General features: G+C 45.3%; 83 protein-coding genes and 4 pseudogenes (1 of these 87 running past the window's edge). 72 read left to right on the plus strand and 15 right to left on the minus strand.

Features of this window, described 5'->3' with window-relative positions; all coding sequences use genetic code 11:
- Positions 1 to 229 precede the first annotated feature (229 nt).
- Positions 230 to 1,066: a helix-turn-helix transcriptional regulator gene (locus BK127_RS25460; RefSeq protein WP_076234346.1), complete on the minus strand. Its 837-nt coding sequence runs from the start codon at positions 1,064 to 1,066 to the stop codon at positions 230 to 232.
- 149 nt (positions 1,067 to 1,215) lie between these two features.
- On the opposite strand from BK127_RS25460, the gene BK127_RS25465 reads away from it, so the two are divergent.
- A complete protein-coding gene (locus tag BK127_RS25465; protein ID WP_256711445.1) occupies positions 1,216 to 2,598 on the plus strand; it encodes an MFS transporter in 1,383 nt (460 codons plus the stop codon).
- 149 nt (positions 2,599 to 2,747) lie between these two features.
- On the opposite strand, the gene BK127_RS25470 is transcribed toward BK127_RS25465, so the two are convergent.
- Positions 2,748 to 3,578 carry a phytanoyl-CoA dioxygenase family protein gene (locus tag BK127_RS25470; protein WP_076234348.1) on the minus strand — a complete coding sequence of 277 codons (831 nt, stop codon included), beginning with the start codon at positions 3,576 to 3,578 and terminating at the stop codon, positions 2,748 to 2,750.
- A 166-nt stretch (positions 3,579 to 3,744) separates the two neighbouring features.
- Between BK127_RS25470 and BK127_RS25475 the strand changes: the two genes are divergently transcribed.
- Positions 3,745 to 4,596, plus strand: coding sequence for an AraC family transcriptional regulator (locus BK127_RS25475; RefSeq protein ID WP_076234349.1), 852 nt, complete (start codon positions 3,745 to 3,747; stop codon positions 4,594 to 4,596).
- A 14-nt stretch (positions 4,597 to 4,610) separates the two neighbouring features.
- Positions 4,611 to 5,492, plus strand: coding sequence for a helix-turn-helix domain-containing protein (locus BK127_RS25480; RefSeq protein WP_076234445.1), 882 nt, complete (start codon positions 4,611 to 4,613; stop codon positions 5,490 to 5,492).
- A gap of 156 nt (positions 5,493 to 5,648) precedes the next feature.
- Here BK127_RS25480 and BK127_RS25485 read toward each other — a convergent pair whose 3' ends face one another.
- Complete coding sequence (locus BK127_RS25485; RefSeq protein ID WP_256711446.1) at positions 5,649 to 6,701, minus strand: Gfo/Idh/MocA family protein; 1,053 nt, start codon at positions 6,699 to 6,701, stop codon at positions 5,649 to 5,651.
- Positions 6,702 to 6,865: 164 nt separating this feature from the next.
- Positions 6,866 to 8,980: an alpha-galactosidase gene (locus BK127_RS25490; RefSeq protein ID WP_179097594.1), complete on the minus strand. Its 2,115-nt coding sequence runs from the start codon at positions 8,978 to 8,980 to the stop codon at positions 6,866 to 6,868.
- Positions 8,981 to 9,165: 185 nt separating this feature from the next.
- Here BK127_RS25490 and BK127_RS25495 point away from each other — a divergent pair, with 185 nt between their 5' ends.
- A complete protein-coding gene (locus BK127_RS25495) occupies positions 9,166 to 9,969 on the plus strand; it encodes a helix-turn-helix transcriptional regulator (RefSeq protein WP_179097595.1) in 804 nt (267 codons plus the stop codon).
- A 41-nt stretch (positions 9,970 to 10,010) separates the two neighbouring features.
- Here the strand turns inward: BK127_RS25495 and BK127_RS25500 are convergent, their stop codons facing one another.
- Positions 10,011 to 11,210, minus strand: a complete 1,200-nt coding sequence (locus BK127_RS25500) for a XylR family transcriptional regulator (protein WP_076234351.1) — start codon at positions 11,208 to 11,210, stop codon at positions 10,011 to 10,013.
- 159 nt (positions 11,211 to 11,369) lie between these two features.
- Here BK127_RS25500 and BK127_RS25505 point away from each other — a divergent pair, with 159 nt between their 5' ends.
- The 3 genes from BK127_RS25505 to BK127_RS25515 all read left to right on the plus strand — a co-directional run bounded on the left by BK127_RS25505 (position 11,370) and on the right by BK127_RS25515 (position 14,137).
- The gene (locus BK127_RS25505) at positions 11,370 to 12,485 is read left to right on the plus strand and encodes a Gfo/Idh/MocA family protein (protein ID WP_076234352.1); all 1,116 of its coding nucleotides are present in this window, start codon (positions 11,370 to 11,372) and stop codon (positions 12,483 to 12,485) included.
- A 26-nt stretch (positions 12,486 to 12,511) separates the two neighbouring features.
- A complete protein-coding gene (locus BK127_RS25510; protein WP_076234353.1) occupies positions 12,512 to 13,369 on the plus strand; it encodes a DUF6807 domain-containing protein in 858 nt (285 codons plus the stop codon).
- 72 nt (positions 13,370 to 13,441) lie between these two features.
- Entirely contained in the window at positions 13,442 to 14,137 is a 696-nt protein-coding gene (locus BK127_RS25515) for an NAD(P)-dependent oxidoreductase (RefSeq protein ID WP_076234354.1), read from the plus strand.
- Positions 14,138 to 14,258: 121 nt separating this feature from the next.
- Here the strand turns inward: BK127_RS25515 and BK127_RS25520 are convergent, their stop codons facing one another.
- Positions 14,259 to 14,762: an Rrf2 family transcriptional regulator gene (locus BK127_RS25520; RefSeq protein WP_076234355.1), complete on the minus strand. Its 504-nt coding sequence runs from the start codon at positions 14,760 to 14,762 to the stop codon at positions 14,259 to 14,261.
- 230 nt (positions 14,763 to 14,992) lie between these two features.
- On the opposite strand from BK127_RS25520, the gene BK127_RS25525 reads away from it, so the two are divergent.
- From BK127_RS25525 to BK127_RS25540, 4 genes are all read left to right on the plus strand, one after another.
- The gene (locus BK127_RS25525) at positions 14,993 to 15,436 is read left to right on the plus strand and encodes a carboxymuconolactone decarboxylase family protein (protein ID WP_076234356.1); all 444 of its coding nucleotides are present in this window, start codon (positions 14,993 to 14,995) and stop codon (positions 15,434 to 15,436) included.
- 134 nt (positions 15,437 to 15,570) lie between these two features.
- The gene (locus tag BK127_RS25530) at positions 15,571 to 16,491 is read left to right on the plus strand and encodes an EamA family transporter (RefSeq protein ID WP_076234357.1); all 921 of its coding nucleotides are present in this window, start codon (positions 15,571 to 15,573) and stop codon (positions 16,489 to 16,491) included.
- 231 nt (positions 16,492 to 16,722) lie between these two features.
- A complete protein-coding gene (locus BK127_RS25535; protein ID WP_076234358.1) occupies positions 16,723 to 17,184 on the plus strand; it encodes a carboxymuconolactone decarboxylase family protein in 462 nt (153 codons plus the stop codon).
- A gap of 159 nt (positions 17,185 to 17,343) precedes the next feature.
- Positions 17,344 to 18,036, plus strand: coding sequence for a YjjG family noncanonical pyrimidine nucleotidase (locus tag BK127_RS25540; RefSeq protein WP_076234359.1), 693 nt, complete (start codon positions 17,344 to 17,346; stop codon positions 18,034 to 18,036).
- 85 nt (positions 18,037 to 18,121) lie between these two features.
- Here BK127_RS25540 and BK127_RS45735 read toward each other — a convergent pair whose 3' ends face one another.
- Complete coding sequence (locus BK127_RS45735; protein WP_083689586.1) at positions 18,122 to 18,256, minus strand: AraC family transcriptional regulator; 135 nt, start codon at positions 18,254 to 18,256, stop codon at positions 18,122 to 18,124.
- On the opposite strand from BK127_RS45735, the pseudogene BK127_RS25550 reads away from it, so the two are divergent.
- The 9 genes and pseudogenes from BK127_RS25550 to BK127_RS25590 all read left to right on the plus strand — a co-directional run.
- Positions 18,212 to 18,567 (plus strand): annotated as a pseudogene (locus tag BK127_RS25550) (LLM class flavin-dependent oxidoreductase); the annotation flags it as partial. The gene BK127_RS45735 and the pseudogene BK127_RS25550 sit on opposite strands and share 45 nt — an antisense overlap.
- A 318-nt stretch (positions 18,568 to 18,885) precedes the next feature.
- Entirely contained in the window at positions 18,886 to 19,860 is a 975-nt protein-coding gene (locus BK127_RS25555; protein ID WP_083689576.1) for an ABC transporter permease, read from the plus strand.
- Complete coding sequence (locus tag BK127_RS25560; RefSeq protein WP_076234360.1) at positions 19,854 to 20,717, plus strand: carbohydrate ABC transporter permease; 864 nt, start codon at positions 19,854 to 19,856, stop codon at positions 20,715 to 20,717. Before BK127_RS25555 ends, BK127_RS25560 begins: the two co-directional genes overlap by 7 nt.
- A 91-nt stretch (positions 20,718 to 20,808) precedes the next feature.
- The gene (locus BK127_RS25565) at positions 20,809 to 22,350 is read left to right on the plus strand and encodes a type 2 periplasmic-binding domain-containing protein (protein WP_076234361.1); all 1,542 of its coding nucleotides are present in this window, start codon (positions 20,809 to 20,811) and stop codon (positions 22,348 to 22,350) included.
- 51 nt (positions 22,351 to 22,401) lie between these two features.
- Complete coding sequence (locus tag BK127_RS25570; RefSeq protein WP_076234362.1) at positions 22,402 to 23,688, plus strand: FAD-dependent oxidoreductase; 1,287 nt, start codon at positions 22,402 to 22,404, stop codon at positions 23,686 to 23,688.
- Between the two features lie 187 nt (positions 23,689 to 23,875).
- A complete protein-coding gene (locus tag BK127_RS25575; protein ID WP_076234363.1) occupies positions 23,876 to 28,174 on the plus strand; it encodes a CBM96 family carbohydrate-binding protein in 4,299 nt (1,432 codons plus the stop codon).
- Between the two features lie 84 nt (positions 28,175 to 28,258).
- The gene (locus tag BK127_RS25580) at positions 28,259 to 29,932 is read left to right on the plus strand and encodes a response regulator (RefSeq protein WP_076234364.1); all 1,674 of its coding nucleotides are present in this window, start codon (positions 28,259 to 28,261) and stop codon (positions 29,930 to 29,932) included.
- A gap of 6 nt (positions 29,933 to 29,938) precedes the next feature.
- Entirely contained in the window at positions 29,939 to 31,687 is a 1,749-nt protein-coding gene (locus tag BK127_RS25585) for a sensor histidine kinase (protein WP_076234365.1), read from the plus strand.
- A 440-nt stretch (positions 31,688 to 32,127) separates the two neighbouring features.
- A complete protein-coding gene (locus tag BK127_RS25590) occupies positions 32,128 to 33,159 on the plus strand; it encodes a Cfr family 23S rRNA (adenine(2503)-C(8))-methyltransferase (protein ID WP_076234366.1) in 1,032 nt (343 codons plus the stop codon).
- A gap of 293 nt (positions 33,160 to 33,452) precedes the next feature.
- Here BK127_RS25590 and BK127_RS45740 read toward each other — a convergent pair.
- Positions 33,453 to 33,620 (minus strand): annotated as a pseudogene (locus BK127_RS45740) (helix-turn-helix domain-containing protein); the annotation flags it as partial.
- Positions 33,621 to 33,821: 201 nt separating this feature from the next.
- Complete coding sequence (locus tag BK127_RS25605) at positions 33,822 to 34,046, minus strand: hypothetical protein (RefSeq protein ID WP_076234369.1); 225 nt, start codon at positions 34,044 to 34,046, stop codon at positions 33,822 to 33,824.
- A 456-nt stretch (positions 34,047 to 34,502) separates the two neighbouring features.
- On the opposite strand from BK127_RS25605, the gene BK127_RS25610 reads away from it, so the two are divergent.
- The 16 genes and pseudogenes from BK127_RS25610 to BK127_RS45745 form a co-directional block, all read left to right on the plus strand.
- Positions 34,503 to 36,758, plus strand: coding sequence for a helix-turn-helix domain-containing protein (locus BK127_RS25610; RefSeq protein ID WP_076234370.1), 2,256 nt, complete (start codon positions 34,503 to 34,505; stop codon positions 36,756 to 36,758).
- A 286-nt stretch (positions 36,759 to 37,044) separates the two neighbouring features.
- Positions 37,045 to 37,950, plus strand: coding sequence for an ABC transporter permease (locus BK127_RS25615; RefSeq protein WP_076234449.1), 906 nt, complete (start codon positions 37,045 to 37,047; stop codon positions 37,948 to 37,950).
- 90 nt (positions 37,951 to 38,040) lie between these two features.
- Complete coding sequence (locus tag BK127_RS25620) at positions 38,041 to 38,919, plus strand: carbohydrate ABC transporter permease (protein ID WP_076234371.1); 879 nt, start codon at positions 38,041 to 38,043, stop codon at positions 38,917 to 38,919.
- Between the two features lie 69 nt (positions 38,920 to 38,988).
- Positions 38,989 to 40,500 (plus strand): extracellular solute-binding protein, encoded by a 1,512-nt coding sequence (locus BK127_RS25625; protein WP_076234372.1) that lies wholly within the window; start codon positions 38,989 to 38,991, stop codon positions 40,498 to 40,500.
- 248 nt (positions 40,501 to 40,748) lie between these two features.
- The gene (locus BK127_RS25630; protein WP_076234373.1) at positions 40,749 to 43,280 is read left to right on the plus strand and encodes a glycosyl hydrolase family 95 catalytic domain-containing protein; all 2,532 of its coding nucleotides are present in this window, start codon (positions 40,749 to 40,751) and stop codon (positions 43,278 to 43,280) included.
- 68 nt (positions 43,281 to 43,348) lie between these two features.
- A complete protein-coding gene (locus BK127_RS25635; protein ID WP_076234374.1) occupies positions 43,349 to 43,711 on the plus strand; it encodes a cupin domain-containing protein in 363 nt (120 codons plus the stop codon).
- A 15-nt stretch (positions 43,712 to 43,726) separates the two neighbouring features.
- Entirely contained in the window at positions 43,727 to 44,722 is a 996-nt protein-coding gene (locus BK127_RS25640) for a Gfo/Idh/MocA family protein (protein WP_083689578.1), read from the plus strand.
- Between the two features lie 84 nt (positions 44,723 to 44,806).
- Positions 44,807 to 46,573: a glycoside hydrolase family 36 protein gene (locus BK127_RS25645; RefSeq protein ID WP_179097597.1), complete on the plus strand. Its 1,767-nt coding sequence runs from the start codon at positions 44,807 to 44,809 to the stop codon at positions 46,571 to 46,573.
- Between the two features lie 488 nt (positions 46,574 to 47,061).
- Complete coding sequence (locus BK127_RS25650; protein WP_076234377.1) at positions 47,062 to 49,368, plus strand: glycoside hydrolase family 95 protein; 2,307 nt, start codon at positions 47,062 to 47,064, stop codon at positions 49,366 to 49,368.
- A gap of 121 nt (positions 49,369 to 49,489) precedes the next feature.
- The gene (locus BK127_RS25655) at positions 49,490 to 51,787 is read left to right on the plus strand and encodes a helix-turn-helix domain-containing protein (RefSeq protein WP_076234378.1); all 2,298 of its coding nucleotides are present in this window, start codon (positions 49,490 to 49,492) and stop codon (positions 51,785 to 51,787) included.
- A gap of 234 nt (positions 51,788 to 52,021) precedes the next feature.
- Positions 52,022 to 52,903 (plus strand): ABC transporter permease, encoded by an 882-nt coding sequence (locus BK127_RS25660; protein WP_256711452.1) that lies wholly within the window; start codon positions 52,022 to 52,024, stop codon positions 52,901 to 52,903.
- A gap of 93 nt (positions 52,904 to 52,996) precedes the next feature.
- Positions 52,997 to 53,875, plus strand: coding sequence for a carbohydrate ABC transporter permease (locus BK127_RS25665; protein ID WP_218639038.1), 879 nt, complete (start codon positions 52,997 to 52,999; stop codon positions 53,873 to 53,875).
- A 52-nt stretch (positions 53,876 to 53,927) separates the two neighbouring features.
- Positions 53,928 to 55,580, plus strand: coding sequence for an extracellular solute-binding protein (locus tag BK127_RS25670; RefSeq protein WP_076234380.1), 1,653 nt, complete (start codon positions 53,928 to 53,930; stop codon positions 55,578 to 55,580).
- 329 nt (positions 55,581 to 55,909) lie between these two features.
- Complete coding sequence (locus tag BK127_RS25675; protein ID WP_076234381.1) at positions 55,910 to 57,763, plus strand: chondroitinase-B domain-containing protein; 1,854 nt, start codon at positions 55,910 to 55,912, stop codon at positions 57,761 to 57,763.
- 112 nt (positions 57,764 to 57,875) lie between these two features.
- The gene (locus BK127_RS25680; RefSeq protein WP_076234382.1) at positions 57,876 to 61,013 is read left to right on the plus strand and encodes a discoidin domain-containing protein; all 3,138 of its coding nucleotides are present in this window, start codon (positions 57,876 to 57,878) and stop codon (positions 61,011 to 61,013) included.
- A gap of 81 nt (positions 61,014 to 61,094) precedes the next feature.
- Positions 61,095 to 61,250 (plus strand): annotated as a pseudogene (locus BK127_RS45745) (hypothetical protein); the annotation flags it as partial.
- Positions 61,251 to 61,456: 206 nt separating this feature from the next.
- Here BK127_RS45745 and BK127_RS43870 read toward each other — a convergent pair.
- Complete coding sequence (locus tag BK127_RS43870) at positions 61,457 to 61,624, minus strand: hypothetical protein (protein ID WP_179097598.1); 168 nt, start codon at positions 61,622 to 61,624, stop codon at positions 61,457 to 61,459.
- 689 nt (positions 61,625 to 62,313) lie between these two features.
- Here BK127_RS43870 and BK127_RS45750 point away from each other — a divergent pair.
- From BK127_RS45750 to BK127_RS25730, 10 genes and pseudogenes are all read left to right on the plus strand, one after another.
- Positions 62,314 to 62,397: pseudogene (locus tag BK127_RS45750) on the plus strand (SDR family NAD(P)-dependent oxidoreductase); the annotation flags it as partial.
- Between the two features lie 44 nt (positions 62,398 to 62,441).
- Positions 62,442 to 63,584 (plus strand): aromatic ring-hydroxylating dioxygenase subunit alpha, encoded by a 1,143-nt coding sequence (locus tag BK127_RS25690; protein ID WP_256711447.1) that lies wholly within the window; start codon positions 62,442 to 62,444, stop codon positions 63,582 to 63,584.
- Positions 63,585 to 63,774: 190 nt separating this feature from the next.
- Positions 63,775 to 65,160, plus strand: a complete 1,386-nt coding sequence (locus tag BK127_RS25695; protein ID WP_256711453.1) for a DHA2 family efflux MFS transporter permease subunit — start codon at positions 63,775 to 63,777, stop codon at positions 65,158 to 65,160.
- A gap of 288 nt (positions 65,161 to 65,448) precedes the next feature.
- On the plus strand, positions 65,449 to 66,447 hold the full coding sequence (locus BK127_RS25700; RefSeq protein WP_076234383.1) for an ABC transporter substrate-binding protein: 999 nt from the start codon (positions 65,449 to 65,451) through the stop codon (positions 66,445 to 66,447).
- A gap of 475 nt (positions 66,448 to 66,922) precedes the next feature.
- A complete protein-coding gene (locus tag BK127_RS25705; protein WP_372237376.1) occupies positions 66,923 to 67,882 on the plus strand; it encodes an ABC transporter permease in 960 nt (319 codons plus the stop codon).
- Position 67,883: 1 nt separating this feature from the next.
- Complete coding sequence (locus BK127_RS25710) at positions 67,884 to 68,756, plus strand: carbohydrate ABC transporter permease (RefSeq protein WP_076234384.1); 873 nt, start codon at positions 67,884 to 67,886, stop codon at positions 68,754 to 68,756.
- A 25-nt stretch (positions 68,757 to 68,781) separates the two neighbouring features.
- On the plus strand, positions 68,782 to 70,317 hold the full coding sequence (locus tag BK127_RS25715) for an extracellular solute-binding protein (protein ID WP_076234385.1): 1,536 nt from the start codon (positions 68,782 to 68,784) through the stop codon (positions 70,315 to 70,317).
- A 12-nt stretch (positions 70,318 to 70,329) separates the two neighbouring features.
- Positions 70,330 to 71,625 carry an FAD-dependent oxidoreductase gene (locus BK127_RS25720; protein WP_076234386.1) on the plus strand — a complete coding sequence of 432 codons (1,296 nt, stop codon included), beginning with the start codon at positions 70,330 to 70,332 and terminating at the stop codon, positions 71,623 to 71,625.
- Positions 71,626 to 71,716: 91 nt separating this feature from the next.
- Positions 71,717 to 74,056, plus strand: a complete 2,340-nt coding sequence (locus BK127_RS25725; protein WP_076234387.1) for a helix-turn-helix domain-containing protein — start codon at positions 71,717 to 71,719, stop codon at positions 74,054 to 74,056.
- A gap of 59 nt (positions 74,057 to 74,115) precedes the next feature.
- On the plus strand, positions 74,116 to 78,840 hold the full coding sequence (locus tag BK127_RS25730; RefSeq protein WP_076234388.1) for an Ig-like domain-containing protein: 4,725 nt from the start codon (positions 74,116 to 74,118) through the stop codon (positions 78,838 to 78,840).
- A gap of 244 nt (positions 78,841 to 79,084) precedes the next feature.
- On the opposite strand, the gene BK127_RS45755 is transcribed toward BK127_RS25730, so the two are convergent.
- From BK127_RS45755 to BK127_RS25750, 4 genes are read right to left on the minus strand one after another with little or no spacing between them, the layout of a single operon-like run.
- Positions 79,085 to 79,291 carry a CLC_0170 family protein gene (locus BK127_RS45755; RefSeq protein ID WP_076234389.1) on the minus strand — a complete coding sequence of 69 codons (207 nt, stop codon included), beginning with the start codon at positions 79,289 to 79,291 and terminating at the stop codon, positions 79,085 to 79,087.
- A gap of 18 nt (positions 79,292 to 79,309) precedes the next feature.
- Positions 79,310 to 80,539: a Ger(x)C family spore germination protein gene (locus BK127_RS25740; protein ID WP_305954326.1), complete on the minus strand. Its 1,230-nt coding sequence runs from the start codon at positions 80,537 to 80,539 to the stop codon at positions 79,310 to 79,312.
- The gene (locus tag BK127_RS25745; RefSeq protein ID WP_076234390.1) at positions 80,532 to 81,620 is read right to left on the minus strand and encodes a GerAB/ArcD/ProY family transporter; all 1,089 of its coding nucleotides are present in this window, start codon (positions 81,618 to 81,620) and stop codon (positions 80,532 to 80,534) included. Before BK127_RS25745 ends, BK127_RS25740 begins: the two co-directional genes overlap by 8 nt.
- 1 nt (position 81,621) lies before the next feature.
- On the minus strand, positions 81,622 to 83,190 hold the full coding sequence (locus tag BK127_RS25750) for a spore germination protein (protein ID WP_256711448.1): 1,569 nt from the start codon (positions 83,188 to 83,190) through the stop codon (positions 81,622 to 81,624).
- A gap of 605 nt (positions 83,191 to 83,795) precedes the next feature.
- On the opposite strand from BK127_RS25750, the gene BK127_RS25755 reads away from it, so the two are divergent.
- The 22 genes from BK127_RS25755 (at position 83,796) to BK127_RS25860 (ending at position 110,925) form a co-directional block, all read left to right on the plus strand.
- Positions 83,796 to 84,176 carry a MerR family transcriptional regulator gene (locus BK127_RS25755; RefSeq protein ID WP_076234391.1) on the plus strand — a complete coding sequence of 127 codons (381 nt, stop codon included), beginning with the start codon at positions 83,796 to 83,798 and terminating at the stop codon, positions 84,174 to 84,176.
- Between the two features lie 92 nt (positions 84,177 to 84,268).
- Entirely contained in the window at positions 84,269 to 85,330 is a 1,062-nt protein-coding gene (locus tag BK127_RS25760; protein ID WP_076234392.1) for an NAD(P)-dependent alcohol dehydrogenase, read from the plus strand.
- A gap of 127 nt (positions 85,331 to 85,457) precedes the next feature.
- Positions 85,458 to 85,679, plus strand: a complete 222-nt coding sequence (locus tag BK127_RS25765; RefSeq protein WP_144026555.1) for a spore germination protein — start codon at positions 85,458 to 85,460, stop codon at positions 85,677 to 85,679.
- A 208-nt stretch (positions 85,680 to 85,887) separates the two neighbouring features.
- Positions 85,888 to 88,503 (plus strand): phosphoenolpyruvate synthase, encoded by a 2,616-nt coding sequence (gene ppsA, locus BK127_RS25770; protein ID WP_076234394.1) that lies wholly within the window; start codon positions 85,888 to 85,890, stop codon positions 88,501 to 88,503.
- Between the two features lie 315 nt (positions 88,504 to 88,818).
- Positions 88,819 to 89,388 (plus strand): SF0329 family protein, encoded by a 570-nt coding sequence (locus tag BK127_RS25775; protein WP_076234395.1) that lies wholly within the window; start codon positions 88,819 to 88,821, stop codon positions 89,386 to 89,388.
- A 202-nt stretch (positions 89,389 to 89,590) separates the two neighbouring features.
- Positions 89,591 to 90,469, plus strand: coding sequence for an arylamine N-acetyltransferase family protein (locus BK127_RS25780; protein ID WP_076234396.1), 879 nt, complete (start codon positions 89,591 to 89,593; stop codon positions 90,467 to 90,469).
- A 738-nt stretch (positions 90,470 to 91,207) separates the two neighbouring features.
- Positions 91,208 to 93,505 (plus strand): helix-turn-helix domain-containing protein, encoded by a 2,298-nt coding sequence (locus BK127_RS25785; RefSeq protein WP_076234397.1) that lies wholly within the window; start codon positions 91,208 to 91,210, stop codon positions 93,503 to 93,505.
- 163 nt (positions 93,506 to 93,668) lie between these two features.
- Complete coding sequence (locus tag BK127_RS25790) at positions 93,669 to 95,117, plus strand: sulfatase family protein (RefSeq protein WP_076234398.1); 1,449 nt, start codon at positions 93,669 to 93,671, stop codon at positions 95,115 to 95,117.
- Positions 95,062 to 96,102, plus strand: a complete 1,041-nt coding sequence (locus tag BK127_RS25795) for an ABC transporter permease (RefSeq protein ID WP_256711449.1) — start codon at positions 95,062 to 95,064, stop codon at positions 96,100 to 96,102. The genes BK127_RS25790 and BK127_RS25795 overlap by 56 nt, the downstream gene beginning before the upstream one ends.
- Positions 96,103 to 96,117: 15 nt before the next feature.
- Positions 96,118 to 97,014: a carbohydrate ABC transporter permease gene (locus BK127_RS25800; protein ID WP_076234399.1), complete on the plus strand. Its 897-nt coding sequence runs from the start codon at positions 96,118 to 96,120 to the stop codon at positions 97,012 to 97,014.
- Positions 97,015 to 97,039: 25 nt separating this feature from the next.
- Positions 97,040 to 98,680 carry an ABC transporter substrate-binding protein gene (locus tag BK127_RS25805; RefSeq protein ID WP_076234400.1) on the plus strand — a complete coding sequence of 547 codons (1,641 nt, stop codon included), beginning with the start codon at positions 97,040 to 97,042 and terminating at the stop codon, positions 98,678 to 98,680.
- A gap of 230 nt (positions 98,681 to 98,910) precedes the next feature.
- Entirely contained in the window at positions 98,911 to 99,813 is a 903-nt protein-coding gene (locus BK127_RS25810; RefSeq protein WP_076234401.1) for a carbohydrate ABC transporter permease, read from the plus strand.
- Positions 99,814 to 99,866: 53 nt separating this feature from the next.
- A complete protein-coding gene (locus BK127_RS25815; protein ID WP_076234402.1) occupies positions 99,867 to 100,940 on the plus strand; it encodes a GntR family transcriptional regulator in 1,074 nt (357 codons plus the stop codon).
- A gap of 73 nt (positions 100,941 to 101,013) precedes the next feature.
- On the plus strand, positions 101,014 to 101,820 hold the full coding sequence (locus BK127_RS25820; RefSeq protein WP_179097599.1) for a carbohydrate ABC transporter permease: 807 nt from the start codon (positions 101,014 to 101,016) through the stop codon (positions 101,818 to 101,820).
- 87 nt (positions 101,821 to 101,907) lie between these two features.
- The gene (locus BK127_RS25825) at positions 101,908 to 103,347 is read left to right on the plus strand and encodes an ABC transporter substrate-binding protein (RefSeq protein ID WP_076234404.1); all 1,440 of its coding nucleotides are present in this window, start codon (positions 101,908 to 101,910) and stop codon (positions 103,345 to 103,347) included.
- Between the two features lie 100 nt (positions 103,348 to 103,447).
- On the plus strand, positions 103,448 to 104,395 hold the full coding sequence (locus BK127_RS25830) for a glycoside hydrolase family 43 protein (RefSeq protein WP_076234405.1): 948 nt from the start codon (positions 103,448 to 103,450) through the stop codon (positions 104,393 to 104,395).
- Between the two features lie 107 nt (positions 104,396 to 104,502).
- A complete protein-coding gene (locus BK127_RS25835; RefSeq protein WP_076234406.1) occupies positions 104,503 to 105,333 on the plus strand; it encodes a metallophosphoesterase family protein in 831 nt (276 codons plus the stop codon).
- Between the two features lie 546 nt (positions 105,334 to 105,879).
- Positions 105,880 to 106,932 carry an ABC transporter ATP-binding protein gene (locus tag BK127_RS25840; RefSeq protein WP_076234407.1) on the plus strand — a complete coding sequence of 351 codons (1,053 nt, stop codon included), beginning with the start codon at positions 105,880 to 105,882 and terminating at the stop codon, positions 106,930 to 106,932.
- Positions 106,925 to 107,803, plus strand: a complete 879-nt coding sequence (locus BK127_RS25845; protein WP_076234408.1) for a carbohydrate ABC transporter permease — start codon at positions 106,925 to 106,927, stop codon at positions 107,801 to 107,803. Before BK127_RS25840 ends, BK127_RS25845 begins: the two co-directional genes overlap by 8 nt.
- A 36-nt stretch (positions 107,804 to 107,839) precedes the next feature.
- Complete coding sequence (locus BK127_RS25850) at positions 107,840 to 108,670, plus strand: carbohydrate ABC transporter permease (RefSeq protein ID WP_076234409.1); 831 nt, start codon at positions 107,840 to 107,842, stop codon at positions 108,668 to 108,670.
- 55 nt (positions 108,671 to 108,725) lie between these two features.
- Positions 108,726 to 110,069 carry an ABC transporter substrate-binding protein gene (locus BK127_RS25855; RefSeq protein ID WP_076234410.1) on the plus strand — a complete coding sequence of 448 codons (1,344 nt, stop codon included), beginning with the start codon at positions 108,726 to 108,728 and terminating at the stop codon, positions 110,067 to 110,069.
- A gap of 19 nt (positions 110,070 to 110,088) precedes the next feature.
- The gene (locus BK127_RS25860; protein ID WP_076234411.1) at positions 110,089 to 110,925 is read left to right on the plus strand and encodes a glycerophosphodiester phosphodiesterase; all 837 of its coding nucleotides are present in this window, start codon (positions 110,089 to 110,091) and stop codon (positions 110,923 to 110,925) included.
- A gap of 177 nt (positions 110,926 to 111,102) precedes the next feature.
- Here the strand turns inward: BK127_RS25860 and BK127_RS25865 are convergent, their stop codons facing one another.
- Positions 111,103 to 111,861, minus strand: a complete 759-nt coding sequence (locus BK127_RS25865; RefSeq protein ID WP_076234412.1) for a DeoR/GlpR family DNA-binding transcription regulator — start codon at positions 111,859 to 111,861, stop codon at positions 111,103 to 111,105.
- Between the two features lie 382 nt (positions 111,862 to 112,243).
- On the opposite strand from BK127_RS25865, the gene BK127_RS25870 reads away from it, so the two are divergent.
- The 4 genes from BK127_RS25870 to dhaL all read left to right on the plus strand — a co-directional run.
- Positions 112,244 to 113,296, plus strand: coding sequence for an MDR/zinc-dependent alcohol dehydrogenase-like family protein (locus tag BK127_RS25870; protein ID WP_218639042.1), 1,053 nt, complete (start codon positions 112,244 to 112,246; stop codon positions 113,294 to 113,296).
- 227 nt (positions 113,297 to 113,523) lie between these two features.
- The gene (gene rpiB, locus BK127_RS25875) at positions 113,524 to 114,021 is read left to right on the plus strand and encodes a ribose 5-phosphate isomerase B (protein ID WP_076234413.1); all 498 of its coding nucleotides are present in this window, start codon (positions 113,524 to 113,526) and stop codon (positions 114,019 to 114,021) included.
- Positions 114,022 to 114,054: 33 nt separating this feature from the next.
- Positions 114,055 to 115,056 carry a dihydroxyacetone kinase subunit DhaK gene (locus BK127_RS25880; protein ID WP_076234414.1) on the plus strand — a complete coding sequence of 334 codons (1,002 nt, stop codon included), beginning with the start codon at positions 114,055 to 114,057 and terminating at the stop codon, positions 115,054 to 115,056.
- Positions 115,057 to 115,114: 58 nt separating this feature from the next.
- Positions 115,115 to 115,343, plus strand: the 5' portion of a protein-coding gene (gene dhaL, locus BK127_RS25885) for a dihydroxyacetone kinase subunit DhaL (RefSeq protein ID WP_076234415.1). It continues 410 nt past the right edge of the window; only the first 229 of its 639 coding nucleotides appear in the window; the start codon lies at positions 115,115 to 115,117; the stop codon falls past the right edge of the window.

Raw genomic sequence — 115,343 nt, forward strand, 5'->3', positions numbered from 1 at the left:
GCATAAGTTGATCCATGGTATATTGAATGTACAAAGAAACCGTTCCTTTCGTAAATGGTGGGTCGCACTTCCATTTTACCAAAGAACGGTTTCTTTTTGTTTGACGAAATTGCAAAGAGGGTGCCCCTCGCCATTTTCATGGCTTTTGGGACACCCTCTTTTGTGCTAACGGGTATAAACCGTATACTTGCGCAATTAGCACGAACTCGGGCTGATTTTGTAACGATAATTACTCTAATAGAAGCTTGCTCAGCTTGGAGATCGTATCATCATTTGAGGGTATATTGATCGTGACTGTAAGGTGGGAAGAATCTGTTACAAGAAACGAAATCTGATCAAATACGAGCAGACCGGCTGTCGGGTGATGATTGATTTTCTTACCTTCAGGACCATTCAGAACATCGTGCTTCGGCCACCATGCTCTAAATTCAGGGCTTGCTCGATTTAGTTCCTCGATGAGCTCCATCCACCAAGGATCACCGGCGAATTTTCCGTAGCTGGCTCGAAATTGAGCCAAACGATGCTGGGCATGAGTTTCCCAGTTTTCCTGAAGCAATAGCCGTACATACGGCGAAATGAACGTCCGCCATACAGTATTTCGCTCGCGTGTCGACATACTCTCATAGTTCCCGTAAATTATTCTAGCAGCCCTATTCCATGCAACAATATTCAGTCGCTGATCGGTAATATAGGCCGGACTCGTCCCTTGTAGGTCGAGGAAGCTTTGAAGTGTCTGACTAATGATGTTTTCGACTGGCGTCAGATCGGTAGGCAGTTGCTGTAGGGCTAACATAAATAAATGTTTCCGTTCATTGGAATCGAGCTGGAGAGCCCGTGCAATGCTGTCTAGCACTTGGGTGGATACATGAATGTCTCGAGCTTGCTCTAGCCATGTGTACCAGTCCACACTGACGCCCGAGAGTTGCGCTACTTCCCCGCGTCTAAGTCCCGGCGTGCGGCGACGGCCTCCATTAGGCAGACCCGCTTGCTCGGGTGAAATCCGGGCGCGGCGCGTCTTCAAAAACTGCGCCAGCTCATCAAGCCTCGTATGGTTTGATTGTTCCATTAACTCGCTCTGCCCCCTTATACGACTCCTATCGTCGGAGAATTACTCCTATGATAAACCCTCATCTTATTCTAGGATAAAATCTATTATACACTTTCCTTAAGACGAAATGGCGAATACTTAAATATTGCAATGGAAGGGGAATTACTTTGGAAAAAACATTACAATTACAGTCCAACAGTACCGGCAAGCTGGCCAAAGCGCTGTTGCTTCTCGGACTTTCGCTCGGTTATTTTATGGTACTCCTGGATATGACGGTGGTGAGCGTCGCGCTGCCGGCGATTCGAGACGAGTTGGGCGGAGGGATATCCGGCCTTCAATGGGTGGTCAACGCCTATACGATCGTATTTGCCGGTTTACTTCTATCAATGGGTGTGTTTGCAGACAAGCTTGGGGCTAAACGCGTCTATGCGGGTGGTCTGGCGATATTTCTTGCAGCTTCGGCCATATCGGCAGCCGTTTCGACGCTCGGTGCGCTTATCGGCTTACGTGCAATACTCGGAATAGGTGGTGCAGCTCTAATGCCAGCCTCGCTTACCCTGCTTGCCCATGCTTATCCTGGATCGGCTGAACGTGCCCGGGCGCTTGGCATTTGGGCGGCGGTTACCGGTGTAGCAATGGCGGCAGGACCTGTTGTCGGAGGGCTATTGGTGGACTCGTTCGGTTGGCGCAGCATATTCCTTCTCAATGTGCCGCTTGCAGGGATTAGTTTGATCATGACTTTCCTGTTCGTCAGGGAAACGGAACGTAAGCCGTGGCAAAGCTTTGACTTGGGGGGGCAAATCACGGCCATTGCAGCCATTGCTGCAGTCTCGTTCGGACTGATGGAGGGGGAAACGTACGGATGGGATTCCCCCATTATTTTGGCGGCATTTAGTCTGGCTCTGTTGGGAGCCATCCTGTTTTTGATTGTTGAAGCGAAAGGTAAGTCACCGTTACTTCCGTTAAGGCTATTTAGGAATGCGACGGTATCGGCCGGAATGCTTGCCGGGATGGCGATTAACATCGGCCTGTCGGGAATTCTATTTGTACTACCATTATTTTTCCAACAAATACGCGGATTATCGGCTCACATAGCCGGACTCGCGCTCCTTCCAATGATGATTCCACTGGCCTTCAATCCCATTCTGACCGGTCGAATTGTGGCCAGAATCGGGGCGCGGATACCGATGACTGTCGGCTTTAGTCTTGGAGCAGTGGGTACACTTCTGCAAGTATGGACCGAAGTGAACACGACCTATGCAATTACGCTGATTGGCTTGCTGCTGATTGGTTTCGGAGCATCCTTTACGATTCCCTCGTTGATGGCGGCCGTAATCTCTTCCGTCCCGAAGGAACAGACCGGTGCGATTTCAGGCGCTCTCAATTCAAGCCGCCAGCTTGGCGCGACGCTGGGGGTCGCCATCCTCGGCTCGATTCTGAGTGGCAGCAAATCGTTTATTGCCGGAATGCATATATCGCTTATCGTAACAGCTGTTATTTTGTTCGGTGGCAGTTTGCTATCGTTCGCATTTATCGGCAGAAAACAATAACGGTACTAAAACTTAGCTAACATCATATTTTTAAGCGTACAACGAGTGTTTCTCCTTCGGATTACCGCAAGTATGCAAAAAAATAAATAAACGCCCCGAACCTGGAAATTCGGGGTGTTTGTTTATTCTGATAACGGGAGCAGCAATTTTTAACATTCCGCCCCGGATAATTCGTTTGTAAACATTCTTTTGTATTCATGCGGACCGACCCGTACCGAGGATGCCGGCGCATAATGGAATTGCAGCGCTCTGCGCCGATCCGTTGAGAAATTATACGGTGTTCCGTGGTACAGCATGCCGTGAAAAAACAAAACACCACCCGGCTTCAGCGGAACAATGACGTCCCTTTCCACAGGTACCTGAATGTCACAGAGCTGCCAGTCGCGAATCGCATAATGAGGTGTAGCACCTTCCTGATGAGACCTTGGAATGACATGCATGCAGCCATTGTTGACGGTTGCCTCGTCCAAAGCAATCCACACTCCGATAACAGCCTTCGTATACGTTAAATTCCCGTAAGCCATATCCTGATGCCAGGGCTTCTCCCCGCCGCCGTGAGGAGGCTTCAAAAGAGCCATATCCTGAATGAGCACAGGCTCTTCTCCGAAAATCTGCCGAATTACGTTAATAATCTTCGGATGGTAAGCAACTGCTTTAAGCCGCTCCTCTTCATTCACAAATTCAGAAACCTTACGAATGGCAAGCTCCCGTTCTTCTAGGGTATGAAGCTCCTTCTCCGGTTTTGAAAATTGCAGCTTGGCCCCTTTGCGGTCAACAAAAGCAAGATCCATGAGTCCCTCAATGGCAGTATTCACAACAGCCTGGTCGAGCAGAGGATCAATGGAAAGAAATCCATCTCTTCTATATTCCTGAATATGCTGATCTAGAAGCTCGTCTTTTCCCTTTAGACTTACATGCACCTTATCGTATCGATATAATTCGTTGTTGATTTGTTCAGGGGTTAATTCTACCTTACTCATTTTTCATTCCTCCTATTGATTTTATGGTGATTTCCTTAATTCAAAGATACCATAAAGAGAGACTAAGGCAGAATGGAAGCAGTGTCATATTTTTTGTACTCAAATGCTATTTGTTTTGGTATGCTATAGCTATCGCATCAATTTGGCAATAAGGAGGAATAGCTGCATGTCTGAATATAGCCCATTGCTGAACAGGTTTAACGAGGTGTATTTTACAGTTAGCGGGACTTTTGGCAAATATCGCTGTGAGCCGACCTGGTCATGGCAGCCACCTTCTTTTCATGATTATGATGTGTGGTATGCCGTATCAGGTCAAGGCCAAATGCAAATTAATGATGTCAGTTACGACATTCAGCCTGGCTCCTGCTTTGTTATTCGACCCGGCGACCGAGTTACGGCGGAGCAGAACCCGCACCATATGCTTACAGTACTATTCTGCCATTTTATTGTGAATGATATCACCAAAGAGGCAGCAGAAACCTTGATCCTGCCCGATAAGCGCTGTGTGAACTTTCGTGAAATGTCAGCGATTGAGCCGCTGCTTCAGCAATTAATTGAATTGGCGCATCGTCAGGCAGAGGATGACCCCATTGAAATTAACCTTCTGCTCAAGCTGATTCTTACCCGTTGGATTCGGGAGTCCGAACGGCAGAGCATGCCGCATCAGAGCTATTATCATAAGCAGATTATATTAAAAATCCAAGATTCCATCCGGCTCTCTCTTTCTGAAACGGTTAATTATGAATCACTGGCAAAATCGATCGGATTCACAGCGCGTTATGTGAGCAAGCTGATGAAGGAGTACACTGGAATTACATTAAAAGAAACGGTTACCAAGCTGCGAATGGAGCGCGCGGTTCATCTGCTTACCGAAACGACGATGTCTGTGACCGAGATATCGAGTGCGCTTGGTTACACGGACATTTATACCTTCAGCAAGCTTTTTAAACGCCATTTCGGTTACGCGCCTTCCAGACTTCGTTCGTTGAACCCTGCAGATACGGGGAACGACGGGTGAAAGGAGCTGCCTCATTGAACGAAATTTATATGCACGCCGCACGATTGCCTCTAATCCGAGATGTAGGATCTACGTTAACAGGAAATGGCTGGATTCATCCGGATCGGGTGGCGGACTATCATGTTCTCATCTTTGTGATTGAGGGCGAGATGCAAGTGTTTGAAGCGGGTAAGGAATACAGGATAAGAGAAGGAGAGGTTCTCTTTCTGAAAAGCGGAATTCATCATTGGGGAGAGAACGGGACCCGTCCTGGTACCACTACACTCTGGATTCATTTCTATGATAATCTGGGTGACCCCGGGCAGGCTGAAGAGACGGAGCCTATGAACCATCAGCCCATGCTGATGCCCGCCTCTACCTTGTATTCACCTGAGCAGTATGATTTCAGCTTTGCACTTCCCAAGATGATTAAGGTGAAGAACGCTCCCTTTATGAATAGAAAGCTAAAAGAGCTGCACGATTTGTACAACGCTCCCCGACATTTTCACCATCTCTATTTAAGTATGGGGTCTTTGGACATTTTTCTGGATCTTGTCCGGCAATCCCAAGAGAATCAAATGCTTAGTAGATCGGATACGGTTGTACGCAGGCTGGTCAAATATTTGGATGAGCACAGTCACATGGAGCTGGATACCGATCGCATACATAACGATTTTCAATTAAACTACCAATACCTGAGCACGCTGTTCAAAACCAAAATGGGTACAAGTATGTTCAAATACCATGAAAGATTAAGAATTCACCATGCAGCGGAAATGCTGAAGAACACTTCCATGAATATTTCGGAGGTTAGCGACAAAATGGGTTATGCCAGCCCCTATTATTTCAGCCGGGTATTCAAAAAGGTGATGGGGGAATCACCCTCGGAGTATATTAAAAATATATACCGGATGTAATAATTGAAGCGAGGCAAAGCCAAATATCCGCCTGCGTAACAGGCGGTATTTACTATAATAACAATGGCTACTCGAAGCTTGGAATCACGACTTCTATACCGCCATTTATAGCGGATTCATGAGCGCATATACCCGCTGCCGACCAATTGGCAGCAGTTATCGCATCAATAGCAGGCTTGCGCTCTTCGACAATGCTGATGACAAATTCATGTACGAGATGAGGGTGCGAGCCATGGTGGCCGTTGCCTGCAGAACGGATTGATGAGGATTGTCCGGGTCCAGTTCATCCTGGTGAGTAATATAGTAGGCAAGCTCAGGTGGAAGCAAATCCGCTCTGGCTGGGGGCGTGACTCTTTCAACTGAAACATCTCTTCCGCGATCCGGTTTCTTAGGACCCATCCTGAACAGAACCTGAGCCTCATCTTCCATATGCCATTCCATCGCAGCTTTATCGCCATAAATATTGAAGCTTTCCATATATCCTCTGGCTGTTTCGAATAATGACCGAGTTACCTCTGCACTCAAATCCCCCATGCTCAATTGGAATATGGCTGTTTCAATTGGATAAGGGTTACCATATTGTGTTTTCAATTCCTCTTGCATAACCCCCGAACCAAAGCAATGAACCTTTGTCGCACGAGCATTGGCTATAGCTAATAGGGGGGCTACTGCATGTGTCGCATAGTGCATAGGAGGTAATCCCATCCAATAGGAAGGCCAGTTATCCATGTTCTGATAATGGGCTCCTCTTAAGAACTGGATGCGTCCGAACTCTCCCTTTTGAAACATTTCCTTGGCGAATAGGTACTGATACGTATAAACGGTGGTTTCCATCATCATGTAATTTTTTTGGCTTTGCTTTTGTGCAGCGATGATCGCATGAATGTCTTCAATTGTTGTCGCCATAGGTACGGTACAAGCGCAATGCTTGCCTGAGTTCAGGACAGCTATCGATTGCTGGGCATGCTGGGGAATAGGGGACACCAGATGAACGGCATCGTATTCGTCCAATTGGAGAATTTCCTCCAGATCTGTATGTCTCCTTGTAAAACCAAATTTATCGCCATACTGATTCAGCAGCTCCGCGTTGGTATCGCAAATGCCTACATATTCGACATCAGGATGTGCATGATAAATGGGTGCGAATGCACCTCCGAACCTCAATCCAACAACAGCGATCCGAATTTTTTTGTTTTTTTTGTTATCCATAATGGGTGACTTCCTCTCTCTGTAGGTTACTCGATTCACTTACTAGTATTACAAATAAAAAGGTTCATGTGAATGAATGAAAACATAGAATAGCTGTACTTTATTCTGGTAAGCAAAAAGATAAGGAAGGAACGGTCTCCCTATCTTTTTGCGTCAATCTAGTGTTAATCAGTCCAAAGCCTGTGAGTAGCTGGAGTCTCGATATCCGATTGATATCGATATACAGCAAAAGAAAATGGCTGATTCAGCTTGAACCTATAGCGACTTGACGCATCCGGTTGAAGCAGCACGGTTTCCATGGCTGTTACGCCATCTCCTGACCATGCGCCACCCTCGCACCTGATCAAGCATTGAAGTTGAATCTCGCTGTCAGATACTTCCCAGAGGTCGAATGAATGGGCAGGGGTATCACAACGTTCGCGATAAATGATTAACAGGCCTGTTCCACTTGACCCACTCAAAGACTGGAAACCTGTCCAGCCAAGGCCGGAGGGCTCGCTGCCGATGGGAAGAACGGTTCCGCCGAGGAGCTCGGCTTGAAGGGGAGTATAGGCCGAAAGCATAGTGCCGAGCAGGTTGCGGTTTTCATCACTAAGCCCGGTTAACTCCATCCACGCCAAAGGATTCGCAGCCATCGTTACACCGAATGAATAAGCAAAACCGCATTTGCCTGGTGACAGCGGATCTTTTTCGTACAGCTGCTGATTACGCTCGACATTGAGGAATTCCATTTGCAGCCTGCGAGTGGGTACGTACTTACTGAGCATCCATAGATTACGCAGGGTATAGTGCGGATAATAATTGGTCCAATCCGTATATCGATTTTCCAGGAATAGGCATCCATATTGATTACGGCCGTAATAGCCAGTTCTGATTTGGGCAGTCGTGTCCAGATTGAAGCACACGGCTGAGCCGCTTTCCCTTATAGTCTGCTCCATCATGTTGTTCAAGTTGACTTCACCGGCTTTGGAAGTAATATTAATCCCATCCAGCTTGAAATAACAGATTCCATAGCTTTTGTGTAGACGAAGCAAAGTAGCTGCATCCCGCTGCCAATTACTGAAATTGTTGGAGGAATCCGGTGAAAACCATAGCCCAAGCTTGATGCTATGCTGAGCTGCGAGATTAACAATCGGTTCAAGCCCTCTTGGGAAGCGTTCCTGGTTCACCTGCCAGAAGTTATCCTGATAATCATAGTACCCACTCCAGACTCCCCCTGAGATGACGGAATTTGAGGTCGCCCCTTGCTGCCAGCCATCATCGATCTGAAATATACCGATTCCCATCTGAGCCGCTGCTTCCAGCTCTGTGAACAGGAAATCCTCGTTTACTCGCCCATCCTTCGAGCGATCTCCCCATGTGTTGCTCATCACAAAGCTGTCCAGTTCGGGCTTAAAGCGGCGGATCGAGCTTTGGTAATCGTGTAGTGCCTGAAGCGCAATTGTGTCTGTGCCTGAGGCAACACCTACGACGGATCCATAAGCCGGCATATACCGATCTGGACTCAGATCGGCATCAGTTAGCCCAGCACCCGTCATAAATACGCGTTTTCCGATAAAACGATAATCATATCCCGGGTATTGCAGCTGGCCAAGTGAGGTCGGAGACTCCTTGAGAAAGAAAAGCTTGCTCTTAGTGAACGGATTGCTTACAAATAGAATACTGGCAGATAAATCGCTTTTTTCATTAACATAGAATAAACCGCTATCCTCACTCACCAGGTTGTTGTGGTGATCCGTCACATCGCGAAGAATGGCAGAGGACCAGCGTCCATGACGTTCCCGGAAAGGCAGTGCGTCCACATAATCGACAGGAAGATGGGATATGGCCTTGTTGTTGTCATCTAGCTGCAGATCAATTCCTGCTGCAGTTCCATTAGCTGCTGCGGAATGATCAGAATCGCTTGCCTCTGTGAGCTTCACTGAAACTTCATGACGCAGATAGGGACGCTCTGGATATAACCGGGTAACCAGCAGCACGCTGAAACGGGCATATTCCAGCTTCAAAGTGACCCTTAAATGCTCTTCGGCGACTGTATAATCATTTTCTACGGCTGCTTCCACGTTGGAAATCAGGAGTCTCGTATCCGTTAAAAAGGGAAATCGGAACATGGGCATTGGCTGCGAGTTCTCTATCCATTGGTCGTCCGTGCTCTTGTCCAGAAGAGATTGTGAAATCGGGACACCACTGGACAAATCCCACGATCGCTCAATACGCGAATTGCCTACAGTGAAAAGCGAGCCTTCATAATGGTAGAAGCAGTCTTGAAATTGGGACATACAGATAACCTCCATGTTAGTATTATAGTATTTGGTTGTGGTAAGCTATTACTAGCGTATAATGGTTTGAATAAGTAATCAATCGAAAATAATTGTTGGAGTGGTATTATATTGTGGTTAAATCCTTAGGGTTTCGATATGTTAAAGAAGATGATCGACATCTGATGCGTATTCTCTCGATTGGTATGGAAAGTTCCCACGATGAAGGTTATTCATGGGAGGGAAGCAAACGGGAGGGAGGCGGATTTATTTTTCAGTTCACATTATCCGGAGAAGGACGGCTTCGCGTAGGTCCTCAGGTGCTCAGCATACCTGCCGGGCAGGCCTTCCTTGTGAAGGTGCCAAGCGATCACTGCTACTATTACGAATCAGCAACCGCTATTCCGTGGGAATTCATATGGCTGCGCTTCGACGGACCAGGCGTGGAGGAATTGTGCTTCAGTATCATGAACAGAACCGGTCCGGTTCTGTCGTTGCAGCGCAGTGCAGGTCCTATAATGCTGTTAGAGAGGCTTTACGAAGATTTGCTTCAAGAGCGGTTGGCTGAGGACAAATATTTAATCTCGCTGAGAATGTACGAGTGGATGATGTCACTGCTTCGCGTCTCAGTTCAAGGCGTGGATGAGAATGGCCATATCCCCGATACCTTCCGTAAAGCGGTGGGTTATATGGATCAATATTACGCGGAATCGATTCAACTCAGTGAAGTAGCGGCCTTCGCAGGATTGTCCAAGCACCATCTGTGCCGGATGTTTCCCAAATATTATGGCTTTACCCCTATCCATTATCTGCGTCGCAAGCGGATTCAGGAATCACTTAAACTGTTAAGAGACACAGGGTTGCCTGCCCAGGAGATTGCTTTAAGAACCGGGTTTGATAATCTCGGTTATTTCGGTAAGGTTTTTCGCGCCCTAATGGGGATGACACCCACCGAATTCAGAGGCAAGCGGAATGATTTAAATGTGGATTCGATCAAGCTGTTAGGTTAAGCGACAGGGTATAGAAAGCAGAGGAACAGCCTAACGCGCCTTCAAAGGGTTATGCCCTTATGATGCTCCCTGAAAGCCCCGGGGGACATGCCGGTGAATTTCTTAAAAGCAACACCCATGTACTCCGGATGCTTATAACCGAGGCGCTCCGCTATGACAGGCAGCGTCCAGTCGGTTTCTGATAAAAGCCGCATCAGGAGCTTCATCCTTACCTGGATGATTTCCTCATGAGGAGTCCGATCAAGCGCATTCATAAACCTGTGGTCGAGCGACCGGCGGGAGAGCGGAATATGACGCAGTACATCCTCGACCTTCAAATCCTCATACGCATGCTCACGGATGAACTGGATAGCACTCGATACGTAAGGGTCCTCAACGGCAATAACATCGGTCGACATACGGGTTATCACCTTTACAGGTTCTATGAGATAGGTCTGAGGGGCGATTGTTTCTCCGGACATCATTCTATCCAACAAGGAAGCTGCCAAATAACCGCTTTTGACCGTATCCGGCTGTATGCTGGATAAAGGAGGAGATGAAAGGTTACAGAGCAAATCGTCATTATCTACGCCTATGATGGCAGCCTGCTCGGGAACGGTAACGCCGGCGAGTCGGCATGCCTCCAGAAGCGACTGGGCTGTGATATCATAACAAGCCATAATGCCAATGGGCTTGGGCAGCTGTTGGAGCCACTCAGCCATCAACAGCCGTTCATCCATCACCGTCGATTTGGACTCATGCTGAAAGGTATGTACGGTGTATCCTTTTTTTTGCTGCAAATAATGCTCGAAATGCTTGCCACGCTCAACAGACCAGCGAAATCCGGGGTCTCCGCAATAAGCGTAATGCTTCAAGCCCCGACTTGATAGATGCTCGGCAGCCCAGATCGCAATGGTCTCATTATGGGTCTCAACGCATGGCAAATATTCGAGCAGTCGGGAAGCGCTCAAATCAACAGTAGGCACATTTAACATTCGAACGTATTCGGCAATCTCCTTATTTTCAATACGGGCTAATATTCCGTCACCTCTCCAATTATTCAACCAGGATAGATCTGTTCCAAGTCGGCTGTGTTCTCCTAAATATATGGACCAAGGTCGATGTGTACGGATATAAGATTTGATGCCGGCAAGCAGCCCACGTGCGTATTCATTTGAAGTTTCGATGAGCAGAGCGACATGCTTTTGCGGCTTCTCAATTGCTGCCTCCCTACGTATGTGTACAGATGTGAAATTACTCATAATACAACCTCCGGTCACAACCTTTTTCTTTATATATAAGCCTTTAATTTCAATAAGTCAAATGTAAAAAATCTAAGGAAGTGTACAAAAAAACTCATCGACCCGTTGACCGGAATTAGACTAATATAAGGTTAGTAATTGAAGGTTGGGAGGATATCCATGGATAAAAAAGTAAGAATCGCCATAGCGGGTCTAGGGTTCGGTGCAGAATTTATTCCTATCTATCAGCAGCATCCTGATGCACAGCTGGTGGCCGTGTGCCAGAGATCGGAGGAGAAGCTGAAGCAGGTTGCTGATCATTTTGGCATATCGAAGCGATACAATAATTATGAAGCTATGCTGAAGGATCCTGATATCGATGCCGTACATATCAATACACCCATTCCTGATCATGCTGAGCAAAGCATAGCCGCCCTTCGTGCAGGCAAACATGTGGCTTGTACAGTTCCAATGGCAACCTCCATCGAGGATTGCCATCGAATCGTGGAAGCCCAGCAGCAGTCGGGGAAGTATTATATGATGATGGAAACAGCGGTTTATACAAGAGAGTTTTTTTATGCCAAAGAACTGCTCGATACGGGTAAGCTTGGAAGGATACAATTTCTGCGGGGAGCCCACCAACAGGATATGACCGGGTGGCCGGGATATTGGGAGGGACTGCCTCCCATGTATTATGCGACCCATGCCGTAAGTCCGCTGCTGGCGCTTGCCAATCGTGATGCGGACGCGGTCAGCTGCCTAGGATCGGGAAGGATCGATGAGCAACTAGCGGCAAAATACGGCTCGCCGTTTGCTGTTGAATCCGCCTTGTTTCAGCTGCGTGATTCGGAGCTGGCAATGGAAGTAACACGATCGCTATTTAATACTTCCAGAGAGTATATCGAAAGCTTTGATGTATATGGAGACCGGATGAGCTTCGAATGGCAGCAGTTGGAGCACGAGATACCGGTTGTCTTTAACGGAGAGGTGGGCCAAAGGGTGAAGATACCCGATTATGGGAGTCGGTTGCCAGAGGCGATTCGCAGTTTTACCACCAAAGGTATCTATGACGACACCGGGAATCAGCATCTTTCCTTCATTCAGGGCAGTGGACACGGAGGCTCCCATCCGCATTTGGCGCATGAATTTGTACGGAGTATCCTTGAGAACCGGGCACCCTTTCCCGATGTGTTCACTTCGGCGAATTGGACCAGTGCCGGTCTATGCGCTCATGAATCGGCTATGAAACAGGGGTCTCAGATAAAGCTTCCGAATTTTAGAAAGTCAGGTATCTAATATGAGAAACAGGAGTGGTGAGCACATTGTCAACCGCTATTAAGCCATCTTTGTATGTGGAGAACCACCCTGATAGCTTGCTGATCTACCGGAAGGGTCAACCAGAGCCAATTCTCGTTCAAAATGCGCTAAGTAATTCAAGGCCGTTTATTCATCCTATAGTGGCTCCGGATGGCGCAGGTGTACTTACAGAAAATGAGCCAACTCATCATCCATGGCAGCATGGGCTTTATGTTGGACTCAATGCTGTGAACGGAATCGGATTTTGGAGCGAAGGGCTTGGAGGCAACAAGGAGCTGGACGGAACCTTTCATCCTCGTCCTCTGGAGTCCGCGCAGGTCACGGAAAATCGGGCATCATGGAACGTTCATGCCGAGTGGCGGGACCCACGAGGAGTGCCGATGCTGCAAGAACAGCAGAATTGGTCCTTAACAGATTTGGGTGATCGGTACGAGCTGGATCTGAGCTGGCAGCTCATAGCAGATATAGATCTCACCTTCGGGCAGTATGCCTATGGAGGCTTGTTTATTCGTATGCCTTACCGTCAAGAGAGGGGTGGGGAGGTGTGCAACAGCGAGGGAAATCGCAATTTGGAAGCAGAGGCAAAGCGGGCTCGCTGGGTCGCCGTGAGCATGCCAATAGAAGGCCGGGATAATTCAGCTGGTGTTGCCATCCTGGACCATAGCTCCAATCCCGAGCATCCGGTTCCGTGGCGAGTGGATAGAGAGTTGGGGATTAGTCCGAGCTGCTGCATCGCAGGTGAATGGAAGCTGTCCAAGGGAGAGAGCACCTCATTTAAGCATCGCATTGTCGTGTTTGGTGGTGAAGCTCAACCAGCATTAATTGAAGAATCATGGAATTTATTCTGCGGGAGGATAAAATAAAATGAGCAACATCAGGAAACCTTCATCAGTACCAGACCTTACGCGAGCGATAGGCCGCAGGAGGTCATTGATTTGCTCAAGGAAAGAGGCGTCCGTGTCTATATTCAACCATCCGAGGGTTACTGGGGACAGTCTGTTTCGGAGTTTGGCTTGGCCTTAACGTTATGTGCATTAAGGCGGATTCCGCAGACCCATCACGAGATGATTACAAGCCAGCAGCCTTGGAGTCATCCGCTCGAGCAGTTTGGCGACGACCCGCGATTCGTCAACGGCACAGTGGCGGGCAAACGGATCCGGATCGTCGGAGCGGGCAATATCGCGAGCCGCTATGCCAGCTTTGTCAGTATGCTGGGCGCCGATGTCGCTACCTGGGATCCTTTCGCTCCAGAGCCTGCTTTTCACCGTGCAGGAAGCAGGAAAGAATGGTATTTGGAGAAACTTGTACAGGATGCGGACATTTTTGTTCCCATGGTTCCATTAACCGAAAGCACGAAAGGATTGATTACCGCAGAGCATATCGGCATGCTGCCCAAGGGCTGTATCGTTGTATTGGCGACGCGTGCAGAAATTTGCGATATGCAGGAACTAAGGAGAAGAGTTCTTGCTGACGAAATAAGTCTTGCCGCCGACGTGTTTGATGTAGAGCCGTTATCTTTGGATGACCCGCTGCTCGGCAGGCACAATGTCGTTCATACGCCTCATAATGCGGGGAGAACGAAGGAAGCCAACTATAAGTGGGCAGAGATGCTGGCAGAGCAGTTCCGGTAAAAATCATCCCTACCTGAGCAAGAGCACGTTCGAATGGTGCCTGCGTTAGAAAAAAGCTTGGACTATCGGTTAAGATAGCTCAAGCTTTTTTGACTTCTTTGGAAGAGCTATAGTTTCACCATTAAACATGGTTGCTATTAGCAAAATACTCACGAGTATCTTTGCGCGATTGAGGGGTTAATACGCGATCAAGCTCTTCATTCAACCAAGTAAGTGACTTGTTACGCAGAACATTGCGCATACTCTCTTCAGCTTCAAGCATAGCTAAGTTAATCACACAGGGAGAAGCTAGAGAGCATGCTGCATAGTCTTCATCACGGCATAGATAGCTATTATTTTTGATGTTTTTACATTGAAAAATGGGGGTAGTACCTTCTACAGCTTCAACGACATCCCAAAAAGAAATATCCGAAGGAGACTTGGCTAATTTATAGCCTCCTTTAACACCAGGGACAGAGCTAACGATACCAGCTTTTGTTAATTTACTAAAAATCTTTGAAAGATAGGTCTCCGGAACACCTTGAAAAGCGGAAAGCTCTTTAATGCCAATGGTAGAATCGGGAGGAGTATCAATTAAATATATCAAGCAATGCAGTCCATATTCTACGCCAATACTATACTGCATCCAAACACCTGCTCTCTAGATATAAAAGTTGTTATAAATCATCTTAGGTGGATTTAAAGTCCTTGTCAAATATGGGTATGGGTATTTTGAGCTAATGGACTCATGATTTTTTGGTTGACAGCCATAAATTAAAGAGTTATATTGTGGTCACAGTAAATCGTCGATTAATATTGTCGACGTTATACTTATAGAGGCAAGATCAAATTTATTATTCCATGGAGGAGATTACTATGAAGGTTAGATTAAATCATATCAATGCAAGCCCAGGTGCTCTGCAGGCGATGATGAAGCTGGAAGGGTATATTAAGACAAGTGGGTTAGATGCAAAGCTATATGAATTTATTAAGATCAGAGCCTCACAAATTAACGGGTGTGCTTATTGTATAGACATGCATACACGGGATTCGCGGAAAATGGGCGAGACGGAGCAGCGGATTTATTTACTTAACGCGTGGCGCGAAGCACCTTTTTATTCCGACAAAGAAAGAGTGGTGCTTGAGCTTACGGAAGCTGTAACCCGTATTTCCGAGCAAGGCGTGCCGCAGGATTTGTATGAGAGAGTTCGGGCACATGTGGATGAGGCAGAATATGTGGCAATCATTATGGCTATCAATACTATTAATGCGTGGAATCGAATCGCCATCTCCACGGGAATGTTCCCTGAGAAGGAGTAAAAAGAAGCTTAGTAATCAGTTTCGCTAATCATTTAAATTAATTCTAATATGTAGTAAAAAAACGGAATCGGGTGTGACAAGGATTCAAATATTCCTAGCGTCATCCCGGCACCATTAGAACACAAAGAGGCATCATGAAATACATTTTATTTGTTTTAGCTGGGGCATGCAGCTTCGGTTTATTATCTACTTTTGTAAAGAAAGCTTATGAGTCTGGTTTCAATGTCGGCGAAGTTGTTGGCAGCCAAAACCTATTCGGTGTGATTATGCTGTGGATATTGGTATTCGTGACCGCGAAATCCGCCAAGCAACACGCAGCGGCGCATACATTTAAAGTAACAAGGCGTCAAGCGCTCTTGCTCATGGCCGTAGGAACGACGACAGGCTTAACGGGAATGCTTTACTATACAGCGCTCCAGTATGTTTCGGCTTCATTCGCGATTATCTTGTTATTTCAATTTACGTGGATGGGCATCTTGTTGGAAGCAGTAGTTGAACGCAAACGTCCTGGTAAAGATAAGATTTTATCGCTCATTATCTTGTTTGTTGGGATTATTATGGCAAGCGGCTACTTGGGCGGGGGCCAGGAAGCAGTTTCTTGGATAGGTGCGACTCTTGGCTTGATGGCTGCTGTTACCTATGCGCTCTTCATTTGGTTTAGTGGGAAAACAGCCAAACAAGTCGCTCCGATCACACGAAGCGCGATTATGCTGTCTGGCTCTTTTATTCTCGTGATGTTGGTGTTTCCACCGCATTTTCTTATCAATGGTTCTTTGCACGAAGCGCTTTTGACTTGGGCGCTGCTGCTAGCACTCTTCGGTATCGTCATTCCACCGTTGTTCTATGCCATTGGCGTACCGCGTGTTGGCGGCGGACTAGCTACAATCTTGAGCGCAGCTGAACTGCCGACGGCCGTCATTATGTCGTACGTCGTACTGAATGAGTCCGTCAACTGGCTACAATGGCTTGGTGTGGGGATCACGATGTTCGGCATTGCCCTGCCTGAGCTTATCAAGCGCAAGAAGAGTCAATCGGGCGCAAATGTAAGTTCGTAATCATCGGTATTTTCTCATAGGTCGACGCGAAATCGTAAAGATTTCGTTGTCATCCAGTGTTGGGATTCTCCGAATCATGCAAAGTATAACAGGGGATACTCTGTTAGAAAAGCTTGAAATTTGCGATCAAATTGCTGGTAGAATATTTATGGTCATGCCATTGGAGCGTATAATCTCAATTCATACTTTTTGGTTACTATGTAACAAAAAAATTAAGGAGTGTAACGACACATGGAAATGAGACTGGATTATATCAAAGTGGAACCCGAAGCTTTACAAACACTTTTAAAATTGGAAGGGTATGTGAAGAAGAGTGGTATTGACCACAAACTGTTGGAGCTGATTAAAATTCGTGCCTCGCAAATTAATGGCTGTGCCTACTGCCTTGATATGCATACGAAAGATGCGCGTGCGATGGGGGAGACGGAGCAGCGCTTGTATATGCTTAACGCATGGCGGGAAGCTCCGTTCTATACGGAAGCGGAGCGGGCCGCAATAGCATTAACGGAAGCTGTGACCAAAATTTCGGATGCTGGCGTGCCACAGGAATTGTATGAGCAAGTCCGCAAACATTTTGACGAGGGCCAATTTGTTAAATTAATTATGGCGATTAATGCGATCAACTGTTGGAATCGAATAGCGATTTCAACGGGTATGGTACCTGGTGAATATCAGCCTGCTGCACGTAAATAACAGATTTTTGAAGGCGAAATCCCCGTACATCGACTACGTACGGGGATTGACTTTACTCAAAGACCTGCAATAGCTCTGGTACCTATTGCTCTATAGACTAATGTTCACCTTTGTAAGATGAGACGAAGTAAAGATTATTTATATTTTTGGGGAGGATAAATGAGATATACAATACTTCTATTTGATCTAGATGATACATTGTTAGATTTCGGCGCTAATGAAACGGATTCGTTAAACAAATTGTTTCAGCAACACGGATATACTTTTTCGGATGAGTTATTTCGAGTATATAATTCCGTCAACAAACAATTATGGGCTGATTATGAAAATGGAAATATTGCATTAGATGTTGTGCTAAACTCAAGATTTTCAGAAACGATGTTAAGACTGGGAAAAGTTGTCGACGGCATTGAATGGGAAAATCTGTATAGAGAACTTTTGGGCAATGGATGTCAGCATATGGAAGGAGCTTTAGAAGTGTGTCAGAGCTTATCTGTATCCCATAGACTGTTTGTTATCACAAATGGTATAACCCAAACTCAGATAAAGCGATTGAAGCAGTCAGGCTTATATGAATTTTTTGAAGACATTTTTGATTCTCAAAGCATTGGATTTCAAAAGCCATCAAAAGAGTTTTTCGAATACGTGATGAGTCATATTAAAGAGTTTAATATAAAAGAAGCACTTATTATCGGAGATTCATTAAATACTGATATAAAAGGTGGTCTTTTATCAGGAATTGATACGTGCTGGATTAACAGAAATTCACAAAAATGCTCTACAGAAATTCAAAGCACCTACACGGTCACAAACTTAGTGGACATATATGAGATCTGTACCTCTATAAAATGAGCATAATGGTGATTAAATTCATACTATTAAGTATTTGTAGTGAGGAATAAAATGATCCCATTAAGGGATATTATCACTAAACCCATTAGAACCTATGGTTTTGACGAAATTCACTGGGGGAGACCAGAAAATACTTTTTGAAGATGCTGGCAAAATAGGTTGAATCCTCGAAGCCTACGTGCTTCCCGATCCGAACCAGCCTGTCCGCAGCCGGACACATGCCGAGTTGTTACGCCGATATATTACGAAGTATCAGCCTACAGTGGAAGAGGTGCTGGCACGACCGGAGGTTGTCGGTTCTGCACATTGGGTATCCGTTGGAACGATCGAGGATGTGCTAAACGATATTATTGAGAGGTTTGTGGCTGGAGCTATTGACGGCTTTATAGCCCTTCCAGGCGGTTCAGAAAAATCTATGGAATTATTTTTTGAAAAGCTGGTGCCGCAGTTGTTCAAAAAGGCTTGTTCAGAAGCGAATATATGGGGGAGACCTTACGGGAGCATTTAGGGATTACGTATTTCTCAGATTGAGTTATTAATTTTGTTGGTTTTAATTTGCGCAGGGAAACATTGGAAACCATCAAGGCATACGGTATACGTACGCCTTTTTTTGCGTCTCCATTTTTTAAGTCCGAAAAGAGGAGGAATTAGAACATGATAGTGTTGGACCGGAACAAAATGACTACCGAATTCAATGGGATGACCCGCTTATTTCCCGAAGCTTGTGATATCACTACAAAAGAAACCGGTTTTGTATACATTTTTGTACTTTTTTTGAATATAAACGCGGGGGGAGGGTTGCTATAATCAACTTAACAAATTGAAAGCGTACACAAAGGAGAGCAGGGTATGCAGCATTTTTCCAAAGTGATTCATTCCGGCAGCTTGACGGCGCCGTCCAAACCTAAAGTGGAATGGAGAGCCCGTCTGCTGAAGTGGTGGGGGTTTCGATCCTTGTATCTGATTATGCTGCCGGGCATTATATGGTATTTTCTGTTTCGTTATGTGCCGATTTATGGTATTCTGATCGCTTTTAAGGATTTTAATATTATGGAAGGCATTTTCAACAGTCCATGGGCCGACCCCTGGTACAAGCATTTTAAATATTTTTACGATTCGCCTTATTTCAGCCAGCTGCTGGTAAATACGTTCCTGATCAGTTTGTATAAGCTGGTGTTCGGCATGATCCCGGATATGTTGGTGGCAATACTGCTGAATGAATGCCGGATCAGCTGGTATAAGCGCTGGGTACAGACCTTGAGCTATATGCCGCATTTTCTGTCGTGGGTAATTATTTACGGCATTGTAACCGCCTTCCTATCTCCTACATCCGGGCTATTCAACCGCTGGCTGACCGATATGGGCGGGGAATCGATCGCTTTTTTGCAATCCCAGGAATGGTTCCGCAGTATCCTTGTCGTCACGGAAATATGGAAGGATATCGGTTGGGGCTCAATCATTTATTTGGCGGCCATCGCCGGTATTGATCCGTCGTTATATGAAGCGGCTCGTGTGGACGGAGCGACTCGGATACGGATGATTTGGCATATTACGCTGCCGGGCATAAGGAATGTGATCGTGCTGCTGCTGATCCTCAGACTTGGACATATGATGGATGCCGGCTTTGACCAGATTTATATTTTCTACAATGTCCATGTTTATCCAGTTGCCGATATTATCGACACCTGGGTGTTCAGAACGGGCCTTGAGCGGATGAATTTCAGTTTGGCTGCGGCGGTAGGATTGTTTAAATCGCTGATCGGTTTCGTGCTGATTGTCGGCGCCAATCAATTGTCCAAGAAATGGGGGGAAGGCATATGGTAAGGGGGCTGGAAGACCGAATAGTTAATGCTCTCGTGTATGCGATTTTGGCGGCCGTTGCCGTTGCGGCAATCTTCCCGATGATGTATGTAGTGGCGGTATCGATCACGCCTTATACGGAGGTACTGAGAAACGGCGGATACGTCATCATCCCGAAATCGATTACCTTGGAGGCCTACAAGCATTTGCTGGTGGAGTCGGAGCTGCCCAATGCCTTCGGCGTCACGATCTTTCTGGCGACGGTGGGCAGCTTCATCAACCTGGCCGGTATCATGTCGATGGCCTATCCGCTCAGCCGCCGTAATTTGCCGGGACGCAGCTTCTGGCTGCTCTATATATTTTTCACGATGCTGTTCAGCGGTGGTCTGATCCCAACTTACCTGGTAGTCAAGAGCCTCGGGCTGGTCAATACGGTATGGGCGATGATTATTCCCGGCGCTATCGTCACTTTTCATGTGCTCATTATGAAAACCTTTTTTGAAAATATTCCCGCCGAGCTGTTCGAGTCCGCTCGGCTTGATGGAGCGAAGGAGCTTCGCATTCTCGCCCAGCTCGTCATTCCACTGTCGCTGCCGGTCATCATGACAATCGCTTTGTTCAATATGGTGTCACATTGGAACACCTTTTTTACGGCGGTGCTGTATGTGACGGACCGGACGCTGCAGCCGCTTCAGGTGGTGGTGAGGCGTATGCTGCTGGAAACAACACAGGACCAGCTGACCAGCTCGCAGCAGATGGTCCCAACAGTGACGCTGCAGATGGCTGCAGTTGTCATGGTCAGTTTGCCGATGATCGCAGTATATCCGTTTATCCAGAAGCATTTTACGAAGGGCATGCTGGTCGGCTCCATTAAAGGCTGAGTCCGGTTTCAAGCGCCGAAAGGCATTTTCATATCATCAGTAGGATCAATCAACAGAGATTCCATATCAACCAACAGAAAGAGGTATTCGTATGAAATGGAAAAAGGGGTTTCACTTTAGTATCACATCCCTGATCGTGTCAGTCGTTTGTTTGACGGGCTGCAGTCCGGGAAGTGATTCAGGACAGGCGGCGCAGACTGATGAAGCGGCTGGCACGACAGCGAAGCCGGCAGCAGGACCGGTTAAGGTGGAAGCCTTCGTAAATGCCGGGTCGGTGAAAATGCCGCAGCCCGACCAGGACATCATCAAAAAAGGGCTCAACAGCAAGCTGGGCCTCGACCTGAAGCTGAACGTGCTGATGGGTAGCGCTGATGAGTACAACAACCAATTGAACGTCAGGATGGCTACCTCCGATTTCCCGGACCTGTTCAATATTACGAGCCGTACCCTGCTTAAGGATTACGCCGAAAAAGGCATTTTGCTCGACCTGACTCCCTACCTGGATCAACTGAAGGACTATGTCCAATATGCAGGCAAGGATGTCGTCGATGCGGGCCAGGTCAACGGAAAGCAGTATGGAATCGTCAAGCCGCAGGCGGCCAACCAGATCTCGTTCTGGATCCGCAAGGATTGGCTGGATAAGCTGGGCATGAAGGCTCCCGCCACCCTGAATGAATTTTATGAGGTATCCAAGGCTTTTGTAGAAAAGGACCCCGATGGCAACGGGAAAAATGACACCTACGCACTCACCGGAAACGGGATCGGCACGTTCAGTCCGTTATTCGGCGCTTATGGCGTGCTGCAGCCGGGAACGATGATGATTAAAGACGACAGGATGGTCAGTACTTACCATGACCCTGCGATGAAGGAGGCGCTTGCCTATATCAAAAAGCTGACGGACGCTAAGCTGGTAGATCCCGAATTTATGACCAACAAGGTGCCGGATGTGCAGCAGAAGCTGTTCCAGGGGCAGTACGGGATCGCTTTTATTCATTGGCCGGCGATGGTCAAGGATGATGTGATCGGCCAGTGGCAGAAGATCAATCCGAAGGCCGAATGGGTACAGCTGAATCCGCCACAGGGACCGGGCGGAGCCTATAATAATGCGGAGAATGTGATCAGCGCCGGAGGCATCTTCGGACTGCCCAAAAGTCTGGAAAAGCAGCCTGACAAGCTGAAGAAAGTGCTGGAGATGGTCAACTATACGGCGACCAAAGACGGCTCCCGGCTCGTCTGGTACGGTGAGGAAGGGAAGCATTACAATCTTGTCAACGATAAGGTGGTGCCTACGGAGTTGATGGATAAGGAAGGCGGTTATTTCTCCGTTTACCAGTTTGTAGGCAGCAACAATGAGTACTTGAAAACGAAGTTCGCCAAGCTGGAGAACTATATTAATTTCTCCATCAAGGTGCCGAAGCTGAAATCCTACAATTCGGTTATCGTGTACCCGTCAAGCCTGAATACAGCCGATGCCGCACGTTATGCGGATGAGGAAATAATCAAATTTATTTATGGCAAAGCTTCATTGGACAAATACGGTGATTTCCTTAAAACGCTGGAGACGACTTACCAGTACAAGGCAATTATGCAGGAGGCCGAGAAGCAGCTGAAGGAGCAAAAGTTTTTGAAGTAGCTTACATCGGAGACAGGTGTTGAAATCAGATCGTACAGGAGGAATTATACGATGTCATTCATTGAAGAACCAACGAGACAGCTCCCGCTTGCCGGGCAGTATGATGTGATTGTGTGCGGAGGCGGTCCGGCCGGAGTAGCTGCTGCGATTGCCGCAGCACGGAATGGAGCCAGAACCTGCCTGATCGAGGTGCATGGCTGCCTGGGCGGCATATGGACGGCAGGCGCGCTCAGCTATATTATCGATGGCGCGAACAAGGGAGGCATCCTCGCCGAGCTGTTGCAGCGTCTGAATAAGCTGCAAGCGAGACAGGGTTTTGTGTGGGATGTGGAGTCGACGAAGCTGGTGCTGGAGGATATGTGCCGTGAATCGGGCGTGACCGTCAGACTGCACACGCGTGTAGCGGGTGCACTGCGGGAGGAGGAGAACACGTTATCGTGGATTATTACCGAATCCAAATCGGGCAGAGAGGCATGGAAGGCAGCCGTTTTTATCGATGCGACCGGAGACGGGGACTTGGGTGCCCACTCCGGCTGCGGATTCGATCTGGGAGAGCCGGGAACCGGCAAAACACAGCCGATGAGCCTGATCGCGCTTCTTGCGGGGCCTGATCCGGAAACGATTCGCCATTTCACCAAGCCGGAGCAGAAGTCGCGGCTCAATACGCTAGCCGAAATCCAGCGGGGTGGCTTTAATCCTTCGTATCACCGACCGGGAATATGGCACATACGGGATGACCTGTATATCATGATGGCCAACCATCAGTACGGCGTATCGGGCCTAAAAGCCGAGGACATTACAGCGGCTACGCTTGCGGCCAGACAGGAGCTGCATCAAATTGTCAATACGCTGCGTTCGCTTGGCGGCGTCTGGGAAAATTTGCGGCTGGTGGCGACCGGCGAGCAGATCGGGGTTCGCGAAGGCCGGCGTATTCACGGCCGCTACACAGTCTGCATCGAGGATATTCTTAAAGGCGTGCGACATGAGGACGGAATATGCCGCGTATCGTTCAAGGTCGACGTTCATGCGCTGGACGCCAGCAAAACCAAAGCCTTTGAAGGCTATAACAATCAATATTTCGAGCAGGCGCTGCCTTACGATATTCCGCTGCGCGCGCTGATCGCCAAGGATGTGAACGGTCTGCTGCTGGCAGGACGCTGCATCAGCGGAGATTTTCTCGCCCATTCCAGCTATCGCGTAACAGGCAATGCCGTTCAATTGGGCGAGGCCGCAGGTGTGCTTGCAGCGGTTTCGATACGGGAGGGCAGACTGCCGCAGGAGGTTGCCTGGGAATCAGTGAAAACCCGCTTGGCGTCCGGTGTTCACAGCGAAGCGTAACGGCTTCCATGTAGACGGAGTACGCTCTTATCCTATTTGAATTATGCCTGAAAGCATGTTGGGCAGACCAGACTTCTCTTCACGGAGAAACTGGTCTTTCCATATCCATCAAACCAATTCAACAGTGGGAAGGATGATTCAGAATGAAAATAATGATGACCTTGGAGCAGCAAAAAGGAGGCGGCTTATGTTAAAAAGAAGATGGGTAGGCTGGTTGGGTCTGGTGCTAGCGGCAGTCCTGTTAGGAATTTTATGGACTGGCGGCACGAATGTTGTAAGCGCTTCCCCTAATGACTATTATGTATCTGTTTCGGGCAACGACACTACCGGTGACGGCAGCTTGGAAAACCCGTGGCGAACGATTCAGAAAGCGGCGGATGTGATGACTGCTGGAGATACCTGCTTTATCCGTGGAGGCGTCTACAGGGAAACGGTAGTTCCGGCTGCTTCGGGCAGTTCCTCCACTATGATGACGTTCAAAAGCTATAATAACGAAATCGTTACGATCAGCGGGTCGGAGCCGGTCACGGGGTGGACGGCGGATTCGGCAGGACCCACCGGCATATTCAAAGCTTCGATCGCTGGAAGCTTGGGCTCGGGCAACCAGATTTTCCTGAATGGTACGATGATTCCTGAAGCGAGGTGGCCCAACAATACGGGAACGCTGATGGAGCCCACGCTTGCTGTTGCGGATAACGGAACCAACACAACGATCACGGACAGCGACATACCGGCAGGAGTGAACTGGGCAGGCGCGACAGTCTGGTTTGCTGGCGGGGCGGCATGGGCCGGTCAGGATAGCACGGTAACGGCTTTCGATCCAATTTCGCATATCATCACGTTCAATTCCGTGAAAGCGGCCAGTACGAATTATGATGCCCGCAGCGGCAACACCTTTTACCTGTCCGGTATTAAGGCCGCTTTGGATTCGCAGAACGAGTGGTGGTATGACGAGGCGAGCCAGCAGCTTTTTCTGTGGCCCCCTGGCGGCAACGATCCTTCGGGAGCGGCGGTTGAAATGAAGAAGCGGCTTTACGGCTTCGATCTTTCGGGACGCTCGTATATAGCTATTGAAGGAATCCGGCTGTTTGCGACCAGCCTCAAGACTGATGACGGCACCCACCATGTCCGGATTGGGCAGATGAAGGCCGAATATATTTCCCACAATACGCGCAACAAAACGGCCAAGGGCGAGGGTCGTCCTGATGAGGACAACAACGGGATTACGATCAGAGGAAGCTATAATGAAATCAGCGGCAGCGAGTTTGCCTACAGCTCCGGCAGCCTGCTCAACCTGACTGGCAATCAGCATCAGGTTGTGAACAATTACTTCCACGACGGCAACTATGCCGGCACCTGGAATGGTCTGATTTCCACGCTGGGCGAGCAGCATTATATCGGCTACAATACGTTGGCCCGGGGCGGGCGCGACGGAATCAAGCTTGCCCAGCCGCGCGGATTAATCGTCGAGCATAACGACATATCGAACGGCGGGATGCTGACCAAGGACAGCGGCTTGCTGTATACCGCCGGCAGTCACAGCATGGGCACGGAAATTCGCTATAACAAATTCCATGATATGTATACCCATCTCGGAATGGGCATCTATACGGATAATCAGAGCAGCCATTTTCTGATTCATCACAACGTGATCTGGAATGTGCCTAATTCCGATCCGATCCGTCTGAATTCGCCGAGCAACTATAACCTGGTCTACAACAATACGGCGGGCACGGGCACATCGGATATGTTTACATGGGCCGCCGTATTCAGGGACGATATGTTCGGAGACCGCGTGTACAATAACATCGTGCCTGGCGGTATCAGCTTCCCGGGCTCCAAGGGGGTAGCGACCGGCAATAATATCGTGACTGGTCTCGATTTGAAGTTTGCTGATCCGGTGCATTTTGATTTCCGCCTTCAGGCAGAGTCGCCAGCTGTGGATATGGGCACCGTAATTGCTGGAATAACCGATGGTTATACCGGTGCCGCTCCCGACATCGGTGCATATGAGTACGGGCAGAGCGACTTTAAGAGCGGGCATGATTTTGCGAATCCGCCTTCCGCTATCAATCTGACGAGAACCGTTCCGCCGTATGCGAATCTGATTATCAATGGCGGCTTTGAAAGCAGCGAGCAGTTGCAGTCGTGGAATACGACAGCAGGCATCGTGCAGGCCGTGTACGCTCCCGGAGCCGCATGGTCATCGCAAACGGCAGCCGTTCGTACCCAGAACGGAAGCGTGCTGCTGAAGGGTCAGCAGGCGGAGCTTAAACAAACCGTTTCCGGGCTGCAGCCGGATACCCGTTACACGCTCTCCTTGTGGGCCAAAACCACAGATGCCGCCGTGCCTGCCGTATTCGGGGTACGCAGCTATGGCAGCAGCACTGTAACGCGTTATGTTTATGAAACGGGATGGACCCAAACCGTATTCGATTTCACGACGGGACCGTCGGCAACAACAGCCGATGTTTTCATCGGCAAAGCGGATGGCAGAGGTACGGGAGCAGGAGGCAGCTTGTACGAGCTGGACACGCAAACGTCAGCAGGAACAGGCTCCTCCGTGCTCGAATATGACGTCAGCGCATTTATCCGCAGTGAAGCCGCAGGCGACCAGACCGCAAGCCTGAATATGAAGGGCAGCTACAGCCGTACGACATTCAGCATCCGCAGAAGCGGAACCGTGCAGCCCCGGCTGATCGTAACGACAGCAGATTCGCCGGTGCCTGTTGAAATCACGGCCAGCGGCAGCGCCGGGGTCAGAACGAGGAGCGGTACAACCAACGGCGATATGAACTACGCCAATCCGACCTCCTTTAATGCTGCGAATTGGAACAGCGGCTACCAGGAAGAAATTTTCCTGAAGTTTCCGTTAACAGTGCTTGCGGGCAAGGAAATTATTAGCGCCAAGCTGAAAATGACCGCCGCAGGAGCGGCAGCGGCGGGTGCCAAAAGCACGCTGTACGGCTTGTCCGACGACAGCTGGTCGGAAACGGCATTAACGTGGAACAATAAGCCGCAGGCCTTCGAACGCATCGTTTATTTTGATGATATCGGCCTCATACTGCCGCTTGACCGGCACAGCGAGGGAGATGTGCTGCGGGACGTTATTTTGCAGGCTCGCGGCATCTATGATAATGCGGTCGCCAGTGACGAATACGCGGAAGGCGTGCTTGAGGATTTCGCGTTGGCGGTCGACGCTGCGGTTGGCGTGGCAGCCAATCCGGCCTCGAGTGGTTCGGATATGACGAATGCACGCATGGCTTTGCAGGCTGAGTTGGATATATTCAGTGCGCGCAGCGGGATGCTGGTCGAGCTTGTTAGAGTCCGGCAGGCTGTGGGTGCGGCGGTGGAGGGCACGCTGCCTGGCCAGTACGAGACGGGAGCGAAGACTGCTTTCCAGACGGTGCTGACCGCATCGCAAATCGCCTTCGATGATCCGCTGACCGGAAAAAGCGGGCTGGATGCAGCCAAGGCCGCCTTGATCGCTGCGGCTGTCCTGATGGAAGAACGAGTTGTAACCACCGCGGTTCCTCTGCTGCCGAAGGCTGATGTAGGCGGCATGCTGAGCAGCACCTCAGGCTGGTCGGACAGCTATGTTTACAATAGCAATGGCTCCGTATTTTCCAGGGATGTGACCAAATACAGCGCCCAGAAGTTCGGCAGCAGCGTATTTGCCTTCGACCTGAAGTACACCTTCTTAAACAACGGCGGCGAATGGCCGGGAATTACGCTTCGGGCGCAAACGCCTAACAAGCTGATCAACAATGGGGACACGACATATTTTATCGTATTCAAGCCCGGTACTTGGGAGCTGCAAAAGTGGGTGAATGGCAGCCAGACCCAGTTCAGGGAGTTTGCCAATACACAGTTTGACGGCAATAAAACGCAGGTTTATGTGGGAGCGATCAACGTGGAGGGCGGCGTACGACTGCTGTGTTATGCCGGCGCACAAAAGGTGTTTGATGTAATCGATCGTGACAATCCCATCGTCCAGGACGGGTATTTCGGAATTCTGTCTGCCGGACAGTCCGGAAACGTTACGGTGAAAGCGGACCCTATGCCGGAGGCGCTGTTGGCTGGGCCTAACAAATCAACAGTAGGCGATTCGGTTTCACTGAAGCTCCATCTCTATGGGGTGACTCAAAGCGTATATGGCAGTGTATATGGATCGGTTGGCGGAAGCGTATACGGCATTCATGCCGGTTTGCAGTTTGACAGTACGGTATTTGATTTCGCGGGTGCTGTACCGCTGCTCGCTGACCAGACGGTATCCGTTCAGAATCATAATGGCACGCTTGTGCTGGACTATCCACTGCCGTCGGGAGCAGCCATTCGCAGCGATGAGCCGGTGCTGGAGCTAAAGTTTGTTCCTAAGCTTATCAGAAGCTCGGCGATGATTAGCCTGAACAGCGTGAGCATAACAGACAGCGGCGGGAGTACAGTGCAGGCGTTTCCTTTCTCCAAAAGATTGGAGACGGAGTGAAACATAGTAACGCCAGAGGGATAGGCTGATGGTATAATAAATGCAGAAAGAAGGTACTTACCAAGCATCATGGGAGGAACATAGGTGAATCATCCGCTGACTGTACTGATTGTGGACGATGAGGTGCCGATTCGTGAGGAATTAAAGGCTTTCAGCTGGGAAGAGAGCCATGCAGTGTGTGTAGGTGATGCGAAAAACGGCGAAGAGGCACTCCGGCTCTGCCGGTTTTATGCACCGGATGTGGTAGTTACGGATATTTCGATGCCAGTCATGGACGGCCTGCAGCTGTTCCGTGCGCTAAGAGAGGAGCTGCCGGAAACCAAGGTGATCGTGCTGACCTGCCACAGCGATTTTCAATATGCGCAGCAGGCTTTGCAGCTGGGGGCCGTGGATTACATTCTCAAGGTAACGATGACAGACCGGCATTTGCAGCAGGCTCTCGAAAAGGCGCGGATTGCCATTGAAAAGGAGCAGTCCCATCGTGAGCAAACGCAGTATCGCTTCCAGTACGGGCAAGCCCGCCAGCTGCGCCGCTGGTTGAGCAAAGGTCCGCAGGAGCGCGGTCCGATGACCGTAGAGATGGCTGAAACAGGATTATGCCTGCGGTATCCGCTCGAGCTGACGATGCTGCATACTATAGGGCATGAGCAGGATCTGCTTTTTACCGATATGGAAATACTCGGTTATACGAACCATGCGCTTAAAGCCGATCCGCAGAGTGCGGCGGTGCTGCCCTATGGGCCAGGAAAATGCCTGATCCTGCGGGAGCAGGACACAAGAGGGAATCGGAATTGGGCTACAAGCCCGGATAGAAGTCCGGCTCCGAATCCGGGGGATACAAACGAAAGCAAGGCCTGGACGGTCAGGTGCGAGCTCCCGGACCTGGCAACTCCATCGGATGTGCCGAATGCGGACCCGTCTGATGAATTGCAGTGGGCCTCCCTGCTCGTATCCGGAGCTTACAACAGCATCAGCGCGAAGTTTCCTTTTCTGCGCCATGAGCTGCGTTTATTTGCCGCCATATCCGACACCGTTAACGATGATGTGCAGCTCGTCCAAGCCTTGAAATGGCTTGAGCAGGGAAAAATGATCTGCTTCTATGAGCCGCAGCAGCGTGTATTTACGGTGGCGGAAGCAGGAGGGATTGAAGGGCAGCAGATGGACACAGCTGCCAAAGACCTGGAAAGTGCGATGCGCAGGGCGATGAAAAATCCGCAAAGCCTTGTTCGTTTTATCCGCAGCGATTTGCCGGCCTGGGCAGCAGCTAACAGGCCGGATCCCGATAAGCTGAAGGAGCTAGTGCATGTGTGGCGCAAGGAATGGTTCCCGCACGGGACGGAAGCCGAGCTGCATGCGGTGCAGCAGCGGATCAGGCTGGCCGATTCACTGGCCGCTCTTGTAGAGGAACTGGCTGACGAGGTGGGCTCGATGCAGGACCATAAGGTTCGGCATGAGGTTGCACAGGCAAAGCAGCTGATTGCCGACAAGCTCGCAGAGGATATCACGCTGTCGCAAATCGCCGGATATGTCGGTCTGCGGGATCATTACTTCAGCCGACTATTCCGGCAGGAAACCGGAGAATCGTTCAACGAGTACGTGATGCGGCTGCGTATGGATAAAGCGCTGCTGCTGCTCGCAACTACTAGCCTTAAGGTGTATGAGATCGCCGAGCAGGTGGGCATTCCCAATTACCGCTACTTTTATGTATTGTTTCGCAAATGGACGGGATCTACCCCGACTGATTATAAAAAAGGATAGTGCGGCATGAACCGACTTCAGCAGATGTACCGGGATACAGGTCTCGCCACCAAACAATTCATCTTTTTGTTCATCGTATTTGCAGGCTTGTTTTCCGCACTGGCCTGGGGCAATCTTCGCGATGCCGAAAAAGTCGTGCGTGAGCAGGTTATCGGGGATTCGCAAATCATACTGGACCGAACGAATCGTTTACTGGATGCTTATATTGAAACGATTATGGGCATTCTGCTGCTGGTGCGAAGCAGCCAGGATCTGCTGCTTAGCGGCAATGATTATGAAATTCGCCGGACCTTATATGAATATTCCCAAACCTCGACCATCGTCAAGACGCTGTATTTTATTAGGGAGGACAATGGGACGATGCTTTCGAGCAAGCAGGGATTAACCGAGGCGATGGGCAATCCACGCCTGCTGGAGATTCACCGTTCCATGCTCCAGGATACGTTTTCGCTGAACTGGAGCGAGCCATACTATTCTCCCGTTTCCGGCAATACGGTTGCATTCGTGCTGCCGATCCGCGGCGCCAACATGAAAAAAGTAGGAACGGCAGCGGTCGAAATCGATCTGAACCTGTTAAAAACGCGGCTGACCGAGATGATCGGCAATATTGACCAGACCTTTGCGGTGATGACGATGGGCAATAACTTTGTCAGTATTGACATGATGAGCCCGCTTGTTCCTTATGTAACGGAATCTTACCAGCGGCAGCTTGATCCTGCGTTTGCCGGGCGTCTTACTGAATTGTCGACAGGGGCCAGTGTGGTAGAGGGTGCGGACCGGCCGCTTATCGCCGTCAAATCGGCGTCCAACCGGCTCAATTGGAGTATCGTTTCCCTGATTGACGAGCACTATTTTTACAGAAATATTCATCAATTGAATGACAACTACCGGCATGCCGCACTGCTCTGGATTTTTATATTGTTTATCAGCGTGTGGATCATCACCCGCTTCATTACGGGCCCGATCCGTAAGCTTGCGTTCAAGATGGATCGCGTACAGGACTTTGATGTGATTCAGCCGATTTACCGCGAGGGCAAGGACGAAATCGGACGCCTGGCTTCCAGCTACAACCGGCTGCTATCCCGCGTGCATGTGCTGATTAAAGAAATCAAGGCTGCGGAATCGAGTAAAAAGGACTATGAGCTGAAGATGCTGCAAAATCAGATCGGGCCGCATTTTTTATACAATACCCTGACCTGCATCAGCAGCCTTGCCAAACAGCAAAAAATCGCGGAGGTACGGGAGACGATCCGTTCTCTGGGTGGTCTGCTGCATTACAGCTTCAATAAAACCTCCGAGTTCGTAACGCTGCAGCAGGAGCTGGATGCCCTGAAAATGTACGTGCAAATCCAGAAGATTCGTTATGGGGAGCAGTTTGATTGCGTGTTCGATGTGGATTCCGCGCTCCTAGGCTGCCGGATGCTGAAGCTGACGCTGCAGCCCTTGGTTGAAAATGCGATTTATCACGGGATTGCGCCGAAGAGCGAAGCGGGAACGATTCATGTGATCGCACGGGAGCGGGGAGGGGCGATGAATCTGTATATCATTGACGATGGCGTCGGCATCGCTCCTGATTACCGGCGATTGCTGCTGGAGCGGAGGGTTGATGAGCACGATGCCCAATCGTTTAATTCCATCGGATTGACCAATGTGCAGGAAAGAATAAAGCTTCATTTTGGCGAGTCGTACGGTCTGCGGATTTCCAGCCGATCCATGTCAGGCACGGTTGTGAGGATCAGGCTGCCGAAGCACTAAACGGCTTGCAGGCTTCGGCTGTAATATTATTTCATAATTGATATGACGCAATGTTTATTTGAAATTCAAGTGGGTGCAATCAGCTGACTTTTTTTCATCATGTTTGACACATACTGCATGATAATCTTGACTGTGATTAGAATTTATGTTACATTTTCATTTGTTTATTTTTAGCAATTCCAATGATAAGGGGGGATAAAGTGATGCTGGAAGTTGTAGATGTTAATGTGAACCTGTCTTTTAAAACGATTGTCGACATGGTTCACAAAATAACTAAGAAGCTACCGGAACTTTATCCTCTTATACAAAGATATACTAAGCGATAACTTCTATAATGCTTAGTATTTCTTTATAGTATAGTTTGGTTAATGTAAAACGCAAAAACGCTCCGGTTGACTGGTGCTTTTTTGCGTTTTTCTCCGTGCTTAAAGGAGAAAACAATGCAACCAAAATCAAAATATGAACAGATTCAGCATATAATTTCGAGCCTGAAACAGCCAGCTTACAGATATCTTCAAATCACAGACGCAATTTTCAAGCAAAAAATCGGTGAATTTGAACATATGACCATGTTACCTAAGTTATTGCGTGACGAATTGATCAATGAACTTGGTAATAATGTATCCAGCGTCACACCGGTATTAGAAAAAAAATCAAATCAGGTCAGCAAGATTCTGTTTGCCATAGCAGGTGGTGAGCGTATAGAGGCAGTTAGGTTAAGTTATAAACGTGGGTGGGAATCGTATTGCATATCCTCCCAGTGTGGATGCGGGTTTGGTTGCAGCTTTTGTGCTACAGGTACAATCGGCTTGAAAAGAAATCTTACAATCGATGAAATAACCGACCAACTACTGCACTTTCACTTGAATGGGCATGCCTTGGACAGTGTCTCTTTTATGGGAATGGGGGAGGCGCTTGCAAATCCTCATATTTTTGACGCGCTGACGATACTGACTGACCCGCAAATATTTGGCTTAGGCCATCGACGAATTACTGTTTCTACAATCGGTATACTGCCGGGAATATACAGGCTGATTAAGGACTTCCCACAAGTTAACTTGACCTTTTCGCTACATTCACCATTCGACGCTCAGAGAAGTGAACTGATGCCCATTAATAATCGGTTCCCACTGCATGAAGTAATGAAAGCGTTGGACAGTCACATACAGCATACGGGGAGAAAGGTGTACATCGCTTATATACTGCTTAGGGGGATAAATGATTCAACAGAACATGCGGAAGCTGTTGCTCATTTATTGCGGGGACGGGGATTATGGGAGCATCTCTATCATGTTAACCTGATACCGTACAATTCGACCGATGAGACGCCCCGAAGTTATGGGCAATCCGAACGAAACAGTGTCACAATGTTCGTTCAGATATTAAAGTCAAGGGGAATCAAGGTCACTATCAGAACCCAATTTGGATCAGATATTAATGCAGCTTGTGGTCAGCTATATGGATCAGATTAATCCATCTCCAATCTTGTTATAAACCATTTTAGGATCGCAGGTTGTCTCAACGTAGAAAAACCTGATGTGAGCGGATAGTCTTAAAGCAACGTAAGTTGCATAAGGCTGTCTGCTTTTTTTATCAGACAAAATGATTAACGCTATTTGGCAGCTCCTCTTTTCCATTGATGTAACAGACAGTATTAGCTGTAGTTTGAATACCGCTGCTGAACAAGGGCTGGCAAGTATGGAGTGCACCTAGCGGTCGCTTTGTTAAATTAATCGGTTTTGAGAAAATGCCATCTTTGGTAATTTTAAGGCGCAATGCCCTCCAGTTTCTTGAAACACCGGCTGAAGTAAAACGCGTCGTTGAACCCTACCTGTTCCGAGATCTCACTAATATTTTGATAACCTTCCTTCATTAGTTCTTTGGACTTGTTAATACGAACATTGATCAAATACTCAATAGGCGAGCTTCCAGTAACATGTACGCAGTCACTTTCTCTACTTTCCTTATTTTGTCGTAATTTAGCGTTTGTTTAGACGAGTTCCATAAGAATAGAAGATGCAGCATTTCCATGAAATATGCTCTTTCTCGGAACACTTTACTGAACGTATTGGGTGAAACCCATTCCTTGGCCAGGCATTGAAACAAGTAGATGACTCTTGATAGAAGATAGGAATCATCGAGTTAGGTAAATGATTCCAGGTTTGAAATAAATCAAATCCCCTCTGGAAACTCTCCGCTCTTCATTACAGCCAATGACAGCTTCACCATCATACACCAGGATAAAAGAATGTGTGCGCCATACCTGTCTCTGATTTTCCCACGTGGGCGTTACGATTCTGTGTACGACTTGAATAAAATGCGGGATCATATTTTTCAAATCACCTATATCATCATTCATAAACATCACCTTTGTTCTTAGTAGTTAAACCGCTTAGTGAGAGATCTGTAATTACCTATTTAAACACTCTTGAACGTTAAAGCACTTAAGTCTTTACAAGGCCAGAAAGCTATGTTGGGATGACGAACCGGAGGCCGTTAAGCTGTCAGACAGTTTTTATTGAATCAGATGCATTGTAATATCCGCGGCAGATACGGCATGAAGGCATCTATTTGAAGAGTAAAAGCTCCAAACCGTACAGGACGGTAAATGTTAAATGCAAATGAGTTCTTTCTCTCATAGTCAATAGTGATAACGCGGTTGTGGATTAGCTACTGCTCACCGCGTTTTTCCATGTTAATCGTTGTCGTAACCAAAAAATGAATTCCTATAACTAAAGAAGGAGGATTTTACGCTGACAATCAGGTATGATTGAGGGGTTACAGCCGATACTTCGAAGGGAATAGGAGAATTACAATGAGAAATAAAAGTTACTTTTTAAAATTGCTCTCTTTCAATATCATAATGGTCATTATTTCAGTTTCTTTTCTCGGTTACATAGCCTATTTGAAAACAACAAACTTAATTAATGAGAAAATTAATAAGATCAATTCACAACTTCTCGTTCAAACGCAGCTGCAAGTAGAAAATTCTCTTCAATCTATTGAAAGCGCAATCGTACAATTTTCTCTATCACCGAGCTTTACAAGCATATTGGAAGATGACCTCAAAATAATTAGCTATGATAATTATGTAAAGGTTAGAAATATTATTCAGGATATCAGTTCTTTATATTCGCATGGTTCAATTATAAGCAGCATCGAAATTATTAATTTGGAAAAAGGGTGGGTTTTGCGCAACGGTGGATTGCTTCCGCTTCAAGAGGTTTACGGCTCTGAAGAAATTCGACAGATCCAGCAAACGCCTTCGAGCTCTTCCTGGAACAACGTGAACTCCGACTATTTTCAATATACGCTTAAGGTTCCTTTTTCGTCGTTTAATAAATTCCAGGGAGTCATTCGGGCCAGAATTTCCAGCAGCGGCATCAATAAAGAACTTGTGGCAAGTAAAGACTTGGGTGAGATGACCCTCATTGAAGCCAATGGTAATGTGATCAGAAACTTATCGCAATATGACCTCAATAAAGAAGATATCAATAATGTCATTCGCTTGGTTCAATCCAAAGAAAAAGAGAACCCGCGAGGAGATTTTCTAACCAACATAAAAGGTGTCGAATATTCGTTAATTTTCTTGCAGTCCGCCAAATATAACTGGACTTATTTATCCATGGTATCGACATTAGAGGCAAAACGTAATTCCGGGTTCATCGGATTATTTATTTTTATTACCAGCTTTGTAGTGATTGGTGTGTTTTTCGTGTTTTCATTTCTGGGCACGAGAAAGCTCTATTCACCTATCAAACGATTATATCAATTGGTCGCATCGAATTCCAATGATAAATCCAATCTCCATGTGCAAAGCAATGAAATGGATTTTATAAATACAAGCATCCAAAACTTTTTTCAAGATAGCAACAAATTGAAGGGCCAATTGGATATTCAAACCAACCAGCTAAACGATTTTTTTGCCTTTAAACTGTTTCAAGGAGAAGTAAAGCAGCATGAGGTCGAGAGTAAATTTGGAAACCTTGTGAGTTGGGATCAATATTGTGTGCTGACGGTGCAAATCGATACATTGGATGGCACAGCCTACAGAGAGGCGGATAGGGATTTATTGCTTTTTGCCGTCAAAAATATGCTAGGTGAAATCGCGTCACAATTATTGGTGCTGTATCCTGTCATTATCAATAATATTCAAGTGGTTTTGGTTGGGGTTACGCATAAGAACTTAGATGTTTTCAAGGAGGATGTCTATTTACTATCGCGTTCCATTCAGCAAACAGTTAAGCAATATTTGAAGCTTCAAGTCAGTATTGGAATTAGCAATCCCTTTTCAAAGTCGGTGCATGCTTCCATTGCTTACCATGAGGCGGTCGATGCATTAAAGTCAAGGATTACTCATGGGCGTGAAGCGATCTTGTATACGTCTGATTTTGAAGAGGATAAAGCAGCAGCATCGAAATATCCCGCCTTTATCGTAAAGGAGGTCATTGATTCCATTAAATTTAGCGACATCGATCAGTCGAAGCGTGCCCTTCACTCTTTTGTAGCGGAAATATACTCGGGACATTATGGATACAGATATTGTTCCATGTTTGTTTTTCTGTTACTGATTGATTTGATTAAGATTTCTCATCACTCGGATGAGATGTTTTTGAAATTATTTAAAGAAAAACCGCTTTTCGACCAACTGGATCAATTGCTGCAACAATCTGCGCATGAGATGGAGCTTTGGATTTATGACAACGTCATTGAACCGATTATAGAAGAAATGTTGGCTCGGAGCGAAACCCAGCAAAGAAATATAACCAAGGCCCTGGTTCAATTCATACATGATGAATACGATTTGGATTTGACGCTTGAAGCTTGTGCATCCCGTCTTCATTACAATCCTAATTATTTGGGACAAATTTTCAAAAAAGAAACGGGCAGCACTTTTAGTGATTATTTATCCCAATACCGTTTAAACATATCTAAAAAATGGTTGTCTGAAACCAATGCTCAAGTGCAGGAAATCGCCGAGAAGCTGAAATTTAGCAATTCGCAAAATTTTATACGCTATTTTAAAAAGATGGAGGGGATAACACCTAAGCAATATCGGGACAAATTCTGAAGCGCTAACGCATTGTAAAAAAGCACGAAAAACGTTTACTTATCGTGAAAAGTCAACGTTCTGCGTGCTTTTTCGTGCGATAATCATTAGCGTAGTGCTCTACGGATTATTGCAAAAGGACGAGGATCTGATGATCAACAGGGATATGCAGAATGGATTATTTACGGGTGGAGCAGCTCTTTGCTATTGTGAATTCAGAAAGCAGAGAGGAGGTTGAAAATTGAAAACACAAACAAACTCAACTTGGAAATCGCAGCTTCGAACCGGTGTCGGGACAAACGGAATCATGAAAATGGCTTTGAAAGAATTAAAGAGGGATCGTTGGTTGTATCTCATGCTGCTCCCGGGAGTGCTTTATTTTTTAGTTTTCAAATATATTCCGATGTGGGGGCTGGTCATAGCCTTTCAAAATTATATGCCCTTCCTCGGAATTATGAAGAGTGAATGGGTAGGCTTTGCTCACTTTCAGTATTTATTTGCCAGCCCCGATTTTTGGATGCTGATGCGGAACACCGTGATCTTGGCCGTTTATAATATTTTCTTTTTCTTCCCATTGCCAATCATTGTTGCGTTAATGCTGAACGAAATCAGGCATGAGTTTTACAAAAGAGTGGTTGTCTCGTTGATTTATGTTCCGCATTTTCTTTCGTGGGTTATTGTCGTGAGCTTTTTTTATAGTTTTTTTTCGATTAAAGACGGCATTATCAATGAGATGATCCAGTCGCTTGGATTCGAAAAAATTCATTTTCTCGATAGCGCTGAGTGGTTTCGGTCTATGGTGACGCTGGAAGTCATTTGGAAAGAAACGGGTTGGGGAACGATCATTTTTATGGCGGCGCTTGCCGGAGTGAATCCCCAGCTTTACGAAGCGGCCAGAATGGATGGCGCTAATCGTTGGAGACAGCTATATCATATTACTTTACCTTCAATTCGTAGTACGATTATCATCCTTCTGATTCTCCGGTTGGGATCGTTTTTGGACAATGGTTTTGAACAAATCTTTTTGATGCTCAACGCATTGAACCGTGAAGTTGGTGAAGTGTTCGACACCTATGTGTATTTGGTCGGGATCCAAGGTGGCCAATTCAGTTTCAGCACCGCAGTCGGCATGTTTAAGGCGGTAGTCGGACTCGTTCTGGTTTTGATAACGAATCGCTTGGCCAAGAAGTTTGGCGAGGAAGGAATTTATTAGAGCGTATTCAAAAGTTAGACCGCTGCTAAGTAGAGGGGCCTCCGCTCCCACTTTTGAACACGCTTTATCATTAGGAAAGGAGAGAGTGCGATGTACTTATATCGGTCATGGGGCAGCAGGTTGTTCGACAGCATCAATTATATTCTTTTGTTTGTTCTGGCTTTCGTGACGGTCATTCCATTTCTTCTCAACGTCACCGGCTCGTTCGCCTCGCCGGAAGAAGCACTCAAGAAAAGCTTCATTCTCATACCGGAGCGATTTTCATTAGAGGCTTACCATTATGTTTTCAGTTCAAATGTCATTCCCCATTCATTATTGATCACGGTTTTTATTACCGTTGTAGGAACGGCCATCAATATCATTTTTACTTCATTGATGGCATTCCCGCTCGCAAATAAACGCTTGCGTGTGCGTCAACCGGTTTTATTGTTGGTTATCTTTTCCATGTTATTTAGCGGAGGCATGATTCCTACTTATTTGGTTATCAAAAGTCTGGGGTTGTTGAATACTTACGGATCTTTGATGATACCGGGAGCCATTAGCGCATTTTATCTGATTATTTTGAAAAACTTTTTTACGCAGCTGCCCGATGAATTGGAGGATTCGGCCCGAATAGACGGCTGCAATGATTTGCACGTTCTTTTTCGAATCGTTATTCCGTTGTCCATGCCGGCTATCGCGACATTAACGCTTTTTTATGCGGTCGGTCATTGGAATGCATTTTTTAATGCCTTGCTGTACATCAATGATTCGGCTAAATTTCCGATACAGGTATGGCTGCGTCAAATCGTCATTTTGTCGCAAACGGGCATAGGCGATTCCGCCAATTCATTCGAGGGAGCGATTCCGCCTGGAAAAACGATTCAGATGAGCGTGACCGTTGTTTCAACCGTTCCTATCTTAATCGTTTATCCTTTCTTGCAAAGACATTTTGCCAAAGGCGTGCTCCTCGGGTCAGTCAAAGAATGAGTGGGTAAGCTCTGTAAGTTGTATATTGTAAAGAGCGCTATTAAACTTAGAATGGAGGGTTTGATACTTATGAGAAGTCAAATGTTCAAAAAATTTGTAACTGCAGCTACACTTTCGACGTTGTTCACCTCCGCCCTGGTCGGTTGCAGCGGCAGTAACGATCAGACTACAGTGGGGAAATCGGAACCATCAGGAACAGCGCCATTTAAAATGACGATGATGAGTCAATACGAAAGCGCGGAACCGCCAACAGCAGATAATCCCGTTGTACGTCATATCGAAGAGGTAACGAATACGAAATTGAATATAACTTGGGTTCTTAATTCCAATTACACGGACAAATTGAATGTAACGATGGCTTCCGGTGATTTGCCGCAGGCTCTCCTGGTCGTAAACACCCAGGATACCGTCATCGTAAATGCCGCACAAAACGGATTCTTTTGGGATGTCGAGCCCTACCTGAAGGACTACCCCAATTTGAGCAAATTAGACAAGGATACTTTGAACAATACCAGAATCAACGGAAAAATATACGGGATTTACAGAGGGCGGTACGCGGAAAGAATTGTACTTTTTTTCCGGCAGGATTGGTTGAATAATGTAGGAATCAAGGAAGCACCGAAAACTGTCGATGACTATTATAAGGTTTTAAAAGCGTTTACGTATAACGATCCGGACAAAGATGGGAAACAGAACACCTGGGGAATTACGGAAAACAAAGATTTGGGAACCTATACCTTCCCTCTTTTGTTCGGTGCACCGAATAACTGGGGGTACATTAATAACGAAGTCGTTCCCGATTTCAGCACGAAAGAATATATGGATTATTTGAAATTCATGAAGAAGCTGTACGATGAAAAGATTTTGAACCAGGACTTCGCAACGGTACCCGGACAAAAAGTATCGGACGATTGGAATCAAGGGAAAATCGGCATAAGAGGGAATATCGCTGAAAATTATCGCGGCGAATCTTTCTCATACCTCGGTAAAACCCTTCCTGGTGCTGACGTACACATTATCCCGGCGCTCGTATCGACAACAGGACAAAAACGGGTTCAGAAAAGCAGTGGCTTCTTAGGCATGTATATGTTTCCTAAATCAAGCGTCAAGACGGAAGCTGATCTGAAGCAAGTCCTAAGCTTCTTCGATAAGATGGCTGATGATAAGCTGGTCAAAAACGTCATGATGGGAGTTGAAGGGGTTCATTACAAAGAGGAAAACGGTATTCCGAAGATTTTAGACGATCCCAAATACAACAAAGAAGTGGTGCCGGTCGTTCATTTAGCTTCCCGCTTGCAATTCATTAATAACGGCGCACCATTGGCCAAAGAAGCGGAAGATGCAATGAAGGAAATCAAGCAGTACGGAGTTCCAAACGTAACGGATGGCATCATTCTCAGCGACGAAAGCAAGAAAAAGTTATCTACGAACAAAAAAATTATTGATGACGCCAAAATCAAGTTCATTATGGGAGTGATCGACGAGGCTGGTTACAATAAGGATCTTGACAGATGGAAGCAAGCTGGAGGAAACGACGTGATTAAGGAATATACGGAATTGTATAAGAAATTTAAAAAGTAATAATATTGCAAGTTCAAAAAGTCGCCATTTCAGCACCGAGAAGGTTGCAAGAAGGTGAAGAAGGAGGAGCGGAGTTACAAGCTTTCCGTAGGAAAGCTGCTTCGGAAGCATATGCTTTAGGTAGTTTCTAAATGAGCACCGGACTTCAAGCCTGAATGCAAGATTCGATGCCGAATATGCTTCTTGTAAGACTTCGTGATCAAATGGGGACTTTTTGAACTACCTCTAATAGGGAGAGTGACTTCATAATGAATTATCGAGAGCTTGTTTCGCGGGGGGACCTGCACTACGAACATACCGTTAAAAGAAGCGAAGGGGGTCTGCCAATCGGGAACGGAAGAATGGGTACTCTTGTATGGACTTCGCCATCCGCCGTTAAATTCCAAGTGAATCGTGTCGATGTCTATGCTAATGACCGTTCCACGAACAGTTTTAATCAACGGCATTTGGATTATGGTTATGCATGCGGATTTGTAGATATTGATTTTGTTGATTACGGTGAGGATGTTTTTGAAGACGGTACGATCCGGCAGCATCTAAGCCTTTATGACGCATTGGCAGCTATCGGGGGAAGTGAAGTGAATCTTGAAGCATTTGCCTATGACCATAGCGATGTGTTTGCCGTAAGCGTGCACGACGAAAGGGAAAACCCGCAGGGGATCAACATCAAACTGAAGATGCTCAGGCCGGCGGAAGTTGTGACAAAAAGCCATTCGGCCATCTCCAAGCTAAGTATGCATAAGGATATGATGATCTTAAAGCAGGAATTCAGGGAGGGAGATTATTATTGCGCTTCGGCCGTTGCCATTGGGATAAAAGGTCGTGACGGAGTCATCCGGATGAACGATGAGTTCGGCGGCAGGTCACCCGTAGGTGATTTCAGGGTAAGTAAAGTGCTGGGGCAGCCCAATGAAACGGAGATGCGTCTATGTGTTAAACCCGGATCGGGAAGCTTTGACATATTTATCGCCAGCGCGGCGACTTTTGACGAGAATGTAGATATTGCAGATCAGGCTATAAGTCAAATTGAATCTGCCAGAAATGCGGGCTATGAGAGTATGCTGACTGAGCATAAGGAATGGTGGAACGAGTTTTGGCACAAGTCGTACATTCGCTTAAGCAGCGAAGATGGGACGGCGGAGTTTCTCGAAAAGCATTATACGTATTATGTGTATCTTATGGCTTCGAATTCCAGGGGTGGCCAGTATCCTCCCAATTTTGGCGGCATGCTCCTCAGTCCTCGCGGGGATTTCAGGCATTGGGGAGCGATGCAGTGGTGGAGCAACCTGAGACTTTACTATAACGCTGTCCTCGCAACGGGCCATTATGAGCTCATGCAGCCGTATTTCAGCATGTATACCGGCATGTACGATTCCTGCGCAATAGCGGCCGAACAGCAATGGGGGAGCAAGGGCATCTACATCCCTGAAACGGTATGGTTTAACGGTGTGGATGAACTACCGGAAGATATCGCTACAGAGATGAGAGAACTCTATTTGCTACGGAAGCCTTGGGAGGAAAGATCTGAACGGTTTAAACAATACGCGCATAATAAGCATCCGCATGAAAGCAGATGGAATTGGAAGGGTCATGAATCATGGGTCGACGGCAACTTGGTTTATACGGATAAAAGCTGGGGCCCCTTCGGCTCAACATCTCATATGTTCGCTAATATTGCCGGCATCGCTTATCACTATTGGAACTATTACGAGTATACAAAGGACTTGGCCTGGCTAAGAGACAGAGCGTATCCGATGATCAAAGGGGCCGTCGAGTTCATGCGGAATTATCCCCATCTACGAAAAGACGATGACGGCAAATATCATATGTACAACACGATCAGTGGAGAAAAATATATCGGCGGCAAGGATACAATCCAGAGCACAGCAGCATTGCACGGCATTATGCCTGTTATGCTGAAAGCTGCCGAAGTGTTAGATATGGATCCAGAGATGAGGCCGGTATGGGAAGAGTTTTATAGTAATCTGGCCCCCCTTCCTAAGAGCGATCACCCGGAGGCTGTTTTCAAGACGAAAGATGATGAGCCTGCTGTATGGGTGGGTGCAATAGGTGACGTACTCGATAATAGAAGCGACATTGCTACGGATCCCATGCGGTATTTGAACCTTTGTTCCTTGGAAACGGCGTATGACAATCCGGAATGGTTTGAGACCGGCAAATCGACTTTAAAATACCAGGAGGCTCTCTTGGGAGAGGATTGGGGTAAGGCTGCGACAGAAATGTCATCTGTTGCCTCGATGTTGGCGGGAATGGGGCTTGCAGAGGAGTTTAAACAAGCAGTTTTGGCACAGCTGGAATGCATCAATGCGGACAGAGAATACTGCTATTATGCAGATACCGGCAGAGTCAAATTTTACGATAACCGATTGACCGTTCGGGAAGGAGTCAATGCCATCAGTGCGCAGAGGATCGGCAATTCGGCTAATGGTCTGCAATATGCGCTCTGTCAGAGCCAGCCGGCTGGACCCGGCAAAGAGTCGGTTATCAACGTTTTCCCGGCATGCCCGAAAGATTGGAACGCTGAATTTTCCCTTTGGTGCCATGGCGGCTTTAAGGTAACATCCGAAATCTGCAAAGGAGTTATCGAGTTCGTGAAAATCGAGTCCACACTAGGCGGCAAATGCCGGCTGAGAAACCCTTGGGGCGAACGTGAACTTGTTGTACATCAAGGAGATCATGTGCAGATGGTCTCGAAGGCTTCGTTGCTGGAATTTGATACAGATAAAGGAACTACTTATACCGTTGCAATATCACCCTGAAGATGTGAAACGGCAGCAGCGTGATCGATTCAATAAATCCATTAAATAACCATTAGGAGTGATATTCGGTGAAACAATTTCGTTTAAACCAACTAGCCGACGTTACAGAAGGACATATATTGAAAGATATTATGCCGGGGGATTACATCTCTTACGGCGGACTTGCCTTCGAGAGGCCGGGCGCACGCGCTCATACAAACGACGGTCCGGGAGGCATCGACTATCATGTGCATGAGGATTGCGAAGCTTTCCTGATTATGCAAGGCAAGGGCGTGGTTGAAATCAATAAAGAGCACTTTTACCCAGTAAAGACGGGAGATGTCGTCATTATTGAGCCAGGAGAGGATCATCATCTTACTTCAAGCGTGGAAGATCCTATTGTCGTCGTTTGGTGCCATGCCGGACAGTCCCGAAACAAAAATCAAATATAAAGAAGCGAAGAGAGGATGAGCACTATGAAGGCGGTTCTGGTCGGTTTAGGAAATTTCGGTTCAGGCTGGTACAAGAGATTAAGACATCATGCGGGCGTGCAGGCGGTATGCGTTGTTGAAGCAAACGTTCAGCTGCGGGAAACGATCGATCCGGAAACCCCGTTCTATTCGTCTTTGGAGGATGCGATCATCAGCGAGCGCCCCGATTTCGTCATTAATGTTACGCCTCCTCACATTCACACAGTTATTAACGAGATCGCGTTCGCGCATGGCCTGCCTGTACTCTGCGAGAAGCCGATTTCGAACGATATTATGGATGCACAATATATTGTCGGCCAGGCCGAGTTGAAAAACATCCCGTTCATGATTTCCGAGAACTACCGATTCTTCGCCCCGGTGCTGAAGGCGAAGGAGCTTTTAGACAGCGGCGTCATCGGACATTTGTCATCGGTACACATCGAATTCGACCGCTATCATGTCGTACCCGTTCCTTATTTCGGTCAGCTGGCCAACGGACTGCTGGAAGATGTCACGATTCATCATTTCGATATGATCCGTTATTTTACCGGTCAGGAAGCAGTGAAAGTGTTCGCCATGAACAGCAATCCGCCCGGAAGCTGGACGGAGACGACGACGATCCACCTTAGCGCTTGGATGGAGCTTGACGGCGGGACGGTCGTGGATTATCACGGCAACATGATGGCCAAAGGAAAACTGACCGAATGGTATGGAGATTGGCGTTTCGAAGGCGCGGAAGGCGCGATTGTGATAACGAGCAACCGAGTGCAGCTGATGAAGGAAGGAAAGGCCGATGAAGTGTACACCTTCGACGGGGTCGGAAACACGTTGTCGATCGATGAATTTCTCGCTGCTTTGAAAGAGAAGCGTGAGCCAAGACCAAACGGAAGAGATTATTTGAAGTCACAAAGTTTGGTGCATGCTGCAGCCGTATCGTCGAGAATGGGCAAAATGCTTTCCGTGGAAGAGGCACTGGGAGAGGTATATGCTTAACTTTGTAGATCAGACTGAAGGCTATATTCGAAGGTTGTGAAATCAATGGAATGAAAGAGGCTCAATATGCTAAATTTGGACGATATGAAAAAAAACAAATCCAGTGTCCGACTTTCCGACTGCACAACAGCTGCTGACCGTGATGTCACTGTAGAGAAAGCATGGGTGAATAATCTTTTAAGCGCTAAAGTTGTCAATCAGTCCGATCATTCACTGCGGATTAGAGAGGTTGTACTATTTTCTGGGGATATGCCGCTCGCCCCCGATACTCCATTTTACGGTGAGGGCTTCCAAATGCTAACTCAATACGGAGGGACGCTTTCTTCCCCCTATGTGATCGGGGCTTACGGAAAAGATCGGGACTTCTTCCGAGTTCCCGAAACTCCGTTTCATGAGAACTTATGGACGGTATACAATCTATTGGCATTGTCTCCCCAACATGAAGGGCACCTGCTGATGGCCTTTACTTCATGCAATCGCTTTTCCGGCGAGTTTCGATTCAGAGATTCCTATATAGAAGTGATTATGGATACAGAAGATTTAGAGCTGGGGCCTGGCCAGTCATGGGAATTGGAACAATTCATGTTTACTTCTGGAGCGAATCGCGATCTGCTCTTTCAAGAATTGGCTGAATGCCTCAATCGGAACCACCCTCGTATGCTTTATCCTGAGATCCCTACGGGATGGTGTTCCTATTATTGTCTTCGTCCAATAACTGCAGAGGGACTTTACGAGAATGCACGAGGTATGGTTGGGCGAATACCTGAACTGAAACGGATTCAAATTGATGGAGGCTATGCAGCAGCCGACGGCGACTTTTTAATTCCGAGTGTCACGCTTGGAGCAGACGTCAAAACGATTAGTGAAGGTATCCGGGCAACCGGGATCGAAGCTGCCGGCTATATATCTCCTTTTATTGTAGAACCGGGATCGAAGCTGATGCTTGAGCATCCGGATTGGATGGTTCAAGATCAGGAAGGCAAACCGTTCAATGGAATCGGTCAGAAAAAGAAGCTGCCTGAAAAGCAATGGTATATGCTGGACGGAACGCATCCTGAAGCCCAAAACTATTTGAGATCAGCTGTCAGGGTTATGCATGATGAATGGGGCTGGCGGTATTTTAAGCTGGATTTTCTGCAATACGGTGCCTTGCCAGGATGCCGTTACGACAAACAAGCAACAAGAATCGAAGCATTTCGCAGTGGCATGAAGGCGATTATCGATGAAGTCGGCCACGACAGCTTTATTCTTGGGTGCAATGCTCCTTTCTGGCCGCTACTTGGATTAGTCCACGGGAACCGGGTGACCAATGATATTGCAAGGGACTGGAAACATGTCAGTGGCAATGCGAAGGAGCTGTTTCCCCGTAACTGGCAAAACGACACCTTGTGGTATAACGACCCGGATGTCATAGTCCTCGAAAGAGTAACGTTGTATAACCAGACTATCAGTGGTGAAGTCATTGAGAAGAAATCGGATATTTCAGATCAAGAGTTCGAATTTCATAAAGCCTTTGTCCTGGCATCCGGAGGGATGATCCTAAGCGGGGACTTAATTCCAGCTCTGTCTGAAAAAAATATTCAGGTATTGAAGAAGCTATTGCCTCCAACCGGTAAAGCTGCCCAATTTGACGATGATACTTATACGATTGGACGAATAAAATTGGAGGATCGTTCTCTCATTTGTGTCTTCAATTTTGGCGATCAGCCTAAAGATATCGAGATCAGCCTGGATGGAAGCTATCGGCTTTACGATTTTTGGACGGATGAGGAAGTCGGGTACTTCGCCAATACGATGAAACTTAACAGCTTGGAGCCTCATTGTGCCAAAGTATTTTATTATGAGGTATAAGGGAATTACAAATCATACCTAGTATACAGAGCCTATAGATAGACCCAAAAGACGATTCTTCATTCAGAAATTGAATAAGAATCGTCTTTTTCAGAGGGATGGGAATAATGAGTCCGGCGAGAAACTACCCAAACATACTGAACAGCAACAGCGAGCCGGTAGGCGACAATGTTACCAAGTATGTCGAATCGGCTGCTTAAGCCTTGCATATAATTCGACTTCATTTAGAGTGACAGAAGTAAAATCCTATCATTAAGAATTGAAAGTGTCAATAAAAGTTTTTGTGGGTTCGTTGAATAAAAATATCTTATTTTTGTGCAAATACAGAGCAGTATTGGTCATTTATCTTCGATTTCCTTCTACTTATAATAGACTTATGTGTAGTTGAAAGAGTCATCGTAATGGTACTGATATGATTTCCCATTTAAGTTAAAGGATCAGTGCATGAAAACGATACGAATTGATATGAATATTGAGGGAGAACTATTATGCAGTCAAACCTACAAAAGCAGGAAACGAAGCTGTATTACCGCAAACCAGCCAAACGCTGGCTTCAAGCACTACCGCTTGGCAATGGGCGGATCGGGGCTATGGTTCATGGTGAAATCAATCGAGAAGTGATTCAACTTAATGAGGATACCGTTTGGACGAGAGGACCGAAAAACCGTAACAATTCAGATTCTTATCAAACAGCTGGTGAAATTCGGCGTCTTCTGACAGAGGGGCAGATTGAGGAAGCACATGATTTGGCGGATATGGGAATGATGGGCGTTTCGCGACGCCAGCCGCCTTATCAAACGTTGGGTGAGCTCAATTTGTTTTTCACGGGACATAAGGAGAGTGAAGTGTCTGACTATTACCGGGAACTGGACTTGGAAACTGGCATTGCCAAAGTAAGTTATCGTATCCGTGATGTCGTTTATACCAGAGAGGTGTTTTCCAGCGCGGCGGATCAGGTGTTGGTCGTGCGTTTGACAGCGGATCAGCCGAATCAAATCCAGTGTGGTGTTAATTTATTCCGCAAATTTGATGCTCTTACCGAAACCGAAGGTTCGGATACCGTCTGTTTGGACGGCCAGTGCGGGGTATGGGGAACACGATTTCACGTAAAGTTGAAAGCGGTTCTTGAGGGAGGAAGCAGCAGGACACTCGGAGACCACATTTATATGGAAGGTGCCGATGCCGTCACTTTAGTTCTGGCGGTGTCTACTGATTTCCGGCATAAAGCATATCGGGAACGCTGCGTGGAGGAACTGCAGAATGCCTGCGGCATATCATTCAGTCGTTTACGGGAACGGCATATCGCAGAGCATCGTCAATGGTTTGACAGGATGGAGCTGTCGCTTTCCAACAACGAGAGTAACAATCTGAATAGCCTTGCGACAGATGAACGTCTCGCCCAGGTCAAAAACGGTGAGGAAGATCTCGGGTTAGTGACGCTGTATTTTCATTATGGTCGCTATCTGCTGATCAGCAGCAGCCGACCGGGGACAATTCCAGCTAATCTGCAAGGGATTTGGAACGATAGTTATGTCCCTTCATGGGATTCTAAATATACGATTAACATTAACATCCAGATGAATTACTGGCCGGCTGAAATATGTAACCTGTCGGAGCTGCATTTTCCGTTGTTCGATCATTTGGATGCGATGCTTCCTAACGGCCGTGAAACGGCACGGGTACAGTACAATGCACGAGGTTTTATGTGTCATCACAATACAGACCTTTGGGGAGATACGGCGCCAACCGATTTCGCCCGGGCCGGCTTGTGGCAGATGGGGGCCGCATGGTTGTGCTATCATTTATGGGAGCATTATGCCTTTAGTCTGGACAAGGAATTTTTGACCGCACGTGCATATCCGTTAATGAAGGAAGCGGCTATTTTTATTTTGGACTTTATGATCGAGGATGAACAAGGGAATCGCCACCTCGGACCTACCTTATCTCCCGAAAACTCATACCGGCTTCCGAATGGGCAGATGGGGCGGATTTGTATGGACCCGGCCATGGATATCCAGATTGCCAAAGGGCTTTTTGAACGGTGTATCGAAGCCAGCAGCATTTTACAGACAGATGAAGACCTGCGAAGTCAATGGAAGGATGCCTGCGGTCTATTGCCCGAACCGAAGATTGGGCAATACGGACAGCTGCAAGAATGGGACGAGGATTATGAGGAGGTCGATCCGGGCCATCGCCACCTTTCCCATCTTTTCGGGATTTACCCGGATCACCAGCTTCTGCGCGAGGAAAGATGGTCAAGCGCGGCAAGAGTTGCATTAGAGCGCCGTTTGGAATACGGCGGTGGCGGAACTGGCTGGAGCCTGGCTTGGATTATAAGCTTGTGGGCGCGGTTTGGGGAAGGTGACCGGGCCAACGAGATGATCACGAAACTGCTGCGAGTAAGTACTGCTGATAATATGCTTGATCTTCATCCACCGCTTATTTTCCAAATAGACGGAAACATGGGGGCAACTGCCGGTATTGCGGAAATGCTGCTTCAATCTCATGAAGGAGTCCTTCGGCTTCTTCCAGCGCTGCCAACCTCATGGACTGACGGGCATGTAAAAGGACTTTGCGCACGGGGAGGATACGAGGTTTCGATCCGTTGGCAGCATAATCATCTGGAGCTTGCAAATATCCGTTCTCTTGCAGGAGGCATCTGTACCGTCCAAACACCGCTGCCGATTGAGATTACTCATGACGGACAGCCGGTTGCAGTAAGCAAGCGGTCATCCGGAGAAACCGAGTTTGCGACAGTGAAAGACGCAAGCTATGAAATTCGGGTTGTATCTTAATTTAATTAAGTCGTATTCACGATCGTTATAACCTACAAAGCTATACGTAAGACCAATCCCAGAATCAGGGGTTGGTCTTTAAGGTTTAGTTAAGTAAATCAGCACAGCGAGGAAGATAGTTATGGACATATTAAGTAAATGGTTTTATCGCCGTACGATGTATTCGAGTATTTTGTTTTCCTATTTGCTTATGCTCATTATCCCGTTATTAATTGAAACATTTAGTTACGTGCAATATTCCAATCTGATAAATAAAGAAACAGAAATCTATAATCTCTCTTTATTAAAACAATCCCAAAGGGTTTTAGATGACCGGCTTCAAAGTATTGAGGAAATGACAATGAACCTTTCTTTGGATACTCAAGTTCAACGATTTATTAATGTAACGGAGAATATGGATGCTGTGGATAAATACAATATGAGCAAGCTGATTGAAAGTTTAGCCAGATATAAGAAAACCAACAGCTTTATTGACGGCGTTTATATATATTTTCCGAATTCGGGTTCAGTTGTAACCGAATCTGCAAAATCGACTGTGGATGATTTTAATAAATATGTATATCGGTATGTGGACTGGGGGTCGGAAGACTGGAAATATTCGATCAATCAAGTTCACAACTTTGAATATAGAGCGGCTCAACTCACACTTAGCGATGCCTCAGCCCCAAGCAGCGTCATTTGTCTGCTCCAATCCGTATATCAAGGGTCGATCAAACAACCGGTAGCAACCATCGTGGTAACCATTGATGCAAAGAAGGTAGAAGAGCTTCTTTCAGACGGACCGTCGGCGTTTGGCAATCTTTATGTATTGGATCATTCCGGTAATAAATTGCTTGGGTTAGGGGACCAGACCTTGTTATCTTCCGTGCCTAAGGAACAACTGATCCATCAGCAAAGTTCGGGTATACAAGTGAAGAATCAACAGTTTCTTGTTTCCAGTATTCGTTCCTCCTACCGTGAAAGGCAATATGTATCGATTACATCCGTTGAATTCATAAAAAATGATTTAAAACGAATTACGGATTTAGTCATTCTTGTAACGTTTGGTTTAATCACAGTCGGGATTATCCTTGCCTTTATCCTTGCCAAAGGAAAGTACGATCCGATCAAAAAATTGGCTGATAGTTTCCAGGCAAAGATGGAAGCGGCTCCAGCCGATGCAGCTAATGAGCTTAAAGTAATAGAATGGGCTGCCGATACGGCTTTTAAGGAGAAAGAGTATTTCTTACAAGCCATGCAGAGACAGATGCCTGTTTTACGTTCCAATATGCTCTTAACCTTGATGAAAGGCAACATCACAGCCGAGGAAAATTCTCTTGAAGACATCGGGATTGAATTTAATGCTCCCTATTTCTGCGTCTTTTTAGTTCATGTCGATCAATATCACGAAAGTAAGCTTAAGGAACGAAACTTATCTAAATTTGTAATTAGTAATGTGCTGGAGCATTTGGGCAGGGAATTGGGACAATCGTATGTCGTAGATTTGGATATCGATCGGGTAGGGTTGTTGATCAACTTAGCCCATGATAACGTTACGGTTCGAATAAATTTACAAGATGCAGCTGCTAAAGCCTTAGAGTTTATTGGAGTTAAATTTAACAATACGATTACGATTAGTATCGGGGGTGTTCATGAAAAGCTGGAGGGGGTCTATCGATCTTATCAGGAAGCATTCCGTGCAATGGAGTATCAAATCATTAGAGGGTATAGCAGTGTCATAACCTTTGATGAAATTAAAGCCAAGCACAAACCGCAAACTTATATATATCCGATACAGACAGAGGAGCTCCTCATCAGCAGCATCAAACATGGCGATATAAAAAAAGTTCGTGAAATCATGAATGATGTATATGAAATGAATTTTGTATCTAGTCAATTGCCTCTGGAAATGGCCCGCTGTCTGTTCTTTGATATGATGGGGACGTCCATTAAGGTGCTGAATTCTTCGGTTACGGAGTACGAAAATATTTTTGACAAAGGCCCACAGCCTTACGAATTGCTTATTTCCAGCCGTACCATACAGGAAATGCAGGGAACGCTTTTGTGGATATACGAGCAAATCTGCGAACATATCCATGAGGATAAAAAAAGGCACAGCCATCAGTTGGAGGATCGTATCATCGCTTATATCCAGGAATATTATATGGATCCCGATATCAGCTTGACAAAGGTAGCCAGTATTATTAAATTGAGCCCCAGTTATTTATCTGGATTTTTCAAAGAACAGGTAGGAGAAAATTTTTTGAATTATGTAAACAAGCTAAGAGTGGATGCCGCTAAAAAGATTTTAATTGAACAATCGATATCACTTCAAGAGGTAGCAGCGAGAGTAGGCTATTCAAACAATGTGGTATTGATTCGAAATTTTAAAAAATACGTCGGAATGACACCTGGTGAATACAGGGAAAAGAATTCATAACCACCATAAGAAATGATAATGAAATTTATATAATCGTTTTTCGCAAATATAATCAACGATTTGAAGTATTGATTCTTTACCTGCTGCTACTGCTCCTCTATGATAAGCGTCAAGCACCAATAAATCAGGAAATGGAGGAGCGAGGGTATGAGTTTAATCCGCAATGAAGCAGGCAAGGATGCTTTAAGTCAGCAGCACGTGCTGTCCAGAATCATTCACATTCTCTACAAGGATATGATAAAGAACAAATATATTTACCTAATGATGCTTCCAGGTATTTTATATTATCTCATTTTTCATTATATTCCTATGTATGGAGCTACGATCGCTTTTAAACAGTTTACCCCAGCAGCAGGCGTTTGGGGCAGTCATTGGGTAGGATTTAAACATTTTCAAGATTTTTTTAACAGCTATTATTTTATACGAATCATCAAAAATACCCTGTTAATTAATTTGTATTCGCTGGTATTCGGGTTCCCAGCACCGATCCTGTTAGCTTTGTTATTAAATGAATTAAGGAAGCATTGGTTTAAACGAACGGTGCAAACATTAACGTATTTGCCGCACTTTGTCTCCGTAATGGTAATAAGCGGTTTGATCATTGATTTTTCTTCCAAAAATGGCTTGTTCAATGATATCATCGTTTGGTTTGGCGGCAGCAGGGGAAATCTGCTCATGGAATCGGAACTGTTCCGTTCGATTTTCGTCAGCTCCAGCATTTGGCAGGAGATTGGCTGGGGCTCCATCATCTATTTGGCTGCATTGTCAGGCATCGATCAGGAGTTGTATGATGCAGCAAAAATGGACGGTGCAGGCCGGTGGAGGCAGACATTGAACGTGACGCTGCCGGGAATTATGCCGACCATCATCATATTGCTCATCCTGAGAATCGGCCACATGATGGATGTGGGATTCGAGAAGGTCATCCTGCTGTACAACCCATCGACCTATGAGACGGCGGACGTTATTTCTTCCTTTGTTTATAGAAAAGGAATTGTCGATGCCAACTATAGCTATAGTGCAGCGATCGGTTTGTTCAACTCGCTCATTAACTTTATCTTACTGATTATGGCCAATAAATTAAGCCGGAAATTTTCGGACTCCAGCTTATGGTAAGCGGTTCTTACGATGCAAGTCTTGCTGCGCAAAACTCGGTATATGCTTACGATGCTAGTTTCGCTAAAGCGAAACTTTCAGGAGATGAAACATATGAAAAGAAATTTAAGTGAAGTTACCTTTGATGTGGGAAACGTCATAATCCTCTGCCTACTCACGATTGCGACATTATATCCATTTTTATACGTAGCGTTTGCTTCCATCAGCAGCCCTTCGGAGCTTGCGGCCCATAGCGGTCTGCTGCTGTTTCCGCGCGGCATTCAATGGGAAGCCTACAAGCTTGTGTTAAACAATCCGTTAATCTTATCCGGTTACAAAAACACTTTGATTTACGTTGTTGTCGGAACTACGCTAAATATCGTCGTGACGGCTTTAATGGCTTATGCTCTTTCCCGGAAAGGTGTCTTGCTGCGAAATTACATCATGATGTTTATCGTGTTTACGATGTTTTTTAGCGGAGGCCTGATCCCGACCTATCTGATGATAAAGGGTGTGGGACTTTTAAATACGATGGGCGCCATGGTTTTGCCGGGGTTGATCAGTACGATGAATTTGATTATTATGAGAACTTATTTTCAATCAATCCCCGAGAGCCTAGAGGAATCCGCAAAGCTTGATGGTGCAGGTGATTGGGTCATTTTATTCCGGATTATTATCCCTTTGTCCATGCCTGTTATTTCGGTCATGATTCTATACTACGGTGTAGGGCATTGGAATGCTTGGTTCAACGCTTCCATCTATTTGAACAAGTCGGAGTTATTTCCTCTGCAGCTTGTACTACGAAATATTCTGGTCACCAATAACACGGATGACATGATGGTTACGCTTGGAGTTAATCAGAAAGGTCAAGACATGAGCGAGGTCATCAAGTATGCGACGATAATGGTAGCTACGATTCCTGTGCTGCTTGTATATCCGTTTCTGCAAAAATATTTCGCCAAAGGCGTTATGATCGGTGCGATCAAAGGCTAAGCCATCCATCTTTATTAGAAGAAAAATTAATTTCTCAGGGGGTATATGTTATATGTTAAAAAGAAAATCCACGCACTCACTATTGGCATGTGTCCTGTTCGGCAGTGTTTTGGTCGGTTGCGCTAGCGACAAGTCCACAAGCAATCCATCGGCGGCATCGGATACGAACGGTACCGAATCACTATCGATGCCCATAACGCAAAAACCGATTACGATAAAATGGTATCAACGAAATTATGTGGAAACCGAATTGAAGAGCATGGGAGAAATGGAAGTGTTTAAAGAGCTGGAAAAGCGAACGGGGATCCATATTGAATTCGTGCATCCGCCTAATACCCCCGATGCCTTGAACGTCATGCTGGCTTCAGGCGATTATCCGGATGTCATTTTCTGGGATTGGTCCAGTGTTCCACGCGGTTTAACCGGCCTTATTAACGATGGGGTCGCGATTAAGCTAAACGATTACATGGACAAGTATGCGATTAATTACAAAAAAGCGCTTGTCAAACATCCGGATGTAAAGAAATTCGTTACACTTGATGATGGCACGTATCCTGCATTTTTTCAATTGGATCCCGATCCTCTGAGAACGAGCTATAACGGCCTGATTACCCGCAAGGATTGGTTGGATAAGCTGGGCTTGAAGCCACCCACAACGATTGACGAATGGCATACAGTATTAAAGGCTTTTAAAGAAAAAGATCCCAACGGCAATGGCAAGGCGGATGAGATTCCTTACAGTATCGCCAAAACCCCTAGCGGAACCGCGCTTGGAGGGATCGGAAGCGGTATGTCCGAATTCACCGCAGCATGGGGAATATTAGACGGATTTTACAAGGACCCTGCCAGCGGAAAGCTGATGTATGGGCCGTTGCAGCCACAGTATAAAGATTATCTGACAACAATGGCCAGTTGGTATAAAGAAGGACTCATTGATTCAGAATTCGCCTCGACGGACTCTAAAGGCTTGACGACGAAACTGCAGAACGAATTGGTTGGCACCACTTTCGGTTCGTTAGGTTCAATCATCGGAAATACGACTACTTTGGCGAGAGCTAAGAATCCAAGCTTCTCATTAATCGGAGTAAAACCACCGATAGGTCCAGGTGGAAAATCGTATAATTATTCTTCACAAACGATCCAAAAGGTCGGTCTTTCGGCTATCATTACCAAATCTTCTAAATACCCAAAAGAAATCATTAGACTGATAGATTATATGTACTCGGATGAAGGCCAGGCGCTCCTGAATTGGGGAATCGAAGGAAAAAGCTATGAGGTGAAGGATGGCAAGAAGTTTTTCACAGATGACATAATGAAAAGCAAGGATGGCAAATCTCCTCAGCAAGCGATTTATCGCTACGCGACACCTGTCTTTGGGCATACAAAAGTAATGGAATACGAACCTTGGAGCCAAATTTCCTTGCCGTTTCCGGAACAACAGGAGTCTATCAAAACATTTGCCAGTGCGGATACTTCCCTGAATACGACATTATCGATTAGCTTAACGACAGACGAGAGCTCCCAATTAGGGTCGCTTATGAGCGATATCAATACTTATAAACAGGAAACGGTACTGAGGATACTTATGGGAGCCGATCCAATAAGCAAAATTGATGAGTTTCAAAAAAGGTTGAAGAGCATGGGGATTGACGAAGCCAATAAGATTTATCAGACCGCTTTCGATCGTTTCAATGCAAGAAAATAAATGCCACTGTAATTAACAGTTTAGTATAATTACCCAATACGAAGCGAGCCTTAGATGAAATTCTAAAGGCTCCTTTTCCTTTTCAATTATAAAAATGGTAAAAAAACACAATTCAATCATAAATAAATTCATTCCAATCTGAATGACGGGGTTGTAAAGTGAAAATTGGAAAAAGAATACAGAAGCAAAATGTAATCGCATACATAAGTTCTTTTTCCATGCTTGAAGCGCCATGAAATTAGGCAGAAGGGGGTTGAGTAAACGAAGATAGTCGGGTGCCTGTGACTGGATAGGGTGCTTTTTAATTAATTATTGAGGATGGTGTAATGATGTTTAATTTTAATCACAAGCAAATTGTCGGTCTCATGCTATGTATTTGTTTGACATTGATGCTGTTTCCAAGCTTAGGCTTTGCGGCGGATGCCAAATTAAACGCTTCTGCTGTTAGCGCAAGCTCGGATGACGGGAATGTACCGGGTAACACGGTTGACGGGGATTTGAATACCCGCTGGTCAGCGAACGGCGATGGGCAATGGATTAAGTACGATCTGGGCAGCAGTAGAAAAGTCTCTTATATCAAAATTGCCTTTTATAACGGCAGTACGAGAACGTCCACATTCGATATTCAAACGTCTACGGATAATACGAATTTTTCTACGGTACAATCCAATGTTACAAGCACTTTAAGCGATGCGCTGCAGACGTTTAACTTCACGGATGTCGATCCTGCTCGTTATGTGAGGATTGTGGGACATGGAAATTCCAGCAATACATGGAACAGCTACACCGAGGCGGAGATTTATGGCGACGTATCCAGCAGCGGAACGACCGTAAATGTATCCACAGCTGCACAATTAACAACAGCTATTAATAATGCGACTGCAGGCACGACGATTGTGCTTGCGAATGGCACATACAATGGTCCTTTCAGCATATCAAGCAAGAACGGAACGGCGAGCAGTCAGATTCTTATCCGGTCGGCGAATCAAAGCCAGGCGATTATTTCGGGCAGCGGGGGCTTTACGCTCAGCAACTCGTCATATGTAACGATCCAGGGCTTGAAGTTCACCAATCAAGGCACTGCGGTCGCTCTATCGAGCTCCGATCATATTCGGATTACTCGCAACCAACTAGCTTTAGCAACGAATACAGCTGCGACGAAATGGATTGTACTCAACGGAACGGGAAGCAGCAACAACTGGATCGATCATAATGAATTCGGTCCGAGACATGATTTGGGTCAAATGATTTCGATTGATGGCACGGGTGGTCAGGTAGAACAGAATACGTTAATTGAATACAATTATTTCCATGATGCTGATCCCCAAACATCGAATGGAGGCGAAACGATCCGCGTCGGCTTATCCGGATTGTCGATGTCGGATGGATTCAATACGATTCAGTATAATTTGTTCGTCAATTGTGACAGTGATGCAGAGGTCGTTTCGGTTAAAAGCAAGAACAATACCGTTCGTTATAATACATTCCGCAACAATAGTGCGCAGGTGACGGCACGACATGGACATAACGATAGCTTTTACGGCAACTTCTTCTTCGGAGACGGGGCTAAAGCATCGGTTGGCGGGTTTCGGATTTATGGCAATGACCATAAGATATACAATAATTATTTTGAAAATTTGACCAGCGCTGCGATCAATATTGACGGCGGCGATTTCGACGCTGGTTCCGCAGGCACTAATTATACGAGTGCGAACTTGACTGCGCATTGGAGAGTTTATCGCGCTCAGGTTACGAATAACACGGTAGTGAACAGTACAGGCAGCAGCTTGGCTGTAGGCTTAAGCTTTACCTATGCTCCAGTGGACAGTGTGATAGCGAATAACATTGCCAAAAGTTCAACAGGGACGCTGTACAATGAAGCGAAAACCTCAAACACCGTATTTGAAGGCAATATTGGATATGGAACGACGCTGAATAATGCTTCCAGAACCTCGGCTGAGATCAGGAACATCAATCCGCTATTTACAACCTCCAACGGCTTGCAAAAATTATCTTCGACCAGCCCGGCTATCGATGCTGCAGTAGGCTCGTATGCATATGTGACGGAAGATATGGATGGGCAAGTGCGTGCGACGAAGGATGTCGGAGCGGATGAATATTCAACTGCGCCAATTGTTCGACAGCCGCTTACTTCAGCAAATGTCGGACCGAACGCGCCTTAGCAGGAGGATACGAGTTACCCGCAATACCTTTGCATTGGCCAATTCGAACAGGGGCTTATACGAAGACAGTAGCGAAGAAATTCAAATATGAAACGAGAAAGGCGATGAATTCATGCACTCCATTCAGAAGAAGAAACCGTTTCATATCTTGCTGGCTGTTATTCTTGCTGTTGCACTCATGCTCCCCAGCCAGGCTTTCCTTCCTTTTGCACATGCAGCGAGTGAGCTAAACTATGCTTTAAATAAACCAGTACCGGGCAAAAGTTCGGATGCGTCCGCTGGCCGGGCTACTGCTGCAGTCGATGGTAATCCCGGTACGTTCTGGCAGCCTCTCTCGAGCGACCGTGTGGACAATCTTAATGTTTGGATGACGGTGGATTTGACAGCTCAGCAAAAGATCAATAAGACAGTTTTGAATTTTGCTAGTACCGAATCCATTGTTAATGGGTATAAAATCTTGTACTCCAATGATAATAGCAATTGGACTGAAGCTTATGCCAAAAGCAGCTCGTCAGGGGCTATACAAGCTCAGGACACGGCCAATTTTAGCGAGGTGATGACAAGGTACATTAGGGTATCTATCGACCTGACGGGTAATTCTCTATTTAAGCTTGGAGAATTTGAAGTCATAGGGGAAGGCGATCCTAACACGCAGCCAGATTTAAAACGCGCATATATTTCTGATACAACGGGCAATGAATACCCTTTGGACTCGACAATAAAGCTGCATAAAAATGAGAGTGCTTCATTAAAGCTTCGAGGCGAGCTCGTAACAGGCAATGAAGCGGATTTATCCGACCCGGGATTCCTCGTGTCCTTGATCAGCTCGAAGCCGGCAGTAGCTTCGGTTAATTCATCTGGCGCGCTGGCTGCGCTGCAATCCGGCATTACTCAAATCACCGGAACGATCAGACAGGGCAGCATTACGATGACAACAAGTATATGGATTGATGTGAGCGATCCTGAGCTGTTGATAGCCGATCTTCAGATGACCCATCCGATTATGACGGTCAAGGTCGGCCAACCCGCGTTTGTAAAGCCTGGAGATGTATATCCTGCCCTTGTGGTTAATCCCTATGTTGAAGCAGTGTTAAATGGCGTGCTTGTAGACAGCGTACAAAATGTCGTATATCGACTGCCTGAAACTTCTTTGAGACCAGGTACTATGCTGCAACTGCAAATACCAGGTACGGTATCGAATATCGGGGAGCATCAAATCCGGCTGACTCTCACACCCACAGGGAAATCGACGCTTTACGACACGTTTTACTTCTTCTCTGCGGATGTCGGTACCATACCAGCAGGTCAAAGCCGCCTTGCATTCATAGGGGCTGGTGGCAAGCTCGTTTATGCTTCGGACTATAAGGGAAATAAACTGATCGATTACTCCGACGCCGGGTACATGGGAGGCGGAGTAAAGCTGCCCGATTTACCGGTTAGATTGACGCTATCGCCTGCCATCAGTGGTGATGACACGGCACGAATTCAAGCGGCGATTGATGAAGTGTCTAATATGCCGCTTTCTGCGGACGGATTCCGTGGGGCCGTCCTTCTCTCTAAAGGGACATATCGAGTGGGAAGCAAGCTTTTTATCCGCAACGGGGGTGTCGTGCTGCGAGGTGAGGGTCAGGGCGAGGACGGAACCATATTATTCGCTACAGGAAAGGAAAAGCGGAATATTCTCGAAATCGGCGGCGCTAGTGGTCCGGTGGTCAGTTCAGCTATAAAAACGACCATTAGCGATCTATATGTTCCGACAGGGGCCCGCAGCTTCCGTGTGGCCGATGCGAGTCAATTCCAGGTGGGGAACTCCGTCATGGTACGTAGAATAGGGAATGACCGATGGATTCACGAGCTTCTTATGGATCAAATTACGGACAGACCGGGAACAGACGGCAGTACGCAGCAATGGACCCCATTCGATTTCAGCTTCGACCGGGTCATTACTAAAATCGAAGGGAATGTCATTACTGTAGACGCTCCTCTAGCGAATGCATTCGAATTGCGTTGGGGAGGGGGAGAACTTCTGGCTTACGATGATCCTGCACGGATCCAGCAGGTCGGGGTCGAAAATATACGTGTCGATGTCAACTTCGACGCTTCCATCATTAAAGCGGATAACGGTGTAAACTATTATGCTGACGATGCTCACCCGGAAACCTTCATCGCGTTCAAGAGCGTCAAAAATGCCTGGGTTCGCGACATCACCGCCCTTCATTTAGGATATGCCATGGTATACACAGGCAGAGATACGAAATGGACGACTACGCAGGACAGCACCGTGCTTGAGATGGCCAGCACACTTGACGGCGGTCGCAGATATCCTTTGTTATATGAAGGGCAGCTCGGCTTGACTCAGCGGGTCAATGTCGATTCGGCAAGACACGCATACATCGTAAGCAGCCGTGTTCCAGGGCCGAACGTTTTCCTTGACGGTGTTGCGACGACCCAATTCAACACAACCGAACCGCATCACCGTTGGTCCGTCGGCGGCTTGTTCGATAATATCGACGCCAACATTGCCATTCAGGATCGTGGATGGCTCGGCAGCGGGCACGGTTGGGCCGGGGCAAACTGGGTGGCCTGGAATACTAAAGGGGGCCTTGCTCTGCAGAATCCCCCGACCGCACAAAATTATGCAGTCGGTTTCACAGGAACAGTAAGTAAACCGTTTCTTCCAAATAAGGATGACATGAGGACGCGCGAGGGCGGCTATTGGGAAAGCCTCGGTACATCCGTTTATCCGCGAAGCCTGTACTTGCAGCAGCTGCAGGATCGCGTGGGAAGCGATGCTGTAATCAATATCGGAAAGTATTTTTACGGAGAGCCCAAGCTAAGCAGCTTGACCGTTAGTGAGGGACAGCTTAGCCCAGCGTTTACTGCTCAACAAACAGACTATGAGGCGAGTGTTACGTACAACGTGTATAAGCTTACGGTCACTCCTTTTGCAGTTGATACAGGCGCAAGCTTGCGGGTCAACGGAACTCCGGTTGCTAGCGGGCAAGCGAGCCAGGAGATTGGATTAGGCTATGGCGCCAATACTGTCGAGATTTCCGTCTACTCTCCAAGCAATCTTGCGTTCAGAACCTATAAAGTGAAGGTCAACAGAGCACAGCCGCAGCTGCAGTCCATTGCTTTCAAGTCTGGATTTATATTCGTAAAGACCGGTGAATCCCAAACGACCGAGGTTCAGGGGGCATATGAGGACGGAAGTACAAAAGCATTGATATCGGGAGTGGTTTACCGGTAAGCCAGGAGAAACTCACACAACGGTTGTACAGGCGGTGTATTCAGATCGTAGCAGTAACAGGTAACGGCGGGAGTCACTTACCGCTCATCCAACAGTGCTGTAGTCCAAGTAGACGCAAACGGTATTGTCAAGGCGATAAAGGCAGGTAAAGCGGACATTATCGTCGATTACGGCGGTGAGCAAGAGAGGGTTAAGGTAAACGTAACTACCTCGAGTGGTGGACATGGGTTCGACTAGGGGTATTTTATTTCTAACGGAACAATAAGATTCAATGCTACCGTTATTGCCTACGATCCGGCTGCATTAAACTTGATTCGAAGATTTACGATGAAGTATTGAGAGTAAGAGCCTTGACTGCCCGGATGAATGGCATTCGTGCTCTCTGGCTGCCACCCCTTTTATACGTATCAAAGAAGCCGGCCCATTGGGCGGCTTCTGCTCGTTTACTTCGTAATTTGGATGAGAGCGATCTGGATTTTCGCTTCCGGCATACCGGAATAAATTTTCGGACCGTCAATGGGATCCGATCCGAGATATTGTTGGAAAATTGCCAGTGCCGTCTTCCCGCTGTTCGGTCCGTCGGAATTGATCGTTACTGTGGTGGCAAACACGGTACTCGCGAGAAACAGATGCTAAGGTCAAGGCAACGGTCATTTGGAAATATTTCCCTGTCATTACATAATCCCTCCTCATCCTAATTGCACTCCATAGCGAGTCATACAATCAGCCATCCGTTCTCCTTTCCAATAGGATGATGTAATTGTAATGGAATCTTTTCCATGTAAACATGAGTTTTCTTGTACCGAGGGAACGAAAAATGTCCAAACGTTTTTACAATTTCATCATTAAACTAACCTTCCTTTTGTAAATAGGCGGTTAGCATTTCGTGAATCTCCCGGTCACCTTCGACAATGAGAAGTTTTGAAGCTATATTGTCCACCCCTCAGTAGTTCATATCTAAGCCCTCATCTTGTTGACAAGGTTAGGGCTATTTGATGCATACCCAGATACTCTCGTACCTCTACGAGCTTGAAATTTCTGTGTACAATATAAGTTTAGTAAGCGAAAAAATAAAAAGATTGACTTTTTGTTGTGATAATGCAGGTGCTTGACAGGCATATGATACGATAAAAAAGTTAAAAGTTCTCCTCTACATCTGCTTTCCTAGTTACATGTGACTGGAGCCTAAATGATGGGCTTATATCTTTATCATCCTGAGTTAACCTTTCTAACAGGTTGTAGAGAGAACATTTGATAAACAAAAAGGAGGAGATGTCATATGAGCACAAATTAAGTCGCTTTGGTTACTGGAGAGTCTCGGGGAATTGGAGAAGCTATTGTAAGACGTCTTGATTGCGAGGGCACATCCGTAGCATTTCCCTATGCAGCTCACAGCAAAAAGGAGTCAACAATGCTGGGGTATCAAGCATGAAGCTTTATGATCAGCTTTCAATCGAAGAGTTCGATTATATGATTGCTGTGAGTTCGCTCCATATTTTCAGCCGTACAAGTAATTGCACCTCAACACTTCGTTCTGTCAGTTTTTATGCAATTCCAGTGAAAATTGAAAAAAGACTAAAATCATTAGGAGGAAATTTCTTGAAGAAAGATTATTTGTTAAATGAGTGGCATTGCGTATACCTTGCATCTGAATTAAAAGAAGAACCACAGCAAGTTTTTGTTTTAGGGGAAAGAGTGGTTATATATCGAACAAAAACTGAGGTTCATGCTTTTAAGGATCTATGCATCCATCGTGGCGCAGCTCTTTCGCTCGGTAAAGTTAAAAATGGAATGCTAGTCTGCCCATATCATGCTTGGGAATACAATACTGCAGGAGAATGCGAAAAAATACCGGCTTTACCCTCTGGAAAGGCGATTCCTAGTAAGGCGAAAGCTACAGTCTATCGGTGCATTGAACACATTGGGTTTATATGGGTTAATATCGGTGAAGACCCAGCCCCATTAGTTGCATTTCCTGAATATGATCAAGATGAATACCGGACAGTCGCTATAGGACCTTATGATGTCAAAGCTAATGCACCACGTATTGTTGAGAACTTTTTAGATATTGCTCATTTAATGTTCGTACATGAAGGGATGCTTGGTGATGCAGATCATGCAGAAATCCCTGTGTTTGATATTAATTTTACGGATGGTCGTTTTATAACAAGCGAAATACTGCTCTACCAACCTAATCCGGATGGTCGATCCAGTGAAGGGTACTCAAATTATGTGTACGAAATTTTATCACCGATGACTGCTCGATTTAAAAAGAAAGCTCAGGATTCAAATAATGAATTTTCGTTTTTCATTACTGTTGTTCAAGAAAAAGAAGAACAAACAAAAGTTTTTATGCTACATTCAAGAAATTTCGAGCTAGATCAACCTGATGAACCGTATACAAAATTTACAGATATATTGCTAAAGCAAGATATTGAAATTATTGAGAGTCAAAAACCTGAATTATTACCTCTAGATTTGCAAGAAGAAATGCATCTGAAATCAGACGCTATCAGCATCGCTTATCGTAGGTGGCTTAAAAAGTTAGGTGTAGAAACTGGGATTATTTAACGAAATGATTGATATAGTCCTACAATAATTTTGACTTTCTATTATTGTATCTGGCCGGATGTCGGAATTTAGTACTAATTGGTTTTCATTAAAGAATGAAGTTTTTTACAGAAGCAGGAGCGTGATTTGTTTGCAAGCAAGTATAGAAGCGGAGCAACAAGCTGTTAAAAGTGTTAGAGTGTTTCCAATTATGGCATCATTGATGCTTGCTGGTTTTGTTGGTACGTTCAATGAAACAGCGCTAAATATTGCACTCAGTAATTTTATTCAAGTATTTTCTATTAGTACATCTATTGCTCAATGGTTGACAACTGGTTATTTGCTCACACTGGGTATTCTAATTCCGTTGTCCGGATTATTGATGCAATGGTTTACAACAAGACAGCTTTTCTTGACAGCGGCCATTGTCTCTCTCGGAGGTGCGGGTATCGGGGGGATGGCGGGAAGCTTCGAGGTTCTACTGACAGGCCGTATCTTACAAGCTACTGGGACTGGACTTCTTCTGCCACTCATGTTTAATATGGTATTTATTATATTTCCCGCCCACAAACGCGGTATGGCGATGGGGCTTGTTACTATGATATTTACTGCTGCCCCGGCTGTGGGCCCCACCGTTTCGGGATTGTTAATTGCAAATTTAAGCTGGCACTGGATATTTTGGCTCTCCTTCGTATTAATGCTCATCGCATTGCTCGTTGGAAGTTTATATATGCAAAATGTATCTACGATTACAAAGCCACGTATTGACTTGTTCTCCTTAGCCGTGTCAACAGTTGGTTTTGGCGGCATTGTGTTCGGATTTAGTCACGCTGGTGAAGGAGATGCCGGATGGAATAGCGCGATGGTCGTTTGGCCGCTAATTGTTGGAGGGGTTGCGCTTATCTTATTTGTTTATCGTCAATTGACGATGGAAAGACCATTAATGAATGTGAAAGCTTTTAAGCATCCGATGTTTCTTGTAGGTACCCTATTAATTTTTGTATGTATGTCGATTAACATCTCTTCCATGTTGTTATTGCCGATGTTTTTAATCCGAGTGTTAGAAATGAGTACGTTATCGGCAGCGATTATCCTTCTTCCTGGTGGAATTGTAATGGGGCTATCATCCCCTTTGATCGGCCGCCTGTTTGATAAATTCGGCCCAAGGTTTCTAGTTATTCCGGGTCTTGTCCTGGCGGCGGTTGCGCTTTGGTTCTTCTCGGATATTACCGCTATATCAACAACTGCTTTCATTGTAACGTTGCATGTTTGTTTAATGATTGGCATTGCATTGGTATGGATGCCTGCGCAAACCAATGGGATGAATCAACTACCGCGCGAGATGCATCGGGACGGGACGGCAATTATGAACTCGCTGATTCAAGTTGCAGGTGCGATTGGTATGGCCGTAACGGTGAGTATAATGACTGCTGGTGGAAATAAGTACATGAAAGCAGCATCGATGGCAACCGAGTCACCGATTACGCCAGAAGCGCTTGCTGCCGGTATTCAGGATGCATTTTTGTTTGTGTTGTCAGTTGCAGTAGCAGGCGCAATCGTTGGACTAATGATTAAACGTGTAAAAGTCTCCCGTTAAGCGGAGTTCCTTACCATATAACCGGAAGCTTTTCGTTAAAACAGAAGGGGCCAGGCTATGGTGTGGACTTTAAGCTCTCCAAATTTTACTAAGTACTGGTCAGCATAGATAGCTTCCATTGATGGGTAAATTTTGAAAATCACGTTAATGAGGTTAATTGACAACAGGTATGATAATGATTATCATTATCTGATGTAAATGCTTCTGGTGTGGGGAGCCGTCCCCCGCATACGAGCTAGTCAGCATTCCTCTTTAACACAATCTATCATCATATGTGGAGGTAACACCATGAATAAGAAACGAATTTACCCATTGTTAGGACTGCTGTTAGGTGCTGCAATAGTAGGAATCGGATGCTCTAGCACAACTAATAATAGCGGAGAAGGCAGCAATTCACCGTCAGCCTCTTCAGGATCGTCTGCAACAGCGAAGCCCGCTGCTGAACGTGTGATGAAGGATGCGCTAGGTCACGAAGTGAGCATACCGGCAAAACCCGAGAGAATTATCGCCTCCTATCTTGAGGATCATCTAGTTGCTCTTGGAGTCAAACCGGCTGCCCAATGGTCGATCAACAATGGAAAGTCGGTGCAGAACTACCTTCAGAAGGAGCTGAAGGGGATTCCCACCATACCAAGCGATCTGCCATTCGAATCGGTCATGAGCTTCGCTCCGGACTTAATCCTCGTGGACAGTGCGGAGCAAGTAGCCGGGGACAAATATGCCCAATATGCTAAAATAGCACCGACATTCACCGTAGGGAGCGGCGTCAACAATGACTGGCGGCAGGAGTTCATGACTGTAGCCGAAGTATTGAATAAAAGCGAAGAAGCTAAGAAGGTTTTGGTAAGCTACGATTTAAAGGTGAAAGAAGCCAAGGAGAAATTGAAGCAGGAGATCGGAACCAAATCCGTGGCTGTTCTCTGGGTAACTAACAAAAATGTATATGTGCCTAACGAGAAGCTGTCCTGCGGTGACGTTCTGTACCGGGACCTGGGTCTTACCGTACCGGAAGAGATTAAGCAAATATCCAAAACAGCTACAGCAAACTGGAATCCTATTGCCATGGAGAAGCTTGCTCAAATGAATATTGACTATATGTTTATTGTGAACAGCAAGGGAGTTGCGAATGAGGAGATCCTAAAGGACCCGGTTTGGGCCGGCATTCCAGCTGTCAAAAACGGGCAGGTATTCCAATATGACGATACTGCAAGCTGGCTGTATACAGGTATCATTGCAAATAGCCAGATGGTAGACAATGTTCTGGAGCGAATCTTGAAGAAAATATAACTGGCAATCACAGCTTTGTCTGGTTTGCCGGCAGCAGCGGCAGCCCCAAAAACTTAGATCGCTCTCACCGCAAACAGTCCAGGCTTTTGAGCAGATGGATGATTGGTATCATATACATACGACCTGGACAGGTGACGCATGGTTATATCATCCTAACGCTTCCTCAACATGATGGGTTATAAGACAGGCAAGGACTTCGGAACTGAAGTCTTTGCCTGTTATTTTGCGTGCATTGCTGCACGACTCCGTTCGTAGTCTGATCCTTATTAGTCGTATGTAGGTCGAATTTTCCTAATAATGGATGATTAAATAGGATTACTTCACATGTATTTAGGATTGGTAGGGGCGTGAAGCTGAGGCAGGTCCACAGATGTTTACAGGCAAATAAGATTATTTTAAGTTGTCCGGCTGTGTACTAAGATGATAGAGGATACAAACTGGCCAGTGTCCGTACACAAGTTTGGAGGAATGCCCATTGAGCAAGGGAACTGCTGCTTCCGTTCAGGTGAGGAAGGAGGCTTACCTGAAAGTAAAGAAGCTATACGCTGCAATTAGCAAAGACAGATGGATGTATATGATGTTGATACCGGGGCTGTTTTACTTCCTTATATTTAAGTACCTGCCTATCGGGGGATTAGCCATCGCTTTTCAGAATTACCAGCCTTTTCTAGGATTTGCGGAAAGCAAGTGGGTCGGCTTTCATCATTTTAACCGCTTTTTTAATGAATCCGATTTCTGGCTGTTATTGAAAAATACGACGGTCATCGGAGTCAGCAATATTGTATTCTTTTTTCCGCTTCCGATTATATTGGCCCTGATGTTAAACGAGGTGAGGTTTGTTGTTTTCAAAAGGTTCGTCCAGACCGTGACCTATCTTCCTCATTTTATGTCATGGGTAGTGGTAGTCAGTATCAGCTATATTTTGTTTACTACAGAGGGTGGTGTCGTTAACGATGTCATTGCTTTAATTTGGGGACAGAAGCTGAATATATTGGCGAGCCCGGATTGGTTTCTTCCGCTCTACATAGGACAGGTAATCTGGAAGGAATGCGGCTGGGGAACGATCATTTTTTTGGCTGCGCTCACGAGTATCGACCCTGAGCAATATGAAGCAGCCCGTATTGATGGTGCGAAGCGGCTGCAGCAGCTCTGGTACATTACACTGCCGATGCTGCGCAGTACGATTGTGATCCTGCTGATCCTGAGGCTGGGTTCGTTTTTTGAAACCGGGTTTGAGCACATCTATAACATGCAAAATGCGCTCAATCGGAACGTGTCCGAGGTATTTGACACTTATGTTTATATGGTCGGCATCACTCAGGGAAGCCTGAGCTACAGTACAGCCGTTGGGATGTTCACATCCATAGTCGGTCTCGTTCTGGTGTATATATCCAACCGGATATCCAAAAAACTCGGCGAAGAAGGTATATTTTAATATGATCCACGAGAAATCGATAGGAAGCCGGATGTTTGATATCATTAATTACTTGCTGTTATTCGGATGTGCGATAGCTACGATTGTACCCTTTATCCACATTGTTGCCGGCTCCTTGACGACTGCCGAGGGACTGCTGCAGAACAGCTTTGTACTGATCCCTACGGATTTTACGCTGGATGCGTACCGTTACATTTTTACATCCGACAGTATTGCCAATAGTCTGCTCATTACGATTTACATTACCGTACTGGGAACGTTATTTAATTTGCTGTTTACGGTTCTGACTGCCTATCCGTTGGCACGGAATCCCATTATAGGCAAGCAGTTGATTCTTTTTCTGATCGTGCTTACGATTGTTTTTAGACCGGGCATGATTCCCAATTTCATCGTAGTGAAATCGGTAGGGCTGCTGGATAGCATCTGGTCGCTTATTATACCGAGCCTGATCAGCCCATTTTACTTGATCATTACCAAAAATTTCTTCCAGCAGCTCCCCAAGGAGCTGGAAGAGTCGGCCAAGATCGACGGCTATAATGATCTGCAAATTTTATTTCGCATCTTTTTACCGTTATCCAAGCCTATGCTGGCAACCTTCTCGCTGTTTTATGCGGTAGCGAATTGGAATACTTTTATGCCAGCTTTGCTGTATATTAATGATGCCACGAAGTGGCCCATCCAGATTATTTTGCGCCAGATTGTGCTGTTGGCTGCCGGTGGGGCGGGTGCTGCGGATGCTGCTGGAGAGTTTGCTGTGCCACCGTCGGTCAAGATGGCTGTTATTGTGATTGCGACGCTGCCGATTATGCTGGTATACATGATGCTGCAAAAATATTTTGTCAGTGGTTTAATGGTTGGCTCTGTGAAAGGCTAATACAAATTCGAGAGGGGCTTTAAGCATGAAAAAGGCAACAAACAGAAAGAGGCTTACCCGGCATCTGGCCATCGTTAGTACACTGAGTCTATCCGTAGGTATCTTGGCGGCTTGCAGCAGTACGGGAGCTCCGACGAAACAAGCTGACAGTGCGCCAGATCCGGTAGTCGAGAAAAAGAAGGAGCCGCTGAAAATTACGATGCTGAACGTATTTTATGAGGCGGAGGCACCGAAGAAGGATAATCCGATTCTGCAAAAGGTACAGGAGTACACGAATACCGAGCTTAATATTACATGGGTGCCGAGCTCCGCTTACAATGATAAGGTCGCCACAATGATGGTAGCCAATGACCTACCGAAGGTGCTCATGGTAACCAATGATAAGGATCCGTTGCTGCGCAACAGCATTCGTTCGGGAATGTTCTGGGAGCTTGGTCCTTACCTGAAGGCTTACCCTAACCTGAGCAGTAAATTATTGCCTGCACAGCTTAGCAATTCTTCAGTCGATGGCAAAACCTTCGGGCTGTATCGCACCAGGGATTTGGCGAGAAGAGCGCTTATTTTCCGTCAGGACTGGCTGGAAAATCTGGGGCTGAAGCAGCCGCAAACGCTGGATGAAATCTATGAGGTGCTGAAGGCATTCACCTTTAATGACCCCGATAAGAACGGCAAGGATGATACGATCGGTCTGGTGGATTACAAGGGCCTCGACAAAGCTACAAGTGTTGCAGGCTGGTTTGGCGCTCCCAATACGTGGAGTAAAGAGGGCGATCCAGATTTTACCACTGCTGCTTACATGAATATGCTGAATTTCTATAAAAGGCTGTATACGGAGAAAATCTTGAATCAGGATTTTGGAATTATGGAGGAAAGCCAGAAGCACGATACCTTCATGAAAGGCAAAGCCGGCGCGAAGCTTCATATATTGGGAGACCTTCAGGATATCGGCAAGTTTGACCCGATGTTCAAGCTGTTTCCAACTGCCAAAATCGATGCGATTTCCCTGCTTAGTGGTACTGATGGCAATCGAAGCATCGCCGAGAATGGTTATACCGGTATTTTTCTGATTCCCAAAACAACGGTGAAAACCGAGGATGAGTTGAAGCAGATCCTCACGTATTTTGATAAATTGCTGGATAAAGAGATGCAGAATCTGCTCGTTCATGGGATAGAGGGTGTGGAATATAAAACTGTGGATGGCAAGGTCCAGAGGCTGAAGCCGGAGGACCCGACGAACCGCCGTGTCGGCTGGGAGCTGGGCTTATATCGCGGAGATGCGATTCCGAAGGCTGAGATGAGGGCCGAGGAGGTTAAGGCGAATAAAATGCTGTTGGATAACGAAAAGGTAGCGATCGTCAATCCATTTGCCCCACTAGATTCTGCCACTTTCATGGAAAAGGGAGCCAAGCTTGCGAAGATGATCGATGATGCCAAAATCAAATACATCATGGGTGTTATTGATGAAGCAGGCTGGAAGGCAGTCATCGAGCAATGGCGCAAGGATGGCGGCGACAAAATGATTGCGGAATACAAGGCAGAATATGCCAAGCTGAAAAAGTAGGGAGAGAAAACGATGTTGATGAGGGAACCCGAACGTTTTGTTCAAGAGCAAGGACGTGAAGTCGCAATTGTGGGTGATTATGATGTAGTCGTATGCGGCGGAGGGCCGGCAGGAATCGCTGCCGCTCTGTCTGCAGCCGGGCAAGGCATGCGGGTCATGCTGCTGGATGCCGGAGGCTGCCTCGGTGGCATCTGGACGTCCGGTTGCTTATCGGTCATTCTTGATGTTGAAGGCAAGGGCGGTATTCTTGCCATGATCAAATCGCGGTTGGCCGCGTTAACCGCAGTGCTGCCCAGAGGGAACAATGCCAATTTTGTTTATGATGTCGAAGCCTTGAAGGCTCTGCTGGAGGAGCTGTGCACGGAAGCGGGCATTGAGATTTTGCTTCATACGCGGGTAGCAGCCGTTCTTAAGGAAGGCAGCCGCATTCAAGCCGTCATTACCGAGAGCAGCCAAGGGAGAATGGGCATCTCGGGCAAAGCATTCATCGATTGCACAGGTAATGGAGATTTGGCTGCACAGGCAGGCTGTGCCTTTAAGGTCGGGCATCCAGACACAGGCTTGATCCAGCCTGCAAGCATGCTTGCGCTCGTATCGGGTGTCCCTGACGCCTTCAGGCAAATGCAAACCTATGAGAAGAAAAGAGAGTTCAATGACTTCCTGAGTACAATCGGAATTGTGCCAAGCAATAAGGCTCCGACGATTATCGAGCTCCCATGGTCCGGGCTTTGCATTCTGTCGGTCAATCACCAGTTTCATGTGCATAGCGACAATATTTTTGATATTACACAGGCTACGATTTCCGCCAGAAAGGAAATTAATGCGATTGTGCGGACTCTCAGGGAAAAGGCTGGCTGGGACGAGCTGCGACTTGTTACGACGCCAGACCAAATTGGTTTGAGGGAGGGACGGCGTATTGAGGGCGCTTATAATCTGAATCTGGCGGACATTATGTCCGGACAAACCTTCGAGGACGGAGTTTGCCTCGTTAAGTTCAAGGTAGACATCCATGCAATGGAGTCTGGTCAATCCCACGGTTATGGGAACGGGGGAATTGTAACCCAGCCCTATCAGATTCCATACCGCAGCCTGGTCGCGGATGGCGTGGACAATCTTGGACTCGCCGGGCGCTGCATAAGTGGGGACTTCTACGCCCATGCCTCATATCGGGTTACGTCCAACGCTGTAGCTACCGGAGAGGCGATCGGCTTCGCCGCTTCAAAGGCGATTGCAGGCGGCAATTCGTTCAGGGCTGTCCCGGGAGCTGAGATTTCGCTGGAAATGAGCAGGCGGGGCTACCAGCTATAAGGGATGTCCTTGGAGGCAGCAGTACATGGTATAATACACGTATAAAAGGCAGGGGAGCAGGGGCTCCAACTGGAACGCTGGGGGTCATAACTTGAGTCGTAAACGCACAAAAATTCTGGGGAAGCTGCGCTTATTTATTTTTATACTTGTAACCTTACCTGTGCTTGTCGTTAGCATTGCCTCCTATTACAGATCCTCCGATGAGATCGAAAAGAGAGTGGTCGAAGCGAATGTTAACGTGATGCAGCAAAAACAGATACGGATGGAGCAAACCTTAAGGCTGATTGATAATATGGTTGTTCCCTTTATCAAATCCTCGACTTACGGTACGGCTATGGAGCAGGAGCTGGCGTCATTCGATTTTCAGGTGTACGACCAATTATTCGAGGGGATCCACAATTTGCAGCGATACCAGCTGCCGGTCGCGAATGTATATGTGATCAATCTGGACAAAAAGTGGGCTGTTGATAACCGTGGATCCTTCCGTCTGGACGATATCAGCAGCGATGAGCAAATTGCACAATATATCAAAACCCCACGTTCCTATTACTGGACCTATGAGGAGAAAAACCGTAAAATTCCGTCGCGTGAGAACGTCTATGAGGCGATTGACGGCATTAGCCTGGTTGCCAAGGTACCGATCAATTCACCGAATCCCAAAGGACTGCTCGTCGTGCAGGTCCCCCGTGATGCCCTCATCGAGATGATAGCATCAGGTGTAGGGACAGGCAATTCCGCCATCCTCGATGATAAGCGCAGGCCACTGCCTACAGAGGGGCTTGTCATTCTGGATGATCAATACCGGACGATCTACAGCACAGACAGCTCGATGATCGGCAAGGATGTATCCTTCCTTGGCTACGTAAGCACGATCAGCCAATCTCCTGATCCCAGCGGCTACTTTGAGACGAAGATTGATGGAGACGCGATGGGTATCAGCTATGGAAGGTCTAGCTACAACGGCTGGCATTATATTACCATGGTACCCATCGATGATATCCGTAAGGATTCGCGGTCCATTGGATTATATACAATTGTGGTCAGCGTCATTATTTTGTTGGTGGCATGGGTTACGGCGCTTAAGCTGACCGGGAGGATTTACAATCCGATCCAAAAGCTTTTTGATGCGATAAGAAGCAGGGACGGAGCCGAGCTGAACGCAGAGGACCGGGATGAATTACAGGGCATTTATGAGCGGTTTGATACGATGTCCAGAAATAATCTACAAATGTCCAACGAGCTAAAGGATCAATTGCGATATATCCGCGAATATTATGTGCTGCGCCTGCTGAAGGGACAGCTGTCCAAGAAGAAAATCGAAGACCATCTTGGGCTCTTTCCCCACAGCCAGTCGTGGAAATGGATGAGTGTGCTCAATATTGATGTAGATAGCTTTGCCGAGAACGTATACAAGAAAACAGACACCGATTTGATTACTTTTGCCATCTATAATGTCGTGAATGAGATCGTTCCCTCTGATAATCAATTGTGCATCGTCATTCTGGATGAAGCAGTGCTGGTAGTTATAGGCGGCGGCCAGGATTCGCAGTCTTTGTTCAAAGCCTTCAAGTTATCGATTGGCAGCCAAATCCAGGAAGCATTAAAGGATGTTCTGAAAATTAGCGTCAATATCGGGATCAGTGATACCTACCAAGGGCTGACTCATGCACAAAAGGCTTTTCAAGAAAGCATGGAGGCCTTGAAATACCGGATTCGTTATGAGGACGAGGCGGTCATTTGCATAGAAGAGGTTGGCTCAGAGAATTCATCCAGCATGGCGCTGCCGATCCAATTGGAGAATGAACTGATTTATGCTGTGAAATTCGAGGGTACGGGAACGGTAAAAGAATGCTTGCACCAGCTTGTAGCAGAAATCCGCAGTGCCGAGTTAACCTACAATGAATATCAATTTTGCGTATGCAAGCTGGTTGTCAACCTGATGAATTTGGTACCGGAGCCCGGTGTTTATTTTGCGGAAGTTTTCAAAGGAAACACCCCTCTTTTGGAGCAAATGATTCAGCTAAAGGCAAGCGACGAGCTGGAAAGATGGCTAATGGAGCAGATCATACAGCCGTTAACCGCGTATTTTGACGCAGGCAGAGGGACACCAAAGAAAAGAGTATCCATGAAGCTCATCCATATGATCGAAACCGAATACGACAGCGACCTGACCTTGGAGCTATGCGCCTCCAGACTGAGCTATTCACCCAATTATTTGCGCCGTTTGTTCCTGGAGGAAACCGGTATCAATTTCGGCGAGTATCTCGTTCGCTACAGGATGGATAAAGCCAAGCAGCTTTTGGTGGAAACCGATATGCGGATAGCAGACATCGCGGAGAAGCTGAGATACAGCAATTCGCAAAATTTCACCCGCCAGTTCCGCAAGCAGGAAGGGATTTCCCCCGGCGAATACCGCGAAGCCAACAAATGAGAGCAGACAGGGCAGGGAAAAGAACTCATATCAGAGTAAGACGAGGAGGAAGTGACGCAATGAATAGTAAGCTTAAACAATTGTGGAGTGGATTACTCATAGTCTCGATGCTGTTTGGTATGTTCCATATCGCAATCAACGCCAGGGTATATGCCGATGGCGGTGGTGGAGGGGAGATTTATAGCGAAAATTTCAATGCCTTTGCAACGGGTACCTATCCAGGATCGATGGATGGACTGGTACCCAAAACCGGGTATATGGCTACCGTGGAGGAGTTGCCTGATGCGGGGGATAAGAGCCTGAAAATTGCCAGAAGCCTTGCGAATACAAGCGATTCCTTCTATGTGAACAAAACGTTCCCTAATCAAACGGGAAAGAAAGTAATCGAACTAAAAGTAAACGCTTCCAGAACGGATATGATCCAATACATTCCTGTTTTGAGGGGACCATCCGGGGCAATCGCCCAGCTTGCTTTTTATAGCGACGGAAAAATCCGCGTCTATGCAGGGGGCTCATGGACCTCCTCGGCAGCTAATCTACAGAGCTATGCTGCAAATACCTGGTATGAAATCAAGCTTGTTATGGATACGGATACACAGAAGCTGGATATTTACATCAATCAGGTTCTCAAAGCACAGCAGTTGAGCTTCCAGACGTCGCAGACGTCGCTTACACAAATCCAGCTGGGTATGTATAAAGGCAGTACGCTGGGTGCTTTATACATCGACAATATTCATCTTTACGATAAGCCGGTGGTGACCGGAGTTCCTGTTGGCGACCTGTTCAGCGAAAATTTCGACACGTATACGGATGGTACCTATCCGCTGACATTGGATACAGCAGCACCAGTGACGGGATACGCAGCGGCTGTGAAAGAAATTCCGGACGCAGCGGACAAAAGCCTGAGGCTCGCAAGAACTGCTGCCAATGCAGAAGTATCCTTTTATGTCAAAAAAACATTGCCCAGTAATCTGTCAAGGGCGGCTATAACCTTCAAGGCGATGGCCTCGCAAACCGATGTGATCGGGTACATTCCCATGCTGAGGGGACCTGACAATGCTATTATTCAACTGGCCTTCTATAGCGATGGAAACATCAGGGTCTATCAGAACGGCTCATGGACAGCGACAGGGAATAGCTTGCTCGCCTATACGCCTGATACGTGGTACGACATTAAAGTGATCGTCGATGCCGTTGAACAGAAGCTTGATATCCATATCAATGGCAAGCTGGTAAAGCAGCAGGTGAGCTTTCAAAATGCCCAGTCTTCCATCTCGCAGCTTCAATTTGGCATCTACAAGGGCAGCAGTCTCGCCAGATTCGCAATTAATGATTTAAATATATATGCTTATAAACCTATGGTCAGCGCAGCGATTGAGCAGCAAGCACTGCATGTAGCAGTAGGAAGCAGTGAAACGATGCATGTAAGCCTGAATCCTGCGGATGCGTTGTTTAACCGGATTCAATGGAGCAGCAACGATACACAGACAATTCGTGTTGATCAGAACGGAATGGTGCAGGCGTTACAGGCGGGAACCGCTGTTGTAACGGCAACGGTAACGGACTCGATCTACGCTTCCGTGTATAGCGCGCAGGCTACCGTAAGTGCCTACATCCAGCCAGCGACCAGTATTCAACTGGATACGTCTGCTTTCGTACTACCTGCAGGCTCGGACAGGAAGCTAAGCGCGGAAGTATTTCCCACAAATGCGACCAATAAGCAGGTTATATGGGCATCCGATAATACAGACGTTGCAGTTGTGGACCAGAGCGGTAAGGTGACTGCTCTTTCTGCAGGTACGACGATAATCCGGGCTACGACGGTTAGCGGAAATATTAGCGCAGCCAGCACTCTAGAGGTGGTCGACCGACAGGTTCAGGCAAGCTATTACATCTCCCCGGATGGGAGTGACAGTAATCCCGGTACCGAGCTTTTACCGTTCAAGACCTTGGAGAAAGCCCGCGATATGGTCAGGTCTCTCAATAGCTGGATGACGGGTGATATTAACCTGTATCTGCGGGCAGGAACCCATGAGCGGCTAAATACATTTCTGCTGGATGAGAGGGATTCCGGCAGCCAGGGCTATCGTATTGTGTACAAGGCTTATCCCGATGAACAGCCCGTTCTTAGCGGAGGTAAGGTGATCACGGGATGGGAGCTCTCTGACGTCGCGAACAATGTGTACCGTGCTCCGTCCTTAGGCATTACGACCCGGCAGTTGTATGTGGATGGTGTGAGAGCCGTGAGGGCAAGAAGCGAATCGGGTCTGGCCAATTCGGTCAAGACAGAAAGTGGTTTTACGACCACCGATACGTTTCTTGGGGGCTGGGGACGCATCAGCGATTTGGAAATGGTGTTCCAGCAGGAATGGACTCAGCCGAGGGTAGGGGTTGACACCATCCAACTGACAGGTGGATTGGCTCAAATCCAGATGAAGGAGCCAGGCTGGTATGCAGCTACCCATAAAGGCGGCACTTCGATCAGCAAAGGGCCAGTCTATTATGAGAATGCTTACGAGCTGCTGGATCGTGAAGGGGAATGGTATTTAGACCAAGCTGCCGGCTACTTCTATTACAAGCCGAGACCAATGGAGAATATGTCCTCCGTCCAGATTGTGGCACCTGTTCTGGAAGAGCTGGTCAAGATAGAGGGGAGTTCGCTTTCGGCACCGGTTCATGACCTTCATTGGGAGGGTGTTGGTTTTGCTTATACGACTTGGATGTGGCCTAGCAGTGCAAACGGACTATCCGATGCACAGAACAATCATCTGAGATATCCGGGCTCGGATGATATTCTGCCTACAGCGGCTGTAACTGTACAGCGGGCCCATCATATCGTATTTGAGCGAAATGAATTTGCGAAGCTGGGTAGTACGGGTCTGAAGCTGATCGGTGGTGTCCAGGACAGCTTGGTTAAGGGAAATGCATTCTATGATATATCCGGGAGTGCGGTTAATGTGGGCGAGCCGACCAATAACAATGCGGCGATCTACAATCCCCAGGATGCAAGGCTGCTAATGCGCAATGTCGATGTGACCAACAATTACATCCATGATATCGGAGTAGACTATGCTTCGGCTGCAGCTATATCTGCCGGATTTCCAGTGAACATGGAGATTAGCCATAACCAGATTTTCAACATCCCCTACAGCGCTATTCACGTTGGCTACGGGTGGTACAATTACAATACTTCAGTCCTGAAACAGGCCAGGATTCAAAACAATTATATCCATGACCTGATGGGAGCGGGGATTTTTGATGGGGGTGGTATATATACGCTTGGACATACCACAGGAACCATGGAGGAGCCGAATATCGTCTCAGGCAACTATATTCAGAACCAGATGGATAAGTATGCTGTTCTCTACGCGGATAACGCGTCCGATTATTGGAGCTTTGCGAATAATGTGATTGATCTCAAGGAGACGCCTGTCTGGCAGGGTGTATATGCAAGCTGGGCAATGGGCAAGGAGTCCAACCTGCTGTTTGATAATAATTATACAACGACGGGAAAATATGCAGACCCTTTAGGTGTTCAATTTCCGGTCACCCATACACACGTAGTTCCAAATGCCAACTGGTCGTCAGCGGCAACAGCCATTATCGATGCTTCAGGCTTGCAAGAAGCGTACAGGAATTTGGCTGATGGCACCCTGGAGCGGGCATCCCTTCCTAAGGTAGTGGAATTGGGCAGCAATGAGACCTACAGCTTGAATGTGCTGGCGACAAGAAGCAAAGGGCTGCCAGCGGATCTTAGCAATGCCGTGATTTACTACCAAAGCAGCAATGAGAATATAGCCGCTGTTAGCCAGCAGGGTGTCATTACAGCGGGCCAAACCGGCAAAGCGCTCATAACGACCCATATTCGAATGGGGGATGTCATACGCAGCCTGAAAACCGAGGTCTATGTCAATGATGTCCTCAATATGATCAAATTCAAAAATGTAACAGGCAACGGGAGGAACATCATTCTGGGCGAGCCTTTGGAATTGGAGACCTACGGGACGACATGGCTTGGGCATGATGTAGAGCTGGAGGCAGTAGTCTACGTCAGCAGTGATCCTGCTATTGCCGCAGTGAATCCGAATGGCATAATTACAGGTTTAACAGAGGGAACGGTTGCGTTGTCAGTATATGGGCATTACAACGGAACAACCGTACAGCGAACATTGACGCTTGAGGTGATTCCATACAGCAGTGCAGAAGGGCTGGCACTCACGGCTTATCCAATCAATAGTGAGCTGCTGGATACAGACCATTGGAAGGTGTACGGTTCGGCCAGCACGCTGGATTTTGGCGATAACAGCGTAACGGTGGGTACTCCCAATGGACAGGCAACCTACGAAGGTACTGCATTCGGGAATGAGCTGCTGAGCTTTAATATGAACATTATGGCCAATGGTGGCTGGGAGGTCATTCAGTTCAGAAATCAGCAAAAGGAAAGCTCCTTGCAGGATACGTATGCTCTAGTCATCAAACCGGACGTTATTGAGCTTCAGCGGTTTAATAACGGGCAGCGGACTGTTATTTTTGGAAACGTCAACGGATTTACCAGCATAGGAGGAGATGCCTATTCCAACGATGTGCTTCCATTCAATCAAATCAACTATGTACAGGTAGGTGCACTGACAGAGGAGAATGGGGTTCGAATCGTACTCAACATTAATGGCGAGAACATCTTTTATTTTCTCGATAAGGAAGCGGATCGTATTACCGAGCCCGGATACCTTTCGATTTACGCCAAATATGGTCAAATAGTATTAATAGCCGAATTCGTAGGCTGAGGTTCTCACGATTCGTTATTTATTGACGCAAGAGTTGACCTATATGAGATGAAGAAAGGATATTCCGCTACGCTTTGTGTACGAGCTGGGGGCTTTCAAGTCGAACACGCTCAAAACAGTGTTAGTTGGAATGTCCTTATGATAAACAGATTTTAAAAAAAGGTTTACGTGTCCATTAAAACCACACATACCATTAAAATCAATGGATGCATTATTTTCACCTTGCAGTGATAGAGATCAAGTTTCAGAGGAAATAATTATAGACCCAGTATCCTAAAAATGTAAAGATCCCTATTGAACAATTACACCATCCCAAAATTCGCGCTATCTTTTCCTCTTTAAAGAGCCGTTGTTTTTTGTATGATCCTGCTTCAAAAAATAACAGTATCAAGCCAGTCGAAATGAACAGGAGTTCAATATAACCGATATAACCAATCGCGAGATAATACACAAGATTCAATCCCCTTCTTTAAGTAGCTTTCATACCAACCCGCCGAATTCGAATTTCCATTTTAACGTCTACAGTCAGGTTTTTGAATTCCTCCTGCCACTTTTCCTCGGTTTTGATTTCACGATTCCAATATTCAGGTTCCTTAGCCCTGACGTATTCGCCGAAGCCAAAAATATCGGATCCAGCTCTCTGCATTTTTTCAATCAATTCTTTGATTCCTTTTTCCGAGCCTTTGCTGATGTCATCTTGAATTTGTAAAATGGTCTTGTGTTCCTTTATTTTGAATAATTCATTGGATTTTTCTTCAATGTCTCCTTCTACCCGCAAATTCAAGTTGATGTGGGGACGGCCATTTTTGATGCTGACCTTGGTCCTGGATTTTCGGCTGGTGGCTTTAAACATGATCGTATCAAAGGAATTGGGAAGATATTCATAGACATTGTATCCTCCTGTCTTGACTCCTGTTACTGCCATAAATAGGCCTATCTCCAGTGGCTTTGTTGCACCAATCATTTTATCCCCTCGGAAATAAGCAAGTCCAGAAATCTCCAAATTCCCCTCCTTTTTAATTTCAATATAAGGAAGAAAGGGCTCCTTACCCCTGCTGGAATCAGCACTCCAGAATATGCCCAGAAAATCATTAGGAAGCTTCCCCATCCGTATTGCATTATCCATCATAGCCAATAAATACAGAGAGGGGACGCGCTCCAATTGAGGAGCTGCCTTCATAAGATCAGCTGCTGCACCTTTGGAAACAACCATCCAAGCTAATCTTCTGACTTCCGGACTACGCCTAAGGTAATCATTTAAATTTTGTACGCCGCTTGTGGCAATTTTTTCTGAAATTACAATGATTCGCAAATGTCCGAAAAACATCCGTTCCCCGAGCTGCTGCTGGAGTACCATCAATGCGTCGTCAATGGTATATCCTTTGGCGCTGAGCACCCATACAGGTTTGTTCTTCCCTGTGCCGCTGCTCTCACCTGGTCCCAAAGGTATCCGTCCTGGGACTGCTATTTGTACAGTCACTTGTATCATGCTTCTGGGCGGCTTTGGGAAAGCAGATTTAATATGTGTAACCTCGCTTTCATCTTGTTTGTCCACAGCTTCATCAACGGAAATTCCAAGGACTACCGCACGTTCTTCGATTTCCATTCGATCCCAGCATCCAGTCAGTAGGGGGATGAATATTGAAAAGAGAATGAATAGTTTAATTTGGAACCAAGAGTTAGGAATCAATTCAATCACTCCTTTTATTCCAGATGATGGATATTAACAGCAGCAGACCCGGATAAACAATTGTAATACATAATCCAATTTGACCAACAATATTAATGATTTCGTATAGTTGTATAACATTTTGCGGTAGCATCGCTATCGTAGTGATAAAGGGAAGAATGAAATAGCTAAATATCTTATGCGTATGTAAACGAAATATTTGAGTCATGGATTGAATGGTCAGATAAAAACCGGAGAAAAGTGTTGTGAATACAGCTGTAACCCAAACTGCCAGAAAGGCAGCATCCAATCGTTCCAAAATGTTAGCTGGCAATGAAGTGGTTTTTGCCAATTCCAGTGTAGGCCATAGCAGCTTATTGATTTCTTCCGCACCAAATACTGCTACTGAAGCTACAACAATTGAGAGATTGAGGCCTGTTGCTATTCCCATTCCCCATATGCTTGCCTTCATCGCTTTTTGTGGTTGGCGCATAAACGGTATGATTAATGTCAAAATAAAGGACCCCTGAAATAGTGCAGAAAGCGTCAATATACCTTTCAGTATTCCACTCGGATGGTTCCCCAAAATAGGCTGTAAATTGATCAGATCCGCATTTTTTAGAGACAAAGCAACGATTAACAAACCAGGGGCCAAAATAAATGGCAAATAAAACAGATGTATATAAGAAAAGGTACGTATATCATTGCGCGAAGCAATAGTCGCGAGCAGAAGCATGACGATAACAGTCACTTCTATCGGTGTTTTTTTCAATACGGATGTAATGACAACTTCTCCGAATTCACGAGAACCGAGCGCTGTCAATAAGGAGAAAAAAATGATAATTAATACATTCCCAACAGCTGCCGGCCATTTCCCAATGATTTCCTCACTGTATTGAATGAACGTCTTACTTGGGAAGCGCATACCAAGTACGGCTATGAAGGTAAGTCCGATAAGGCCAAGTAATGCACCAAGCAAGGTGATCAAGGGAGCACCTGTATCAGCAACTTTCACGCCATAGAGTGGGAGCCGCAATACCCCGACACCAACAATTGTACTAGTGATTATGGCTACCACCTGGATGTTCGTAACCTGCCGTGGATTGTTCATCTTACTTATCCTCCTCTTGATTTCCCATTTTCGACGGATCCAGAGCATTATCAGATTTCTGTAAAACAATTTGCTTCATATCCGGTCCTAATCGGTCAGTATCCAAGGGGAAAAGAGCGGGAGGTCTTTTCTTCATCCACCAAAACGGAGCTCTGATCACCAAATCCTTCAATCCTTGAATATTCCAAGGAATTGCTGGTGTCATATAGGGAACTCCGAATGATCTTAAGGACAACAGGTGGTTACAAATCAGAATTAATCCAACAACTAAACCATAAAGCCCAAAAATCCCTGCGAGAAAAATGAGTGGAAATCTAAGCATCCTTAATGCAAACGCTGCATTATACGCAGGGGTTGCAAAGGAGCCTATCGTAGTAAGTGCAATCGCCACCACAGTGATTGGGCTCGCAAAGCCCGCCGCCACCGCTGCTTGACCGATAACGAGGACACCGACAATGGATAAGGCACCGCCAACCTGCTGTGGCAAACGAATTGTCGCTTCCCGTAAAACCTCCATCGAAACCTCCATAATTAATATTTCCACAACAGCTGGAAAGGGAACCCCGGCTCTGCCTCCAGCAACGGCAACGGCAAATTTGGTCGGAATTAATTCCGGATTAAAAGAAATGATGGCCACATATAGAGCCGAAAAAATCAAAGAAAAAACAAGAGCCACTACACGAGCCATTCGGACAAAGCTTCCCTGAAGATACCGTGTCGTATAATCTTCAATGGATTGATAGAAAGAACTGAAAACGACAGGGGCTATTAACGCGAAGGGAGAACCGTCTACGAGAATAGCCACCCTCCCTTCCAGCATATTGGCTACTGTTTTGTCTGGACGTTCTGTATTCATAATCTGTGGAAAGGGTGAGAAATGATTATCTTCGATAAACTGCTCCAGATAACCAGCGTCCAGGATTCCATCAATATCTATGGCAGATAGACGTTTATTCACTTCTTTAACTAACTCGGGATTTACAACCCCTTCCAAATAGCATACAGCAACCATTGACTTGGTCTTAGTTCCGATTTTCGTAATATTGACTCGAAAATCGGCAGTCGGCAGTCGGTAGCGGAGCAGGCCCAGATTTGATATGAGGGGTTCGATGAAACCTTCTCGTGGGCCTTGTATCACTTGTTCAGTCTGAGGCTGATCGACAGCCCGTTTATCTACAGTTCGCGATCCAATTAATAAGGCTACATCCATACCTTCAACTGCAACCACAGTCTTTCCTTCTAAAATCGCTTCAGCAATATGACCCAAATATCTCTCAAACTTGCTTTGGCTATAGAAAAGTGCTTGATCCGATATGATATTTTTTAACACGGAAATTTCGATTTTTTCGTTCTGCAGATGCTCCGGTACATACATAAGGGGCTTCATAATTTCTTGATTGATCATGACTTGATCAGTTAACGCGGAAAAATAAAATATTACGGCTGGAAACTCCGAGAAAACCTTGAAGTGACGAATGATAAGGTCATCATTTTGTCCCAATAGATTATTTATAAAAGAGACCACATCCTCTATGGAACCATTCAAAGTGATGTCTTTGTATTGATTCATTATTTGCTCGGGTTCAGACTTTACTTGGTCATGCAAGGATTCCCTACGCGTAGGGGTGGATCGTGTTTGCTTTGGTCTTTCCTTTGATTTCCTAAGTAACCATTTCAAAATAGACATTTTTTCACGCTCACTTTTGTCCCAAATATCATTGATTTCCGGGTTATTGAGAATAATTAATTTTCATCATAATTTATAATTTTCTATATCGTATATTTTTATCCAATTATACAAATTTAAAGTTTGCTTCATGCTATCACAGATTACTATTCGTTCTTTGGAATTCGTCTTATTTTGACGTCCTTATGTCCGGGGCCACCTCTGCCGCAGTATTAGTTTCAAGAGCCACTGAAGAACAGGTTCCATCACCAAACAGTTTGATTTGTTCTTCCAGCCACTCGAGATTCAATTGCAGTTCCTTTTTTGTCGGACTTTCTTCTTCTTGTTTCTTTAATACACTTAATTTTCCATTCAGTAGATGAAAACGATATGTGTTGCGTTAAAGTGCACTTTAAGGTCTATAATAAAACCTGATAGATTACAGTAATGTAATAGTTAGTAATAATAAGGAACAAAATAATAAAAAGATTTATGGAGGGTACAGTATAATGGAAATTCATATAAAAGAAGCAGCAGAAAAGATAGGCTTGCCTACACATACACTCCGATATTATGAACAAGAGGGTCTTCTACCTTTTATAAAAAGAGATGAAAATGGAAATCGTATTTTTAACGAAGGGGATATATTATGGTTAGAGCTTATTGTATGTTTACGGAAAACTGACATACCTCTTTCAGAGTTACGTACGATAGTGGAATTAACAAAAGAAGGAGATAGCACAGCCTTGCTACGCAAACAGATATTTGAAAAACATAAAGAGAAAATGATGGAGAAACAAAGAGACTTGGATAACGCTTTTATAAAAATTGAGTCGAAAATTGAATACTACGATGAACTAGAAAAGAAGTACCACAAAGAAAGAGCTTAATTTTCAAAAAAGCCTTGCCTTAAAGTCAACATTAAGGATTAAGCTATTCTTGTAGCTAATTTTTTCAAAAGAAAGGATGGTGTTATCTATTAATGTGCAATAATCATAAAAACATGACTACGACACGTGTTCTAAGTGTCCCAAGTGCAAAAGCATCATTTGAAAAGACCACTATTGAGCGGAGAGAATTACAGCCACACGATATCTTAATAGATATTAAGTTTAGTGGCATTTGCCACTCTGATATTCACAGTGCCTTCGGTGAATGGGGGGGCGGAATCTTCCCAATGGTTCCTGGTCATGAAATTGCCGGAGTCGTAGAAGCAGTAGGTACAGAAGTGACCAAATATGTCGTTGGTGACCGCGTCGGCGTTGGCTGCTTTGTAGATTCCTGCGGTGAATGCGAATACTGCCTTAGTGGAGAGGAGCAATATTGTACGAAAGGTGTTGTCAACACATATAACGGCTTGGACTACGATGGTAATCCAACATACGGAGGATATAGCCAAAAAATCGTTGTAACAGAAGGATTCGTTGTCCGTATCCCAAACGGTCTGGATATGGATGTGGCAAGCCCACTATTATGCGCAGGCATTACCACATTCTCTCCTTTAAAACACTGGAACACTGGTCCGGGTAAGAAGGTTGCCATTGTGGGAATGGGAGGTCTTGGCCACGTAGCGATCCAATTTGCTCATGCTATGGGTGCGGAAGTAACAGTATTGAGTCGCTCTAATAACAAGAGAGAGGAAGCATTGAAATTTGGCGCAGATCATTACTTTGCGACAAGTGATCCCGCTACATTTACCGAATTAGCAGGTCGTTTTGATCTGATCTTAAACACCGTGTCTGCCAATCTGGATGTGGATGCGTATTTATCCTTGCTTCGCATTGATGGGACACTTGTAAATGTTGGTGCACCAGCTGAACCAGATAAGTATCATGTATTTTCATTAATCATGGGTCGTCGTAGCATTGCAGGTTCACTCGTTGGTGGAATTCGTGAAACCCAGGAAATGCTCGATTTCGCAGCTGAACACGGCATTGCCCCTATGATTGAGGTGATCAGTGCAGACCAAGTTGAAGAATCGTATGAGCGTGTCCTCAAAAGTGATGTTCGGTATCGATTCGTTATTGACATCTCTACTTTGTAACTCGCAAAGATGCATTCTACCATCTTGAACTGTATCTGATTAAAAAGAGAAAGAAAAAGCCAACGTTCTGAACAAAGTTTGATCAAAACGTTGGCTTTTTGCTATTTGATTAACTTGCATGCAGGTCATGAAAGATTCTATCCTGAAAATCGGTGATCTCAAAGATGTTTTTGATTCTGATATTTTGTTACATGTCATTTTATCCGGGGATACCGCTATTTTAGTTGATGGCTGTCCTCAGGGAATTGTAGTTAATACGGGAGATGGAAGGACAGGGGGGGCGAAGCAACGTCTCGCTTGGAACTATGTAGTGACAGAGTTTCGGCTCGAACCGTGGTTTTTGATGTAAATAATGATAGCGGGAAATCAAAAAAGAACCTGGGTAGTTTTATCAGGTTCTTTTATATTGCATATATACAGACACGATGATATAATCAGATTACGACTTTCAAGTGTTAAATGAACATAATTGTTGCACCTTACACTTTAATTGTAACATGCCGGTAAACTCTTGTCAAAGGTTTTTTCTCAATTTAATTGGTTAGGAGAGATATTGAATGAGTTCATTGGTTCTCGGTTTTCAGGAAATGGACAAAACGCAGCTTTTGCTTGTTGGTGGAAAAGGGTTAAATTTAGGGGAATTATCAAAAATTGAAGGAATACAAGTACCAGAAGGATTTTGTGTTACAACAGTGGCATATCAAAAAGTCATCGAACAAAACGAAACGTATCATGCTTTGCTCAATCGACTAACCATGTTAAAAGTAAAAAATCGAGATCAAATTGGTGAGATCAGCAGGAAGCTTAGACAAATCATTATGGAAGTAGTAATTCCTTCCGATGTTGTGGAGTCTGTTACTCAATATCTCTCCCAGTTTGGTGATGAGCATGCTTATGCCGTGCGTTCTAGTGCGACTGCTGAAGATTTGCCACATGCCTCTTTTGCTGGTCAACAAGACACTTATTTAAATATCATCGGCGTCGATGCCATCTTGCAGCATATCAGCAAATGTTGGGCTTCCCTATTTACGGATCGCGCGGTAATCTACCGTATGCAAAATGGATTTGACCACAGTCAGGTTTATTTATCCGTTATCGTTCAAAGGATGGTTTTCCCACAGGCTTCAGGGATTTTATTTACCGCTGATCCAATTACTTCCAACCGAAAGTTGCTATCAATCGATGCCAGTTTTGGACTTGGAGAAGCACTGGTCTCTGGCTTGGTATCTGCCGATTGTTATAAAGTACAGGATGAGGAAATCGTCGGCAAGATGATAGGAACCAAAAAATTGGCTATCTATGGACGAAAAGAAGGCGGAACAGAGACACAGCAGATCGATCCTGATCAGCAAAAGACGCAAACCCTTACTGAACAACAAATTTTACAACTGGCATGCATAGGAAGACAGATCGAAGCTTATTTTGGCCAGCCACAAGATATCGAATGGTGTTTGGTTGATGATACATTTTATATGGTCCAGAGTCGGCCAATCACTACTTTATACCCGATCCCTGAAGCGAATGATCAAGAAAATCATGTTTACGTATCTGTCGGACATCAACAAATGATGACCGATCCCATGAACCCACTGGGCTTGTCTTTTTTTCTGTTAACGACTCCAGCACCCATGCGTAAAGCAGGTGGAAGGTTGTTTGTTGATGTTACACAAATGCTGGCTACACCTGTCAGCAGAGAAACTTTATTGAATGCCATGGGACAACACGACCCGCTTATGAAAGACGCACTCATGACCATAATAGAGCGAGGAGATTTTATAAAATCGTCACCAGATGGAGACAAAGTACCGAGTCCCAGTAAAAGCAATGAAAGTATAACGTCTTCGGATTTTCAAGCACAAATCGAAAACGATCCGACTATCGTTTCGGATTTGATTAAGAGTAGTCAAACATCAATAGAAGCGTTAAAACAAAACATCCAAACGAAATCAGGATCAGATTTATTTGATTTTATTGTAGAAGATATCCAGCAATTAAAGAAGATTTTATTTGACCCGCAAAGTTCGCGTGTATTTATGACTGCTATGGATGCTTCATCATGGATCAATGAAAACATGAACAAATGGTTAGGTGAAAAAAACGTAGCAGATACGCTTTCTCAATCTGTCCCTAACAATATTACTTCGGAAATGGGTCTGGCACTATTGGATATCGCAGATGTGATTCGTCCTTATCCCGAAGTAATTGATTATTTACAACATGTAAAAGATGATAACTTTTTGGATGAACTGGTTAAGTTTGATGGTGGACAGGAGACTGGGGACGCTATCTATGCTTATCTCAATAAATACGGAATGCGATGTGCCGGAGAAATCGATATGACTAAAACTCGTTGGAGTGAAAAACCAATTACAATTGTCCCGATGATTCTTGGTAACATCAAAAACTTTGAGCCTAATGCTGGCAAACGGAAATTTGAGCAAGGGCGACAGGAAGCTTTGGAAAAAGAACAAGAATTATTAGATCGATTGAAGCAATTGCCGGATGGTGAACAAAAAGCCAAAGAAACAAAACGAGTGATCAGCCTGATCCGGAATTTCATCGGTTATCGTGAATATCCAAAATACGGCATGATTAATCGCTACTTCGTTTATAAGCAGGCTTTACTGAAAGAAGCCGAACAACTCGTACAAACAGGCGTTATTCATGAAAAAGAAGATGTATACTATCTCACTTTTGAAGAATTTCGCGATGTCGTACGCACCAATAAACTGGATTACCCGATCATCAGCAAACGAAAAGACGAGTACAAATTATATGAAAAACTAGCTCCCCCACGTGTTATTACGTCTGATGGTGAAATCATTATGGGTAAGTACGAACGAGAAAATCTCCCAGCCGACGCTATTGTAGGTCTGCCTGTTTCTTCCGGAGTGATTGAGGGACGGGCACGTGTCATCTTACGTATGGAAGATGCTGATCTGGAAGATGGAGATATATTAGTCACTTCCTTTACTGATCCTGGCTGGACACCATTGTTTGTCTCCATTAAAGGCCTGATCACCGAAGTTGGTGGACTGATGACCCATGGAGCAGTTATCGCACGTGAATATGGCTTGCCAGCAGTTGTCGGGGTGGAAAATGCCACCAAACTGATCAAAGATGGGCAACGAATTCGCGTGCATGGAACAGAAGGGTATATCGAAATATTGTAATGGTTGAATACGTCAAAAGAGCCTCTGTCATAATGGACGGCATTACATGCAACCTGTCATGGATAAAAGGGCGGTTACTCTGTTCGTCCTTTTATCTATCCATCTTTCCCCCCAAATCAAAATCATAAGAAGAAAAGCAGTACGTTTTAAAATTTTGGATTTATTGTAGCATATTCGAAATAATTCGTTACATTGATGATTTAAGTTCAATTATTATAGGCAAGTATTTAGTAGGATCGATGAGTTGGTTATTGTATTATGGATAATAGAATGAGCCTCAATAGGTATTTATAATATAGAACGTAGGAGGATTACATGGCCTGGAGCAAATTGAAGCAACAGTTGGAGAGTTTTCTCTGTCCGGCGTTATATGGAAGGGTTGAATACCGTGCAACCGGCTATCGTTATTTACCTGATAAAGCAGGACTTTGTTATATTGCAGTAGATAAAAAGAACGTACTCAATATGGGTGATAAAACTACCTTAATCAGATGGTATCAGACGGAGTTGGAAATTAAGAATGATTCAGATATCCAAATTCCTATCAACAATGAAGAAATTGAAACTGTCAGAAAAGATACCAAGGGAATAGTTCCGGAGGATCGTCTAAAAATAATTGCAAAAAGTAGAAAAATAGCAGAATATGCAAAGGAGCTTGTTGCAGCACAGTCAGCATTAAGTAAATCAAATTTTACCGTTGTAGCTAATAAGTTTTTATCCATTTCAATTGAGGAAAGTATAGAGAGCAATGATATCTTATTGAATATTTTAGCTTTGGTGGACAGAAGAGTTGGAAAAAAGCGAATATTAAATATAAGCGAGAAGATAAAGTTAAAGCATCCAATTGTGAAGTATTTTTATGAACTACGACTTAGTACGTTATGAAAATAAATAACTCATTCACCTCACCATTCCGCTAATTTTTACTGACTCTAAATATCGAGGAGTTCTTTCTAATTCAACACAACTGTATCGGTACAGTTGTGTTGTTTTTGCATTGAGGAATGAAACATACATCTCTACAATGGGATTATGCAGCCGAAGCATAATCTTGGTGACGGCGATTACAAATCAGAGGTGATTCACATTGTATACGATGACGAAAGAAGAAATAAAAGCATACCTTCGCAGGATCGGTATTTCAGAGGTGCAACCGCCGACCAAGGAATATTTATTTTCTCTGCATCAAGCTCATGTACGGACTCTTACGTGGCAAACCGTAGACATTTTTGCCCGCAAACCGGCTAGCATCGGGTTCGAACAATCGGTTCAACTTGTTCTCCATGGCAGGAGCGGCTACTGCTTTCATTTGAATGGGGCATTCAGTGCGTTGCTCCATTCATTGGGTTATCACGTAAATTTGCACCGGGCGGGCGTTCAGCCACTGGGAGCCGAACCGCGCGTGAATTCGTTCCATCTGGGTTTGAGTGTTAACTTTAGGGATGATCTTTATGCTGAGGAACGATGGATTGTCGATGTGGGATTGGGAGATATGCCTTATGAGCCTATTCCGCTTCGTCATGGCCTATATGATCAGGGGCCTTTGAGCTATAAGGTGACGGCATCCAGCGTGGTGACCAATGGCTGGCGCTTGGAGCATGATCCAAACGCTTCCTTTGTCGGGGTCGATATCGATGCTGAGGTACTCGAAGGCTTGGAGGAGTTTATCCCGAAGCACGACTTCTACAGCCGTTCGCCGGAGTCGCTATGGTTTCATATTTTTCTCATTAGACAAAGAGACGCGGATGAAAGCAACGAGCTCCGGGGATGCGTATGGAGCAAGCACGATAAGAACGGCCTGACGAAGATTGAAGTGGAGAGCAAGTCACAATGGTTTGACATTCTGGGGGACGTATTCGGGGAACATCTCGTCAATTACAGCAGACTGGAACGCGATGACCTGTGGAAAAGGGTAGAAGCCGCGCATCTCGAATGGAAGGCTGCCAAGCTTGCAACGGGAAAATAGTTGTCTGTTTTATCACGTTTTATCAGGCTTACCCTATAACTAGTTGCTATAACATTAGTGTCATACTTTACAATTAACTAAGCGGATGGGTTTGTCAGGCAATGGGCCATCGGCAAGCCAGAGGCGTCTATTTTGTACATCGGGTCGGAGAACGTATTGCATTTGCTGTTGAAGATATTGATGCCGTTGTTGCCAAATTGAAAAGAAAGGTACGGAAATCTTTAGTGAGATGCAAAACTATGAAGATAGTTATAAGTTATGCTACTGTCGCGGGAAATTAATTTGATTCCCCCAGTTAACTCAGTAACATCTGATAAAGGGAACGCATGTTCGATAAAATTCATTGCGTGAGGAGAGCGGTTTATTGAATGGGATGAGATGATGAATTTTGTGAAGGTCATTCCTGGATGGCATCATTACGTAAACATATGGTTGTGTAACAGCTACAAAATAACGAACCGTTCCCTGAAAAAAGGAACGGTTTTTCGTGATGTTCTCTCTTCGGGATTGGTCTTCAATAGTAAATTTGTCATAATATTTTGCTAGAGGACTCCTATCAGTACCGTTTTAAGTAGAAAATTAAACTTAATGAATTAAACTTTTCTTGTAGATCTTGCACGATCTATTTATAATTACGATGTGGTTTGTCTTTCCAATCAACATACACAAGCCCATCCATCCCGTAGGTAAATCTATCCCGCATTATGAATTTGACTACAACAAGGAGGAATATCTTTAATGAATAAAGGACGGCATATTCGAATGGAGTCCTTGCTTATTGTTCGTTTTGTACTCCCGTTATTCATCATCCTCACTTTGTCACTGATTGTTGGGTTTTTAATATACCAACAAACTTCTTCTGTGCTGGAAGATGAGGTTAAGGCGTCCAACCGCCTATTGCTGGAACAGGGCATGAATGTGCTGGACAAAAGATGGGAAGACATCGATACGCAAATCAGGCGAATTACCAACGATTTGAAGGTGACCAGGCTGCAGCAAATCGATGATCCTTTTGGCGTTAATCTGTATCGAACCATCGAAGCAAGAGGACGGCTTCTTGAATATTATATTTCCAATGAATTGATTATGAATTATTTTATTGTATTTAAAAACAACCAGCTCGTACTGAACAACGATTATACATCCAGATTAGACGATTTTTCTTCTGTACTCCAGTATCCGAATCAATCGGAGAATTTTTTGCAATCGTTAGTAGAGACCTATCATAATCGGGATGTTATCCCGGCAGGAAACGTCTCGCTTCAAGGTACTCAGTATGAGTTGCTGACCTACCTTCGTTCTTTTGGTTTCTCCAACTACTCCAATGGGATTATCATCATGCTTATTAAAAACAACGAAATTACCAAGCTGTTTAAAAGATTCGACACAGACGGCAGCTGGGTGTATATAGCAGATGAGAAGGGTGAAATTATTACGAGTGTCGAAGGGCCAAGTGCCAAGCTGCCGCAGGAACGGCTTGTTTTGCCTTATAGCAGCGGGGTAATGAGCAGCAGTATCAATGGGGATGATATGATGGTCACGTATGTGACCTCCGCCTATAACGGCTGGACCTATGTAGCAGCCCAACCCTCCAAGGTTGTGCTGAAAAAAATTACCTATATTAAAAATACGACGATTACCATCTTCCTTTTATTTTTATTCAGTGGCAGCCTTATTGGCATCTATATGACTTATAGGAGCAGCATGCCGATTCGCAAGATCATACATACTCTGGCTAACTACAGGATAACGCCTGACGATCCAAAGAGCGGTGCTTTCGGGATGATCAGCCAAAGCATATCTATGCTCATGACGAGCAACCAGGAGCTGCAATCAAAAATGGAGCGTCAGCTGCCATTTCTGCGAGCGGCGTTCTTCGAGAGGGTGCTTAGAGGGCAATTTCAATCGGATGCAGATATGGAAGCCGTTCGTACGCATGTTCGAGTGGATTGGATGGGGGAAGCTTATTTGGTTGCAATCCTGACCTTCCCTGACAGGGCGACGACAGCTGTTAATGCCGATGAAATCGAATATCTGAATCAGAAAAAACTGATTGCCAGTGAGATCCTAATAGAGATGATCCCGGATGTTATTTTGCATGATGTGGATGTAGACAAAATTGCTTTGATCATGCAGTTTACTGAGGACGAGCCTGCTAGCATATACGGGAAAGCAGCAGGGTACCTAGAGTCGGTACAGCTTCAAATCCAGCAGCAATGCGGTATTGCGTCCATTATATCGATAGGTAATTATTATCCACAAAGAATGGATATCACAAGATCTTTTTTTGAGGCCCAGCAAGCCCTTATCCGCAGCAAGGATAACCGCATCATCTGGTTCAAAGAAATTTTGCCGAATCCAAGCAGCTATTATTACCCGGAAAATATGGAAACCCGGCTGATAAACCTGGTGCGTACGGGGAATGAGGAAACGTTAACAAAGCTGCTTAGCGAGCTGCACTGGCATAATTTTGTGGACAGGAATTTGCCTGTTCTTGTGCTTAAAGTCTTTTTATTCGATTTTGCCGCAAGCGTATATAAGACTTCAGGTGAAATCGGCGAAGTGACAGGTGTGGAGAAAGCAGTAGCAGTGGCCAGTATCTTGGATAAAGTGGAAAGTATTGAGGCTCACTATATCCAACTCAAAAATAAACTAGAAGAAATGAGCAGATCAGTACGACATAAGCAGAATGATCGGCAGCAGCAATGGTTTCAAGATGTTATAGCGTTTGTTGATAATCAGTATTCCGATCTGCAAATGTCTCTTGCCTTGTTGGCAGAACGCTTTAATGTGACAGAAACTTATTTGTCCAGATTGTTCAAAGAAAAAACCGGGATCAATTTCTTCGACTACCTGGAAAGCCTGCGGATCGAACAATCCAAACAGCTGCTGATTACGACAGCGCTTACGGTTGGGGAAATCGCACTCCGTGTAGGCTACAGCTCCTCCAATACGTTCGGACGTGCCTTCAAGCGGACTGTGGGTATAAGCGCACTGGCTTTTAGAAACGGAAATAGTGGGGAAATGCAAGAATAGCAGGGTCTGCAGTAATTGCACATAAGCAAAAAGCAAGTATTGCAGAGTCTGCAAATCCTTCATGTTTACACTAGTTTCCAGGCTCTGTATATTATAGATGTCCCGGGATGGATGAAAATGTTATCGCTTTCATTTCGAATTAAAACTAAACGGAGGGCTTAAGATGAGCGAACCTAATATTTTATGGATTTGCACAGATCAGCAGCGTTATGACACCTTGGGCTGTTACGGAAATTCATTTGTTAAGACGCCAAACATTGATCGCCTCGCACAAAACGGCGTATTATTCGAAAATGCCTTCTGCCAGGCAACGGTGTGTACGCCTAGCCGAGCGAGTTTTTTGACCGGTCGTTATCCACGCACGACCCGTTGTCGGCAAAATGGACAAAACATTCCGGAGGACGAAATGCTTGTCACACGGCTGCTTGCAGACGCAGGTTATGTAGGCGGTCTGTCAGGCAAGCTCCACTTGTCCGCTTGTAATCCAAGCGTCATGCATGGAACAGAGCGCAGAATAGCAGATGGCTACTCGCAATTTCACTGGTCCCATCATCCGGACAATCACTGGCCAACCAATGAATATATCCAATGGCTGCGCGTCAAAGGTAAGACCTACCAACCGCTGCAAACAGAAGGAAGCCGTTATGTCGAGATCGGTCCCGATGCAGAAGACCATCAAACGACCTGGTGCGCGGAGAAGGCGGTCCATTTTATCGAAGCGAATCAATCCTACGAGCAGCCTTGGTTTTTTTCTGTCAATATGTTTGACCCGCATCACCCGTTTAATCCTCCTCGGGCCTATCTTGAGCGATATATGCAAAAGCTGGATGAAATTCCGCTGCCTAATTATAAAGAAGGTGAGCTGGAGGAAAAGACATACTTCCAACAGTTTGACCACAACGGGGCTTATGGGAATGAAAGATTGCTACCCTTCTCCCAGATGAATGAGCAGGACCACCGCATGCTAAAGGCTGCCTATTGGGCGATGATCGATTTGATCGATGAGCAGGTTGGCCGAATGCTGGAGGCGTTGGAACGCACTGGACAGCTAGAGAACACGATAGTCATCTTTATGTCGGACCATGGCGAGTTACTGGGAGACCATGGTATTTACTTGAAGGGGCCATTTTTCTATGAGCCGTCGATTCACGTTCCATTGATCGTATCTTGGCCCGGCCATTTTCAATCGGGAGTACGCAGTCCTGAGCTTGTTGAGCTTGTCGATGTGGCTCCTACTCTTTTGGAAGCTGCAGGCTTGCACATTCATCCCGGTATGCAGGGGAAGTCACTTATGCAGCTGCTTACTGCAGAAGCAGTAGATTCCAAATTATCGCATCGCAGTGATATTTACTGTGAGCATTATAATGCTAGTGCGAAACAGAATGGTATCGGAGGCTTTGCTACTATGGTGCGAACCGACCGGTATAAGCTGGTATCTTATCACCGCCGTCATGAAGAGGAGCTGTATGACCTCCAGGAAGATCCGAATGAAAGGCGTAATTTATGGATGGATGAGAGCTACTCGGCAGTTAAGCTGGACATGATGAAACGATTATGTGACCGAATGGCTGAAACCGTGGATCCGCTACCGGAACGATTGGCTGTATGGTAGCAATGGCGCAAGAATTCAGGTCAGTATTAACAATAAACGGATGACATCTGCTCAGGAGGTGGTCACTACGAATAAAAATCGAATTTCACGCCAGCTACTGAAGGGATGGCAGTTATACTTATTACTGATACTTCCACTCCTTTATCTGGCTTTGTTTCGCTATGCACCGATGTATGGAGCTCAAATTGCTTTTAAGAACTATTCGATAACCAAGGGCATTATGGAAAGTCCATGGGTAGGCATTGCTAATTTTTCTCGTTTTTTTCACTCGTATGATTTTTGGCGGATTTTAACCAACACGCTGCTGCTAAGCTTGTATCATTTGCTGGCGACCTTTCCTTTTCCAATTTTACTAGCGCTGGGCCTCAATTATATCCATCATGTCCGGTTTCGCAAAACCTTACAACTCATCACGTATGCACCGCATTTTATTTCAGTTGTTGTCATGGTGGGACTCATTCTACAGTTTCTTTCTCCACGAATCGGGCCGCTCGCTTCGTTAAGCGAGTGGTTAGGCTTCACAATGCCCAATGTAATGGGTGACCCGGACTGGTTCAAATCGGTCTACGTATGGTCGGATGTTTGGCAGCATACGGGCTTTTCCTGCATTATCTTCCTTGCCGCTTTGGCTGGCATCGACCCGGCTCTGCATGAGGCTGCGCTGATGGATGGGGCGTCCAAGGTAAGAAGGATGTGGCACATCGATCTCCCGGGCATTATGCCGATTGCGATTATTATGCTGATCCTGAATGTGGGCCATATATTTGATCTGGGGTTTGAAAAGGTTTTGCTTATGCAAAATCCGCTGAATACAAGAACCTCGGAAATTATCGACACCTATGTATATAACGTCGGGCTGAAGTCGGCGGTACCTAATTTTTCCTATGCTTCGGCCATCGGGTTATTTAAAAATGTGATCGCGTTTATTCTGGTCATGTCCGTTAACCAGCTATCCAAAAAATTTGGCCAGTCTAGCCTTTGGTAACAGGAGGAATGGAACATGGAATCGTCGTTTTTAAGAGAATCAAGGGGTGATCGTTGGTTTAATATCATTAACTATACGTTTATGGCCTTGCTCCTGATTATCGTGTTATACCCTGTAATATTTGTGGTAAGCTCTTCATTCAGTAATAAAGATGCCGTCTCTGCAGGGCAGGTGCTGCTGTGGCCGGTTGGATTTAGTCTTGAAGGCTATCAAGCCGTATTTCGCGATCCAGCAGTGCTGAGATCCATAACGGTTTCAATCGGCTATACGGTTGCCGGTACGTTAATTAACGTGACTCTGACGATTATGGCAGCATATCCGTTATCACGTCGGGATTTATGGGGGCGAAATTGGCTGATGGGTGTGTTTGCCTTCACGATGTTTTTCAGCGGAGGGCTTATTCCAACGTACTTACTCGTCAAAAATCTGGATTTGCTCAATACACCTTGGGCGCTTCTGCTGCCGACTGCTCTGAGCATTTGGAATATGGTGATTACCCGGACTTATTTTATGGCGACCATTCCCGATGAGCATCTGGAAGCGGGACAAATCGATGGTTGTAACGATCTCATTTTCCTATGGAAGGTCGTGCTTCCACTTTCCGGTCCGATTACCGCAGTGATTGCTTTATATTATGGGGTGGAGCATTGGAATCAATACTTCAATGCGTTGCTTTACTTAAAGGAGCCGAAGCTTTATCCGCTCCAACTGGTGCTTCGGGAAATTCTTATCCGGAGCCAGATGAGCTCTGAAATGATGGGTGATTCGGCCCAAATGGCAGAACAGGCCGGTCTTGCAAATTTGCTTAAATATTCATTAATTGTAGTAGCTACTGCGCCCTTAATGCTGGTTTACCCTTATGTGCAGAGGTTTTTCGTGAGAGGTGTAATGATTGGGGCTTTAAAAGGATAATGAACTTAACAAGGAGGGTCTTAATATGAATAAATGGACAACAATAACAATCGCAACGTTGTTGCTGGCAGCAGGCTGCAGTGATGGCAAAGAGCAAGGGGTCACGAAGAAGGATCTGCCAGCAGTAGCCGAGGGACCAAGCACAGAGGCAGGCACTTTTCCATTGGTCAAGGATAAAATAACGCTTAAAGTACTTGCTGTAAAAAATCCGAGTGTGCAGGATTATAGTACCAATGAGTTTACGAAATGGTATGAGGAGAAGACGAACGTCAAGATCGAATGGCAATTTGCCACTCCACAGGATCGTCAGGAAAAGCTGAATCTGGTGCTGGCCACCAATGATTTGCCGGATATGATCATTGGCTTCGGCGTTTCTCCCGCCCAACAAATGGTTTATGGGCAGCAAGGTTTGTTCATCGCACTGAACAATTTGATCGATAAGTACGGTGTGGAAACGAAAAAAACTCTGGAAAAATACCCGGAAATCAAGCAAGCGACGACTGCTCCCAATGGCAATATATATTCACTCAGCAGTATCGACCGTAACCCACATACGATGCTTCAACAAAAAATGTGGATTAATACCGAGTGGTTAAAGAAGCTGAATCTGGACATGCCAACAACGACAGATGAGTTCGAAAAGGTGCTAAAAGCATTTAAGGAAAAAGATCCGAACGGTAATGGAAAAGCGGACGAAATTCCAATGATTGGGGGGATCCAGGAGAAGCTGACTGGATTGGACAGCTTTTTAATGAACTCGTTTATTTTGAATGATTTGAATGCAGACCAGCTAATTTTCGATGATAAAGGCAGCATAGAAGTTAATTTCAATAAGCCGGGCTTTAAGAAAGGTTTGCAATATTTAAATAAGTTATACGCCCAAGGATTGATAGCCCCGGAATCTTTTACGCAAAATAACGATCAAATGAAATCGCTCGTGGAAAATGGTGATGCGAGGGTCGGTGTCATATCTTCCTTCATCCCACAGGTATTCTCTAATATTACCGGCAAGCGGTGGCTGGATTATAAAACCGTTCCCCCGCTTAAGGGCCCGGACGGCTTGCAGCAGACCCCTTATCGTTATTATTCTGTCAATGGGGGTAATCTGTTAATTACAAATGCGTCAAAAAATCCCGAGGTTGCGTTTCGTTGGGCAGATGCGCTGTATAACTATGATATCAGTATGAGTGGAAATATCGGAACGGAGGGAATTGGCTGGCGGAAGCCAACAACGGATGAGCTCGGTCTGAATGGTAAACCGGCCAATTGGGTGCGGCTGCTGCCTTCCGGTACGCTGCAGAATAACAACTGGGCGCAAACGACATCTTACCATTTCTCGCGGGAAATGTTTGAAGGGCTTGCTGCTGGGCCGAATGAGGTGCCCCGTGTTTTGTACGAGGAGACACAAAAGAACTACGAGCCTTACAAAACGAAGCAGGAGCAGAGTGTACCTCCGGTGTTCTTCGATGACGCACAATCCTCAGAGCTCAGTGATTTGCAAAAAACGATCAAGGATTACGTGAAGGAAATGACTACCCGCTTCATCATTGGAGATGCATCCATTGATAAGGAGTGGGATAAGTATATACAGACGTTGGATGGCATGAATTTGAAACGCTATCTTCAAATTTATAACGAGGGCTACAAAGCGCAGTATAAAAAGTAATGCATGAAGCTCGTAAAATCCGAAGAAAATCGCAAACGGCTCTTTCGCAAATAATGCGAACAGAGTCGTTTTTTTTCACTGTTTCACGGAAGAGAGACTCCCCCAATCAACGAAATAAAATGAAGAAGTCTAGTTTTATATACTAAATTTAATATATAAATTTGAAAATAACCTAAGTATAATAAACACAAATATATAAGCATGGTATAAAGAAAAGGAGGCATTATACAATGATTACCACCAAAAAAGTACGAAGTCTTTCTGCGGTAACAGCTCCCTACGTATTTATCGGCCCATCCATGTTGTTTATCATTGTTTTATCTATATTCCCAATTCTTTACTCATTGTATTTAAGTTTTTTGAGCTACAACTTATCCATGCCGGCTACTACAATCAAATTTAATGGTCTTAACAACTACGTGTATATGTTGACCAATAAAACGTTCTTAGGGTCAATTGCATGGACATTAAGTTTTTCGATCATTGTTGTAGCTTTGAATGTCATCCTTGGAATGTCCTTGGCACTTCTATTGAACAGTTCGTTGATGGAACGCGCTGCGAACTTATTTAAAACCGCTTTCATTTTACCTATGATGTTGGCACACGTCGTCTCTGCAACGATATGGAAGCTGATGTTCTCACCGGTTTATGGTATTCTAAATAACATATTAATGATGTTGGGTTATGACAAAGTAAATTGGACAGCGGATACAAATAATGCGAGATTCGCGATTATTCTTGTGGAGCTATGGGGCTCTACGCCATTTTGTATGCTTATCTTTTTAGCTGCTTTGAAAACGGTACCAAAAGAATTGTATGAATCTGCACTCATTGACGGAGCAAACCGGATCAGGACTTTCTATGGCATAACACTCCCATTGATTAGAAACTTTCTGGCTTTGGTGGTTTCGATTCGGATAATGGATTCCCTAAGAATGTTCGATATTGTCTACACCTTAACTAATGGGGGGCCAGGAGATGATACCGAAACCATAGGAACAACGATTTACAAAACGGCATTCCGATATTCGGATATTGGGGTAGGTTCAGCAGGGGCTTTCTTATTTTTCATTTTGATCGTGATCGTGACGTTAGTCTTTCTCAAACTCATTCGCAGGGATTCAAAGGATTAGCGGCAAAGTTAAGTTATTCACAATTTTTATTTATACAACAGGAGAAATAATATATGGCAGGATATCCGCTGTACAAACATATCCAAGATTTGATCGTTAATCAGATTCGCGAAGGAGCTTTGCGACCGGGTGATCGGGTCTCGTCTGAAAGTGAATTGATGAATCAGTATCATGTGAGCAGTATTACGGCAAAGAATGCCTTGATCAGCTTAGCAGACCAGGGGATTGTGGTCAGAGTCCAGGGCAAGGGAACCTTTGTATCGGATAATGATATTACGAATCAAATCGTAGATAAAAACAACAAGTGTGCTGTTTCTAATGAAGATAATAAATTTGTCGGAATGATCATGCCGACCATGAAAACAAATGTAGAACAGAGATTGTTATATTATGTTGAAAAATATTTATATGAAAATGGCTATCAACTGATTTTACGCATAACGGATGAATTTCTTACGGCGGAGACAGGAGCGATTGAAAAATTCAAGGGAATGGGTGTCTATGGTATGATCATTTTTCCCACTCTCGATGAAAAGTATAATGAAGCGATTCTAAGACTTAAGCTCGATAACTTTCCATTTGTATTGATTGACAGGTTTTTGAAAAGCATTGATACCTATAATGTCACTTCGGATAATGTACAAGGAACATATCAAGCAATTTTTATGCTCTTGAATAAAGGTCATCGTCATATCGCATTTATTTCCCCTACGATAACGAACTCGGCAACAGAAGAGCGGGCATATGGTTTTGAAAAAGTTTTCTCTGATTCAAATTTACCGATTAATAAAAACCTGTGGTGTTTGCTTGACCTGGAAATAATTGCTTCTAATCGTGCTTATTCATATATTTTGAACTTTTTGAAGAAGCATCCCGAGATCACCGCAATCTTTACTGTGAATGTTGAAATGGCTTCATTAACCTACAACGCTTTGAAAGAGTTATCTTTATTGAGCAAAATAGAAATGATAACCTTTGACGAAATTGGCCTGCCAGATGTTCATTTTATTAAACAAAATTACAAGGAAATGGGTAGACATGCCGTACATTCTTTAATTTCCCAAATCAATGGAAAAAGCTTTGTCAAACATATTGTGGTTCCCACTCAATTTCATCTCAAACCTTGATGAACAGGGTGGGAAGTAGGGCTATACTTTTTTTGGGGGTGTTGATCTAGTGAAGCATATTTTCGAAAAATATATGATTTATTTGTTGATGATCATATTTACAATTTTCTTTTTATTCCCTATATATTGGGCCATTACCATGTCTTTTAAAACACCGGGACAAATTTTCGTAACCCCTCCAGAGTTTTTTCCCTCAAGCTTTCATTTGGACAATTATGTGGATATATTTTCAAAAGGAGGGGCTGGCATCTATTTCTTGAATAGTTTGATTGTCTCCATCATAACCACAGTCGTGGCGGTATTGTTTGCAACGATGGCGGGTTACGGGTTTTCAAGGTATAAGTTCAAAGGAAAGTATACTGCATTATACACAGTCATCATTGTTCGAATGATTCCCGGTCTTGTATATACGATTCCTTTCTATATTATTTACCAGAATTTGGGTCTTCTAAATTCTTTGACTGGTTTAGTAATCAGTTACATTACATTTTCGTTGCCGTTGGCAATTTGGTTGTTCATGGGATTTTATGACCAAATTCCAACTGAAGTATTTGAGTCTGCGATCATTGACGGGTGTAACGATTACGGTGTATTTAGGCATATTGCGATCAAACTCGTTTTACCAGGGATTGTGGTAGCCTCAATCTTGATTTTCCTTGGTGCTTGGAATGAATTCGGTCTTGCTCTGGTTTTATTGTTTACTGATGCTAAGAAAACATTGCCTATCGGAATCAATGGTCTCATCGTCTATCAAGAGGATACACCCTTTGGCTCACTTGCCGCAGCTGGAACGATTGCTATGCTTCCTGCTATCATTTTGTCATTAACGACTCAGAAATTTATCGTTCGCGGGTTAACGGACGGTGCGGTTAAAGGTTGATGACCATTTGTACTTTTCCACAACCAACGTTTGTCAAGTTTCTGGAGCTCATTCACCAGAATTTACAAAATAAAGGGAGGAATTTAAATGTCAAAAGGTATCAAATGCTCGTTAATTTTCATTTTGGCTATCGCTTTATTGATCTCCGGATGCAGCGGAAATACTCAACAGGTCATGGACAGCAAAGCGAATCAAGGGGCTGCTCCTGCTGCTGCTTTGAAAGAGCTTCCCCAGCCGTACGGTATCCAGTTGAAGGATATGGATGGTGGCAGCACCTTGAAAGGACAGTATAAAGGCAGAAAAATTACTTTGGCGGTTTCAAGCGGAAGTTTTGAAAACGCAATCAAGGCTGTTGCCCCATATTTTGAACAGGTTTCCGGCGCAAAAGTAGAAGTGCAAAGTATTCCGGGAGATAACTTGATGGATAAAGTTCAATTGGATCTAAACTCCAGTCATATTTACGATGTTGTCATTACGCCGATCGCCTTTATCCATGGCTTCGCCGAAGGGAATCAATTGAAAAACCTCCAGCCGTTCGTTGATAATCACAGTATCGCAAGTCCTAATTTGGATATGGCTGATTTCATTCCAAGCCTATTGGATATCTATGGAAAGTATAAAGGGAAACTCGTCGCGTTTCCGTACAAACCGGATGTTCAATTATTCTTCTATCGAAAGGATTTGTTTGAAGATCCCAAAATTAAGGCCGCCTACAAAGAAAAAACCGGGAACGAGCTAAAAGTTCCCGAAACTCCGGAAGAGTTTGTACAAACAGCAAAATTTTTTACCAAAAGCCTGAATCCCGATTCTCCAGTGACCTATGGATACAGCACTATGGCATCCAAAGGAAGAAGTCGTTGGTTGTGGGTAAACCGTCTAGCCTATTACGGTGGCAATAATGTAGATGGGAACTTCAAACCTGCCTTTAACAATAAAGCCGGTTTGGAAGCTATGAACATTATGTTGGAGCTTCAGAAAACTGCACCGAAAGAATTGCTGCAATTTGGATGGGATGAGGCCAATAACTTCTTTGCCACGGGTGAAGTTGCCATGATGGAACAGTGGCCTGGATTGTTTTCCGTTATCCAAGGCGATAAATCCAAAGTTAAGGATAAAGTTGGATTTGCCGTAACTCCCGGTCAAGCACCTACTCTTGGCGGTTGGGCGATATCGATGGCGGAAACATCAAAGGAGGCAGAATTAGCTTACAAATTTATCGAATATGTGACATCCAAAGATGCGGAACTGTTGAAAATGAAAGATACGATGGATCCGACACGAAAATCAAATTATGAAAGACAAGAAGTAAGGGACTCCCAACCATTCTACCCAGCATTATTGAATTCATTAAAAGCGGCAAAAATACTTGCCGATACGGACGTTCCCTTTATTTCTGCCAAGTTAAATGATATTCAGGAAGTGGCAACTCAGAGTGTTTTGAACGGTCAAACGACGCGGGAAGAAGCATTACAATCCATGGCTAAAAGTTTCGAAACCGAAATCGGTAAATTGAAATTGGCAAAGTAACAGCGGATTTATGGATCGACAGGCAAAGACTTCTACAGCACGCAGTGATCTTTGCCTGTAGACTAAATGAACTTCAAATATTATAGAGGAGTGGTAGGGTATGGGCAAAACTTTTATGAATCCATTACTCGAGAACGGCGCGGACCCTTGGATGTATAAACACGAAGACGGAACCTATTATTTGATGGTTACAAGACAAGGTCGACTGGATCTATGGAAATCTGACAATATGACGAATATCGCCAGCGGTAACCAAAAGACAATCTGGACCCCGGAGGAAACAGGCAGCAATAGCAAGAATCTTTGGGCTCCTGAAATTCATTATATTAACAAAAAGTGGTATATTTACTATACAGCGAATGATGGAGGAGGGGACAGTACTCGAAAAATATTCGTCCTTGAAAATGAAGAAGAAGACCCTTTTGAAGGAACATGGATGGATAAAGGCTCAATTATTACAGAGTATGCAGGCTTGGATGGTACGGTATTTGAACATAGGGGAGAGCTTTATTTCCTGTATGCGGGCTACGGTCATTTCCCGGAATATGGGTCTGCGATTTATATTGCAAAAATGGCCAATCCTTGGACAATAGAAGGAGAAAACGTCCTGCTCAGTAAACCGACGGACCCATGGGAAATGCAGGGTGGTATGGCGATTAATGAAGGACCAGCAATTTTGAGAGGCTATGGGAAGATTTTTCTTGTGTTCTCGGCAAGCACTTGTTGGTCTGATGACTATTCACTAGGTATGCTGACGTGCTCCGAACAGGATGATGTGATGAATCCGAAATCCTGGATAAAGACTCCAAATCCAGTATTCCACAAGAGCTTGGAAAACCAGGTGTTCGGTCCCGGGCATAATAGTTTTGTTAAATCACCTGATGATAAGGAATATTGGATAGTCTACCACGCGATTCCAGTTTCGGGTGCAGGAAGTGCACATCGCAGTACTAGAGCACAAAAATTCGGATGGGATGATCAAGGTAATCCTGATTTCGGAATTCCGGTCCCGATCCATGTGCAAATTGATGTGCCTTCCGGCGAGTAACGTAACAGGACCAACACCATTTTGGAGCAATTTGTCTGGGACCAAGCCTTGTTTTGGTTCCGATCAATCGACTAGAAATCGTTAAATTGAGATGGGAGAGAGATAAAATGATGCGTTTGGCGATAATTGGTGATTTGCATTTTTTTGATAATAAATTTGTACAAGGAAATGAAGAACTGTTATTGGCTAAAGAAAGTTTCTATGAGAGATATTTGCAAAAGTTCTTCGAAATTGAAGCCGACTTGCACATCTCCCTTGGTGATTTGACCCACATGGGATGGGAGGAAGAATTTGAAAGCGTTTATCAACATATTCGTAACTCCGGTATATCTTTTCGCCATATATTAGGAAACCACGATGCTTATGAATTACCTAAAACTAAAATTCAATCATTGATTGCTAATCCATTGAATGATGTATTTGAAACCGAAGAGGCCCTATTCGTGTTTGTTGATTCGACTAGAGAAATGGACCCGAAAGATTATAGCGGTCATCTTAATGCGGACCAATTGGAATGGTTGGAGGCACAAATGCTCGTTTCTCCATCAAAGCCAATTTTAGTTTTTGCCCATCATCCCCTATATAACACGACAACCGGGTCAACGGATGAAAAAATGCATATTGATCCGACCATTGATATGCGTGCAATATTACGAAAAAGACAAGGAAACTGTTTTTACTTCAACGGCCACAATCACATACACTCCATTGTAAGAGAAGAACAATGGAACTTTATTCAAACTGCAGCAGGCATGTGTCATCCTTCCATACGCATCGTGGAAATCGATAAGTCTGAAGTTCGAACCCGCATAGTAGCCATCGAGGATAAAGAATTATTAGAAGCTGCGCAGATTCTATATGATAAGTTACCTCAATATCATCGGCCATTACATGCATATGGGCAAAATGCGGATCGGGATCAAATCATATTGTTGTAAAACCGTTAAGTCATCTTGATTTACCGTAGAGAGTGTTGCCACTCTTATTTCCTTACAGGGAAAAGGGGTGGTTTTTTTTCCTGCGGAAAGTTAACAGTTCATTTTGTTAATGATTAATGATTAATGATTTATTTTGTTGTTTGTTGGTTTTTATCAATTGTTAATAAAGTGAAAATATGCAGTGAATGATCGGATTTTGATTTCAGTACACGAAAAACTTATTTTAGAAAGATAAAAACCAAGTAACATCAATTTACAACAAATATCGAAGATATATGATCATAAACGACAAATAAACGTTGACAAACGAAAGTTATAGTGCGAAAATAATAACTATAATCTTAGCTTTAACTAATGATTGCAGCATGAGAAGGCATCCATAGTCTGGTTAGAGTCTTTATTGTATACGCATTCAATAATGCGGTTAGCCGGTATCTTAGTTTCGTGTATATCAGGAGGTGTGCTTGATTATAAGAGTGTTGAAGCTTGGCGATTGAAAAAGGGAGCTGTTTTGAATTGTTGTAAAGAAAAGGAGAGGGATTTCTCTTGGCATCCATAGAGTTCGTGAAGGTAACCAAATCGTTTGATAAGCAGGATGTTATAAAAGATTTGGATTTAAAGATTGAAGACGGGAAGTTTACGGTTCTGGTTGGTCCGTCAGGCTGCGGGAAGACGACACTTCTTCGTATGATTGCCGGTATTGATCCTCAGACCTCTGGTTCGGTGCTTATAAACGGAAAGGATGTCACACGAATTGCACCCGGTCAAAGAGGAGTAGCTATGGTATTCCAAAACTATGCCATTTACCCCACGATGTCTGTAAGGGAGAATATTGAGTTTGGACTAAAAAACAATAAGGTGGGTAAAGAGGAAAGAACCCAACTCGTGGAGAGTATCAGTACTACAGTTGGTTTGAATAACTACCTTGACCGTAAACCGTCCACCTTATCCGGCGGACAACGCCAGCGCGTCGCATTGGCACGTGCCATGGTTAAGAAGCCTTCCGTGTTTCTGATGGATGAGCCGTTGTCCAATCTGGATGCCAAGCTCAGAGGGCAGATGCGTATCGAATTGATCGAGCTGCACAAGAAATTAGGTACCACCTTCGTATATGTAACGCACGATCAAGTGGAAGCGATGTCTATGGCTGACACGATTGTTTTAATGAACCAGGGACTGATACAACAAGAGGCTCCACCGGATATTATTTATCGTCAGCCCAACAATTTGTTCGCAGCACAGTTTATCGGCGTCCCGCCAATGAATGTGGGTAACTTGAATGTGGACGGAGTGAAGTTTGGTTTCCGACCGGAGAGTACGGAAGTATCCAATGAGCCTCTCGACCATCATTATTCTCTCCGTGGAGTAATTGCTACAAGGGAGATGCTTGGATCCGAAACGCTGTATCAAATAAAAACCAAAGAGCATTCCTTCATGGTCAAGTGCGTCGAAGACCGCTTTAGCGTCGATCAAGAGGTATACTTGGGAGTTCAGGCATCCAAGTTGTTTTTTTTCGGAGCCGATGAAAACCGTATTCTTGAGAAGCATAGCCGTTTTCCTGACTACTTGGAGGCGCTGAAAGGGCAGCGGCATGGATAATAGAACATTATGGGAAAGGCTTCGTCCGTATCTATTGGTTACTCCTGCTATGATAGGTATTTGTCTTTTTATTATGTATCCTGTTGTTTATTTAGTTTATTTAAGCTTTTATAAATACAACCTGTTGAACAAAGCGAAAAGTAAATACATCGGATTTGATAACTTTAAACAAATTTTTACTCGGGAAGATTTTTACCAGGCGCTGATGAATACGGTATTTTACACAGTCGGTGTAGTCGTATTCACCTTGCTGTTATCCCTGCTCATTGCTTTATGGTTGAATAAAAAGAAACGGTTCAATGCTATTGTTCAAGCAGGTATATTCACACCGCACATCATTTCTATTGTATCCATTGCGCTGGTGTGGCTGTGGATTATGGAACCAAGTCAAGGTTTACTGAATTTTGTGTTCAAAGCGATAGGGCTGCCACCTTCCCAATGGCTGCAGAGCTCGAGTACAGCACTTATTTCGGTCATTATCGTATCTGTGTGGCATGGCATAGGCTACTACACGTTGATCATTATTGCTGCGCTGCAAAGCATACCTCCAACTATCTATGAAGCGGCAGCGCTAGATAATGCCAGCCGGTTCAAAGTGTTCTACAAGATAACGATACCACTTATATCACCACAGCTGTTTTTCATCCTGCTCATTATGACAATCGGCTCCTTTAAAGTGTTTGATACCGTTCAAGTTATGACGGGCGGAGGTCCAAATAACGCAACAAGTACTCTCGTTTACTACATTTATGAATATCGAACAACGAATATTGGTTACTCAGCTGCTACAGGTGTAGTTCTTATGGCTATCATCGGGATTTTAACCGTTATCTACTTCCGGGTGCTTTCCAAAAAGGTGCATTACCAATAAGCCGCTTACATAACCAAGAAAAAGGGGAATTCGTACTTGAAGACATATGAATTCAAATATTGGACGATATTGGAAATTATATTGAAAGCGGCCGTGTTAATGGTGTTTATTGTCCCATTTCTATGGATGATTTCAACGTCGCTGCAAACGTTTGAGGAGACCATGACTTTCCCGCCTACGATTATTCCGGTGATGCCTCAATGGGTCAATTTTGTAGACGCCATGAAAGCAGGGCCATTTCTGACGTATGGAATCAATTCTGTCATCATTACGGTCTCGATTATTGTGATTCAATTAGCCGTAATGATCCCGGCAGCCTACTCATTTGCCAAATATAAATTTGCAGGGAAAAATATACTGTTCGGCATGGTTTTACTGGCTTTCATGGTTCCTGGACAGGTTACTTTTATTCCTATCTATTTAATGATGGCGGATTGGGGAATCGGCAAGACGCTGCTGCCACAAATTATTCCTTTTATGTCCAGCGCCTTCGGAATCTTCCTCATGCGTCAATATTTTATGCAAATACCGCAAGAAATTATCGAAGCAGCGAAGCTGGATAATGCAAGTGAGTTTAAGATTGTATGGAACATTATGATTCCGATGTCAAAGTCGGCGTTGGCAACCATCGCGCTGTTCAGTTTTGTCAGTCATTGGAACGATTATTTCTGGCCGTTGATTATGACAGATTCGGCTTCAATCCGCCCTCTGACTATAGGTATTGCCATGCTCCGAATGACCGAAGGGATCAGTAACTGGAATATTATCATGGCTGGAAACGTTGTTTTGGTTGTTCCTATTCTTATTGTGTATCTGTTCTGCTACAAGCAAATTGTTAAAGCTTTTGTTTACTCTGGCATTAAGTAGCAGGTTGGTTTCTATTAGATCAAATATGAGACAAAGAAACTGGAGGAATTTCAAAATGAGGAATAAGTTAAGTGTAATGATGACAGTACCGGTAGTACTGAGTCTGTTAGCAGGCTGCTCCGGAGGTACACCGCAAGTGAATGAAACCAAGCCGGCTTCCACGCCAGCAGGTACTCAAAAACCAGCTGAAACCGCTAAGGTACCAGAGCCTGCCAAGACTGGAAAGACGACCGTTCAGTTCTGGCACTCCCTAGGCGGGAAAAATTTGGAGTATATGGATGGCTTAATCAAACGCTTCAATGAGAGTCATAAAGATATTGAGGTTGTGGGTACATACCAAGGTAGTTATGATGAAACCGTAACCAAGCTTCAGCAAGCCATTGCTGCTAAGAAAGGACCGGATATTACCATGCTGGAGCGTGCATATGTAGAGTTTTTTGCAGATGCAGATGTGCTCGAAGACCTTAACCCGTATCTCAAGAGCTCCAATTTGAGCGAAGATATTTTTGTGCCTGGATTTATGGGACATTCGACCTTTAATAAAAAGCTGGTTTCACTTCCGTTAAATCGTTCGACTCCGATCATGCATATTAATAAAACATTGCTGGATGAGAAAGGGCTCGCCATTCCGACTACTTGGGATGAATTGCAGAAAGTATCCGAAGCATTGGTCGTCAAAGAAAATGGGCAGTACAAACGGTATGGTATGACGATGCCGTATGATACTTGGTATCCTATAGCCATGATTTCTCAAGCCGGAGGAAAGTTCTTCAGTGACGATAAGAAAACGGTTGGTTTTGTAGATAACGGGGTTGGACTGAGAATGTTCAAATTCTTGAAGGATCTTCAAAGCACAGGTGCGTTATACTATCCTCCTGCCAAAGATTCCGGTGAAATTACAAATCAAATGTTCATTGACGGTAAAGTGGGTGTTTTCTATCAATCAACAGGCAACATCGGCAGCTTCAGTGGTATCGTTAAGTTTAACTATGTAACCGCATTCTTGCCTAAGGACAAAGTATTCGCTAACCCGACCGGCGGAGCAAACGTAGCTATGCTGTCATCTGCTGCCGATAAAAAAGCGGCTTGGGAGTTTATGCGCTGGATGGAAACGGATCCGCAGGGAGGCTTGCAGTTCATTTTGCAATCCGGGTACCTACCGTTTACAAAAGCTATGGTTGAGTCTAAAGAAATTAAAGAATTGTGGGCAAAGGAGCCCAATCGTAAAACTGCTTACGACCAGCTTCAATATGCGGTTGATACGAACAAGAGTGTTGCTTGGCCTGAGGTAAATAAGGAATTCTTATCAGCAAGTGAAGCGATAATGTATGACAGTAAAGATATACAAACAACATTGTCGTCCTTTAAGAAAGAAACCGATAGAATTCTGTCGAAATAAACGTGGGGAGCGGACTTTCATGATGGTTACAGATCGTAAAGATGCAAATCAAAAGGTTCATTGGCAAGCCCATCAAAGCACGAATGCCGAGATGCCTGAGAACACATTGGCGGCCATGCGATATGCTTGGGAGCTTGGCGGCATTCCGGAACTCGATATTAGGCAAACTGCTGATGGTGTTATTATCGGTATGCATGATACAACGCCGAAGCGAACAACAAACGCACCTGAATCGGATCAGGATCGACTGATTTCGGAATGCGCGTTTGCTGAGGTTCAAGAATGGGATGCAGGGATCAAATTCAGTGAACAGTATAGGGGAGAGAAGGTCCCCGCACTTGCTCAAATATTGTCCGTGTTAGCTCAGTACCCTGAGCGTGAGCTCTACCTGGATTTCAAAGAGGTCGACTTGAAAAAAATGGCTTTGCTCATTAAGGAATATGGAGTTGGGCGACAAATTATTTTTTGCCACTCCAATCATGAGAACTGCAAGACGGTTAAACGGTTAGTGCCAGAGGTGCGTACTATGCAATGGATTCCCGATAATGAGGTTGACTTCAGATTTCAAGAGACGCTTGAAACCGGATTCGACTCCCTTGACATCGTTCAAATTCATTTGGTCGATGCCAAGGCAAATGAAGGATGGAGATACAGGCTGCAGCGTGAGTTTTTGCAGGAGGCGCTTAAGCATTTGAACGAAGCCGGATTAGAACTGGAAGTATTGCCATTTCACTTCGACCAGGATTCTATGTTCGAGCTTATGGATATGGGGATCCGACGGTTTGCCGTCGACGAACCGAAAGTGTTTGTACAAACGATTCACCGTTATTTCAATGATAGGCAGAATGGTGGCTAGTCATTCCTATAAATGGATTGGGTAGATACAAGGGGCAAGAAAGCTGCCCCTGTTTGTTATTTCGGCAAAGCAAGCAGATCGTCCATATATGGTGGACAAAATGCTCCAGAAAATGGAAAATTTATTTAGTAGTATTGGAAAGCAGGAGGGGCCTGAATATAGGGGGGATTGCTTAGATTAATCGGCAATGACGATCTCTATACCATCGAGGGTATTCAGGAAGTCCCTGTCGGCGCTTTGATCCGTAATTAGGGTACTTATTTGATTAACCTCTGCAAAGGTTGCGATGGATCTGCGGTTCAGCTTGGAATGATCCAGCAAGGCAACCACTTTATTTACATTGTTCACCATCAGTTTTTTCAGCTCGGCTTCATAGATGCTGAAATCGGCTAGACCGGAAGTGGTGGTAAAGCCATGCGCAGAGGTGAAGAACACGTCGGCATGAATTTGCGAGAGCAGTCCTTTGCCAAGCAAGCCTTCCAATGAGCTCGAGCCTGGTCTAAGCACGCCTCCGATAACGATGACGTTAATATGAGGATTGCGAGTTAATTCTTGCGCTGTGGCCAACCCGTTAGTCACAACGGTTAAATAATCGTAGTTAATCAAAAGCTTGGCAAGTTCAAGGGAGGTTGAACTGGCGTCGAGAATGATACATTGGCCATTTTGAACAAAGGGAAGAGCAGCTTTACCTATCATCTTCTTCTCCGCTTGATTAGCTAAGCTGCGTGAGTGAAAGGTATTCTCGGAGGTTGTTGGTTTTGGTAAAACAGCACCACCATGTGTTCTTTCCAGTAAACCGTCCTCTTCCAGAATTTTGAGATCATTGCGAAGCGTTCCTTCGGAAACGTTTAATTCTATGGATATATCTTTAACTAACAATTGTTTATTTTCGTTTAATATTTGCATAATCTGATTACGTCGTTCGGGTGCCAACATGTTCGCATCTCCTAGAGTACATTTTTTTAGTATTATAACAAAATAAAAATAATCATTCAATAATTGATGTCAAATACGTATGGAAATATAATTAAAATTAATAAAGCAACCACAAACACATAAATATGAAGCATAAGCGTTAGTATCGTCTTACAGCAATCAAATTCATTTGCGCTATCTTCACTATTATATCACAAATTTAAATTGTTGGATTTCGTTTAAATGAAAACAAATGATAACAAACAACAGTATAAATCAAATTAAACGTTGACAAAGTTTGGCTTAGATGCGAAAATAAATATGTAAAATAGGAATTGTTATATTTATCTAATATATATACTAGGGAGGTTATTTAGTGAATATCAGTATGATTCCTGGAAATATGAAAGCCATTGTAGCCTATGCCCCGGGCGATTATCGGCTGGAAACAGTTGATGTACCGACAGCAGGTTTTGGCGAGATGGTCATTAAAGTTGAAGCTTGTGGTATTTGTGCAGGTGATATAAAAGCGTTCCAAGGAGCGCCAAGCTTCTGGGGGGATGACAAACAAGCTTCTTACATTAAAGCCCCCATGATTCCCGGACATGAATTTATCGGCTTTGTGGTCCAGATCGGAGAAGGTGTTGAAGGGTATTCGATTGGTGATCGGGTCATATCCGAACAGATTGTGCCTTGCTGGAATTGCCGGTTCTGCAAGCGTGGACAGTATTGGATGTGCGAAAAGCACGACCTGTACGGTTTTCAGAATAATGTAAACGGTGCCATGGCGGAATATATGAAGTTCACGAAGGAAGCCATTAATTTCAAAGTTCCGCTTGATCTCCCGATTGAGAAAGCTATTCTGATTGAGCCTTATGCTTGCTCTCTCCATGCCGTCCAGCGTGCACAAATCGAGCTTGGTGATGTAGTCGTCATTTCGGGAGCAGGAACATTAGGTTTAGGAATGGTAGGCGCCGCGAAAAGATCCGGAGCCGGAAAGCTAATCGTGCTGGATTTGTTCGAAGAGAGATTGCAATTAGCCAGAGAATTTGGTGCGGACCTGGTATTGAACCCGAAAGAGGTTGATGTGGTTGCTGAGATTAAAAAGCTGACGGAAGGTTACGGTTGCGATATTTATATCGAGGCTACCGGACACCCCAAATCCGTTGAGCAGGGACTTAACATGATCCGTAAACTGGGCAGGTTCGTTGAATTCAGTGTGTTCAAGGATCCCGTCACGGTAGATTGGAGCATTATAAGCGATAGAAAAGAATTGGATGTGCTTGGCTCCCATCTTGGACCTTATTGTTACCCGCTTGTTATAGAGGGCATTGCTAATGGAGATTTCCCGACAGAGGGGGTAGTCACTCATATGCTTCCATTGGAGCAATATTTGGAAGGCTTTGATTTGGTGAAAAAAGGTATTAACTCATTGAAGGTCGTTCTTATTCCCTAACTTGTCTTAAAGTACGAGTTCAAAAAGTTCGCACTTCAGCACCGAGAAGGTTGCAAGAACCTGAAGAAGGAGGAGCGGAGCTTAGGCAAAACCTAAGTGAGCACCGGACTTCGAAGGTGAATGCAAGTTTCGATGTCGAATACGCTTCCTGTGTTACCTCGTGATCAAGTGGGGACTTTTTGAACAACCTCTCATACACGTATTTCTATAATAAAGGAGCCTTACACATGAGAATAGCCATTGGAGCCGATGAGGCGGGTTTCACCTTGAAGGAAATTATTAAAAGCTATCTCGGAGAACGAGGTGTTGAGCATGTTGATTTTGGTCCGGCAGACAGTACCCAGTCCATCGATTATCCTGATGTTGGCTTTGCTGTTGCAGAAGAAGTTGTTCGAGGCCATTATGACCGTGCCATCCTGATCTGTGGTACTGGTATAGGAATGACGATTACGGCGGATAAGGTTCCGGGAATCCGTGCAGCACTTTGCCATGACACTTATTCGGCAGAACGTGCTATGAAGAGTAACAATGCCCAGGTGCTGACGATGGGAGCGAGAGTGATCGGTTCGGAATTGGCTAAACATATTGTCCGTGCATGGCTGGAATCGGAATTTGACGGGGGCAACTCGGAGCGCAAGGTTCAGAAGATTATGGAAGGCGAGCAAAGGCTCGCAGGTACGGGTGTATATGCAAAAGAAATCAGTTCATGTTCTACACATGAATAAAGCAAAGGGATAGAAGGAAGGAGCGGTTAGGTCTTGAAAAAACTGATTAATGTGCCCAATGCGGTAGTCGATGAAATGATTGAAGGGTATGTGGCGGCGTATCCGAAATATGTGAAGGTGCTGCCTGAGAATAAACGGTCCGTAGTAAGTGTGGAAACGGCAAGAGCAGGTAAGGTGGGTGTAGTGATAGGCGGCGGCAGTGGTCATGAGCCAGCCTTCATGGGTTTGATAGGACGTGGATTTGCTGACGGCGTACCGGTAGGTAACGTGTTCGCTTCACCACCGCCGGATCCGATCCTCGAAGTGACCCGAGCGGTCAACGGGGGTGCTGGTGTTGTATATATATACGGCAATTATGCAGGAGATTGCATGAACTTCGATATGGCAGCCGAGCTTGCGGAGATGGAGGATATACAGGTTCAGACGGTGCTGGTAACCGATGATGCAGCTTCAGCTCCGCTATCGCAAGCAGATCGCCGTCGTGGGATTGCCGGGGGCTTTCTTGTTTTTAAAACGGCGGGAGCGGCAGCCGATCAAGGCTATACCCTGGATGAAGTAGTCCTCGCTGCCCGTAAAGCCAATGCTAATCTCCGGACAATGGGCGTGGCCCTGAGCCCGTGCGCCGTGCCTCAGACGGGTAAGCCAAGCTTTGTGCTGGGCGAGGATGAGATGGAGATTGGCTTGGGCATTCACGGAGAGCCGGGCATTGAGCGGGGAACACTCAAGACAGCGGACGAAGTGACGGATGCACTGCTGGAGCGAATCCTCGAGGATATGCCGATCACTGCAGGGGAACGGGTAGTGGTTTTGGTCAACGGGCTCGGATCGACACCGCATATGGAGTTGTTCGTTGTGTACCGTCGAGTGGCGAAGCGCCTGAAAGACTTGGGTGTGAGCATTCATCGTTCCTTTGTGGGGGAATATGTGACCTCGCTGGAAATGGGAGGCTGCTCTGTGTCGGTTATGAAGCTGGACGATGAGTTGATCCGGCTGATCGATCATCCGACAGATACACCGATGTATGTGCAGCAGTAAGAGCTCATCTAATGCTACCGATGTCTTGCTAATGCAAAGCATTGAGGAGGGAAAGTTAATGAAAGTAAACATGGAGCAATGGAAAAGTCTCTTCGGTCATATTGCCTTACGAATCGAGGAGGAGAAAGAAGGGTTGTCCGAGCTGGACAGGGCAGTGGGCGATGGTGATCATGGGGTCACGATGTCGCTAGGCTGGGAAGCTATCGTTGAAGCAACAGCTGCATTCGAAGGGGGAGATTGCGGAGCCTTGTGCAAAAAAATCGCAATGACCTTCCTGAATGCGGTCG

This window comes from Paenibacillus sp. FSL H7-0331, assembly GCF_001956045.1.

What these genes read in the sequence shown, in the direction of transcription:
- BK127_RS25870 (WP_218639042.1), top strand. Translation starts at nt 112,244, where the DNA reads ATGAAAGCCATTGTAGCCTATGCCCCGGGCGATTATCGGCTGGAAACA.
- BK127_RS25500 (WP_076234351.1), bottom strand. Translation starts at nt 11,210, where the DNA reads ATGAGTAATTTCACATCTGTACACATACGTAGGGAGGCAGCAATTGAG.
- BK127_RS25865 (WP_076234412.1), bottom strand. Translation starts at nt 111,861, where the DNA reads ATGTTGGCACCCGAACGACGTAATCAGATTATGCAAATATTAAACGAA.
- BK127_RS25855 (WP_076234410.1), top strand. Translation starts at nt 108,726, where the DNA reads ATGAGGAATAAGTTAAGTGTAATGATGACAGTACCGGTAGTACTGAGT.
- BK127_RS25560 (WP_076234360.1), top strand. Translation starts at nt 19,854, where the DNA reads ATGGTAAGGGGGCTGGAAGACCGAATAGTTAATGCTCTCGTGTATGCG.
- BK127_RS25615 (WP_076234449.1), top strand. Translation starts at nt 37,045, where the DNA reads ATGAAAATGGCTTTGAAAGAATTAAAGAGGGATCGTTGGTTGTATCTC.
- BK127_RS25620 (WP_076234371.1), top strand. Translation starts at nt 38,041, where the DNA reads ATGTACTTATATCGGTCATGGGGCAGCAGGTTGTTCGACAGCATCAAT.
- BK127_RS45735 (WP_083689586.1), bottom strand. Translation starts at nt 18,256, where the DNA reads ATGTGTCCGGCTGCGGACAGGCTGGTTCGGATCGGGAAGCACGTAGGC.
- BK127_RS25660 (WP_256711452.1), top strand. Translation starts at nt 52,022, where the DNA reads ATGATAAAGAACAAATATATTTACCTAATGATGCTTCCAGGTATTTTA.
- BK127_RS25555 (WP_083689576.1), top strand. Translation starts at nt 18,886, where the DNA reads ATGCAGCATTTTTCCAAAGTGATTCATTCCGGCAGCTTGACGGCGCCG.
- BK127_RS25755 (WP_076234391.1), top strand. Translation starts at nt 83,796, where the DNA reads ATGGAAATTCATATAAAAGAAGCAGCAGAAAAGATAGGCTTGCCTACA.
- BK127_RS25745 (WP_076234390.1), bottom strand. Translation starts at nt 81,620, where the DNA reads ATGAACAATCCACGGCAGGTTACGAACATCCAGGTGGTAGCCATAATC.
- BK127_RS25700 (WP_076234383.1), top strand. Translation starts at nt 65,449, where the DNA reads ATGAATAAGAAACGAATTTACCCATTGTTAGGACTGCTGTTAGGTGCT.
- BK127_RS25625 (WP_076234372.1), top strand. Translation starts at nt 38,989, where the DNA reads ATGAGAAGTCAAATGTTCAAAAAATTTGTAACTGCAGCTACACTTTCG.
- BK127_RS25720 (WP_076234386.1), top strand. Translation starts at nt 70,330, where the DNA reads ATGTTGATGAGGGAACCCGAACGTTTTGTTCAAGAGCAAGGACGTGAA.
- BK127_RS25590 (WP_076234366.1), top strand. Translation starts at nt 32,128, where the DNA reads ATGCAACCAAAATCAAAATATGAACAGATTCAGCATATAATTTCGAGC.
- BK127_RS25750 (WP_256711448.1), bottom strand. Translation starts at nt 83,190, where the DNA reads ATGAATCAATACAAAGACATCACTTTGAATGGTTCCATAGAGGATGTG.
- BK127_RS25800 (WP_076234399.1), top strand. Translation starts at nt 96,118, where the DNA reads ATGGAATCGTCGTTTTTAAGAGAATCAAGGGGTGATCGTTGGTTTAAT.
- BK127_RS25530 (WP_076234357.1), top strand. Translation starts at nt 15,571, where the DNA reads ATGAAATACATTTTATTTGTTTTAGCTGGGGCATGCAGCTTCGGTTTA.
- BK127_RS25680 (WP_076234382.1), top strand. Translation starts at nt 57,876, where the DNA reads ATGCACTCCATTCAGAAGAAGAAACCGTTTCATATCTTGCTGGCTGTT.
- BK127_RS25825 (WP_076234404.1), top strand. Translation starts at nt 101,908, where the DNA reads ATGTCAAAAGGTATCAAATGCTCGTTAATTTTCATTTTGGCTATCGCT.
- BK127_RS25640 (WP_083689578.1), top strand. Translation starts at nt 43,727, where the DNA reads ATGAGCACTATGAAGGCGGTTCTGGTCGGTTTAGGAAATTTCGGTTCA.
- BK127_RS25505 (WP_076234352.1), top strand. Translation starts at nt 11,370, where the DNA reads ATGGATAAAAAAGTAAGAATCGCCATAGCGGGTCTAGGGTTCGGTGCA.
- BK127_RS25670 (WP_076234380.1), top strand. Translation starts at nt 53,928, where the DNA reads ATGTTAAAAAGAAAATCCACGCACTCACTATTGGCATGTGTCCTGTTC.
- BK127_RS25675 (WP_076234381.1), top strand. Translation starts at nt 55,910, where the DNA reads ATGTTTAATTTTAATCACAAGCAAATTGTCGGTCTCATGCTATGTATT.
- BK127_RS25495 (WP_179097595.1), top strand. Translation starts at nt 9,166, where the DNA reads ATGGAAAGTTCCCACGATGAAGGTTATTCATGGGAGGGAAGCAAACGG.
- BK127_RS25650 (WP_076234377.1), top strand. Translation starts at nt 47,062, where the DNA reads ATGCAGTCAAACCTACAAAAGCAGGAAACGAAGCTGTATTACCGCAAA.
- BK127_RS25775 (WP_076234395.1), top strand. Translation starts at nt 88,819, where the DNA reads ATGGCCTGGAGCAAATTGAAGCAACAGTTGGAGAGTTTTCTCTGTCCG.
- BK127_RS25665 (WP_218639038.1), top strand. Translation starts at nt 52,997, where the DNA reads ATGAAAAGAAATTTAAGTGAAGTTACCTTTGATGTGGGAAACGTCATA.
- BK127_RS25710 (WP_076234384.1), top strand. Translation starts at nt 67,884, where the DNA reads ATGATCCACGAGAAATCGATAGGAAGCCGGATGTTTGATATCATTAAT.
- BK127_RS25470 (WP_076234348.1), bottom strand. Translation starts at nt 3,578, where the DNA reads ATGAGTAAGGTAGAATTAACCCCTGAACAAATCAACAACGAATTATAT.
- BK127_RS25790 (WP_076234398.1), top strand. Translation starts at nt 93,669, where the DNA reads ATGAGCGAACCTAATATTTTATGGATTTGCACAGATCAGCAGCGTTAT.
- BK127_RS25645 (WP_179097597.1), top strand. Translation starts at nt 44,807, where the DNA reads ATGAAAAAAAACAAATCCAGTGTCCGACTTTCCGACTGCACAACAGCT.
- BK127_RS25575 (WP_076234363.1), top strand. Translation starts at nt 23,876, where the DNA reads ATGTTAAAAAGAAGATGGGTAGGCTGGTTGGGTCTGGTGCTAGCGGCA.
- BK127_RS25585 (WP_076234365.1), top strand. Translation starts at nt 29,939, where the DNA reads ATGAACCGACTTCAGCAGATGTACCGGGATACAGGTCTCGCCACCAAA.
- BK127_RS25690 (WP_256711447.1), top strand. Translation starts at nt 62,442, where the DNA reads ATGAAGCTTTATGATCAGCTTTCAATCGAAGAGTTCGATTATATGATT.
- BK127_RS25535 (WP_076234358.1), top strand. Translation starts at nt 16,723, where the DNA reads ATGGAAATGAGACTGGATTATATCAAAGTGGAACCCGAAGCTTTACAA.
- BK127_RS25460 (WP_076234346.1), bottom strand. Translation starts at nt 1,066, where the DNA reads ATGGAACAATCAAACCATACGAGGCTTGATGAGCTGGCGCAGTTTTTG.
- BK127_RS25490 (WP_179097594.1), bottom strand. Translation starts at nt 8,980, where the DNA reads ATGTCCCAATTTCAAGACTGCTTCTACCATTATGAAGGCTCGCTTTTC.
- BK127_RS25520 (WP_076234355.1), bottom strand. Translation starts at nt 14,762, where the DNA reads ATGCAGTATAGTATTGGCGTAGAATATGGACTGCATTGCTTGATATAT.
- BK127_RS25785 (WP_076234397.1), top strand. Translation starts at nt 91,208, where the DNA reads ATGAATAAAGGACGGCATATTCGAATGGAGTCCTTGCTTATTGTTCGT.
- BK127_RS25765 (WP_144026555.1), top strand. Translation starts at nt 85,458, where the DNA reads ATGAAAGATTCTATCCTGAAAATCGGTGATCTCAAAGATGTTTTTGAT.
- BK127_RS25570 (WP_076234362.1), top strand. Translation starts at nt 22,402, where the DNA reads ATGTCATTCATTGAAGAACCAACGAGACAGCTCCCGCTTGCCGGGCAG.
- BK127_RS25565 (WP_076234361.1), top strand. Translation starts at nt 20,809, where the DNA reads ATGAAATGGAAAAAGGGGTTTCACTTTAGTATCACATCCCTGATCGTG.
- BK127_RS25655 (WP_076234378.1), top strand. Translation starts at nt 49,490, where the DNA reads ATGGACATATTAAGTAAATGGTTTTATCGCCGTACGATGTATTCGAGT.
- BK127_RS25810 (WP_076234401.1), top strand. Translation starts at nt 98,911, where the DNA reads ATGATTACCACCAAAAAAGTACGAAGTCTTTCTGCGGTAACAGCTCCC.
- BK127_RS25540 (WP_076234359.1), top strand. Translation starts at nt 17,344, where the DNA reads ATGAGATATACAATACTTCTATTTGATCTAGATGATACATTGTTAGAT.
- ppsA (WP_076234394.1), top strand. Translation starts at nt 85,888, where the DNA reads ATGAGTTCATTGGTTCTCGGTTTTCAGGAAATGGACAAAACGCAGCTT.
- BK127_RS25730 (WP_076234388.1), top strand. Translation starts at nt 74,116, where the DNA reads ATGAATAGTAAGCTTAAACAATTGTGGAGTGGATTACTCATAGTCTCG.
- BK127_RS25815 (WP_076234402.1), top strand. Translation starts at nt 99,867, where the DNA reads ATGGCAGGATATCCGCTGTACAAACATATCCAAGATTTGATCGTTAAT.
- BK127_RS25835 (WP_076234406.1), top strand. Translation starts at nt 104,503, where the DNA reads ATGATGCGTTTGGCGATAATTGGTGATTTGCATTTTTTTGATAATAAA.
- BK127_RS25845 (WP_076234408.1), top strand. Translation starts at nt 106,925, where the DNA reads ATGGATAATAGAACATTATGGGAAAGGCTTCGTCCGTATCTATTGGTT.
- BK127_RS25605 (WP_076234369.1), bottom strand. Translation starts at nt 34,046, where the DNA reads ATGAATGATGATATAGGTGATTTGAAAAATATGATCCCGCATTTTATT.
- BK127_RS25695 (WP_256711453.1), top strand. Translation starts at nt 63,775, where the DNA reads ATGGCATCATTGATGCTTGCTGGTTTTGTTGGTACGTTCAATGAAACA.
- BK127_RS25525 (WP_076234356.1), top strand. Translation starts at nt 14,993, where the DNA reads ATGAAGGTTAGATTAAATCATATCAATGCAAGCCCAGGTGCTCTGCAG.
- BK127_RS25805 (WP_076234400.1), top strand. Translation starts at nt 97,040, where the DNA reads ATGAATAAATGGACAACAATAACAATCGCAACGTTGTTGCTGGCAGCA.
- rpiB (WP_076234413.1), top strand. Translation starts at nt 113,524, where the DNA reads ATGAGAATAGCCATTGGAGCCGATGAGGCGGGTTTCACCTTGAAGGAA.
- BK127_RS25830 (WP_076234405.1), top strand. Translation starts at nt 103,448, where the DNA reads ATGGGCAAAACTTTTATGAATCCATTACTCGAGAACGGCGCGGACCCT.
- BK127_RS25860 (WP_076234411.1), top strand. Translation starts at nt 110,089, where the DNA reads ATGATGGTTACAGATCGTAAAGATGCAAATCAAAAGGTTCATTGGCAA.
- BK127_RS25820 (WP_179097599.1), top strand. Translation starts at nt 101,014, where the DNA reads ATGATTTATTTGTTGATGATCATATTTACAATTTTCTTTTTATTCCCT.
- BK127_RS25485 (WP_256711446.1), bottom strand. Translation starts at nt 6,701, where the DNA reads ATGGATAACAAAAAAAACAAAAAAATTCGGATCGCTGTTGTTGGATTG.
- BK127_RS25610 (WP_076234370.1), top strand. Translation starts at nt 34,503, where the DNA reads ATGAGAAATAAAAGTTACTTTTTAAAATTGCTCTCTTTCAATATCATA.
- BK127_RS25630 (WP_076234373.1), top strand. Translation starts at nt 40,749, where the DNA reads ATGAATTATCGAGAGCTTGTTTCGCGGGGGGACCTGCACTACGAACAT.
- BK127_RS25760 (WP_076234392.1), top strand. Translation starts at nt 84,269, where the DNA reads ATGTGCAATAATCATAAAAACATGACTACGACACGTGTTCTAAGTGTC.
- BK127_RS25475 (WP_076234349.1), top strand. Translation starts at nt 3,745, where the DNA reads ATGTCTGAATATAGCCCATTGCTGAACAGGTTTAACGAGGTGTATTTT.
- BK127_RS25715 (WP_076234385.1), top strand. Translation starts at nt 68,782, where the DNA reads ATGAAAAAGGCAACAAACAGAAAGAGGCTTACCCGGCATCTGGCCATC.